Source organism: Mesorhizobium sp. WSM4850 (assembly GCF_055811735.1).
Map to the genome: position 1 here is coordinate 57,672 of NZ_JBVVPV010000004.1, position 115,343 is coordinate 173,014.

At 60.5% G+C, this 115,343-nt stretch carries 99 protein-coding genes and 2 pseudogenes (1 of these 101 only partly in view); 44 read left to right on the plus strand and 57 right to left on the minus strand.

Annotated features, from left to right (window positions below; all coding sequences use genetic code 11):
• The 16 genes from AC0L2Z_RS07330 to AC0L2Z_RS07405 all read left to right on the plus strand — a co-directional run.
• Positions 1 to 798: the 3' portion of a CgeB family protein gene (locus tag AC0L2Z_RS07330; RefSeq protein ID WP_473627349.1), read on the plus strand. It extends 333 nt beyond the left edge of the window; the window shows 798 of its 1,131 coding nt (coding positions 334-1,131); the start codon falls outside the window, past its left edge; its stop codon occupies positions 796 to 798.
• Positions 795 to 1,889 (plus strand): CgeB family protein, encoded by a 1,095-nt coding sequence (locus AC0L2Z_RS07335; RefSeq protein ID WP_473627350.1) that lies wholly within the window; start codon positions 795 to 797, stop codon positions 1,887 to 1,889. Before AC0L2Z_RS07330 ends, AC0L2Z_RS07335 begins: the two co-directional genes overlap by 4 nt.
• Positions 1,886 to 2,995: a CgeB family protein gene (locus AC0L2Z_RS07340; RefSeq protein ID WP_023801261.1), complete on the plus strand. Its 1,110-nt coding sequence runs from the start codon at positions 1,886 to 1,888 to the stop codon at positions 2,993 to 2,995. Before AC0L2Z_RS07335 ends, AC0L2Z_RS07340 begins: the two co-directional genes overlap by 4 nt.
• 23 nt (positions 2,996 to 3,018) lie before the next feature.
• Positions 3,019 to 4,065 carry a UDP-glucuronic acid decarboxylase family protein gene (locus AC0L2Z_RS07345; RefSeq protein ID WP_473627352.1) on the plus strand — a complete coding sequence of 349 codons (1,047 nt, stop codon included), beginning with the start codon at positions 3,019 to 3,021 and terminating at the stop codon, positions 4,063 to 4,065.
• Between the two features lie 159 nt (positions 4,066 to 4,224).
• Positions 4,225 to 4,374, plus strand: a complete 150-nt coding sequence (locus AC0L2Z_RS07350) for a hypothetical protein (protein WP_202363653.1) — start codon at positions 4,225 to 4,227, stop codon at positions 4,372 to 4,374.
• 163 nt (positions 4,375 to 4,537) lie between these two features.
• Complete coding sequence (locus tag AC0L2Z_RS07355) at positions 4,538 to 5,641, plus strand: inositol-3-phosphate synthase (RefSeq protein ID WP_031255702.1); 1,104 nt, start codon at positions 4,538 to 4,540, stop codon at positions 5,639 to 5,641.
• Positions 5,638 to 6,234, plus strand: a complete 597-nt coding sequence (locus AC0L2Z_RS07360) for a histidine phosphatase family protein (RefSeq protein ID WP_473627354.1) — start codon at positions 5,638 to 5,640, stop codon at positions 6,232 to 6,234. The genes AC0L2Z_RS07355 and AC0L2Z_RS07360 overlap by 4 nt, the downstream gene beginning before the upstream one ends.
• Before the next feature lie 13 nt (positions 6,235 to 6,247).
• The gene (locus tag AC0L2Z_RS07365) at positions 6,248 to 7,363 is read left to right on the plus strand and encodes a CgeB family protein (protein ID WP_473627355.1); all 1,116 of its coding nucleotides are present in this window, start codon (positions 6,248 to 6,250) and stop codon (positions 7,361 to 7,363) included.
• Positions 7,363 to 8,166, plus strand: a complete 804-nt coding sequence (locus AC0L2Z_RS07370) for a sugar phosphate nucleotidyltransferase (protein ID WP_473627357.1) — start codon at positions 7,363 to 7,365, stop codon at positions 8,164 to 8,166. The genes AC0L2Z_RS07365 and AC0L2Z_RS07370 overlap by 1 nt, the downstream gene beginning before the upstream one ends.
• Positions 8,167 to 8,168: 2 nt before the next feature.
• On the plus strand, positions 8,169 to 8,930 hold the full coding sequence (locus tag AC0L2Z_RS07375; protein ID WP_091590195.1) for a TIGR04290 family methyltransferase: 762 nt from the start codon (positions 8,169 to 8,171) through the stop codon (positions 8,928 to 8,930).
• Positions 8,923 to 9,855: a glycoside hydrolase 5 family protein gene (locus AC0L2Z_RS07380; RefSeq protein ID WP_287217076.1), complete on the plus strand. Its 933-nt coding sequence runs from the start codon at positions 8,923 to 8,925 to the stop codon at positions 9,853 to 9,855. Before AC0L2Z_RS07375 ends, AC0L2Z_RS07380 begins: the two co-directional genes overlap by 8 nt.
• 7 nt (positions 9,856 to 9,862) lie before the next feature.
• Positions 9,863 to 10,714, plus strand: coding sequence for a PIG-L deacetylase family protein (locus tag AC0L2Z_RS07385; protein ID WP_473627359.1), 852 nt, complete (start codon positions 9,863 to 9,865; stop codon positions 10,712 to 10,714).
• A complete protein-coding gene (locus AC0L2Z_RS07390) occupies positions 10,711 to 11,775 on the plus strand; it encodes a glycosyltransferase (RefSeq protein ID WP_473584159.1) in 1,065 nt (354 codons plus the stop codon). The genes AC0L2Z_RS07385 and AC0L2Z_RS07390 overlap by 4 nt, the downstream gene beginning before the upstream one ends.
• Before the next feature lie 9 nt (positions 11,776 to 11,784).
• Complete coding sequence (locus AC0L2Z_RS07395; RefSeq protein ID WP_473627361.1) at positions 11,785 to 12,774, plus strand: GNAT family N-acetyltransferase; 990 nt, start codon at positions 11,785 to 11,787, stop codon at positions 12,772 to 12,774.
• On the plus strand, positions 12,732 to 13,805 hold the full coding sequence (locus tag AC0L2Z_RS07400; RefSeq protein ID WP_473627363.1) for a class I SAM-dependent methyltransferase: 1,074 nt from the start codon (positions 12,732 to 12,734) through the stop codon (positions 13,803 to 13,805). The genes AC0L2Z_RS07395 and AC0L2Z_RS07400 overlap by 43 nt, the downstream gene beginning before the upstream one ends.
• 65 nt (positions 13,806 to 13,870) lie before the next feature.
• Positions 13,871 to 14,050 carry a hypothetical protein gene (locus tag AC0L2Z_RS07405; RefSeq protein ID WP_128172219.1) on the plus strand — a complete coding sequence of 60 codons (180 nt, stop codon included), beginning with the start codon at positions 13,871 to 13,873 and terminating at the stop codon, positions 14,048 to 14,050.
• Between the two features lie 420 nt (positions 14,051 to 14,470).
• On the opposite strand, the gene AC0L2Z_RS07410 is transcribed toward AC0L2Z_RS07405, so the two are convergent.
• From AC0L2Z_RS07410 to AC0L2Z_RS07445, 8 genes are all read right to left on the minus strand, one after another.
• A complete protein-coding gene (locus AC0L2Z_RS07410) occupies positions 14,471 to 15,034 on the minus strand; it encodes a sigma-70 family RNA polymerase sigma factor (protein ID WP_128245339.1) in 564 nt (187 codons plus the stop codon).
• 143 nt (positions 15,035 to 15,177) lie between these two features.
• Positions 15,178 to 15,729, minus strand: a complete 552-nt coding sequence (locus AC0L2Z_RS07415; protein WP_245277670.1) for a hypothetical protein — start codon at positions 15,727 to 15,729, stop codon at positions 15,178 to 15,180.
• A gap of 275 nt (positions 15,730 to 16,004) precedes the next feature.
• Positions 16,005 to 16,532 (minus strand): YciE/YciF ferroxidase family protein, encoded by a 528-nt coding sequence (locus AC0L2Z_RS07420; RefSeq protein WP_023799488.1) that lies wholly within the window; start codon positions 16,530 to 16,532, stop codon positions 16,005 to 16,007.
• A 188-nt stretch (positions 16,533 to 16,720) separates the two neighbouring features.
• The gene (locus AC0L2Z_RS07425; RefSeq protein ID WP_245277671.1) at positions 16,721 to 16,894 is read right to left on the minus strand and encodes a hypothetical protein; all 174 of its coding nucleotides are present in this window, start codon (positions 16,892 to 16,894) and stop codon (positions 16,721 to 16,723) included.
• 118 nt (positions 16,895 to 17,012) lie between these two features.
• The gene (locus AC0L2Z_RS07430) at positions 17,013 to 17,234 is read right to left on the minus strand and encodes a hypothetical protein (RefSeq protein ID WP_023799490.1); all 222 of its coding nucleotides are present in this window, start codon (positions 17,232 to 17,234) and stop codon (positions 17,013 to 17,015) included.
• A 20-nt stretch (positions 17,235 to 17,254) separates the two neighbouring features.
• Positions 17,255 to 17,659 (minus strand): SpoIIAA family protein, encoded by a 405-nt coding sequence (locus AC0L2Z_RS07435; RefSeq protein ID WP_473627365.1) that lies wholly within the window; start codon positions 17,657 to 17,659, stop codon positions 17,255 to 17,257.
• 55 nt (positions 17,660 to 17,714) lie between these two features.
• The gene (locus AC0L2Z_RS07440) at positions 17,715 to 18,878 is read right to left on the minus strand and encodes a DUF3182 family protein (RefSeq protein WP_473627367.1); all 1,164 of its coding nucleotides are present in this window, start codon (positions 18,876 to 18,878) and stop codon (positions 17,715 to 17,717) included.
• Positions 18,879 to 19,323: 445 nt separating this feature from the next.
• Complete coding sequence (locus AC0L2Z_RS07445; RefSeq protein WP_128245337.1) at positions 19,324 to 19,848, minus strand: metallophosphoesterase family protein; 525 nt, start codon at positions 19,846 to 19,848, stop codon at positions 19,324 to 19,326.
• A gap of 113 nt (positions 19,849 to 19,961) precedes the next feature.
• On the opposite strand from AC0L2Z_RS07445, the gene AC0L2Z_RS07450 reads away from it, so the two are divergent.
• On the plus strand, positions 19,962 to 20,216 hold the full coding sequence (locus AC0L2Z_RS07450; protein WP_023799494.1) for a DUF982 domain-containing protein: 255 nt from the start codon (positions 19,962 to 19,964) through the stop codon (positions 20,214 to 20,216).
• A 108-nt stretch (positions 20,217 to 20,324) separates the two neighbouring features.
• Here the strand turns inward: AC0L2Z_RS07450 and AC0L2Z_RS07455 are convergent, their stop codons facing one another.
• From AC0L2Z_RS07455 to AC0L2Z_RS07535, 17 genes are all read right to left on the minus strand, one after another.
• The gene (locus tag AC0L2Z_RS07455; RefSeq protein ID WP_473627368.1) at positions 20,325 to 22,871 is read right to left on the minus strand and encodes an NAD-dependent epimerase/dehydratase family protein; all 2,547 of its coding nucleotides are present in this window, start codon (positions 22,869 to 22,871) and stop codon (positions 20,325 to 20,327) included.
• 245 nt (positions 22,872 to 23,116) lie between these two features.
• Positions 23,117 to 23,386 (minus strand): hypothetical protein, encoded by a 270-nt coding sequence (locus AC0L2Z_RS07460; RefSeq protein ID WP_128180203.1) that lies wholly within the window; start codon positions 23,384 to 23,386, stop codon positions 23,117 to 23,119.
• 82 nt (positions 23,387 to 23,468) lie between these two features.
• Positions 23,469 to 24,779 carry an HlyD family type I secretion periplasmic adaptor subunit gene (locus tag AC0L2Z_RS07465; RefSeq protein WP_473627369.1) on the minus strand — a complete coding sequence of 437 codons (1,311 nt, stop codon included), beginning with the start codon at positions 24,777 to 24,779 and terminating at the stop codon, positions 23,469 to 23,471.
• Complete coding sequence (locus AC0L2Z_RS07470) at positions 24,779 to 26,533, minus strand: type I secretion system permease/ATPase (RefSeq protein WP_473627370.1); 1,755 nt, start codon at positions 26,531 to 26,533, stop codon at positions 24,779 to 24,781. The genes AC0L2Z_RS07465 and AC0L2Z_RS07470 overlap by 1 nt, the downstream gene beginning before the upstream one ends.
• 86 nt (positions 26,534 to 26,619) lie before the next feature.
• Positions 26,620 to 28,011: an endo-1,3-1,4-beta-glycanase EglC gene (gene eglC, locus AC0L2Z_RS07475; protein ID WP_473627371.1), complete on the minus strand. Its 1,392-nt coding sequence runs from the start codon at positions 28,009 to 28,011 to the stop codon at positions 26,620 to 26,622.
• Between the two features lie 267 nt (positions 28,012 to 28,278).
• A complete protein-coding gene (locus tag AC0L2Z_RS07480) occupies positions 28,279 to 29,100 on the minus strand; it encodes a D-glutamate cyclase family protein (protein ID WP_473627372.1) in 822 nt (273 codons plus the stop codon).
• 158 nt (positions 29,101 to 29,258) lie between these two features.
• A complete protein-coding gene (sctT, locus tag AC0L2Z_RS07485; RefSeq protein WP_473627373.1) occupies positions 29,259 to 30,074 on the minus strand; it encodes a type III secretion system export apparatus subunit SctT in 816 nt (271 codons plus the stop codon).
• Between the two features lie 9 nt (positions 30,075 to 30,083).
• A complete protein-coding gene (locus tag AC0L2Z_RS07490; protein ID WP_287205261.1) occupies positions 30,084 to 30,353 on the minus strand; it encodes an EscS/YscS/HrcS family type III secretion system export apparatus protein in 270 nt (89 codons plus the stop codon).
• A gap of 18 nt (positions 30,354 to 30,371) precedes the next feature.
• Positions 30,372 to 31,025 carry a type III secretion system export apparatus subunit SctR gene (gene sctR, locus AC0L2Z_RS07495; protein WP_128245331.1) on the minus strand — a complete coding sequence of 218 codons (654 nt, stop codon included), beginning with the start codon at positions 31,023 to 31,025 and terminating at the stop codon, positions 30,372 to 30,374.
• Entirely contained in the window at positions 31,018 to 32,064 is a 1,047-nt protein-coding gene (gene sctQ / locus AC0L2Z_RS07500; RefSeq protein ID WP_473627375.1) for a type III secretion system cytoplasmic ring protein SctQ, read from the minus strand. Before sctQ ends, sctR begins: the two co-directional genes overlap by 8 nt.
• Positions 32,065 to 32,143: 79 nt before the next feature.
• Entirely contained in the window at positions 32,144 to 32,428 is a 285-nt protein-coding gene (locus AC0L2Z_RS07505) for a hypothetical protein (protein ID WP_473627376.1), read from the minus strand.
• A 190-nt stretch (positions 32,429 to 32,618) separates the two neighbouring features.
• Complete coding sequence (locus tag AC0L2Z_RS07510) at positions 32,619 to 33,977, minus strand: FliI/YscN family ATPase (protein ID WP_473627377.1); 1,359 nt, start codon at positions 33,975 to 33,977, stop codon at positions 32,619 to 32,621.
• The gene (gene sctL / locus AC0L2Z_RS07515) at positions 33,974 to 34,594 is read right to left on the minus strand and encodes a type III secretion system stator protein SctL (RefSeq protein ID WP_473627379.1); all 621 of its coding nucleotides are present in this window, start codon (positions 34,592 to 34,594) and stop codon (positions 33,974 to 33,976) included. Before sctL ends, AC0L2Z_RS07510 begins: the two co-directional genes overlap by 4 nt.
• A 5-nt stretch (positions 34,595 to 34,599) precedes the next feature.
• Entirely contained in the window at positions 34,600 to 35,172 is a 573-nt protein-coding gene (locus AC0L2Z_RS07520; protein ID WP_287394682.1) for a SctK family type III secretion system sorting platform protein, read from the minus strand.
• Positions 35,173 to 35,219: 47 nt separating this feature from the next.
• Positions 35,220 to 36,059: a type III secretion system inner membrane ring lipoprotein SctJ gene (gene sctJ, locus AC0L2Z_RS07525; protein ID WP_473627380.1), complete on the minus strand. Its 840-nt coding sequence runs from the start codon at positions 36,057 to 36,059 to the stop codon at positions 35,220 to 35,222.
• 9 nt (positions 36,060 to 36,068) lie between these two features.
• Positions 36,069 to 36,731 (minus strand): hypothetical protein, encoded by a 663-nt coding sequence (locus AC0L2Z_RS07530; protein ID WP_473627381.1) that lies wholly within the window; start codon positions 36,729 to 36,731, stop codon positions 36,069 to 36,071.
• A 20-nt stretch (positions 36,732 to 36,751) separates the two neighbouring features.
• On the minus strand, positions 36,752 to 37,363 hold the full coding sequence (locus tag AC0L2Z_RS07535) for a type III secretion protein (protein WP_473627382.1): 612 nt from the start codon (positions 37,361 to 37,363) through the stop codon (positions 36,752 to 36,754).
• A gap of 19 nt (positions 37,364 to 37,382) precedes the next feature.
• Between AC0L2Z_RS07535 and AC0L2Z_RS07540 the strand changes: the two genes are divergently transcribed.
• Both AC0L2Z_RS07540 and AC0L2Z_RS07545 read left to right on the plus strand, forming a co-directional pair.
• On the plus strand, positions 37,383 to 38,342 hold the full coding sequence (locus AC0L2Z_RS07540; protein WP_473627383.1) for a L,D-transpeptidase: 960 nt from the start codon (positions 37,383 to 37,385) through the stop codon (positions 38,340 to 38,342).
• A gap of 39 nt (positions 38,343 to 38,381) precedes the next feature.
• Positions 38,382 to 39,344: a LysR family transcriptional regulator gene (locus AC0L2Z_RS07545; RefSeq protein ID WP_473627384.1), complete on the plus strand. Its 963-nt coding sequence runs from the start codon at positions 38,382 to 38,384 to the stop codon at positions 39,342 to 39,344.
• Here AC0L2Z_RS07545 and AC0L2Z_RS07550 read toward each other — a convergent pair.
• Together AC0L2Z_RS07550 and AC0L2Z_RS07555 are read right to left on the minus strand one after the other, a co-directional pair.
• Positions 39,317 to 50,992, minus strand: a complete 11,676-nt coding sequence (locus AC0L2Z_RS07550; protein ID WP_473627386.1) for a LysM peptidoglycan-binding domain-containing protein — start codon at positions 50,990 to 50,992, stop codon at positions 39,317 to 39,319. The genes AC0L2Z_RS07545 and AC0L2Z_RS07550 overlap by 28 nt on opposite strands.
• Before the next feature lie 89 nt (positions 50,993 to 51,081).
• Positions 51,082 to 51,942 (minus strand): MurR/RpiR family transcriptional regulator, encoded by an 861-nt coding sequence (locus AC0L2Z_RS07555; RefSeq protein ID WP_473627387.1) that lies wholly within the window; start codon positions 51,940 to 51,942, stop codon positions 51,082 to 51,084.
• Positions 51,943 to 52,156: 214 nt separating this feature from the next.
• Here AC0L2Z_RS07555 and AC0L2Z_RS07560 point away from each other — a divergent pair, with 214 nt between their 5' ends.
• The 7 genes from AC0L2Z_RS07560 to AC0L2Z_RS07590 all read left to right on the plus strand — a co-directional run bounded on the left by AC0L2Z_RS07560 (position 52,157) and on the right by AC0L2Z_RS07590 (position 58,209).
• Positions 52,157 to 52,336, plus strand: a complete 180-nt coding sequence (locus AC0L2Z_RS07560) for a hypothetical protein (protein ID WP_023799517.1) — start codon at positions 52,157 to 52,159, stop codon at positions 52,334 to 52,336.
• A gap of 118 nt (positions 52,337 to 52,454) precedes the next feature.
• Positions 52,455 to 53,414, plus strand: coding sequence for a SctD/MshK family protein (locus AC0L2Z_RS07565; protein WP_473627388.1), 960 nt, complete (start codon positions 52,455 to 52,457; stop codon positions 53,412 to 53,414).
• Positions 53,411 to 53,851, plus strand: a complete 441-nt coding sequence (locus AC0L2Z_RS07570) for a hypothetical protein (protein ID WP_473627390.1) — start codon at positions 53,411 to 53,413, stop codon at positions 53,849 to 53,851. Before AC0L2Z_RS07565 ends, AC0L2Z_RS07570 begins: the two co-directional genes overlap by 4 nt.
• Positions 53,852 to 53,868: 17 nt before the next feature.
• Positions 53,869 to 54,180 carry a tetratricopeptide repeat protein gene (locus tag AC0L2Z_RS07575; RefSeq protein ID WP_287171961.1) on the plus strand — a complete coding sequence of 104 codons (312 nt, stop codon included), beginning with the start codon at positions 53,869 to 53,871 and terminating at the stop codon, positions 54,178 to 54,180.
• The gene (gene sctV, locus AC0L2Z_RS07580) at positions 54,177 to 56,339 is read left to right on the plus strand and encodes a type III secretion system export apparatus subunit SctV (protein ID WP_473627392.1); all 2,163 of its coding nucleotides are present in this window, start codon (positions 54,177 to 54,179) and stop codon (positions 56,337 to 56,339) included. Before AC0L2Z_RS07575 ends, sctV begins: the two co-directional genes overlap by 4 nt.
• A 57-nt stretch (positions 56,340 to 56,396) precedes the next feature.
• The gene (locus AC0L2Z_RS07585; RefSeq protein WP_287171963.1) at positions 56,397 to 57,746 is read left to right on the plus strand and encodes a type II and III secretion system protein family protein; all 1,350 of its coding nucleotides are present in this window, start codon (positions 56,397 to 56,399) and stop codon (positions 57,744 to 57,746) included.
• Positions 57,747 to 57,759: 13 nt separating this feature from the next.
• Positions 57,760 to 58,209, plus strand: coding sequence for a hypothetical protein (locus tag AC0L2Z_RS07590; protein WP_128245319.1), 450 nt, complete (start codon positions 57,760 to 57,762; stop codon positions 58,207 to 58,209).
• A gap of 185 nt (positions 58,210 to 58,394) precedes the next feature.
• On the opposite strand, the gene AC0L2Z_RS07595 is transcribed toward AC0L2Z_RS07590, so the two are convergent.
• Positions 58,395 to 59,198 (minus strand): tetratricopeptide repeat protein, encoded by an 804-nt coding sequence (locus AC0L2Z_RS07595; protein WP_473616346.1) that lies wholly within the window; start codon positions 59,196 to 59,198, stop codon positions 58,395 to 58,397.
• Between the two features lie 84 nt (positions 59,199 to 59,282).
• On the opposite strand from AC0L2Z_RS07595, the gene AC0L2Z_RS07600 reads away from it, so the two are divergent.
• A complete protein-coding gene (locus AC0L2Z_RS07600) occupies positions 59,283 to 60,323 on the plus strand; it encodes an EscU/YscU/HrcU family type III secretion system export apparatus switch protein (protein WP_473627394.1) in 1,041 nt (346 codons plus the stop codon).
• Positions 60,324 to 60,388: 65 nt separating this feature from the next.
• Here the strand turns inward: AC0L2Z_RS07600 and AC0L2Z_RS07605 are convergent, their stop codons facing one another.
• Both AC0L2Z_RS07605 and AC0L2Z_RS07610 read right to left on the minus strand, forming a co-directional pair.
• Positions 60,389 to 61,846 carry an SGNH/GDSL hydrolase family protein gene (locus AC0L2Z_RS07605; RefSeq protein WP_473627396.1) on the minus strand — a complete coding sequence of 486 codons (1,458 nt, stop codon included), beginning with the start codon at positions 61,844 to 61,846 and terminating at the stop codon, positions 60,389 to 60,391.
• A 76-nt stretch (positions 61,847 to 61,922) separates the two neighbouring features.
• Positions 61,923 to 62,927 (minus strand): hypothetical protein, encoded by a 1,005-nt coding sequence (locus tag AC0L2Z_RS07610; RefSeq protein ID WP_287258398.1) that lies wholly within the window; start codon positions 62,925 to 62,927, stop codon positions 61,923 to 61,925.
• Between the two features lie 24 nt (positions 62,928 to 62,951).
• On the opposite strand from AC0L2Z_RS07610, the gene AC0L2Z_RS07615 reads away from it, so the two are divergent.
• Positions 62,952 to 63,590: a hypothetical protein gene (locus AC0L2Z_RS07615; protein WP_473627397.1), complete on the plus strand. Its 639-nt coding sequence runs from the start codon at positions 62,952 to 62,954 to the stop codon at positions 63,588 to 63,590.
• A gap of 510 nt (positions 63,591 to 64,100) precedes the next feature.
• Here AC0L2Z_RS07615 and AC0L2Z_RS07620 read toward each other — a convergent pair.
• A complete protein-coding gene (locus tag AC0L2Z_RS07620; RefSeq protein ID WP_473627399.1) occupies positions 64,101 to 64,499 on the minus strand; it encodes a hypothetical protein in 399 nt (132 codons plus the stop codon).
• A gap of 14 nt (positions 64,500 to 64,513) precedes the next feature.
• Between AC0L2Z_RS07620 and AC0L2Z_RS07625 the strand changes: the two genes are divergently transcribed.
• Positions 64,514 to 66,664, plus strand: coding sequence for a GDSL-type esterase/lipase family protein (locus AC0L2Z_RS07625; protein WP_473627400.1), 2,151 nt, complete (start codon positions 64,514 to 64,516; stop codon positions 66,662 to 66,664).
• 198 nt (positions 66,665 to 66,862) lie between these two features.
• Here the strand turns inward: AC0L2Z_RS07625 and AC0L2Z_RS07630 are convergent, their stop codons facing one another.
• From AC0L2Z_RS07630 to AC0L2Z_RS07640, 3 genes are all read right to left on the minus strand, one after another.
• Positions 66,863 to 67,807, minus strand: coding sequence for a Vgb family protein (locus AC0L2Z_RS07630; protein WP_473627402.1), 945 nt, complete (start codon positions 67,805 to 67,807; stop codon positions 66,863 to 66,865).
• A 253-nt stretch (positions 67,808 to 68,060) separates the two neighbouring features.
• Entirely contained in the window at positions 68,061 to 68,354 is a 294-nt protein-coding gene (locus tag AC0L2Z_RS07635; RefSeq protein ID WP_128167804.1) for a hypothetical protein, read from the minus strand.
• Positions 68,355 to 68,876: 522 nt separating this feature from the next.
• A complete protein-coding gene (locus AC0L2Z_RS07640) occupies positions 68,877 to 69,599 on the minus strand; it encodes a Crp/Fnr family transcriptional regulator (protein WP_287283561.1) in 723 nt (240 codons plus the stop codon).
• A 388-nt stretch (positions 69,600 to 69,987) separates the two neighbouring features.
• Between AC0L2Z_RS07640 and AC0L2Z_RS07645 the strand changes: the two genes are divergently transcribed.
• The gene (locus tag AC0L2Z_RS07645; protein WP_287061212.1) at positions 69,988 to 71,355 is read left to right on the plus strand and encodes an exopolysaccharide biosynthesis polyprenyl glycosylphosphotransferase; all 1,368 of its coding nucleotides are present in this window, start codon (positions 69,988 to 69,990) and stop codon (positions 71,353 to 71,355) included.
• A 373-nt stretch (positions 71,356 to 71,728) separates the two neighbouring features.
• Here AC0L2Z_RS07645 and AC0L2Z_RS07650 read toward each other — a convergent pair whose 3' ends face one another.
• The 5 genes from AC0L2Z_RS07650 to AC0L2Z_RS07670 all read right to left on the minus strand — a co-directional run bounded on the left by AC0L2Z_RS07650 (position 71,729) and on the right by AC0L2Z_RS07670 (position 78,376).
• Positions 71,729 to 72,742, minus strand: coding sequence for a glycosyltransferase (locus AC0L2Z_RS07650; protein ID WP_287288033.1), 1,014 nt, complete (start codon positions 72,740 to 72,742; stop codon positions 71,729 to 71,731).
• A gap of 81 nt (positions 72,743 to 72,823) precedes the next feature.
• Positions 72,824 to 73,972: an acyl-CoA dehydrogenase family protein gene (locus AC0L2Z_RS07655; RefSeq protein ID WP_287237129.1), complete on the minus strand. Its 1,149-nt coding sequence runs from the start codon at positions 73,970 to 73,972 to the stop codon at positions 72,824 to 72,826.
• Positions 73,972 to 75,534: an amino acid adenylation domain-containing protein gene (locus AC0L2Z_RS07660; protein ID WP_473627404.1), complete on the minus strand. Its 1,563-nt coding sequence runs from the start codon at positions 75,532 to 75,534 to the stop codon at positions 73,972 to 73,974. Before AC0L2Z_RS07660 ends, AC0L2Z_RS07655 begins: the two co-directional genes overlap by 1 nt.
• Positions 75,535 to 75,542: 8 nt before the next feature.
• Positions 75,543 to 75,803: an acyl carrier protein gene (locus tag AC0L2Z_RS07665; RefSeq protein WP_473627405.1), complete on the minus strand. Its 261-nt coding sequence runs from the start codon at positions 75,801 to 75,803 to the stop codon at positions 75,543 to 75,545.
• Positions 75,800 to 78,376: an SGNH/GDSL hydrolase family protein gene (locus AC0L2Z_RS07670; RefSeq protein ID WP_473627406.1), complete on the minus strand. Its 2,577-nt coding sequence runs from the start codon at positions 78,374 to 78,376 to the stop codon at positions 75,800 to 75,802. Before AC0L2Z_RS07670 ends, AC0L2Z_RS07665 begins: the two co-directional genes overlap by 4 nt.
• 766 nt (positions 78,377 to 79,142) lie before the next feature.
• Between AC0L2Z_RS07670 and AC0L2Z_RS07675 the strand changes: the two genes are divergently transcribed.
• The 5 genes from AC0L2Z_RS07675 (at position 79,143) to AC0L2Z_RS07695 (ending at position 84,989) form a co-directional block, all read left to right on the plus strand.
• Positions 79,143 to 80,393, plus strand: a complete 1,251-nt coding sequence (locus AC0L2Z_RS07675) for a glycosyltransferase (RefSeq protein WP_287288041.1) — start codon at positions 79,143 to 79,145, stop codon at positions 80,391 to 80,393.
• 13 nt (positions 80,394 to 80,406) lie between these two features.
• Positions 80,407 to 80,628: a hypothetical protein gene (locus AC0L2Z_RS07680; RefSeq protein WP_258118599.1), complete on the plus strand. Its 222-nt coding sequence runs from the start codon at positions 80,407 to 80,409 to the stop codon at positions 80,626 to 80,628.
• Entirely contained in the window at positions 80,625 to 81,875 is a 1,251-nt protein-coding gene (locus tag AC0L2Z_RS07685) for a glycosyltransferase (protein WP_473627408.1), read from the plus strand. Before AC0L2Z_RS07680 ends, AC0L2Z_RS07685 begins: the two co-directional genes overlap by 4 nt.
• Positions 81,876 to 82,125: 250 nt before the next feature.
• Complete coding sequence (locus AC0L2Z_RS07690; RefSeq protein ID WP_473627409.1) at positions 82,126 to 83,712, plus strand: lipopolysaccharide biosynthesis protein; 1,587 nt, start codon at positions 82,126 to 82,128, stop codon at positions 83,710 to 83,712.
• Between the two features lie 368 nt (positions 83,713 to 84,080).
• The gene (locus AC0L2Z_RS07695; protein ID WP_473627410.1) at positions 84,081 to 84,989 is read left to right on the plus strand and encodes a polysaccharide pyruvyl transferase family protein; all 909 of its coding nucleotides are present in this window, start codon (positions 84,081 to 84,083) and stop codon (positions 84,987 to 84,989) included.
• 161 nt (positions 84,990 to 85,150) lie between these two features.
• Here AC0L2Z_RS07695 and AC0L2Z_RS07700 read toward each other — a convergent pair whose 3' ends face one another.
• The 4 genes and pseudogenes from AC0L2Z_RS07700 to AC0L2Z_RS07715 all read right to left on the minus strand — a co-directional run bounded on the left by AC0L2Z_RS07700 (position 85,151) and on the right by AC0L2Z_RS07715 (position 87,596).
• Positions 85,151 to 85,354 carry a hypothetical protein gene (locus AC0L2Z_RS07700; protein ID WP_473627412.1) on the minus strand — a complete coding sequence of 68 codons (204 nt, stop codon included), beginning with the start codon at positions 85,352 to 85,354 and terminating at the stop codon, positions 85,151 to 85,153.
• Between the two features lie 76 nt (positions 85,355 to 85,430).
• A pseudogene (locus AC0L2Z_RS07705) lies at positions 85,431 to 85,592 on the minus strand (IS66 family transposase zinc-finger binding domain-containing protein); the annotation flags it as partial.
• 369 nt (positions 85,593 to 85,961) lie between these two features.
• Positions 85,962 to 86,648, minus strand: coding sequence for a class I SAM-dependent methyltransferase (locus AC0L2Z_RS07710; protein ID WP_473627413.1), 687 nt, complete (start codon positions 86,646 to 86,648; stop codon positions 85,962 to 85,964).
• A 105-nt stretch (positions 86,649 to 86,753) separates the two neighbouring features.
• Positions 86,754 to 87,596, minus strand: coding sequence for a hypothetical protein (locus AC0L2Z_RS07715; RefSeq protein ID WP_287279761.1), 843 nt, complete (start codon positions 87,594 to 87,596; stop codon positions 86,754 to 86,756).
• A 250-nt stretch (positions 87,597 to 87,846) separates the two neighbouring features.
• Between AC0L2Z_RS07715 and AC0L2Z_RS07720 the strand changes: the two genes are divergently transcribed.
• Entirely contained in the window at positions 87,847 to 88,545 is a 699-nt protein-coding gene (locus AC0L2Z_RS07720) for an oligosaccharide flippase family protein (protein WP_473627415.1), read from the plus strand.
• Between the two features lie 311 nt (positions 88,546 to 88,856).
• On the opposite strand, the gene AC0L2Z_RS07725 is transcribed toward AC0L2Z_RS07720, so the two are convergent.
• Together AC0L2Z_RS07725 and AC0L2Z_RS07730 are read right to left on the minus strand one after the other, a co-directional pair.
• A complete protein-coding gene (locus AC0L2Z_RS07725) occupies positions 88,857 to 89,549 on the minus strand; it encodes a class I SAM-dependent methyltransferase (RefSeq protein ID WP_473627416.1) in 693 nt (230 codons plus the stop codon).
• Positions 89,550 to 90,068: 519 nt separating this feature from the next.
• A complete protein-coding gene (locus AC0L2Z_RS07730; RefSeq protein WP_287279761.1) occupies positions 90,069 to 90,911 on the minus strand; it encodes a hypothetical protein in 843 nt (280 codons plus the stop codon).
• 699 nt (positions 90,912 to 91,610) lie between these two features.
• Between AC0L2Z_RS07730 and AC0L2Z_RS07735 the strand changes: the two genes are divergently transcribed.
• The 5 genes from AC0L2Z_RS07735 to AC0L2Z_RS07755 all read left to right on the plus strand — a co-directional run bounded on the left by AC0L2Z_RS07735 (position 91,611) and on the right by AC0L2Z_RS07755 (position 98,744).
• Positions 91,611 to 93,671, plus strand: a complete 2,061-nt coding sequence (locus AC0L2Z_RS07735) for a hypothetical protein (protein ID WP_473627418.1) — start codon at positions 91,611 to 91,613, stop codon at positions 93,669 to 93,671.
• A gap of 106 nt (positions 93,672 to 93,777) precedes the next feature.
• Positions 93,778 to 94,479, plus strand: a complete 702-nt coding sequence (locus AC0L2Z_RS07740) for a class I SAM-dependent methyltransferase (protein WP_287279764.1) — start codon at positions 93,778 to 93,780, stop codon at positions 94,477 to 94,479.
• 640 nt (positions 94,480 to 95,119) lie between these two features.
• Positions 95,120 to 96,400: an O-antigen ligase family protein gene (locus AC0L2Z_RS07745; protein ID WP_473627419.1), complete on the plus strand. Its 1,281-nt coding sequence runs from the start codon at positions 95,120 to 95,122 to the stop codon at positions 96,398 to 96,400.
• Positions 96,397 to 97,362 carry a glycosyltransferase family 2 protein gene (locus tag AC0L2Z_RS07750; protein ID WP_473627420.1) on the plus strand — a complete coding sequence of 322 codons (966 nt, stop codon included), beginning with the start codon at positions 96,397 to 96,399 and terminating at the stop codon, positions 97,360 to 97,362. Before AC0L2Z_RS07745 ends, AC0L2Z_RS07750 begins: the two co-directional genes overlap by 4 nt.
• 278 nt (positions 97,363 to 97,640) lie before the next feature.
• Positions 97,641 to 98,744 carry a glycosyltransferase gene (locus AC0L2Z_RS07755; protein ID WP_287279770.1) on the plus strand — a complete coding sequence of 368 codons (1,104 nt, stop codon included), beginning with the start codon at positions 97,641 to 97,643 and terminating at the stop codon, positions 98,742 to 98,744.
• Positions 98,745 to 99,015: 271 nt separating this feature from the next.
• On the opposite strand, the gene AC0L2Z_RS07760 is transcribed toward AC0L2Z_RS07755, so the two are convergent.
• The 3 genes and pseudogenes from AC0L2Z_RS07760 to AC0L2Z_RS07770 all read right to left on the minus strand — a co-directional run.
• A complete protein-coding gene (locus AC0L2Z_RS07760; protein WP_473627422.1) occupies positions 99,016 to 100,884 on the minus strand; it encodes a Wzz/FepE/Etk N-terminal domain-containing protein in 1,869 nt (622 codons plus the stop codon).
• Positions 100,885 to 101,441: 557 nt separating this feature from the next.
• A complete protein-coding gene (locus AC0L2Z_RS07765) occupies positions 101,442 to 101,648 on the minus strand; it encodes an exopolysaccharide production repressor protein (protein WP_353818970.1) in 207 nt (68 codons plus the stop codon).
• Between the two features lie 465 nt (positions 101,649 to 102,113).
• Positions 102,114 to 102,255, minus strand: a pseudogene (locus tag AC0L2Z_RS07770) (molybdate ABC transporter permease subunit); the annotation flags it as partial.
• Positions 102,256 to 102,377: 122 nt separating this feature from the next.
• Here AC0L2Z_RS07770 and AC0L2Z_RS07775 point away from each other — a divergent pair.
• A complete protein-coding gene (locus AC0L2Z_RS07775) occupies positions 102,378 to 103,676 on the plus strand; it encodes a polysaccharide biosynthesis/export family protein (protein ID WP_287279774.1) in 1,299 nt (432 codons plus the stop codon).
• Between the two features lie 176 nt (positions 103,677 to 103,852).
• Here the strand turns inward: AC0L2Z_RS07775 and AC0L2Z_RS07780 are convergent, their stop codons facing one another.
• The gene (locus AC0L2Z_RS07780) at positions 103,853 to 104,845 is read right to left on the minus strand and encodes a glycosyltransferase family 2 protein (RefSeq protein ID WP_473627423.1); all 993 of its coding nucleotides are present in this window, start codon (positions 104,843 to 104,845) and stop codon (positions 103,853 to 103,855) included.
• Between the two features lie 569 nt (positions 104,846 to 105,414).
• Here AC0L2Z_RS07780 and AC0L2Z_RS07785 point away from each other — a divergent pair.
• Entirely contained in the window at positions 105,415 to 106,089 is a 675-nt protein-coding gene (locus AC0L2Z_RS07785; RefSeq protein WP_473627424.1) for a protein-L-isoaspartate(D-aspartate) O-methyltransferase, read from the plus strand.
• Between the two features lie 66 nt (positions 106,090 to 106,155).
• On the opposite strand, the gene AC0L2Z_RS07790 is transcribed toward AC0L2Z_RS07785, so the two are convergent.
• Entirely contained in the window at positions 106,156 to 106,782 is a 627-nt protein-coding gene (locus AC0L2Z_RS07790) for a CDP-alcohol phosphatidyltransferase family protein (RefSeq protein WP_353682297.1), read from the minus strand.
• Positions 106,783 to 107,107: 325 nt separating this feature from the next.
• Between AC0L2Z_RS07790 and AC0L2Z_RS07795 the strand changes: the two genes are divergently transcribed.
• Positions 107,108 to 107,581 (plus strand): phosphatidylglycerophosphatase A family protein, encoded by a 474-nt coding sequence (locus AC0L2Z_RS07795; RefSeq protein WP_287175328.1) that lies wholly within the window; start codon positions 107,108 to 107,110, stop codon positions 107,579 to 107,581.
• Between the two features lie 74 nt (positions 107,582 to 107,655).
• On the opposite strand, the gene AC0L2Z_RS07800 is transcribed toward AC0L2Z_RS07795, so the two are convergent.
• The 7 genes from AC0L2Z_RS07800 to AC0L2Z_RS07830 all read right to left on the minus strand — a co-directional run bounded on the left by AC0L2Z_RS07800 (position 107,656) and on the right by AC0L2Z_RS07830 (position 115,243).
• Positions 107,656 to 108,348: a class II aldolase/adducin family protein gene (locus AC0L2Z_RS07800; RefSeq protein ID WP_287175330.1), complete on the minus strand. Its 693-nt coding sequence runs from the start codon at positions 108,346 to 108,348 to the stop codon at positions 107,656 to 107,658.
• A complete protein-coding gene (locus tag AC0L2Z_RS07805; RefSeq protein WP_473627425.1) occupies positions 108,345 to 109,805 on the minus strand; it encodes an FGGY family carbohydrate kinase in 1,461 nt (486 codons plus the stop codon). The genes AC0L2Z_RS07800 and AC0L2Z_RS07805 overlap by 4 nt, the downstream gene beginning before the upstream one ends.
• A gap of 4 nt (positions 109,806 to 109,809) precedes the next feature.
• Positions 109,810 to 110,658: a sugar phosphate isomerase/epimerase family protein gene (locus AC0L2Z_RS07810; RefSeq protein ID WP_128172184.1), complete on the minus strand. Its 849-nt coding sequence runs from the start codon at positions 110,656 to 110,658 to the stop codon at positions 109,810 to 109,812.
• Positions 110,659 to 110,663: 5 nt separating this feature from the next.
• Positions 110,664 to 111,659 (minus strand): ABC transporter permease, encoded by a 996-nt coding sequence (locus AC0L2Z_RS07815; protein ID WP_473627427.1) that lies wholly within the window; start codon positions 111,657 to 111,659, stop codon positions 110,664 to 110,666.
• Entirely contained in the window at positions 111,656 to 112,657 is a 1,002-nt protein-coding gene (locus AC0L2Z_RS07820; RefSeq protein WP_473627428.1) for an ABC transporter permease, read from the minus strand. Before AC0L2Z_RS07820 ends, AC0L2Z_RS07815 begins: the two co-directional genes overlap by 4 nt.
• The gene (locus tag AC0L2Z_RS07825; protein ID WP_473627429.1) at positions 112,650 to 114,164 is read right to left on the minus strand and encodes a sugar ABC transporter ATP-binding protein; all 1,515 of its coding nucleotides are present in this window, start codon (positions 114,162 to 114,164) and stop codon (positions 112,650 to 112,652) included. Before AC0L2Z_RS07825 ends, AC0L2Z_RS07820 begins: the two co-directional genes overlap by 8 nt.
• Before the next feature lie 89 nt (positions 114,165 to 114,253).
• Positions 114,254 to 115,243 (minus strand): autoinducer 2 ABC transporter substrate-binding protein, encoded by a 990-nt coding sequence (locus AC0L2Z_RS07830; protein ID WP_023799541.1) that lies wholly within the window; start codon positions 115,241 to 115,243, stop codon positions 114,254 to 114,256.
• Between the last annotated feature and the right edge of the window lie 100 nt (positions 115,244 to 115,343).

A 115,343-nucleotide genomic window follows, 5' to 3' on the forward strand; every position in this document is an offset into this window, starting at 1 on the left:
GGCGGTTTCACGCTTCTGTTCCATGACACCCACCATCGCGCCGTGTCGGCGACGCAGGCGATCTCGGCCCTGCGGCTGGAGCATTATGACGGCGTGCTCGCCTTTGGCGAGGCGTTGCGGGAAAGCTATCTTCGCGCCGGCTGGGGCAAACGTGCCTTCACCTGGCACGAGGCGGCGGATGAGCGCCTGTTCAAGCCTCACCCGGAGATCGACCCGACTGCCGATCTGATCTGGATCGGCAACTGGGGCGATGACGAGCGCAGTGCCGAAATCAAGGAATTCCTGATCGATCCGGTGGAAGAACTTCGCCTGCGTGGCACTGTTCATGGCGTGCGCTATCCACGCGAAGCGCTCGCCGATCTTGCCGCCGCCGGCCTGGAATACGAAGGCTGGATTGCCAATGCCGACGTGCCCAAGGCATTCGCGGCCCACCGCGCTACCGTCCACATCCCGCGGCGCCCTTATCGGGAGACCCTGCCCGGCATCCCGACGATCCGCATGTTCGAGGCGCTCGCCTGTGGCATCCCGCTCGTGTCGGCGCCTTGGGCCGATGTCGAACAACTCTTCAGGCCAGGTATCGACTTTCTTTTCGCGCGCGACGGGTCCGAGATGTGCCGTCATCTTCGCGACGTGCTGGACGATGCCGACCTGGCCGCCTCTCTGGTGAAATCGGGCCTCGAAACCATTGGGAGGCGACACACTTGCCGCCACCGGGCGGACGAGTTGTTCGACGTGCTCGCCGAATGCGGCAACCGCCAGGCCATCGATCGCATCGCCATAGAGGAGACAGTCGCATGAAGATTGCATTTTATGGATCGAGCCTGCTGTCGTCCTATTGGAACGGCGCGGCGACTTATTACCGCGGATTGCTGAAGGCTCTTTCTCAGCTCGGCTACGAGATCACCTTCTATGAACCGGACGTCTACGACCGGCAGAAGAACCGCGATATCGAGGCACCGGACTGGTGCAACGTCGTCATCTACGAGGCGACCCCGCATGCGCTGATGCAGGTGGCAGCAAGCGCAGGCGAAGCTGATATCGTCGTCAAGGCAAGCGGAGTCGGCTTCGAAGACGAGGCGCTGCTGCGCGCCGTACTCGACCATGCCCGGACGGATGCGCTGACAGTGTTCTGGGATGTCGACGCACCGGCCACTCTGGGCCAATTGCGCGACGAGCCGGATCACCCCCTGCACCGCGCGTTGCGGGAGATCGACCTTGTCCTCACCTATGGCGGCGGCGATCCGGTCGTCTGGGCCTATCGTGCGCTGGGGGCTGCCGAATGCGTGCCGATCTACAACGCGCTCGATCCCGAAACGCACCATCCGGTCGCGAAGGACAAGCGTTTCGCCTGCGACCTCGCCTTTCTCGGCAACCGCCTGCCGGACCGTGAAGCACGCGTCGAAGCCTTCTTCCTCGATCCGGCCAACCGTTCGGGCGATCAGCGTTTCCTGCTCGGCGGATCTGGTTGGGGTGACAAGCAGCTGCCGGCAAATGTCGCATGGCTCGGCCACGTCGGGACGCGGGACCACAATGCGTTCAACGTCACCCCCAAGGCGGTGCTGAACATCAGCCGCGACAGCATGGCCGCCAACGGCTTTTCGCCTGCCACGCGCGTCTTCGAGGCTGCCGGTGCCGGCGCATGCCTCATCACCGATGCCTGGCTCGGCGTCGAATTGTTCCTGGTCCCCGGGGAAGAGATCCTGGTGGCGCGCGATGGTAATGATGTCACTGAGGTTTTGCGCACCCTCACCCCCCAGCGGGCAAGGGCTATCGGCGCATCTGCGCTTCGGCGTGTTCTCGCCGAGCATACCTATGCGTTAAGGGCCGCTGTCGCCGACGCTGTCTTCAGGCGTCATTTCGAGCGCCCCACCGTGGAGGCAGCGGAATGACCCAGCGGCTCGACATCGTCTTTCTTGGCCTGTCGTTGTCCTCTTCATGGGGAAACGGCCATGCCACGACCTTTAGGGGGTTGCTGAAGGGCCTGCACGAGCTCGGCCATCGCGTCACCTTCCTGGAGCGCGACGTGCCGTGGTATGCGAACCATCGCGATCTGCGCGACCCGGATTTCTGCACGTTGCGCTACTACGAAACGACGAACGATCTTCGTCGGACCTATGCCGGCTGTCTGCAACAGGCCGATGTCGTAGTGGTCGGGTCGTTCGTTCCGGAGGGGCGAGCCGTCATCGACATCGTCGCGTCCCTGTGCACGGGCCAGTTCTGCTTCTACGACATCGACACGCCGGTCACGCTGGCCAAGTTCGCCGCGGATGATTGCGACTACCTATGCCGGCGGCAGATCCCGTATTTCGACGTCTATTTCTCGTTCACCGGCGGGCCAACACTCGCCCGATTGGCGGCGGACTTCGGTGCACGGTGCGCCGAGCCGCTCTACTGCTCCGTCGACCCGGAGCGGCATCGCCGAACGGCCGATCCGATCTGCTGGGATCTTGGCTATCTCGGCACTTACAGCTCGGACCGGCAGGCGACGCTGGATGCTCTCCTGCTCGAACCGGCAAGACGCATGCCGGACCGTCGCTTCGTCGTGGCCGGCTCGCAATTCCCGTCCGAGACCGTCTGGCCAAGCAACGTCGATCGCATCGAGCACCTGCCGCCGGCGGACCACGCCTCGTTCTACAGCCGCCAGCGCTATACGTTGAACGTCACGCGCAGCTCCATGATAGCGGCTGGGTGGTCTCCCAGCGTACGCCTCTTCGAGGCGGCTGCCTGTGGCACAGCGATCATCAGCGATCGCTGGACCGGTCTGGACAGCTTCTTTCCGACAGCCACGATCAACACGGCGGGCCAAGCCGAAGACGTGATCGATATCCTGTCCAGCCAATCCGACCGCGTCAGGCTTGCTTTGGCCAAGCGAGCGCGTGCAACGATCCTGGCGGCACATACAAGCGCCGCGAGAGCCCGCGAATTCGTTTCGCTGCTGGCGCGGCCAAGATCGGCACGTCCAGCGCTCGATCTGAACATCGAAAGTGCAGCATGACTGGCAGACAGGAGAAAATAGAGATGCGGCAATCAAGAAGGACACAACGGACCAGAACGGCGCTTGTCGCCGGCGGCGCGGGTTTCCTCGGTTCGCATCTTTGCGAGACACTGCTTCAGGCCGGGTTCCGTGTGATCTGTGTCGACAATTTTCTTACCGGTCGGATGGAAAACATCGTCTCGATGCTGGACAGTCCTCGTTTCCGGCTGATCGAGCAGGATATTTGCCGACCATTGGACCTTGCTGAGCCGGTCGACCGCATTTTCAACCTGGCGTGCGCCGCATCGCCGCCGCGCTACCAGGCTGACCCGATTCACACCACGCGGACCTGCGTGATCGGAACCCTCAATCTACTTGAGCTTGCCGCCCGAAACAATGCGCGCCTCCTGCAGGCATCGACAAGCGAAGTGTATGGCGATCCGGAACAGCACCCGCAAACGGAAGACTATGTGGGTCACGTGAACTGCACCGGTCCTCGTGCCTGCTATGACGAGGGCAAGCGAACCGCCGAAACCTTGTGCTTCGACTATTTGAGAACCGAAACGGCCGACATCCGGGTCGCGCGCATCTTCAACACCTATGGTCCGCGGATGGATCCTGCCGACGGCCGGATCGTCTCGAACCTGGTGATGCAGGCGCTCGAGAAGAGACCGCTGACGATTTTCGGCGACGGGCTGCAGACCAGGTCGTTCTGCTACGTCTCCGATCTGGTCGAGGGTCTGGTCCGCCTCATGGATGTCGATCCCAATCCGAGCCAACCGGTCAATTTGGGCAATCCCGGGGAATTCACCGTTCTTCAACTGGCCGGATTGGTGAGGGATATGACCCACAGCAACTCGGCCTTCAAATTCCTGCCACTGCCGCAAGACGATCCTCGCCGGAGGCAACCGGACATTTCCCGTGCAAAAGCCCTTCTCGACTGGTCGCCAAAGGTGCCACTCAAGCAAGGCCTGATGCAGACGATCAGCTATTTCATGGAGCTCGAGGCCAGCCGTAACGAGGATCGAATCTCCCCAATGGCGACAAGCGTGAGGTCCGTTTCAGGCCGACTGCAAAACCTGCCGGCGTGAAGTCGGGGAGAGCTATGCCCTCGGGCATGGTGAGACTCCCGACAGGCGTCTTCACTTTTTCTCATTGTGGGAACATCCGGTCTAGCTCGCCGTTGGGCGAATATCGGCAGGGAGAACGGACCCGTGCATCGAAAACGATCCGCCAGGGACATCGAGCAAATGGCAGAACGGGAAGCGGCTGCCTTTCTGAGACGTGCCTCGATCACGTACCTCGAATGCTGTGTGAGCCTGATGATGACGCATCTTGAGCGCGAGGAAGTGGCCTCCATCCTGGAAAAAGAAGCGGATATGCTGCGAACGCTCGATTGAGGCTCGCGTCGCTCAGGCTTCGATCGGCCCAGGCAACGCAAAATACAGGGCGCAGCTTTGATCCGAATAGAGGTTGGTGATTTTTCCAGGTCGCAAGGAACATTCCTGGCAGCTGACAGTTCGGCGCGAGGAACTTACCTTCAACAGCGATGGCGGCAGTTTCGTGGGATCAAAAAAGGTACGGATTGGAATAGCCGGCGTCGGCAATTGCGCGTCTTCCCTTGTCCAGGGCCTCTCATATTATCGGGACGCCAGAGGCAATGAGCCGATACCGGGCCTGATGCATGCTGATCTTGGCGGCTATCATGTCGCCGATATCGAGGTGGTTTGTGCTTTCGACGTCGCCAAGGGCAAAGTTGGGCGTGATGTGGCGGAAGCCATATACAATGCGCCCAACAATACCTTCCGCTTTGCCGATGTTGCGGCAACCGGCGTTCGCGTCGAGCGCGGACCGACATTTGACGGCATCGGCAAATATCTGCGCGATGAGATCGAGGAGGCAGAAGAGCCGGTCGCGAATGTCAGCGCGCTGCTTCGGGAAAGCGGCGCCGACGTACTGGTCTCATATCTGCCGGTCGGCTCCGAAGAAGCCACGCGTTTTTATGCAGAGTGCGCGCTCGAGGCCGGCTGCGCCTTCGTCAACTGCATACCGGTCTTTATCGCATCGCGGCCGGAATGGCGCCGGCGCTTTGAACAGCGCGGTCTGCCGCTGGTCGGCGACGATATCAAAAGCCAGGTCGGCGCGACGATCGTCCACCGCTTGCTCGCCAATCTGTTCCGCGAGCGCGGCGTCCGCATCGACCGCACCTATCAGCTGAATTTCGGCGGCAACACCGATTTCCTCAACATGCTGGAGCGCGAGCGGCTGGAATCGAAGAAAATCTCCAAGACGCAATCCGTAGCCAGCCAGTTCGACGTTCCCCTGGAGGCCGGCAACATCCATGTCGGCCCCAGCGACCATGTGCCCTGGCTCACCGATCGAAAATGGGCCTACATCCGCGTTGAAGGCACGACGTTCGGCGGCGTGCCGCTGAATGCAGAGCTCAAACTGGAAGTATGGGATTCGCCCAACTCGGCCGGGGTTGTTATCGACGCTGTCCGCTGCGCCAAACTGGCGCTTGACCGCGGCATCGCGGGGGCGCTGACCGGCCCTTGCAGCTATTTCATGAAGTCGCCGCCCGAGCAGTTCACCGATGCCGAGGCACGCCTGCGCACGCTGTCTTTCATAGCCGGGAGGGACGAGCCGATGCTTGATGCCGCGGAATGACGACGACGTTCTTCTTGATCCGCCATGCGGCGCACGACAATGTCGGCGACTATCTTGCCGGACGCATGGCTGGAGTTTGCCTCGGCGAAACCGGCAGGGCACAAGCCTCGCGCCTTGCCAGCCACATGGCGCCGCGGCCGCTGGCGGCCATCTGTTGCAGCCCGCGCGAACGAACCATGGAAACCGCAAAACCGATCGCAATCGCCCGCAATCGCGAGAAGATTACAATCCGCCAGGAACTCGATGAGATCGACTTCGGCGCCTGGTCGGGCAAGACCTTCGAAGAGTTGAGCCAGGACGCCGACTGGCTGACGTGGAACAGTCAACGCCAGCAGGCGAGGACGCCCGGCGGCGAGACCATGCTGGACGTCCAGCAACGTGTCGTCTCGCTGATGCAGCAGCTTCGCAAACCCTACCAGAACCAGTCCGTGGCACTGGTCAGCCATGCCGACGTGATCAAAGCCGCCGTCTGCAAGGTGCTCGGCTTGCCGCTGGGAGACTGTTTTCGCTTCGATATCGACCCCGCTTCGATCACCACGGTCGTGTCCGGTGACTGGGGCTCCAAGCTGATCCGACTGAACGAAGCCGCCTGACGAGGACTGCCGGATGCGTATGGTCATTTTCGGTCTCACCGTCACCTCCTCGTGGGGAAACGGACACGCGACGCTGTGGCGCGGGCTGATCCGTGCGCTCGGTCGCCTGGGCTGGTCGGTCAGCTTTTTCGAACGCAATACCCCGTACTATGCCGGCGCACGCGATCTTGACCATCTCGATGGTGGCAATGTCGTTCTCTACCCGGAGTGGGAGGACATTCGCCATGTCGCGGAACAGGCTATCGGGGAATCCGACGTCGTCATCGTCACGTCCTATTGCCCCAACGCCGTGGAGGCATCGCGCCTGGCGCAGCAGGCCTGTCGCGGGCTGAAGGTTTTCTACGATCTCGACACCCCCGTCACGCTCGCCCGGATAGAACAAGGTCTACGACCGGCCTATTACGGGCCCGAGGGCCTTCACGATTTCGACCTCGCCCTCAGTTATACGGGGGGAACCGCAATCGATGCGCTGAAAACGCTGCTGGGCGCCCGCCGAGTCTTGCCTCTCTACGGCCATGTCGATCCCGACCGACACCGGCCGGCCCAGCCCCGGGCTGAATTCGCCGGGGATTTGTCCTATCTCGGAACGTATGCGGCCGATCGCCAGGCCGGCGTCGAAAAGCTGCTGGTCCGCACGGCAGCGCGCCTGCCGGACCGCCGTTTCGTCATCGGCGGCGCCCAATATCCGCAGGAATTTCCGTGGGGCGAAAACATCTTCTTTGTCAGGCACCTTCCGCCTGCGGATCATCCGGCCTTCTTCTGCTCATCGCGCCTGACGCTGAACGTGACGCGCGAGGCGATGGCCAAGAGGGGCTGGTGTCCTTCGGGCAGGCTGTTCGAGGCGGCAGCCTGCGGCGCGGCGATCGTGAGCGACACCTGGCCCGGGCTGAGCAGTTTTTTCCAGCCCGGCAGCGAGATCATCCTGGCGGACAGCACCGACGACGTGGTCGCGGCAGTCGGCTTGCCTGACAGCGAAGTCGACGCCATCCGGCGCCGGGCGCGCGAGCGGGTGTTGGACGAACACACCTCTGCGCAGCGCGCCAGGGAACTCGACCGCCTCCTGTCCGATTCATTGCCGGGCTTGGGACAGGGCTTGGCGGCGGGCGAGCCGTTGAAGGAAGCAATCTGATGTTGGGCATCGTGCCCGCCGCCGGCCGCGGCAGCCGCATTCAACCGCTCGGCTTCTCAAAGGAGCTCCTGCCGGTCGGCAGCCGCATCGACGGCCAGACCGAGCGTCCTTGCGCGGTGAGCGAGTATCTGGTGCGTCGCATGGTGCGCAACGGTGTCGACAAGATCTGCTTCGTCATCGGATCGGGAAAATCAGACATTCTCGAATACTACGCCGCCGGCTACGGCGACGCCGCCGCATTGTTTGTCGTGCAGCCCAACCCCGTCGGTCTTTGCGACGCGATCTTCCGCGCCGCGCCGCTGGTCGCGGCGGACGAGACGGTTCTGGTCGGCCTGCCGGACACGATCTGGTTTCCGGAAGATGGCTTTTGCCGCCTGCCGGACGACCGGCTGTCGTTTTTGCTCTTCCCGGTGGATCACCCGGAACTCTTCGATGCCGTCGTTCTCGACGGGGATGACCGGGTGAAGGAGATCCAGGTCAAGCAACAAGGCGCTGCATCGAACTCGATCTGGGGGGCGTTCAAGATGCCGGGCCGCATACTTCACCAGCTTGCCGCGCTTTGGCGCGAGCGGGATCAAAGCGACGAATATGTCGGCACCCTTATCAACGCCTATCTGGCGGCCGGCGGTGAGGCTTGCGGCGTCAAGGCAGGCACCGCCTATGTCGACGTCGGCACGTTCAACGGCTACCGCACCGCACTTCGGCTGCTCGAGAACAACGACACTACGTTGGAGGACCCGAAAAACCTCATGTTCGTGCTGCCGGGGCAAGCAATACCAAGCCATCCAGGCGAAGGAGGCTAGCCATGCTGCATTCGAACGCCGAAATCCGCCGCCGCATCGATGCCCTTGGCCCGTGGTTCCACAACATGGAGCTGGCGGGCGTCGAAACCGCTCCCGACCATTTCCTCGGCAACTACCCGCTGATCAAATGGCGCAAGTTCGCCGACGCCATTCCTGCCGATCTGTCCGGCAAGGCCGTGCTCGACATAGGCTGCAACGCCGGCTTCTACTCGATCGAAATGAAGCGACGCGGCGCCGGCCGCGTCCTCGGCATCGACTTCGATGAAGCCTATCTGGCGCAGGCGCGCTTCGCCGCCGAAATCGCTGACTGCGACATCGAATTCCAGCAGCTTTCGGTCTACGACGTTGGCGCCCTGCGGGAGAAATTCGACATCGTCCTGTTCATGGGCGTGCTTTATCACCTGCGCCACCCGCTGCTCGCTCTCGATCTGATCCGGGAGCACGTTGCCGGCGACCTGATGATCTTCCAGTCCATGCAGCGCGGCAGCATCGAACTGCCTGCGCTCGATGAGAATTATCCTTTCTGGACCCACGATCTGTTCGACCGGCCGGAGTTTCCGAAGCTGCATTTCGTCGAGCATCGCTATGCCGACGACCCGACCAACTGGTGGATTCCCAATCGCGCCTGCACAGAGGCGATGCTGCGCAGCGCCGGCTTCGAGATCGTGCTGCACCCGGAGCAAGAGGTTTATTTCTGCCGCGCCGCCGGTGAGCCGGCCGGCGGCGGCGCCGTCTACCCGTCGAAAGGACAACTTCATGATTGAAGCCGCGATGATCTGGAACGAGCCGAACAACAAATCCCATTGGGATCCCGAACTCGACCCCGACTGGAGCCGCTTCGCCAACATGGCAATACTGGCCGCCGATGCGATCGCATCGGCAAACCCGGCCGTGACCAGGATACTGGGCGGCATTTCGCCGATCGATGCCGATTTCATGGCGCTCATGAAGCAATACGGGGTGCTCGATCATGTCGATGCCGTCGGTGTGCATGGTTTCCCACTCGACTGGAATCTCTGGCAGATTCAGGAATGGCCGCAGAAGATCGGCGAGATTTCGACCGTTACCGATCTTCCCGTATGGGTCAGCGAAGTTGGCGTGTCGAGCTTCGGGGCGGAGGAGGTGCAGCTCTGGGGTTTGCGTCGGAGCGCCGAACTGCTGCTCGGCAATGCCTCGCGCGTGCAATGGTACAGCCTCTACGATCTTCCGCGCGAATGGGGGGCAACGACGCGTCATCGCGAGGCCGAAGGCTCCTCCTACTACCGCCACTTCTACATGGGCCTGCTCCGCGAAGATGGCACGCCGAAACCCGCGCTCGAAGAATTCCTGCGTTACGCACCCGGGATGGGGCTGGTGCAATGGTTCCACTTTGAAGATCCCCGGCTGGACGACGCCGTCGCCTGGATGAAACGGCTGGGCGTCACCAATCTGCGCACCGGGCTTTCGTGGGCCGACAGTTTCAGGCCGAATGCGCTGGATTGGTACGACCGGCAGATGGAAGCACTTGCCGATTTCGACGTGACCATCACCTTCTGCTTCACGCCAGAGCACCGCGGAGTGATGCCGCATCACACCAGTCCGCCGCTGGTACCGGAGGAATTTGCGGAGTTTTGCGCGACGATGACCCGCCGCTACGCTCCCGCCATGGCTGCCTCGCCGGTCAGAGCGGTGCGGGCTTCGGCAGCGTGAGTGTGTCATGCAACACGCAGCTGACAGGTCCGGACCGCTTGCCGAATTCGCGGCCTTGTTGCTAGGTGCTGCTCCGCGCGGCTCTGACGGTGCTGAAATCATGATCGTTGTCGCGCATCCGGACGACGAGACCATCGGCATCGGCGGGCATCTTGCCGGCTTGCGCGGATCTCGCATCGTTCATGTCACCGATGGCGCGCCGCGAGACCTTGAAGATGCGCGAGCATACGGCTACGAGACGTGGCAGGACTATGCCGGGGCCCGCCATCGGGAGTTGGAGGCGGCGCTGGCGGCAGCGGGATTGCCGTCGACGGCCCTGATCAGCCTCGGTTATCCCGACAAGCAGGCCGCCGGAAATCTTGGCTCGCTCGCACGGGAACTGACCGGCCTTTTGGCCGAGCGCGATGTCAGCTTCGTCTGCACGCATCCTTATGAAGGTGGTCACCCCGATCATGACGCGACCGCCTTTGCCGTCCATGCGGCCTGCCATTTGCTGCGCCGCGGCGGACGCCAGGCACCGGCCATCGTCGAAATGGCGTTCTATTCGGCCGGGCCTGAGGGTGCGGTCCTTCAGGATTTCAACAGTCATTCCGGCAGCGAGCGCATCGAATTGCACCTTGCGGAAGCGGCTTTCGAACGGAAGCAGTGCATGCTGGCCTGCCACCGGACACAGCAACGGACGCTGGCGCCGTTCACGGCGCGCATCGAACGTTTCCGGGTGGCGCCTGCCTATGATTTCCTGGCGCTGCCGAACAGCGGCAGGCTTTATTACGAGGCGCTGCCGCTCGGCTTCGAGCCGGCGGTTTGGCTTCACGCCGCGGCCGCTGCGCATGAGGAGCTTGGGCTCGACCGGCCATGACCCTCACCGTCCTGAACGTCGCCTACCCTCTCGCGCCAGTCGGCCCGGATGCGGTTGGCGGTGCCGAGCAGGTGCTGTCGATGCTCGACCAGGCACTCGTGCGCGCGGGACACGCTTCCATCGTGATCGGTTGCCAGGGCTCGAAAGCGGCGGGGGTGCTCATCGAGACGCCTGCTGAACCAGGTGTGCTCGACGATGCGGCGAAGAAACGGGCACAGCGCTCTCACCGCACCGCGATAGAAGTCGCACGCGCCCGTTGGCCGATCGACGTGGTTCATCTGCACGGCATCGATTTTGATGCCTATCTGCCTGATAATGGCCCGACCCTGGTAAGCCTGCACCTGCCGCTCGACTGGTATCCCGCCGATGCCTTGCGCACGGTCCGCGACGATCTATGGCTTCACGCCGTCTCGATGGCCCAACAGAGGACCGCGCCGCCGGGTGCCAGGCTGCTGGCACCCATTCCAAACGGCGTGGATATCGATGCGCTGAGCGGTCGGCAGTTCAAGCGCAACTTCGCGCTGGTGCTCAGCCGCATTTGCCCGGAAAAGGGCATCCACCTGGCACTGGACGCGGCCAAACAGGCTGGCGTGCGGCTGATCATCGGCGGCAAGGTCTACCCTTACGAAACGCACACGCTGTACTTTCGTGACGAAGTCCAGCCGCGCCTCGACCAGCGCCGCCGCTTCCTCGGTCCGCTCGGCTTCGTCGCGAAGCGGCACTTTCTCAACGCCGCCCGTTGCCTGGTCATTCCCAGCCTTGCCGCGGAAACCAGCTCGCTTGTCGCGATGGAGGCTCTCGCCTGCGGCACGCCGGTCGTCGCCTTTCCAAACGGTGCGCTGCCGGATGTGGTCGAACACGGCAAGACGGGCTTTCTGGTCAACGACATCCATGAGATGGCGGAGGCCATCGTCGCAGCCTCCGGCCTGAATGCCGAGACATGCCGGGCCGAGGCGCGGCGGCGCTTTTCGCTCGACCAAATGATTTCGTCTTACATGGACGCCTACCAGGCGCTGGCAGGACTTGGTGCCGGCCGCAGGCGCCTGGCGGCGGTGCAGTGAGCGGCTTTCATGCTCCGCTCCGAGATCATCGACGATCCGGCCGCCTTTGAGGCGCTGGCGCCGCGCTGGCGGGAGCTGTGGGCGCACAGCCGGACAGCGACGCCGTTCCAAAGCCCCGCCTGGCTGGTGCCGTGGTGGCGCGCATTCGCGCCCGGGGAGCTGGCGACGATCGCCGTCTGGCGAGGCGACGATCTGGTGGGATTGGCACCGCTTTACCTGGAACACGCAACTTGCGGGTCGAGACTGCTTCCGGTTGGGATTTCGTTGAGCGACTACCTGGATGTCCTGTGTTGCCCCGGCATCGAAGCGGCTGTCGCCGCCGTCATCGCCGACCGGGTTCTGGCGATCAATTGGTCGCAATGGATCTTACCGGACCTGCCGGCCGGTGCTGCCGGTCTCACTATCACGCACCCTGCGCTGGAGGCGGATCAACCCGTCGACCACGCCGCTTGTCCCGTGCTGCCGATCGCTGGCGACGATGCGCTCGCGGTCTGCATTCCGGCGCGGCGAAGACGCCAGTTGCGCCGCGCGCACAATGCCGCACGCCGGCGCGGCTGCGTCTCCATCATACCGGCGCAGGCCGATCTCAAAGCGTTTTTCGATCACCTGATCCGCCTTCACGGCGCGCGTTGGGCCGGGCGCGGCGACGGCGTCCTGGCCGATCCGGCTGCAGAAGAATTCCATCGGCAGGCGCTTCCCATGCTTGCCGCACAGGGTCTTGTCCGATGCTGGCTTGTTGCCATCGACGATGCGGTCGTCGGCGCCTATTACGGATTTCATCATCGCCACCGCGCCTACGCCTACCTTGGCGGTTTTGATCCGGCCTATGCCGAGGAAAGTCCCGGCGCAATCCTGATCGGTCACGCGATTGCCGAAGCGGCTCGTGAAGGGGCGCGGGAGTTCGATTTTCTGCGCGGCCAGGAGAGCTACAAGTATGGCTGGGGGGCCGTCGACCAATGGACAATGCGAAAGGTCTGGACGCGGAGCATGGCTCGATGAGCGCCACCGGACGAAAGCCATCGCCCCAGGCGGCATCGACCGCAAAAATGCTGATCGAGGAGTGCATGGCCGACGGCGCCTGCGTCGACGCCATCATTGCCAGACTGGCGCTGCGCTTCGAGACCGGGGTCGATGCCGCAGAATTGGCCGATGTGGCGCTGGAGATGCGTTCAGCCGACCTGCGAAAACGCGACAGACTGGAGCGGATCGCCGATCTGCTTCGTCACAGGCCTGACATCTTCACCACGCTGCGCCAAACAGGTGCCGCCGTCCGCCACGAACGCGATGAATGGGAAACTGACGCCGCGGTCGTCAGGCGGCTGGCCGCCGGCTTTGATGCCGCGGCGACGATTTCCCAGGCGGCGAGCGTTCAACTGTCTTCGCTGGGAGACGAGGAGAAACTCACCGCCGCCACCGACGAGATCGTCGCATGGTTGCAGCGGCAAGGCTTCACCGGCCGCGACCAGGACATACTGGACATTGGTTGTGGCATCGGCCGCTTCGAAAGCGCGCTCTCGGATGCCGCGCACCGGATTGTCGGCATCGACATATCCCTGGAGATGATTTCGGTCGCTCGTCGGCGATGTGCCGGGCTGCGCAATGTGGATCTGCGGCAGACCTTTGGTCTCGATCTCGCCGATTTTACCAACGCAAGCTTCGATTGCGTGCTGGCTGTCGACAGCTTCCCCTACCTGGTGCTGGCTGGCCTGGCGGAGCGGTATTTCGAGGAAATTGCGCGTGTTCTGAAACCGTCAGGCGTGGCAGCACTTCTGAATTACTCCTATCGCGGATCGACGGCGCTGGATCGTGCCGATGTTCACCGCCTCGCCGAAGCCCATGGCATGCAGGTCGTGGCTGACGGCGCGAAGCCGTTCCGGCTGTGGGACGGCAATGCCTTTCTTCTTGTGGCATCCGAGGGAACATTACGGCGCAATGATTGTTCGGGCGTCAAAGAGACGAGGGCGTCAAAGAGACAGGCGCACCAAACAGACAGGGCACCTGTGAGTGCCGACAATCCGAAGGAGGACTAGAAGGCATCCCGGCGGCAAGATAGACATCACCTCTGCGTCAAGTAAAGGCTCCGGCGGCCGGCGCGATGACTGATTTGGCCAAGGACAAGGTCAAGGAAACGCGGCTTTGCTTTGTCCAGCAGAGCCTGGGAAGCAGCACACCGAGCAACGCCGGCTCGATGGCAATCGGATCAACTCCGATCAGTATCACGCCGCAGATCGTCTCTCCCAAGACTGACTGCTGCAACCGCAAACGCCAATCATGACCAGTGGCCAGTCGAGGTCACGAGAGTCGAAATGTCGAGCGCACCCGGCAACAGCGCCGGGAGGACCCGAGGGGAAAGCATAGGCTTCCCCGACGAGACCAGCAGCTTCGATACACAATGCTGTGCAAGGGACGGGCTGTGCAAGGGACGGCGCTGACTGTGAGGACGCGCGAATCCTTGCAAACTCTGATTGCCGTCACCACACTGGTGAAGGGACTGATTCGTTAAGAGAACACTATGTCTCGCTCGAGCGACGATAGCATCAGCCCGAAACTCCGGCTGGCAATAGACCGGAAGATTGCATCTCTGCTGACTGCTATCGAGCAGGAAAAGGTCCCCGACCAGCTGACCGACCTTGCGGTTCAATTGCAGAATGCGCTTGTCGAGAAGCGTCGATGCAAAGCAAAGAAACAGGACTAGCTATCGGCGCCTGTCGACTGCGAAGTTTCCCTGTGCTGCTGACAGGTGATTGCGTCGTTCCACCAATGTCTGCAAGGAACTTTCGCCGAGGTATTCCAGCACGCTGGCACGCGCTCGGTTAAGGCGGCTTTTTACCGTTCCAACCGCGCAACCGCATATTTCGGCAGTTTCTTCATAGCTGACGCCAAGGACCCCGATCAGCATCAGGACCTCGCGCTGATGCTCCGGCAACCTCTGGACCGCGTTGGCGACTTCCTTGCTCTGAACGGACCACTCCTGCGTCGCTTCCGTAATCGGGATTGCGGAGGCGCAGTCAAGCAGGCCCGGCTTTTCCCTGTCGGCGGCCTTGATCCGCGTATAATAGCTATTGCGCATGATGGTGAAGAGCCATGACTTCATACGCGTTCCGGGCTCGAACTTGTCGATGTTGGCGAGCCCTTTGGTCAATGTCTCCTGGACCAGGTCGTCGGCATCGTCGGGAACCCGGCAGAAGGTGCGGGCGAAGGCGCGCAAGGCAGGTATCAGGTCAACGATGGAAACGTCATCCGTTTCCTGGTTGGCCAAGGGGTAGCCCCTGGAGGACAATGGTCCAGCTCCCAGCAAGAAAGAGTTGATGAACGCAGACGCTAGCTAAATGCATGAAGGTTTGGATCGTTCCGGACATCGAAATAAGGTGCTGGAAAATCTCGGATTGGGCGGGCGGCCGTCTATGACCGGTCGTTGTTCTTGGCCGCCTCTTCCCGCTGCTTTTTCAGGACTTCGTCAGTCCCGACCAGCTTTTTCGCCCCGCCGGATATCGCTGTGGACACCACCGCCGGCGGGTCGCTCGCGGGAAAAGAATCCTCAAGCCCGGCCTGCAACTGGTCTTCCAGGGTCTTCGGCTCTTCCGACCGACCAGGCGTCCTTCGGGCTTCTGCTCCCTCCAGCGGCTGTTTCATGTCAGGCGAACTACTGACCTCGCGAACGCAGGCGTAAAGCTGTTCGATGGCAAATTCCTTCATTGTCTCGAAATCGGCCTTCTCATCGCGCATTGCCTCGATCTTATCGACCATGGTCTTCTCGAACCGGTCAAGGCTATCGCGTCCGCAAGCCTGGCAAAGACGCAACAATGCTTCGTGGAGCACTTTCGGACCAAAATAAGCAGACGCCTCGAGCTTGAGCCGCTGCAGATGCTCTGGAGTCACCGCCTGAAGTTTTGACATATGCAGCCCCTTTCGCCTGCCGAGCATATCAACGGCGTTGGTCGGCAGATGTTCCAATCACCCGCGACCGGGCTCGCTAAACGGGTCGCTCGGCCACTCAACGCCATGCCGAACGCCAACGCCAACGATAGCGGGCTCTCTCACCTGACATTTGCGTAATGTCTTTTAACCCATTGGTCTTCTTGAAGATTCCGGCTCAAGCTAATTCAAGCCTGGCAATGGCAGTCGGCCACGCCGGTTCAAGAATCCCGGACGGCAAGGCACTACCTGCATCTTGCGAGCGGAGCCTGGCGATCTTCGCCTGGGCTCCGCAAGCCTGTCACCACCAGGAATCAGGCGGCGGCTTGGAGGGCACGTTGGTTGACACCACCCTCGCCCAACCCGGTCAGCGCTTCGTCTGTCGCGACCTCTTCCTTGAGCGTTGCCTTGAGAAGGGCGGCGACATCGGCCTTTCCCATCTGTTCCGCCCAGGCGACAAGAGTGCCGTACCGGGCGATCTCGTAATGTTCGACGGCTTGCGCCGCTGCGACCAGTCCGGCATCGAGCGCAGGAGCACCGTCATAGTCTTCGAGGATCTCGGAGCCTTCTTCAATGATGCCGTCGATCGCCGGGCAGGTCTTGCCGCGTGCCGCCTTGCCAAATTTCTCGAACACCTCCTCGAGCCGGTCGACGTGAACTTCCGTCTCCATGCGATGTTTTTCGAAGGCAGCAGTCACTTTTTCCGACTCCGCGCTTTTGGCCATTTTCGGCAGCGCCCTCAGTATTTTCTTTTCGGCGTAGTAAAGATCTTTCAGCCCGTCGAGGAACAGGTCCTCAAGGCCCTTGGTTGTCGCTTTCGCAGCTTTTTTCGCAGTTGCCATGGTCGTCTCCCGCTGAGGTTTGGAGCTAGCCTCCCTAACTGGGAAGGCGACCGATAACCCCGCCGGCCGGCAACAAGTTCCCTGATGATTCGAGCCGCTGGAAATTTTTCGCCTCAGGCCGCGCAGGTGCTGCAAGGCTTACGCTGGCGAGACGGCGGTGCGAGCAAATGGCTTCGCCAGCAATCGGCTCAATCGATCCGCTTGATACGACCCTTGTCGAGACGGAACACTCCATCCTGGCCGCCCTGCCTCTCAAAATCGGTAAGCAGATCGTCCCAGGTCCCGAGGAATTCGCCACAGTCGTCGCAAAGGATCCGGTCGTCAGGACCGGCGTCGGCCGGAATCCTCAGCCTTATCGTCAAGCAATAAGGGCATTCCAACTGGTGGTTAAGATACTGTGTGGTCATCGACGACAGCAAGAATGCACTGGAAACGTGGCCCCTGCAACCTGCTCGCGCCGGGGCAGGACGCTTGCATCCATCATATGCCGTCTTTGGTCGGAGGCCAGCCAGACTGGGCCGTTGGCGGAATGTTGTCGGAAGTCACCTCACCCCGCTTGAGTTTTCGAATGGCCTCATTGGCTTCGAGTTCATCGAGGCCGGAAAGCGGCATGCCGTCAACCACGACGGCTTCCTCGCTCTCGTCGTCATAGACTTCCCACAGGCCGTCCGAATTCTGTCGTTTGTTGTAGATGGTTGGCATGGCCGCTCCCCTCGATACCGCTATTGAACGCGTGCTACCCACTCCAGAGCCTGGGTCTTTTCGTCCGCCGGGAACACCCTCGCCTCGATCTGCGGGAACAGTGCGCCCGTCATTTCGGTAGCTGCCTTGATCCACTGTTTTTCGGACACCACTGCGGCACGCTGGAAGCGGTGGAGTTCGCCAAGTTTGCTCAAGCCGTACTGCAGATCGCGGCGCAACGCGTCGCCCGTCATGTCCTCCAGATCGGTAAGGTCGGCCAGGATGCCGATCTCTTCATGTTCGCTCAGTTTCTCTTCGATGGTCGGGATGATCTTGTCGTAGTCCTCCGCGGTCACGGTACCGGCAACGCGAAATGCGGCGACATTCCCAGGAGCAGAAATAACCTCGATCACTTTTTCCTCCTTCGGATTGGTTTTCGGGATCATGCCGAACAACTCAAGCCGCCGACGGATGTTCCCTGGTCCTAAGCGTTTTTAGACACTAATCCGCCGCTTTCTTTGGCGGCTCCCGGGTCGCATGCGTGACGACGGTATAGCGCGTGATCGGACCCTCATCGGGGTCTTCTCCTTGAAAGTGAACGTCCGCGTTCTCAGGCGGCCGGCTGGTATTGCCGAACGTCTTGACCGCGGACGCACGCACCAGTTGGATGTCCGGGTCCTGCTTCATGATCTTTATTGCCGCAAGCTCGGCAGTGCTGCTGCCGCCAATGCGCCAGCTGGCCTCGAGCACACCGGATCGCCAGATACCCGACGAATCGACACCCTGGCCGATATCGTAGTTGCGCCGCGAGGCGAAAAATCCAGGACACTCGGCCATCGCCGCGTCATAGGCCCTCGCCTGCGCAATTGCCAAAGCTAGTGCGCGGGGAAGCTGAAGGTCTTCGAGAGCTTCCCATCCGCCGCGCACGACGATGAGATCAGACCCGCCATAAACGGATTGTCCCGCATTGTCGGTCGTCGTCGTTTGAGTGCCGTAGTAGGCGACCATGATTTCGTCGATCTCCGTTCTGCCAACACTCAATGTGACGACGTCACGAAGGTCGGCTTCGAGCACCAGACCGCACTCGTCCAAGTCGGGGGAGCGGTATTGCTCGAGCAGTCTCTCGACGTCAGCGACCGTGCGAACGATGTGCTGGTCCTGGCCTCGCGAGGCAAGCGGTGGCTTGAGCCGGGCCAGCCCATGCCTCAGCAGGCGTTGCGCTGCTCGCAGCGCATCGTGCCGCGAAAACACGGTGTAGCCAGGCAATACTGCGGCGGCGACAGTTCTGCCGAAGCCGGTTGACCATTCTTTCGGTCGCTCGGCCAGGTCGTCGACCAGTTCGTGGGTTATCGCCTTAGTGGTCGCGAATCGCCAAGGCACCACGCCGCCGAAGAGGTCTTGCGGCCCGTTGATACCCAGCCGCGCCGCATCGCTGGCAAGCAAGCTGTCGTCCGGCACGAAGTACAAGCGCCCGCCATTGCCGCTGCTGTGGCCTAGACCCTGCCGGAAGGCAAACCCCTTGAGCGTGGCAATGGTGCGGGCGACGGCAGCTATGGCTTCCCGCTCGTGAGCGTAGAGAGGCTCGCAGCCCGGCGCGGAGAATGCGATCACGGTGCCTTTTGGCTGGCTCTTCTGAGTGCCTCTGTGCTCGGTCATCTCGCTCATTCCGGTGCTTCCTCGTCATGGCCATTGGGCGCCGATGTTTGCGGTCCCGACGCGCCCTGCCCCGGGAGAACGCAGCAGATGGCAGAACGTTCAGCCCGGATTGGCAGGCTCGCCGCGCGGGCGCAGACGCTGGTATCCAGCCGTACCTTGGAGCGCGCTGCGGTGCAGAACCTTTGATCGCCGAGGGACAGCGCCCCCCTCTGTCCTGCCGGACATCTCCCCCACACGGGGGGAGATCGGCAGCTTCGCGGACAGCGTCCCTTTTTTGCACGGTTGGTGGTTGGCGAAATCAGCGATGAAGGCCAATCTCCCCCCTCGTGGGGGAGATGTCCGGCAGGGCAGAGGGGGGCGCGAAGGATCGCTGCGGAGCGCTTTTATTCTGAGCCGCTGCATTCTTCGGCTAATTGCCACTGGAACGGCAACAGCCGGATGACCCGCGTTTTAATCATTCGCGTTGAATATCCCGACTGACCGTTCGCCGCCGTCGGCTTGCAAGGATGGCGGAAAGGGTGACCGGGCGAAAATCCCAGCTGTCGACGCCGGCGTCGTACTGGCGCGTGACCGGGCTCAGCCTGCCGTGGGAATGGCCATGCAGATTGATCGATTTCTTGCCGATCTGATTCCAGGTGCGAAAAGGATAGTGGCAAAGGATCAGCAACCTGCCGTCTATCGTCAGTTCCTTGTAATGCTGTGTGCTGGCCCAACCCGCAGCCTCTATGGTCGCCGCGCCATCGTTGTTGCCGACAATCAGATGCTTCTCGCCATGAAGAGACGACAGCAGCGACGCAACGAATTCGGCTGATCCCCTGGCAAAGTCGCCGAGATGCCAGATCTGGTCATCCGGGCTGACCGTTTCGTTCCAGAGCGAAATCAGCGCTCGATCGTGTTCGGCCAGCGAGCCGAACGGGCGGCGATCGATGCGCAGAATGCGGGGATCGCTGAAATGTGTGTCGGCCGTGAAATAGATCATGGTCGTTCACAGCCTTTGCGGACGTTGTCCGAACCTCGCCTTCCCGCAATTAACATTTGAGGTGGCCAACAAGATCAGACGCGGCTAACATACTCCTCGCCTTGGAGAGTATCGTGCGCACGAGACGTTTCAGAAAGCCAATTGTCGTTCAACCCGGTCGGATCGATCGTGACAGGGTTGTTTTGTCTGTCTCCGATGCGGCTGAAGTGCTGCTGAAGGACTGGCCGACGCCAGCGTCCAAGACGCGTCTGGCTGCAATCGCAGCCTGCCTTGCTGTTATCCGCGGCGATAAGCCGCCAAGGGTCGCGCGCCAGGCGTTCATCGTCGCGGCCAAGGACGCGAGGATCCTGCTCGGCGAACAAATCTAGCCCCGTCAGGCAGAGTCTCGTTCAGGCCATTCGATCTCTTCCTTTGACCTGCTCCTGCAGATTGGCACTCGGCGCGCTTCGCTTCGCCAGGTGCTGAAGTCGAGTCGGTCAGACAATCGCTCGATCCCAACCGCCATAGTGCTGGTCGCTGCGCGTGCCGCGCGGCAGGCTGAGCACGATCAGCGCCAGACCGATCGCAACGTCCGCCACGATCGCCAGGGTTTCACCGCCGGCAAGCACGAAGGGGGACACCGCGATCCATGCGCCAAGCACGACATTGAGGAAGCGCACCGGCCGGACCACTTCGGCCATGGCCATGACTGCGACCATGACAATGAGACAGCCGACGACGTGATCGCTGAAGTAAAGCGGTGGCTGCGTGCCGAAGATCAATGGCGTGGTCATCAGCAAGGCGCCGAGCAGCGTGCTTGCTGCCAGCGTCCACGGGAAGTTGACGCCGCCGGTGACAAAGTCCTTCAGCACCTCGAAAACCGGACGGTCGAGGTCGGCGCCGGGCGTCTGGTTCTCCGACAGCGCCGGTCCGCCCATCCAGAAGGTACGCCAGAACGGCTCGCCTGCCCTCGTCGCGCCCCAGAGATACTGGATGGTCGCCAGCACCTCGTCGACGGAGTAAGGGATCAGCACCACCGTGACGGCGGCCTGGAGAATGCAGAGCGTGCACAGCGCGCCAATCAGCGGTGGCTGGATGATGATGAAGGACACACTGACCACGCCAAGCGGAACGATCAGTAGGCCGAACAGGAGCACCATCCACGGCATGGTGCGCCAGCGCCGTCGGTCGCCGATCGCGCCGGCGAGGATATCGAGGCAATAGGCGAAGGCGCCGAGCCCGGCATCGGCGATTGGAAAACCCTTCGAGACCCATGACGTCACCACCGCCTCGCTGCCGTTGCGCACCGGCGCGCCACCGGGGCCGAAGAACGGATCCCACAGCCCATCCGCGTGGCCCATCTGGAAGGCGGCGAGATAGCGCGAGACGAACAGGCCGACGAAGGCTAGCGCCACGATCGGAATCCGCTGCGTGAAGGTCGATGGCGAATAGGTCCAGCCCAGCGGAATGTCGTCGTCGGCCGCCAGCGCGCGGCCGCTGATGCCAGGGGTCGGCGGGATCATCACCGCAAAGGCGACGATCAGCATGCCGACGAGCGTGTCGATGGCATAGGCGGCGGCGCTGGTCGTCCAAAACAGCAACGGCGCCAGCATCACCCAGACTCCGAGCGACGCCGTGATCCACTGCACCCAGCGCCGGCGTCGGGACATGCCCATCAACGCAAAGGCCGTCACCAGCAGGCCGGAAACGATCTCGCTGACGCCGAGGCTTGCGTTGCGCAATTGCGGCTCCGCGACAGCGTGCCCCAGAGCGGGTGGCATTGCGGCTGTGACGGGGTCGAACAGGCCAACTGTCATCGGCGAGGTGACCAGCCACAGTCCGAGCGCAGCGTTGGTCATCGGCGCCCAGAGCGTCCTCGACCGATGCCGTTTTATCGCCGCTTCGACGTCTTCCTTGCTTCGCTCGAGCGGTCCCTTGAGCCGCCTTTCGGCCTGCTCGATCTCGGGGTCGGAAGCCGCGACAACCGGCGGATCGAGCTTGTTGGCCGCATACCAGTCCGTGGGGTCCTGTTTCAGCCGGCGGATCATCTCCGGCAATGTGTCCAGCAGATTGTGTCTGGGCGCCCAGCCCAGCAGGGTTTTGGCCCGCGAGATGTCGATCTCGTAATGATCGTCCGAGTTCTCGATCATCCACGGTTTGATGTCGGTGTCCTGGTCGAGCACCTCCGTCTGCACCCACGCGCCCAGCTTCGTCAGCTGCTTCGGCAGCGTCAGGGTGCGCCAGTCCTCGCCATGGATAAGCCGGCCGATGCGCTTCTGCATCTCCTCGTATGACGGGGTGTCTTCTTCGCCGATCAGAAGCACGGTCTCGGCCGGAAGCTCGGCGCGCCGGTCGACGGTGCGCACCACCGCGTCGACGAGATCGTCCTTGTGCAGATACGGCTGGCCGGCGGTGATATCGCCGGCGAACAGATAAGCGGTCGGCAAGCGCTCGAAGATGCGGGCGATCTGCTGGGCAACAAAGGCCGCCCGGCAGTCTTCGTCATAGACGCCGGCGAGCCGCAGGGTCACCGTCTTGATCTGGCCGCGCTCCCTCGAAATCAGCGCCTCGGTTTCGGCTTTCGATCTTGGGTAGGCCCAGGCCGGGTCAAGCGGCGAGTCCTCATTGATTTTCGCGCCCTTCTCCGGGCTTGGCGCATGGACGAGAAGCGTGCTGGAGAACACGAACTGTTCGCTCTCGACCGCCGTCAGCGCCTTCAGGAGCCGGCGCGTGCCCTGCACGGTGACGGCGTCATATCTGGGGTTGTCCTCGCCGGTCGTGTCATAATAGGCGGCAAGATGGACGACCGAAGCGATGCGGCCGCCGCTGCGCTCCCCTGCCGCCTGCACAGCCCTGCTCACGCCCTCATCGGAGGTGAGATCGATCTCGATCGTCTCCATGCCGGCGGGGGCATGCTTGGGTTTTGCGACGTCGAGGCCGATGACGCGATAGCGATCGATCAAGCCTCGCGCGATCGCCTGCCCCAGGAAGCCGCTGCTGCCGGTGACAAGAACCGTCGGAAGGGTCGTGCCGTGATTTGCCACGGCTCAGGCCTGTTCGCCAAGCCGTCTGAACTTCAGCCCGGCAACCTGCCGGTTCGGATCACGGTTAGCCGCAGTTCCATTCAGCCGGATGTGGCGCAATGTCTTGTCGAAGCTCATCATTGCCTCAAAGAAGGAAGCGCCTCGCGCCCCACTCAGTGAGTAACACCGGCATGGCGGAAATGTTTCCGCGTCAGGTCGGGAAAATTGTTGCTATCCATCCGGAGAGACGGATCTGTTCCGCCCGCCTATTCGGCGTTCCATTCCGCCTTGCGTGCCCGCGCTTCCTCGAAGATCAGCTTGAACTCCCGCATCATCGCGCTCTCAATGGCGAATGCACGGCTTGGCACGGCGCCGGGGTCTTCCTGATTGTTCTGGAATTGAAAACGGGCCTCCAGTTCGGCCCATATTCGCTCGGAGGTCTTGTCGGGGCCGGCAAGCAGCGCGACGACCAGCGCCAGAGTCTCTCGCTGGGCATTGAGCCGACCCTCGATCTCTTCATTCGTCAATTCGGACATGTGGGATCGCTTCCAGTTTCAGGCGAAACGGCAGAATCGCGTCCTTGTTCCGGAATTCAGCTCGTCGGCTCGCAGAGAGAGCCTACTGCTCCCTGAAAGCTCGCTGGATCTGATCCGCCAAAGGTTTCACGAGATAGGACAGCATGGTGCGGTTGCCGGTCGAAAAGAACACCTCGACAGGCATGCCTGGCGCCAGGACCACGCCCTTGAGCCGACTAAGCTCTGTGCGCGGTAAAGCAACATGCACTGTGTAAAAGCCGGTGCCTGTTTTCTCATCGACGTTGAGGTCGGCAGAAATCTTGCTGACGGCACCATTCAGTTCCGGCGTCGTTTGCTGATTGAATGCCGACAGCCGCAGGGTCGCGCCTTGCCCTGGCGTCAATTGATCGATGTCTTGCGGAGCCACCCGCGCCTCGACGGTCAGGTCGTCCGTCACCGGGACAATCAGCATGATGAGCTCGCCTGGAGATATAACGCCACCGACCGTGTGCACGCCGAGCTGATGAACGACACCGTTCTGCGGACTGCGTATGTCGATGCGTTTGAGCTGATCTTCGGCCGAAACCTTGCGCTCGACGGACTCGGAGATCTTTGCCTGGACGTCTCGCAGTTCGCTTGCCACTTCGCTGCGCAAATCCTGGTCGATCTGGATGATCTGCAAACGGATTTCGGAGGTACGACCCTTCGATTGCGCTATGGCCGCAGTCAGTTGCCCGTGCTCGCCTTTAAGCCGCACGGCATCGCGTTCAAGCGCAGTAATACGATCGATCGAAACCAGCTTGCGTTGCCAAAGTCTGCGCATGCCTTCGAGCTCAAAGCCGATCAACTTGATTTCCTGGCTCTTGGCATCTCTTTGCTCGGTCAAGCCGGAAACCTCTTCGGCAAGCTGCGCAATGCGCTCCTGCAACTGAGCCTTCTGACCGGCGCGTGCCTGTCGGCGAAATTCGAACAGAGATTGCTCGCCGGCCATCGCCCGACCAATCTCGGGGGCATCCTGGCGTGACACAAGCGAAGCTGGAAAGACGATGCCTGCCTTGCCGTCGCGCTCGGCCTCAAGGCGAGCCAGCCGCGCCTCGAATTCGTCCAGGCTCTTCGAGACGATCGCCAAATTGGCCCGGGTGATGGTCTCATCGAGGCGGATCAAGACCTTGCCCGATTGCACGGCATCGCCTTCCCGGACGAAGATTTGACCGACAACGCCACCCGTCGGATGCTGCACCTTCTTGACGCTGGAATCGACAACCAGCTTTCCCGAAGCGATGACGGCTCCGGAAATCTCGGTGACGGCAGCCAAGCTCCCCGCCCCGCCAACCAGCAGCATGCAGGTTGCGACACCGCCAAGCAGATAGCGTCGAATGGTGCGATCGGCCGCGAATATCATGCGTTGCGCCATCAGGATGCCGTCTCTTCTAGTCCGGAAACGACTTTCAAGGGAACGCCCGCCGGGCGGGTTATCTTGTTCAAGATCTCATTCTTCGGGCCAAAGGCCTGAATACGGCCATTCGCCATCACAAGAACCTGATCCAGGCTGGCCAGCGCGCTCGGACGATGTGCGACCACGACGGCTATACCGCCTCGCGCGCGCACGCCTTGGATCGCCACCGTCAACGCCGCCTCGCCTTCCGCATCGAGGTTGGAGTTGGGCTCGTCGAGAATAACCAGAAACGGGTCACCGTAGAGAGCCCGGGCAAGCGCCACCCGCTGCCTCTGGCCAGCCGAAAGCGCCGAACCGGCCTCGCCGATGCGCGTCTCGTAGCCTTCCGGCAGGTGGATGACGAGATCATGAACGCCGGCCGCGCGCGCAGCCGCCAGTATCTTGTCCGAGGGCGCTTGCGGTTCGAAGCGCGCGATGTTCTCGGCAATGGTGCCGTCGAACAGTTGCACATCCTGAGGCAGATAGCCGACATGCTTGCCCAGTTCTTCCGGCGACCACTGGTCGAGCGTTGCGCCGTCCAGCCTGACGGTGCCGCGGATTGGCAGCCATATCCCGGCAATTGCCCGAACGAGCGATGACTTGCCCGAAGCGCTCGGCCCGACGATGCCGAGGCCGACGCCCTTTTCAAGTGCAAAGGTGGCGTCCTGCACGACCATCCGGCGCTCACCCGGCGGTGCGACACTGATATTTTCGACCGAAAGAGCAGATCTCGGAGCAGGCAGCGAGACACTTGTCGCAGTTTCGGGAAGCAGGACCAAAAGCTGGGTCAGCCGGGCCCAGGCCTGGCGGGCGGTGACGAAGCCCTTCCAGTGGGCGATAGCCAGTTCGATCGGTGCGAGCGCCCGGCTCATCATGATCGAACTGGCGATCATGATGCCGCCGGTCGCTTCCTGATGGATGACCAGATAGGCGCCGATCGCCAGGATGCCCGATTGCAGCATCATGCGCAGGATCTTCGCGATCGTTGCGAGCGTCCCGGCAAGGTCGCTGGCTGTTGCATTGGTGTCGAGGTAGCCGGCATTGATCCCTGACCAGCGCTCGGCGATGCGCGAGCCAAAGCCCATGGCCTGCAGAACCTCGGCATTGCGACGTGTCGCTTCGGCAAGTGTATTGCGCGCTGCCGCTTGACTGTTTGCCTTTCTGGCGGGCTCTCGCGTGCGTATTTCGGCAAGCAATGCCAGGCTGAACAGAATAACCACGCCGGCCAGCGCCGTCATGCCGATCCAGAAGTGGAACAGGAAGCAGATAGAGAGGTAGAGCGGCATCCACGGCAGGTCGAAAAGCGCGGTCGGACCGGCGCTCGACATGAACGATCGCACCTGGTCAAGATCGCGCAAGGATTGAAGGCCGTCGCCTGCGAGCTTGGTGCGCAGCGGCAGACGCATGAGGGCAGCATAGACCTGTCCGCTCAAGCGCGCGTCCAGCGCCATCCCGATGCGCACCAGCAAACGCGACCGGATGAGTTCGAGAACGCCCTGAAAAACGAAAAGTGTGCTGGCAAACACGGCGAGCCCGACGAGCGTCGGCACGCTGCGGCCGGGTATGACACGATCATAGACCTGCAGCATGAAGAACGAGCCGGTCAGCGCCAGGACATTGACGACGCCGCTCATCAACGCAATTCCGGCCAACGCTCGCCGGAAGGAAGCCAAAACCGCCGCGAGTGTCGTTCGCGGCGGCTCGGGTGGAATGGGATGCGACGTCGGCTTCACATCAGTTCCAGTTCGGTCTCAGGCGGCAATGGCCGCGCCCGAAATGATGACGAACGTGTGTCGGTGCCGAGTCCATCTGTCAAATGTCAGATAACCCAGTCTTGCAACGCATAGGCATGGATGTAGTCGATCTGCATTTCGGCAGGCGTCGCAAGCTCGTCGGCGGGCTCTCCCGCCTGGCCACCGATCCCCATATTCACCAGCATATACATCGGGTCATGCATGTCGGCAGGCGTTGCGGCACGAGCGACTTCGACGTCGTCGAAATACCAGACGAGTTCGTCTTCTGTCCAAAGCACACCATACGTGTGGAACCCTTCGGTATCCGCGGCATAGGCCGTCGTGCCTACTGTTGTATGAGTTCCCGTCGCGTTCGAGTGGCCTGTCAGGATGAGCTTGTTTGGATCTTTACCAAACATCTCGATGACGTCCAGTTCCGGTGGCCAAGAGCCGTCCGCCGGGAGAAGCCAGAAGGCCGGCCATGCCCCTTGTGTTTCGGGCATGTCGGCTCGAATTTCAAAATAGCCGTAGGTCTGTGCGAAGGATTCGTAGGTCGTGAGCAACCCTGACGTGTATTCGTAGTTATTTATGTAGGGACGGATCGCCTCAGGAGCCCGGGCGGCGGTAATGGTTAGAACGCCGTCCTCAATGCTGAATGGATTGACGGAGCGTGTCGGGGCGTAGTCGGTATCGATGTACCATTGAAGATCATTGTTGCTCGTGAGCGTGCTGCCGTTCGCGGCCCCCCACCAGTAGTTCGAGTCCCAGGTGCCGCTCGAGCCGTTCCACAGGTCCAACGTATCGAACTCGTCCGAAAAGGTCAGTTCCAGGGCCGACCTGTCCACGGCCAGCTTGAACTGGCTTGCGGTGAAATCGCCGATGGTCTTGTTGGCAAAGACGAGAAACTCGCCGTCGGACAGATTCAGGCGGACGTTGGCTCCCGACTGGACCATGTTGGCGCGCACCTCTTCGAAGGAGGTGAAGCCGTAGCTCCCGACGCGAACCGTATCCGTCGCGCCAAGGTCCAGGATCAGATCACTGCCGTTGCCGGGGTTGACGACGAAAATGTCCGCCCCGGATCCGCCCTTGAGCACGTCATCGCCCTGCAAGCCGTCGAGCGTCTGTTGGCCGGAGCCGCCGGTAACGATGTTGTTCAGCTCGTTTCCGAAAGCATAGCGCTTGTCGCCGGTGACCGTCAGGTTCTCGAAATTCGCCGGGAGTTTGTAGCTCATCCAGGTCGAGATGGTGTCCACCCCTTCGCCGGACAGCTCGACCGCCTTGTTTTTCGCGGCATACAGATAATAGATGTCGTCGCCCTTGCCGCCACGCATTGTGACGGTGACGGCAGCGTCGCCATACATCGAGTCGTTGTATGTGCTGCCATAAAGTGTCGGGCCGGAATTCGTCGCCGAATACCACTTTACGGAGGATCCGCTGTAGGGAAGTGGAACGCCTTTGGCGTTCAGTACCGTGGCCATCCCGGTCCTTTCTCCTTTGTCTCGCTCGATACCAGCCCTAACATCTATCGAGGGCAAAAGTAGCCAGTACTTTTTCACTTTCCAGTTCGGAAGGTTACCAAATGGTTATCACGTAGTGGGAGCACTTGCCGGGGAGCTTCACTGCCTCGAGTGCATAAGGTTGGGCCACTGCAACATGATCGAAGATGTGGTGAGGCAGATCGAGACCGACTCTCACCGCATTTCGCATCTCGAATAGCATTAACGCTGACCGGTGATGAAGAACTGCTAGTAGACTTTGAAAGCGCCCGCATCGGCTCGTGCATCGACATCGGTGATCAGCATGTGCCCCGGCGATACCGTGATCGAGGTCGCCAGTTCGGCGCGAGCAAGCGCATCCTGCGCGGTGATGCTGCTGGCCCAGAACACAGCGACCTCCCCGTCGATGATTTTGACCGCATCGCCCCAGTCGGGAGCCATCAAATCCGCTATTCCGATGACCGTGGGATCTCCGACATGGATGGGAGAGCCGTGGGCATGCGGGAAGCGTGCGGTGAGAGCGCGAACCCTGTCGACATCGCAACGGCTTATCGGACGCATCGAGACGACCATTTCGCCACCAAACGGTCCGACGCGGCACGTCTGAATCCTGGTTCGAAACTTGGGCGAGGCCTTGCCGCAGCCGATGCGGCTCAGTTTCTTTTCGGCAAGTGCAGCTTCGACGGTCAGCGAACTGCCGAGCGCGAAAGCGGCAAAATCATCCTGCCACAGGTCGATGATGTCCGTCCTCCGACGGGTCAGCTCGCCGAAATGATAGATGTTGTACTGGGGGGCATCGGTGCGGATGTCGATGTCGCCCAGCGCTGGGATCAATGCGCTGCCGGCGCGATTAACGCCGACCAATGGACAGGGTTTCGGGTTGCGGATGCAGAACTGGTGGAAATCGCTGGCAAAGCTGCGCGGCACAATCACAACATTGGCCTGGAGCTTGCCGTGCGCCAGCCCCCCCGTATGCCCCTCATAGGCGCCCATTCTGACAAGCCTGCGCAGCCTGTCCGCATCGACCAGTCGCAGGTCCTCGAAGATCGGTGAAGTGGTCAGGCGAGCCATGGCTTCCGGTTCAGAGACAAGTCGGGAGGGCGTAAGATCGTTGGCGGCTCGGCTGCTTGTCAAATTGTCAGAATCTTTCCTCAACGATAAATTGTATTTATTGGCCGGCCAACGATTGCTTCATCTTACGACCGACGCTTGCGCAAACCTTCCTGCTGTCATTGACAGTTGCGGCAGCCGATCGCTTCTATCTGTCGGCCTGCCTCGTGCAGGAAGCCAAGGTCGCGCTCCATGTAGAAGAGCAGGAATGCAGAATAGAGGACAAAGACCAGGCTAAACACCAGCGTCTTCACGATCAGCGAAAGCGCAAAAACGTTGAGGTGCGGCGAGGCGCGCGCCAAAAAGGCCAGCACAAGGTCGGACAACAGCATGCCGATGATGAGCGGGAAAACCAGGGTCAATGCCATCATCAGAATGCGGTTCAAGAGATCGAGGAAGATGCCGGCTGCATCCTTGCTGAACACCGGCAGAAGCTGGTCGATCGGCCACAGGCCATAGCTGTCGTAGAGGCTGGTCAGGGAAAGTTCGAGGCCGCCGGCGGCCAGGTAGACCGTGACCATGATGACGGCGAGCAAGGTGCCGGTGGCGCTCGTCTCATGGGTCATCATCGGATCGATCAGCGTGCCCATCGTCGAGCCGCGCTGCAGGTCCAGGATATCGCCGGCAGCCTCGGCCGCCCAGAACGGAATGCCCATTGCCAGCCCGAGCGTTACCCCGACGACGACCTCCTTGAGCATGTAGGCGACGATCATCGTCGTCGCGATGTCGGTGTTTGTCAGCTTGTCGACGATCATCGGAAAGACCGGAACCGCCAGCGCCAGGGCAACGCCGTTGCGCAGAAGGCCCGACAGCGGCACGCGCGAAAAGAGCGGCATCAGCAGCATGAACCCGGTCATGCGGGCGAGCGCGAAAGCTCCCGCCAGAAGAAACAACTGAAGCTCCTTGACCGACGCGAAGAAGGGTTCGACCGGCATCCGCGCGCCTCAACGCGTGACGACGGGGAATTCGTCCAGCGCCGTCGAGGCCTGCTCGGCGATCTGCTGGCCAAGCAGCGGGCCGAAGACGATGATGACCAGCAGGATCACGACAAGCTTGATCGTCTGCGGCAGCGACTGGTCCTGAATTTGCGTCAGCGCCTGGGCCAGCCCGACCAGGATGCCAACGGCCAGCGCCGCGATGATCGCCGGGCCTGACGCGAACAGCACCGTCAGCAGCGCGCCCTGGACCTTCGCCAGGATGAAGTCATTGCTCATGCAAACCTCCCAGCGGCGTCAGACGTAACTCAGGATCAGGCCGTGCATCAGCCGCGACCAGCCATCTATGGCGACGAAAAGGAACAGTTTCAGCGGGACCGAAATGAGGACCGGCGAGACCATGATCATGCCGAGCGTCATCAGGATGTTGGCAACGACGATGTCGATGATGAGGAACGGAAGATAAAGCAGAAAGCCGATTTCAAACGCCCGCGTAAGCTCTGACGCGACAAAGGCAGGAACAAGTATCGAAAGATCGTCGTCCTTCAGATCTTGTCGTGCCTGTTCCGGCCACAGGCGGTTCGTTCCGTCGAGAAAGAACTGCCGCTCTTCCGGCTGGGTGAACTTGATCAGGTGCTGCTGCAATGGTTCCCTCACCAGTTGCGTCGCCCTGGCGAGGTCCTCGGTCGTCTGGAACTGAACCTGCCCTTCCTGGAGCCGTCCCGACATCTCGCTCAGCAACGGCGTCGTGACATAGACCGTGAGCACGAGCGCTATGCCGTAGAGCACCAGATTGGGCGGCATCTGCTGGACGCCGAGCGCATTGCGGATGAGGAACAGCACGACCGAGATCTTCAGGAAACCGGTCATGGTGACGACTGCCAGCGGCAGCAGACCGACAAAGCCGACGGCAATCAGGATCCCAAGCAGGTTGGGCGAATTGTCAAGCATTGACGAACATACGGGCGATCCGCACGCCCAGGCTCTCCCCAATCCGGACGATCTCGCCACGGCCGACGCGTTTGCCATTGGCGATGATGTCGACCGTCTCCTTCGTCACATTGGCGAGCGGAACGATGGCACCGGGCGCAAGCTGCCTTACCTCGCCGAGAGGCATCGCCGTGCGGCCGAGTTCGAAGGCAAGCGCAACCGGCAGCTCGTCCAGAGTTGCCTCCTCCAATGCCTGATCGGCGTGCGGCGGCGTGTCTTGGTTCATGGTCCACTCCCATTTCGATCCAGCGATTGCAGTCGGCGCGGCAAGCAGTTGCGGCCCGCTGGCAGTCAGCACCGCCGGGGCATAAAGCCGCTCGGCAATGACCAATGCCGCCTCGTCCTCTTCGTCATCGAAAAGCACCACATCGCCAGGTTGCAGGCTTTGAAGCTCACCAAAGCTGATTGTAAGCGCGTTGCGCCAGAGGCAGACCGGCAACGGGAATTCGGCAGGAACCGGAGGTCTTGCTTTGCCGATCGCGTCGAGAAAGCGCCCGGCCCGCACCGCCAGACCGACGCTGTCGGTGTGCAAGGCGCAACCTATGGTTTCGTCCTTGCCGGCCAGGACGAAAGCCAACGCGGTTTGGTCCAGAACGCTGTCTTCTTGTTCGATCGACGTAATAGCGATCGTCTCGCCCAGCTTGCTCTCGATCCATTCGAGATCTTTTTCGAATTCGGACTCCAGCAGCAGTGCGGCGTGAGCGGGTGCCGGTCGTTTCACGTCGATCAGCTCGTCAGCCTTGGCAAGGCCTCGTTCGACAACAGATAACGGCAAGCGCAATTTGCCCGCCATGTCTCCGAGAGTGAAGGCAATCGTGCATATTGGCTGGTCCACAGGATTTGGCGCCGGCCAGACGGCGGCGAGCGCCATGGTTTTCCCGGCAATCGTGATCTGCGCGGGAGCACGGCGGCGGTAGAAGGCGTTCAATGCCTCAACCTCTCCAGCCGCAACAGATTCCAATGCCAGCGGCTCGCCAACGCTCGAGCGTGTGCGTCTCACCGGCTCTGCGCGCGCTTTCTTTTTTGCCGACGCCAAGGCCTGAGGCATCACACTTCCATATTCACGATCACGGATTGGACTATCGTTCTGCGGGCAAGCGCATTGGACTGCGCTCGTCTCCCTCGGAAAGCTCGGCAAGCGCCAGGCTGCGACGCGCAGTGCGTTTGGTCAGGTGCTGCAACAGCCCGTCCAGCTTCGTCACCGCATTCATGCTGGCGCGATGAACGTTGCGGGCGGCCGATAACTCCGCTTTGCGTCGTTGCTCGGTGACGCCGGCCATCTTCTCGTTTTCCCGGAGCTGCTCGGTTTGCCTGGCGGCGTTCTCGAACTGTCCCTGAAGCCGGTAAAGGCTGGCGGCCTTCACCGGTTGTCCAACAAGCGAAGCGAACGCTGCGTCCTCAGCGTCGGCTGTCTGCTGCAAGTGTTCGCTGACCGCGGCGGCTGCCTCCCGAACCGCCCCGGCGGCCCGCTGCGCAGCGGCGTATCGCCTTATGACCAATTCGTTTGCGCGCTGTTCACCGTGGCGCCTGAGGTCGCGCAATCGTGCGATCGTGTCACGATCTTTCATTGACGATCCCCCGCATGCGTTCGCGTGTCTGCTCGATTGTCTCGTGGGTGGCGGACGGCTGTCGCAGGAAAGCGTTGATGGTGTCGATCTTCGCCACCGCCTCGTCCGCCACCGCATCGCTGCCCTTTTCGTATTCGCCGACGCGCAGCAGCAATTCGACGTCGGCGTAGCGGGCGAGCAGCTCCCGCAAGCGGCCGGCGTCCGACCGATGCTCGGCCGGCACCACCGTGTCCATGAGACGACTGCGGCTGCGCAGCACGTCGATGGCCGGGAAATGATTGCGCTGAGCAAGCTCGTTCGACAGAAAAACATGGCCGTCGAGAAGCGCCTGGATTTCTTCGGCAACCGGATCCAGCGTGCCATCGCCCTCCAGAAGGACGCTGTAGAGGCTTGTAATGGAGCCGACGCGGCCAGGCCCTGAGCGCTCGAGCAATCGGGGCAGAACAGCAAAAAGCGACGACGGAAAACCGCGACGCGTCGGCGGCTCGCCTGAAGCGAGGCCAATCTCGCGCTGCGCACGGGCAAACCGCGTGATGTTGTCCATTGCCAGCAGCACATGCTTGCCCTGATCGCGAAAATATTCGGCAATGCTGGTCGCCACATAAGCGGCCTTGACGCGCTCGATCGCCGGCCGGTCGGACGTCGCGACGACGATGATTGCGCGCGACAGCCCTTCCGGGCCAAGCTGATGCTCGATGAATTCGCGCACTTCACGTCCGCGTTCGCCGACAAGCGCAACCACGGCGACATCTGCGTCGGTGCCGCTGACGATATCCGACAGCAGGATCGACTTGCCGACGCCAGGCTCGCCGAAGATGCCGACGCGCTGCCCACGCGCGCAGGTGAGAAGCCCATCGAGGGCGCGGATTCCGAGCTGGATAGGCTCGGAAATCAAACTGCGCTCCAGCGGCGACGGCGGATAGGCGTTGACCGGATAGCTGCCGGTAATGCCATCCGGCGCAAGCGGCTTGCCATCCAATGGCTCGCCGAACGCGCTGATCACCCGACCAAGCAGGCCAGGCCCGACAGGCACCGTCTGGGTCTTTCCGGTGGCAATGACCTCGGTGAGGCTTGAAAGGCCGGTGAGATCGCCAAGCGGAACAAGGATCGCCATCTCGTCCATGAGCCCGACGACTTCCGCCTTGGTCGCCGTGCCGGTCCTGGGATCGAGGAGTTCGCAGATCTCGCCGATCCGAACCTCCTCCACCGTCGCGTGAATGACCGTGCCGGTGACCCGCCGTACACGCCCTTTCCTGGGTCGGCTGGCATCTTCACGCAGGCCGGAACGCAGGTTCGGAACGATCGATGCGAGGCGGCTCTCGAGCTTGGTGGCGGGACTTGTCATGCCGCCGCCTCGGCCTTTGATGAAATCGCAGCGGCAATGGCGTTGAGCTGTGCCTCGATGCTGGCGTCGATGACGGCAATGTCGGTCGAGAGGATGCAGGCGTCCGTCGCCAGCGTATCGTCGGCGTCGATCTCGATCGTCATGCCCAACTCACTCTCGCGCAGGACCGCGTTCAGTTCGTCGCGAAGCCTGTTAACGGAAGCAGGATGAAGTCGGACTTTGAGATATTTGGCGCGGCGAATTTCAGTGACGGCCTGCGCGGCCGCCTTGGCGACCAGCATGCTCGCGTCGAATTCTCCCAGCACGCGCCTGACCACATCGAGAGCCAGAGTGATGATTTCGGCTTCCAGCCCACCGAGATAGCGATCTATCTTGACCGCGGTCTCGCTCACCAAACGCGCGGCATCCGCGTCGCCTTGCGCCTTGCCATCTTCATAACCCTGCGCATATTCGGCCGCATAGGCTCGCCGAGCGGCGTCACGCAACTGCTGCGCATCACGCCTGGCTTCGTCGAGAAAAGCGTGCCCATCCTGCCAGGCGCGTGCCTCGGCAGCGCGCAGGATGCGGGCGACGGGGCGCCTCGGCACGGCAGTAGTCACTTTGTCCGGTTCGACCATATCGCCTAACCCATCGCCCGTCGAACGATCGCCGGACCAGCTTCGGCAAATGGTTCGGCTGTCGGCTGGTCGACAAGCGCATGCGGCATCAGCTTGAGACGGACCCGCATGCTCGTTTCGCCCGGCATCGCCTGACACCAGGCGCCAAGGCAACGCAGGCCGTCGGCATGGACACGACGATCAATGTCATCCAGGGGCTCCAACGGCTGTATTGGGCCGGCCAGATCGCGGTTGGCGACTGCGAAAGCGCAGATTTCCGCGCCGAGTGCTGCCTGCAACGCAGCGGCCTGGCGTCCATCGATGACGGCGGCCAGACTGCCGGCCCAGTAGATCGCGCCGGCGCGAAGCGCTAGTTCCTCCAACTCCTCACCCGACGACAAGGCAATCGCCAGGTCTGTCTCATCGGCTGGCTCGTTGGAGACGGCGCCGCTGAGGCCGTAACGCTCAAGCAGAAGCACTGACAATCGCTGATGCAGGCGCTGCGACCGCAACATACGCTCGCAGGCAGCCTCGCCGATCGTGCCGTCAAAGCATTGCGCCAGCCGGGCCGCATCCGCATAGCCTGCGGGATTGGACATGAATGTCTGCCATTCCGGGCTGGCAGTTTGCTTCGAGCCGGTCTGGATCATGTCTTCTTCACCGGCATGGCCGAAGCGTCGAGCGCATAAACACCGGGTCGTCGATACCACTGGACGTAAGCCAGGCGGCCAGCCAGCGCTGATATAGCCGCCATCATGCCGTAAAACAGCCACATCGCGGCGGCGACGCTGTCGGGATGCAGCCAGAGGCCGAGGAACGTCGTGAAACCTGGCTCGCCGGTTGCGTGCTCGGGAACTGCCGCGGTCACCGGAATGAGCGTGATGGATACATTGTCATAAGTCAGCCCGGCGATGCCTTTGGCCACCAGCATCTTGACCTGAGGGATCAGCTCATTCATCGGAACGGATGCGCGATGCCGGATGAAAACGGAGGCGGACGATGGCACCAGCCGCTGTCTCAGCGGATCGTTTTCGGGCAGGACGAGATGAACGCGCGCGGAAAGCACGCCGTCGATGTCCGAAATCGTCTGCGACAGTTCCTGGCTCAGGCCATAAATCATCGTCGCACGCTCTTCGACCGGCGAGGATACAAGCCCGTCGCGCTTGAACACCTCGCCGAGCGTCTGGAATTCCTGTTTGGGCAACCCGCTTTCGTCGAGAATCGCCATGGCCTCGGCGAAACGGTCCTTCTGTACGGAAACCGTCATTTTGCCGTCCTTGCCCGCCTCGCGTTGGGCCGGGATGCCATGACGCATCAGCGTGGCCACGATCTCGTTGGCCTGCCGCTGGTTGAGGTCGGAATACAGCTCAACCGAGCACGCCTGGAGCACAAGCATGCTCACCACAACGAGCGCGACGCGGCACCGGGCGCCGCATCGATCAAATAGTTTCGACCGCCGCGGCAAGGTTATCGTGTGCACGAACACTCCGTAGGCTTACTGTTGCTTGATCAGCGTGCTGGTGGACGACGTAACGGCCGTTACGCTGCTCGTGACCACTTCGAGATTGGCGGCTGCCCACATCACCGAAATGGATCGTTCGAGCAATTCCTCGGCATTTTTTGCGGTGGCGTTTTCGTCTTCCTTGCCTGACGGGGCCTTGCCTGACGGGGCGGTCTTGCCGGCGCCATCCTGCATGGCGGCCGTTTCAGCACTCACAAGGGCATTTGCCTGGGGGGCATTTGCCTGGCCAAGGGCCTTCTGGACCTGCTGCATGGTCCCTTCCAGCGACTGAACCGCAGAACCGAACAATGCAGACGGATCCGTGAGCGCCCCGCCCCCAGCCTTCTCCACCTCGGCCAGATAGTCGAACAGCTTGTGTTCGGCGATCGGCTCGGTCTTTTCCAGTTTGGACGATTGTCCGGCCATCGCCGGATTGGCTCCCGAAGACGACTGCGCCACCTGCTGGCCTGCCCGCGCGGCGACATCACCGCGTTCAGGCATACTGACCTTCGCGGCATCATGTTTTTCCTGATTGGCACCCACCATCCGGTTACCCGGCTGCGCTGTCGTGCCGGCGGTGATCTGCTGCTGCGAAGCCATGCTGGTGGTCAAGTTCGCCAGCGTGGCTTCCAGGGCTCCAATCGGCGCGATTTGCATGAACCTGGCCTCCTGCTTGCTTAGTTCGGTTTGCCGGAGGGAACATTCTGCGCCTCCGCCTGCCTGCCGCGGAAAACGCGGACCGGAACAACTTTGCCAACATCCTGCTTCGCGCTCGGCGCCGCAGGAACTCCCAGTGTTTTCCTGACAAGTTCGACATAGGACGGCGGCCCCGATACCGAGACAACATCGTCCTGCCTGGACACCTTGATCGGAAACTTCGGGTCGACGACCCCCAGCCGCGAAAGCCGATCTTCCGCACCGGCAGCCGTGTTGGCGTCAAGCGCGATCATTTCCGTCCGGACCTCGGCTTCGGTCGCAACGTTCATGACGATGCCATCGAAATGCCAGACCAAGCCGTATCGATCGCAGATCTCCTGCAGGAACTCGCGCGCCGTCCCAACCGGCATGCCGGCGCTTAAACGCCCCTTTACGAGTTTGCTGACACGCATCGGCACCCGCATGTTGCGGCCTAGCTCGACCAGCGCGTCGGCCACCGACTGATCGACGGTGATGTATTTGTACGGGCCGGCAGGCCAGCGCGGTTCGGCGGCGTTGGCCTGTGATGAGGCAAGGCCGAACGCCAGGATCATCGCAAGACCGCAGGCGACAAAAGCAGCCCTGGCTCCCAAGAACCGATCCGCATGGCAGGTGTCGCGTCCCGTCAACATTGGTCCTATCGCAAAGGGACGCACGAGCGATGGCCCGCGTCGCTGGTTTCATGATTTACCCGCCGATTCACTCTATCGTGCACATTGCAGAATTGGAAGTCCAATTGGATTGCGCACGAGCATTTGGTGCCAAATGTTGCGAACCGCCTGCAAAGCGATATGGTGCGCGCTGGAATCAGGTGATCGTCAGCTGGACGCCTGGGTGCAGAAGAGATCGGTCTTGGCGGCAATCATGATCCTGCTTGCGAACCTGCCTGTTCCCGTCAAGGTTGCGGGACGCAAAGTCTGGGTCGCCCCGCGCCTTAACCAGAGGTTGCGTGCATTTCTGATCGCTGCCCTATCGATTGCCGCGATGGCGCCGGCGCAGGCCCAATCGAATAGCGGTTATGACCCACGAAGCTGGACTTACGATCCGGCAAGAAACGTGCTGGTCTCCCCTTCCGCACCCGACCAGACTTCCGATGGAGAAACCCGGAGCGGCTGGTCAGCAACCCCCAGGGAGATCGTGCATTTCAGTGAGGCTCAACCGAAGGGATCGATCGTTATCAGCACCACGGAGCGGCGGCTTTACTACATTTTGGGCAACGGAAGGGCGCTGCGATACGCGGTGGGCGTTGGAAAGGAGGGCTTGGAGTGGGCCGGCCGCGACACGATTTCGAGCAAGAAGACCTGGCCGGACTGGCGGCCGCCGGCCGAAATGCGATCCAGGGAAGCGTCAAATGGCCGCTTCCTGCCTGCCCATGTCGAGGGAGGACCGAACAATCCGTTGGGCGCGCGCGCATTGTACATCGGCAACACGCTTTATCGCGTCCACGGCACCAACCAGCCATGGACCGTCGGGCAGGCCAACTCCTCCGGTTGCATTCGCATGACCAATGACGACGTCATCGATCTTTATGACCGCGTGAAGATCGGCAGCCAGATCATTGTGCGGCATTGATGGCCGTTCCCGAAAGCCGGAAATGAGTGATCCCCAGTCGTGATACCTTTCAACATCAAGCAGCTCGAAACCTTTCTCCTGGTGGCGACGTTCGGAAGCTTTCGCAGGGCGGCGGAGCGCCTGAACACCACGCAGCCGGCGGTGTCCACCCGAATAGCCGGGCTGGAGGAAGCGCTTGGCGCCAAGCTGTTCGAGCGGCAGAGCAGCACGGTCAGGCTGACCGCCGAGGGACAACGGCTGCTGCCACCTGCCCAACGGGTTCTGCGCGTCGCGGAGCGGCTGCAGCTGATGGCCAGCTCGCTTTCAGAGACGTCAGAGACGACGAGGGTGCTACGGCTTGGCGTCGCCGAAACGATCGTGCACACCTGGCTGCCGGATTTCCTCAAGGCGCTGAAAGCAAACTTTCCGCTCGTCGATACCGATATCGTCGTCGATGCGACGACGACCCTTCGCAACGAACTCATGTCACATCGGCTCGATCTTGCGGTGCTGATGGGCCCTGTCCTGGAGTACAGCATCGAGAATATCGAGATGCCGTCCTTTCCGCTTGTCTGGGTCTGCTCGCCGCAATTGGAATTGCCCAACCGGCGCAAGGTGACGCTGAACGACCTGATGCAGTTTCCGATCATCAGCTACGCCCGCACCACGCGACCCTACAGCGAACTCTACCGCAAGCTCACCGGCGAATTCGAAGAGACGCCGCGCATCTTTCCGGCCAATTCGCTGGCCGCTTCCATCACGATGACACTCAACCGGATCGGCATAGCCTCGCTGCCCGAGGGCGTCGTCCAGGACTATCTCGCAAGCGGAAAACTGCGCATCGTCGAATGCGAATGGCACCCGTCCGACCTGCAGTTCACCGCCTCCTACTCTTCCGAACCCTCCAATCCGATAGCGGAGCGGGCGGCAAAGCTGGCCGGCTGCGTTGCGCATGCCTATGCTGCGAGAACCGACAAGCTCAGGCCCGCGGTTTCTCAGCCGACCAAGGTGGCCGGCAGGTAGATGCGGTCGCCTGAGAAGATCACATCCGGGCTCATTATATGGTCCATGTTGAGCACCACCGTCTCGGCCACATCCGCGGAATGGGTCCTGGCGATCAGGCGAATGCTGTCGCCGTTCTTGACCTCGACCCACTGGTAGCCGTCTTGCTCCAGCGTTGGATTGGTGCGGCCCGCAGGGTTGCTGCTGCCGTCGGCATGCGCCTCGACATGATCGCCGGAAACCCAGCCACTATGCATTTCGCCGTCCGGCCCGAAACCTTCGACCGGTATCCAGGCCTCCCCTGACTCGTCTGCCGAAGGCGCGGCGGTCTGCTCGACGAAGCTCCCGGGTTGCAGAACCGTCACCACGGTCGAATCCCCGTCAGGCTGGGTCCGCAAGTTCAGGCCGTCATCGGCCAGCACGGCGAGTTGCGGGAAGTCCTGCGGCGGGGTTTGCGTCCCGGGATCAGGCTGCTCGGTCTGTTCGTCCGGCGGCGCGCCCTCGACACCGGAAGGATCGTTACCCGGCGCGGTCTGTTCGTCCGGTAGCGCGCCATCGACGCCGGAAGGTGCGTCGCCCGGCGCGGTCGGGTCGGTCGGCGGCGTCTTGCCGGTGTTCCATGGCTGGTCGTCCAGCGCATCCCAGGCAAACAGCAGCATGCCGACGCCGAAGGTCACGCCAAGCGCGATGCGATCGGCGATCCCCCAGCGCGCGTCGGACTTTGCCCGGGCGTCGATCTGCTCTGGCGTCCTCGGCACGGCCCGGCGGTTGAGCAGATCGGTGCGCGCGGCCGACACCCAGAACTCGGCGCTGCCGACGGTGAACAAGGCGCCCGCCGTCGCGGCCAGCGGCGAGTGCAGGTTCTGTGCCGTGTAGAGAAGGGAGCCGAAGACATAACCAGGACCGGCCAGATGCTCGGCCACGTTCCGCAACACCGGCCGTCCGGCGATCGACTGCAGCGCGGATTTCGTGCCGTAGATCACATTGCCCAGCGAGAAGGAGCCGTTCAACCAGACATTGTCGCCGCGCAGCAGCCCAGCGGCCGAGCCTGGAGACGAGAAGATGAACGACGCCCCGCTCGCGGCATTGAGGGCGCGTCCCAGCGGCTTGTGATTTGCCGTGGCGTTCGGAAAGACCGATTGCGCGCTGAAGACGATGCCGCGCACGCCGAACGCAACGCCCGCAGCCGTCGCGGCCCAATGCGGTGGCAGTATCTGCCATACCGTGTAGGAGGAGCCGGCCATTGGACCAAAGGTCGCGACCAACTGCGCGTTCTCCTTGATGCGGGCGAGGGTCAGCGCCTGATCGACGGCCGCAGTTTGATCCGGCGTCATGATCTTCTTGTGGGTCGCCCGATAAGTGGTCATCTGCAGCACCGAAAGCGCGTTCGTTTGCTCCGTCGACATCCAAGTAAATTGCCTGGGCGTGAACTTGCGCAACTGGCCGGGGCTCAACTCGCCAAGCTGCTTCGGCGTCAGCGCCGCTATCTGCTGTTTCGTCAGCGCCTCGATCTGATGAATGGTCAGAGCGTCAAGCTGCTCCCGCATCAGTGCCGAGACGTGGCGTGGAGACAGCTTTGCCATTGTCGCAGGATTGCGTGCCGCGACGAGAGCTGGGTCCAGCGCCGCAAACTGGGTGGCATTGAGATGGCTGAATTGGGCAGGCCGCATGGCGGTGACCTGTTCCAGCGTAAGGGCGTTGCGCTGCTCGTCACTGAGCTTGGCGATCTGATCGGGCGTCAGCTTGCGCACCTGCTCGATGGTCAATCCGGCGAGTTGCTCTTGCGAGAAGGCCGCGACCTGATCCGGCCGCAAGCCGGTGATCCGGCCAGAGGCAACAGCCTGCAATTTGCTTGGCCTGATCGCCTGGAGCTGTTCGCCACCCAGCGCCCGCAACTGCTTCGGTGGAAGCGCGGCAAGCTGATCGAACGTCAACTGCCGGATCTGCTCGGGGCTCAGCGCAGCCACCTGCTCAGGCGGCAGCTTGGCGATGTTCTCCGGCTTGATGGCGTGCAATTGCGGACCGGTCAGCCCGGCAATCTTATCGGCTGCAAGCGCTCTGACCTCCGGCCCGGTCGGTGCCCGCACAGGTTCGGCAAATCCCGGCTCCGCGGCGAAACTCGCCGGAAGCTCAAGGCTGATGATGTTTCCGCTGACGGGGTCTAAAACCGCCCTGCCCCGGTCAGGCGCCGGCGGCCATGTCGCGGCTGTCGGCGTTTCGGCAGCACTATTCTCTGTCGGCGGCGTTTCGCCGGCCACGGCCGGGGGTTCGTGGCCGACCACCGCGGCCACTGGCGGCGGCGGCGCTTCGGCCTGTTCTGGCGCATCCCAGAACTCGTCGGCCGGCCGCAAGATCACCTGCGGGCGTTTTTGTGTCGATCCGCCAGGCGCGACGGCATCCTCATTGCGCGTGAACTCACCGACGAAATTGCCGTCCGGATCCATCATCCGCCAGCCATGGACCTCGTTCCATGGTATGCTGCCGTCGATTGCAGTCTCGTCGACACGGGCCATGCTGTCGCTGACCGGCCGGCCCATCGCCTCGAACTCGGTCGGGACGTGGAGGCGCGGTCTACTCGGATTGAGCGTGTAGAGATAGGTATGGCCCTGCTGCCGCGCGGCCCGTGACTCTTCCGAAACGAAAGCCTTGGCGCCCGAGATCGACTGGCTGGTGCCAACGAAACGGCCATGGGTATTGCCCAGCACATAGTTGCTCAGGACGATGCCTTGCGGATTGTCCACCCAGATTCCGGTCGGCGGCGGCGGCGAGAAGCCGCCGGCGTCCCTGATCTCGCTCGGCGCGCGTGTATCGGCGCGGAAAACATAGGGGCCGACATTGCCGCGCAAGGGTCTTGCGGGGTCGCCGGCGCCGTCGACGGGCAGATTGCCTTCCTCGGGAAGGCTCCCCGGCACATGGTCATCGGAAGCCCCACGTATCCAGGGCAGCACCACCGGCTCCCCGGTTTCCGGATCGCGATGCAGAATATGCGACTTGTGAGCCAAGGTCGGGTCGTCGCCGCGGAGTTGCGGACCATCCGCAGGCGGCACGTATACGTTCTCCGCGCTCTTGGGCGGCATCCCGAGATACCTCACGGTGGCCGTTTCGCCATTCTCGTCCACGATCCGAACCGTTTTTTCCGACGACCCCGGGCCCAGCGCCGGAGGGGTGTCATCCGACGGCCCTAGGCCCAGTGGCGGCGGGGTTCCATCCGGCCGTCCCGAGCCCAGTGCTGGCGGGGTCGGCGGCGAATTGTGCAGCACATCCTGTTCGAGCAGCCGGTTGAGGTAATGCGCCTGCGTGGGCGTCAGCTCGCTGCGGGCCTGCTGGTCCAGCTGTTGCCGCAACGCTTTCCATGCTGGCCGGCTCATGCCGTCTGGCCGTCCGCCGGCGAGTTGGTCCGGATATGGCGCCACGCCCAGTTCCGGGAACACATCCAACACGCGCTGACCAGCGAACTTTAAATCGCCGTGCGGCGATGCCGCAACCTCTGCGAGATAGGCGTCGAGATGCTGCAGAACGTCCGGCGTCAATTGCCCCCCCGAAGTCTCCAGCGCGGAGAAAACCTTTTGCGCGCCTTCGGAGGATCCGGGATGCGCGCGGGCGGTACGGGCATGCGGGTCAACATCCTTCCTCACCGAGCCGAGTTCCACCGTCGTTAGCGGCAATGGCCCATAGTTCAGGGCGAGACCGGCGCCGTGGTCCTTGCGGTCCAGGCGGTTGAGCGGCCCGGCGCCCGTCTCGCGCGGAACGCCCTCGAAGGCGGGGGTGCCGCGCCAGGGTTCCTTGCCGCCTCCGAAGGGCGCCATGACGTTGTAGTTGCGGTAGAGGAGACGATCCTCGAAACCCGGCACCTTGCCTTCGGAGCTATAGTGGCTGGCGCCACCTCTCGCCGCCTCCTCCCAGAAAGAGGCTGCCCGTTGACTGAGCGGGCCAGGCTCCCTGTGCGTATATCCCGGCCGGCCGCCTTCGCCGCCGAGATAGCGCAGCGTGCGATTGACGTAGGCCCCGCTCAGAGAGAAGCCAAAGATGGATAGTGAAACGCCAGCGGCTTTTTCGTTCTGGAACGTGTTCTTCGACAGCATCGGCGCCGATGCGACCCACTGGGCGGAGGGAGCCGCCGCCTCATCATAAGCGAAATTCGGCCGGTATCCATTGACGAAGAGTTTCTGGCCCTTCGCATCGTTGGGATGGACCGGGAGCAGGAAGCCGGTGCCGCCGTCGGGGCCGTTGTTCTTCAGGCTGAGTTCGCCATAGACCTGACGGCTGGGCAGCGGCACTTTGAGGCCGATGCCGAGCATCGATCCGCCGAGCGTGATCGTGCGGCCGTCGGGGCCGAGGATCCACCCGGCAGCCAGCAAGGCGCCGTTGGTCACCACGTCGTTCAGCACGGGGCCGCCCAGGACATTGGCTTCGTGTTCCTGCAGGAACCAGGAGACAGTGGCGCGGTCGGACCGCCAGACCCCTTGTGCATCGGTGAAGAATGTCGGGGCGCGCCACGAACTCGCCTTGTCGGCATCCAGCAACCGCTCCAGCAGGACGGGCACCTCGCTGTTGATCTCGGTCCCGGCCCTGGGCTTGCTTGCGGGCAGCGCTTTCTCCAGCGCGTGCGCGAGCGACTGGACCGCGGGGTCCGCAGATTTCTGCTGGTTGGCGGCGTAACCGCGCATCTCTCGCCAAAGATACGGCGTCCAGGTGTCGTGGCCGGACAGGACCTCCTCATTGTAGCGGCCTTCCGGCGAAAGCTTGCCGGCGGGTTTGAACGAAGAGCCCGGCTGAAGCTTCGGACCGAAAACCCACGTGCTGCCACTGTCGGCCGCCAGGACCTGCATGAGCGCATCCTGCTGCGCGGCAGTCACGGCCTTGCCGGGCTTGGTGGCGCGCCCCTTGAAAAACGGCGAGGCGTCATTTGCCGCGGCGGCAAGGTTCGGATCGGTGGAGCCTGATGCAGCCTTGAGGTAATCGCCGACGATGCCACGGCCGGCATCGGTCCAGCCGGCTTTTCCTGGCAGCGCCCCTGCGGTAAGGAACTGCTCGCCGCGCGGCAGCCTGGCGTCGGACGACAGGCAGAGTTGGTCGATCACTTCTCCCGGCGACAGATGCGGCAACTTGCCCTGTGCGCTGAACACCTGGAGGGTCGTCAGGCCGTTCATCGAAAGCTGGCCGGCCGGCTTGGAGCCGGTGAACGGGCTGTTGCGGTCGGCGTTGAGCATTTCGCCAAGCGCATGATGCTGAGCCGGCGTCATGTCCGTGCCGGACTGAGGCAAGGCCCTGCCCCCGAGTTGCACTCTGGTCATGGTCACCGCATCGCGGACGACAGGATCGCTGGAGCGTTCGAGAGAATTGAGGTAGTCGCCGACGAGTTGCAGCTGCTCGGGCGTCCATATCGGCGCGGGCGTTGCCGCATCGTCGGGAAGCGCCGGCAAGGTCGTGGCCATGGTTTCGCCGAGCGCCGAGCGACGGCTGACTTCCGGATTCTTGGCAGGATCGAACGCATGGACTTCCCGTGCCGGGGTGTTGACCCTGAGCTGGCCGTTCGGCGTGGTTATCGACCCGCGATTGGCGCGTTCGACGGTCGGGCCGGAACCCAGGTAGCCGGCATCCGTCGCATGCTCGCCCAATGGGACGATGTCGGGGACGATGTCGCGGGTCATGCTCGCCTGCGGGCCGGCGACGACGACCTTGGCCGGCAGGTATTCGCCGCCGGCCTCGACATAGATGTCCTGTCCGGCGGTGACGCCGTCCTGCGGAACCGGCCGGTGATAGATGCTGTCGACCAGTTCGCCGAGCTTCGGATAATCATAGCGAGGCTCGGTGTTCAGGTAACGCGTGCCGATGCGCCGCAGGCCGGCTTTGACTGCAGTGAACGTCTGGCCGAAGCTGTACGGGTTTGACGAGCGATTGTTGATGATCGGCGTGCCGTCGGGCCGAACCGGGCTAGGGTGCTCGGTGTCCGTCACGGGCGGTGGCTCGGTGCGGGCCTTATCGGCTGTCCAGCGGCCATCGGCGCCGAGATAAAGAACCGGCAAGGAAGGGTCGAGCTCGACAGGAGCCGGCACCGGCTCCGGCGCCGCCGTGATCGCCTTGGGTTCGGGTATGGCGACAACCCTCTGGCCTTCCGGCAGGTTGAAATCGACCAGCATCTCGCCGGTATGGCGGTTGCCGAGAGTGTAGCGCATCAACGGGCGGCTGCCTTCCGCCCCGCGTGTTTCCGTTTCGGACTGGAGCAGGACCTCGTCCGGGGTGGCCAGCACGGCCGGGTCGGAAGGGCGTGCGCCGTCGAGGTAGCCCGTCTGCTGCGGATCCTTGCCGCTGGTGTAGACGTATTCCGCGGGATTGGGGCTTGGCATGCCGGTGAACGTCTTGGTCGCCGGGTCCCAGACGAGCCGCAAGCCGCTCTCGGCCGGGCGCGTCGTTCCATCGCCGCGGACCGGCGGAACCACAATCGGATCGCCGTCGGCGGGGACGCGCACATTCTGCTCACGCGCTCCCTGGGCGTCTCGGTCGCTGGCATTCTCGGGATCGCCGCGCTCACCCGGGGCGCTCGGCCGTTCATCGTGGACGTTGATAACCGTCCCCTCGATAACGGGGTGACTGGGATCGTGGAAGACCAGCTTGTCGGTCGGGCGATAGACGCCGTCGGTGCCTTGCTCATGCACAACCATCGGCCTCGATGATTGTCCGTCGCCTGATGGATCACCTTTGCCGCCCGTGGGCGGCAGCGGGTTCGGACCGTCGGACTCGCCGGCCGGCAGCGCCCGTGGACCGGTTGGACCGTCAGCCCCTCCCGTGTTGTCAAACCCGTCCCGGGCGCTGAAACCGGCTCCCTGCTGGCCGGATGTTTCGCCGGCCACATCGCCGTCGATGATGATCTCATCCGGGTCCGGCATGACCTGCTCGCCGGTCGGCCTGTAGACACCGTCAGCGCCCATCTCGTAGACGGCCCGCGGTTGCGGCCCCGAATCCGGAAAAGTTCCGCTCCGGGTACCGCCCGTTCCAGGCATGTTGGACAACAGCGAACGGCCGCCCAGCCCCGTGCCGACAGTGCCGACGCCTATGCCCACGACTGCGTTCGCGAGCTCGAGCAGGGACATCTCGCCGCCATGCGCCGCCAGATCTTCCACCGATTTGCCGAGCAACGGAACACCGGTAACCACGGCGCCGGCATCGAGGCCCCACGCAGCGTTGGTCAGCCTGTTGCCGCTTTGCATGAACTCCGAAACCTTACCAGCATAAGAGGCCTCCTCTACGTTCACCTGGAATCTGCCGATGCCCCAGCTGGCATCCTTCATGCGGGTCATCCCGAAGCCGCCCGCGAAAGCCTGGGATCTGGACAGGCTTGTCTTTGCCAAGCCGAATGTGCGCAGGGCACCCGCGCCCACGGGCAGGAACGCAGTTACGCCGGTGGCGATATTCCAACCCGACTGGCTGTCGAAGTCGCCGCCCTGCAGGAGGTGATCACCCTCTTTGATCAGAGCCTTGCCGCCAAGGATTGAACCGGAGCCGATCGCGATGGGAATCGCCCATTGGCCACCCGGCACGAACGAGACGATGGTGGAGACACCGGCGACGATGCCAAGACCAATGTCGGTAGCTTTGTCCCAGAAATCCACTTTGCGTGCGTCGGCCACTTCCAGTTCGTCGAGCGAAAAACCATCCTCGCCGAGCGACATGTCGCCGCCCTTGGCCATGACCAGATTGCCCTTCTCGCCGAAGAGGCGATTCTCGTGCTGGAATTCATCGAAGGTGCTGTAATATTTACCCGCCCTGTCGACATAGCCGATTTCGTCGCCGCCGCTCTTGATCGCGAACAAAGCCGTCGTCGATTCCTTGCCGCGGTCAAGGGAGAAGATCGGCACGATCTTGACCTCGGCGTCGTCGCCGCCGCGGTCGGTGATTTCTTCGGTGACCTTTTGGACGTCTTCACTCGACGCGTCGAGCCCGAGGGTCTGACCAACGGCAGTGCTGAGTTGGTCCGGCGTATATGTCTCGTATTCGCCGGTGAAGCCGGCCTCGTAGAGGTTCTCGAACTGGACCTGATATCCAGCCAGCGCCTGGTCCTTGTGTTCTTCAAAATACTCGTACTTGAGTTTCGCCTCATGCTCGGCGGAACCGTATTCGAGAAGCTTGGGGTGGCTTGCGGAAAAAGCGTACCAGTCGCGCCCAGCCACCATCGCCGGCCGCACGTTTTCTTCCCAGTCCTCCAATTGGTTCTTTTCGGTCTCCGCTTGGCCTCGATCGATTTCCGCGGCCGCAACTTCGGGGTGCACCCACAGCTTCTGGCCGTCTATTTCGATCTGGACCCACTTGCCGCTGTCGCCGATTGCGCCCGGCCCCTGCTCTTCGTATGCCGCGGCAACCTCCGGCGCGACCCACAGGGCGCGGCCGTTCACCGTGATCTTCACCGCCGTCTCGCCCGGCTTGAGCGTGCCAGCGGGCGCCTCTACGGTTCCCGGCCCGTAGTCGGTGATCGCCTGGTCGCGTGCCGTCGTCGCGTCGACGAGCGCCGTTTTCGCATCTCTCAATCCGGCATCAAACTGATCGACCTGCACGCCGACAACCTTCGACTTGGCCGCGTCCAGCGCCGATTGCGATCCCGTTCCGTTGGCTGTGCATACCGGCGCCGACGATGTGTCTTGCGTCGAGGCCAGCATCTCCTGCCACTGCTTGTTGAGCGGATCGTTGCGGAAATCTTCCCTGATACCCTCGTCGTTGAGGTCATATGTCAGGGCAGATTTATGTACATTGGTGTCATCCCCGTTCTCATCGGTGAAAGTATAGTTCTCATAGATGGTAACGACATAGAGTTGACCGTTCTCCTCGACTATGTCCTGCGATTCTATCTTGCCGGTAAAGTCACCATGTCCATTGGTATACCCTCCCCAATCGAAATGGTGCGGGTTCCTTTCCTGCGCCTGCGCAAGCAGTTGCTGCTTGAGAGGCTCCATGATTACGGCAAGATCCGCCGCCTCTGCCTGTGCAACCCCATACTCCTGATATGCCTCGGCCAAGGTCACCTGATTGGCCGCGGCCCCCTGGAGCGTTTGCAGACCTTCAAGCCGCTCTTCGATGGCCGTGTATTCTGGGCTTCCAGGCTTGGCATCGGTAAGCTTCAGCTCCAGCTCGGTCGAGCTGATCATTTGATCGATCGTGGCCTTGTTGCCGTTGGCGGTGTGTAGCGAAACGTTTGTAAAGAGCTCGGCGACCTCCGCGTGCGCGGCCTTTCCTTGTTGGTTGGTTTCCTCGGCACTGGGGCCGTCCGGGCTGCTGACAGCCGTCTGGTTGGGATCGCTGAGCGTCGGCAGGTCTACCTGTTTGTCGATCGCTTCGAGAAGTGACGTCTGGCCCTGCTCGTATTCGGCCCGGGCGGTGCTGGCGCTTTCAAGCGCATTGTTGGCGAGGATCAACCGGCTTTGCGCATCTGCCAGTGTGCCCTTCGGCTCGGGCGGCTTCCAATCCAGTCCATAAGGCGCCAACGCCTTGTCGAGCGTTGACTCGGCACCCTCCATGGCGTTCTTGAATTCAGGGTCCAGCGCATAGACGTCGAGCTGTGCCGCGCTCTGCGCAGCCTTTGCTTCTGCCTCACCCAAGTTCGCAATCGCCACGTTCTCGGCTGCGATCGCCTTGGCCACCTCCGGGTCGAACCATTTCCAGCTCCCGTCGACCAGCAATGGCACCCACTTCCCGCCCGAAGGAGCCGTGGGTGACGGTGGGTTGCCGTAGGGACCAACCGACGTGGGGCCACCGTCGAGAGTCGCGCCGGTTGCGTCTTGTCCCGGACCATACAATTCCATTGCAGCGACCACGGCCTGCTGCTTTTCAAGCGCCTCCGTGGTCAGCTCCGGCGTCGCTCCGCCGAATATGCCGTCCAGCATCGTCTTGAGTATCTGGTCTTCCTTGGCCTGTTGCGGGTCACTGCTGTTCGGGTTGATGTCCAGCAGCAGCTCGGCGAGCGCCTGTTGCGCGGTGCCGGCCGCGATATCGGTGACGGCGCCGGTCGTTGCGTTGGTCAGCGTGATCTTGCCGTCCGGCGACGTGGTCATTGTATAGCCGTTGAACGTCACCTCGACGGTGGTGTTGGTACCGCCCTCGATCACCACGGTTTCCCCGGGATGAATAAGGTCGGGATCGCGCGGAGAGGTGAACAGCTCCGGATTACTCTCGGCGAGATCCTCCAGCGTCACACCATGCGCCTCGGCGATGTCGCTCAGATTGTCACCGGGTTGGACCTCGTAATCGATCGGCTCGCCATCCCCCAGCGTCTCGACAATGGTCTCGGTGCGCCGGCCGTCCTTGTCGACGACGATCGTCGTTTCGGTGTTGTTCTTAGGGTCGACGATGGTGGTGGTCTGCTCGCCGGTCTCGGTGTTGCGCTCGGTGTGGCTGGTCCTGCCATTGCCGTCGACCGTATCGGTCGTCTCGGTATTCCCCTCGATGGTCGTCACCGAAGTCGAACCGTGTTGGTAGTCGTTGTTGTAGGTGACCGTCTTGCCGGTCTCCGGATCCGTGACGACGATCTGCAGGGTTTCGCCCGGGTCGCCGCCCTGCGTCACCTCGAGGCCGGCGGCGTTCAGCTCGGCGATCACCTGCTCGGGCGTGAGATCGCTCGCCTCGGCGATCTCCTCGATGCTCATGCCCTCGGCAAGCTGCTCCTGGATCGACGCCGCGCCCGAGCCGTCGGCGGTCTGGGTCTGCGCCAGGATTACTTCGTCGCCATCCGGCCCCGTGACCGTCGTTACCGGCAAGGCGACGCTGTTGTTGGGCGTTACCGTCTCAACCTTTGCGCCGTTCGGCAGGGCCTTCTCCACCGTGACGGTGCCGTCGGCAGCCGTGTGGGTGGTGGTGGTGATGCCGGTCTGCGGGTTCGACGTGCGTTCGGTGACCGCGCCGTCGCCGAGATCGTCCACCAGCGTGGTCGTGATCGCGCCCGTCTGCGCGTCGACGCTGGTGGTTTCCTTGCGGCCGAGATCGTCACGGATCGGCGATGACGTCGCCTGCATGTCGGGGCCGGTCTCTTCGGTGTAGTAGCCGCCGTGCTGATAATCCTGGTTTTCGGTGATCGTGCGGTCTCCGGCGGTGATCACCACCGTGCGGGTGTCGCCGTTGGCATGCTCGGTCGCTACCGCCGTCATGCCGCCGGCATTCAGAGCCGCCACCACATCCTCGGGAGCCACGCCCTGCTCGGCGGCGATGTTGTCGATGCTTTTGCCACCATCGATCGCCTTGAGGATGTCGTTCGCCTTGGCGTTCGGCGCCTCGACTTTCGGCGCCTTGACTTCCAGCGCTTTGACTTCCGGCGCCTTGACTTCCGGCGAAACAACGAGGTTTGGCGCGCCGCCGAGATCCTGCGTGAAAAGCGCCGGCGCGGCGGTGGCGCCGCCATTGCCGTTTGCCGTGGTGACCGCGGCAGGCAGCTCCGGTCCTGGCTGCGCCGGGGCGGTCGACTGTGGCGACGGGGCAGTCGGCTGCGCCGTCGTCAGATCCGCATTGACCTGCGTCAGCCGCTGGCGGGCGCCCGCGGCCGCGTCGGCCTCGCCCATCTTGTTGGCGAGCCGGATTTCATTTTGCAATTTCGTGGCTTCCGCCTGCAGCCGCGTAATCTGCTCGGCATTGGCCTTTGGATCGACCCTGGGCGGCGGCGGCGGCTTGACGGTGTTAATCGGGCGGATCATCAAACAACCTCCGGAGCCGGTCCAGTCCTGGTTCAGGCAGTCTGCCTGCCGTCAACGCCCCCGCGCCCGACAGTGGAAGCCCCAGAAGCTTACCGCGGCGGCTTCCAATAAATGCCGAAAGCAGCGAGTTGCTCTTCCGACTGTCTTACTCGTTCGGCAGCATTCACTTCAGACTGCACAGCCGTCAGTGCCGCCAGAATCTCGACGGCGGCGAACGCCGGCGCCATGCTGCGAAAGAACGACTGCGAATTTGCCGTAACGATGATGGTCTCCCGCGCGATCCGGGCCAGCGGCGACACGCTGCTGTCGGTGATTGCCACCACGCCGACACCCTGCCTGGCCGACTGGCGCGCCACGTCGATCGTCGTTCGTTCATAAGGCGACATGCCCACAGCAAGGAGCACGTCGCCGCGTCCCGCGCCCTGCAAGGCATCCAGACCATGTCCGCCCATCTCGCCGACAAGCGTCACATTGCGGTCGCCGCCAGCCAGAAACGACATGATGTGAACGAAGTGGCTGGCGACCGGATAACCGGAGCGCGCGCCGAGACCAAACAGATTGCGTGATCGTGCAAGGAGGTCTGCGGCGGCGATGAATTGCGAGGCATTGCCGTACTCACCCAGACTTGAAACCTGCGCCGCGAGCGTGTCGGCGACAACCCCTGCAGTCGAATATCCGGGAACGCCACCCTGGTCGGCACCCCGTCGCACCGGCTCACCGGCGCCTGTCTCACGCAGCGCGCGCGCATAAAGGCTGCGCATATCCTCATAGCCTTCAAGGCCAAGCCATCGCGCCAACCGCATCATCGTGCTGTGCGAAACGCCGGCCTGATGCGCCTGCTCGCGCATCGACATCAGTGCGACATCCTTAGGATGGTCCAGCACGAAACGCGCGGCGACCCGCAGCTGCGGCGGCATATTCTCGAACCGTTCGACCAACAGCTCCGCCAAAGGACCTTGTTCCATTCTGCCATACCCCATTTACCCCGATGGCAGGTTACTCCTCCAATGGTGGCAATGCAACAGTTGGAACCGAACTGGTTCATATATTCCAAGTGGACTTTCATTTTCGATCACGCTGCCTTAAGCTGCTTTCGCAACCTGCCGGATCGCGTCGACGTGATTCCGGAGTTTGTGACTTGAATGGTCCCTCAAGGAGACAATGATGGCTACCCCTCCCATTACGTCCGGCGCTGCCGGGTCGCCGGAACAGAACCTGGACAAGATGATCAAGCATCAGGAGCGCATGTTTAGCCTCGAGATCACAAAAGAGATCGCGAAGTCCCAACATGACATGCTGATGAGCACCGCGAGGACGCTCGGCCAGTCGGCTGAAAAGGCCTAGGCCGGATTCTCGAACCATGCGCCGCCGCAAGCACCCGGCGGCGCACGTCCACGGCACGAACGTTTCGATGCCGTTGTCAGGCTGCATCTGAATTGTCATCAGCGGGAGATGAAGTGGCATGACCGCTCATTCTATCGGCATCGCCAGCACCCCGGCATCGCGACATTCCGTTGCGCTCAGCGTGACGCACGGATTTCACGCGGGCGCCCAACTCAGCCTGGTCGAGCCTCTGTATACGGTCGGCTCGAGCACGGAGTCCGAAATAGTCCTCAGGGACGCCGGCATCGCACCGGTCCACGCAAGATTGCGGCGCAAGGGCAGCCAGATTGAAATCGAAGCCGTCGGCGGCGATGTCACGCTCGCCACCGGCGAGGTCATCCGTGAAGGCCAGGGCCGCCGCTGCAAGCTGCCGCTTTCGATGAGCATCGGCGATGCCCATATCCGGCTGGTCAACCCGGAACGCCCGCCGAATCGCTGGTCTGTTTCCAATCGCCCCCTGCTGGTTGCGGGCAGCGTTCTCTTTGCCGTTTTCGCTGTTTCCGTCGCCGCCAATGGGTTCTCCTTCGCCGAGCCCGACATTGGCAAAAAGCTGTCCGCTCAAGTCGATAAACCGATCACGTTGGCCTTCGCTGGCGAGGCCGGGCAGAGTGTTCTGGACGATCCATCGCCGACACAAGCCCCGAGCGCCGCCGACGCGGAACGCCAGCTCAAGCTGCGCCTCGAGCAATCCGGCATCAGCACATTGACCGTTCAGCAATCACCTGGACGGCTCGTCGTTTCGGGCATGATCGCCAATGACAAGAATGCTGCCTGGACCGAAACGCAATCCTGGTTCGACCAGGCGTTCGGCGCGCACATCTCCCTCGCCTCCAATGTCATGATCGGCAACGCCGAGCAGGCTCCGCGCCTGAGGCTGCAGGCGATCTGGTATGGCGAGCGGCCCTATGTCATCGCCACCGACGGCGCGCGCTATCATGAGGGCGCATTCACCAATGACGGCTGGACCGTCAAGCGCATTGGCGAGACGGAACTTCTCCTGACGAAGGGCGGCGCCACGGTCGCGCTGAAATATCCGTGAACCGCCGGCTTGAAGGGCCGCGATTCGATACGGCAAGGATGGATACAACCGGCCGCGAGGTGCGGCAGGCGGAAGGCGTGCGTGGTCAGGCAATCAACCGTCGGCGGATGAACGGCGTCGACAAGGCCGCAAGCCGGGCCCAGGGGACGACATCGGCCGCTGGTACGGAAAAGCCAGGAACCGCGGAATTCCAGTCCTCTCGGGGCACGAACAGCGAATCACTCGACGAGGCGCTCATCAACTTCGTCATGCCTGGTATTCCCGAGCCTGCAATCCTGCGTCGCTCGGTACCCATTCTCCAGCATTTTGTAACGCATCTGGTTGCCGGCCTTGAGGGAGGCGAGCCACTCAAGACACTTGCCAGAACGCTGATGGAGGATGAAATCGAGCGTCATCGCGATCTGCTTGCCCGGATACAGGAAGGAATCGAAACCTGACTGATCCGCATGACACAGTGCATCTGCTGCATGTCCTGGGCTATCTCTACGGGTGTCACGGGCAGGCAAAGCGGGGCGCGGCATATCTGCTTATCGCGGCGCAGCTGTCGCCGGGAAATGCCGGCGTTCTGCGCACGCTGGCGCATCTGCTCATACTCGATGGCGAAGCGGACAAGGCGCTTGCCACCATTGCCAGGCTGGAGACGCTCGAGGGAATGGACCACCCGACGCTGGCGTTGCTGAAGAGCCGCGCGTTGATTGTGGCCGGCCGCAAGGCCGAGGCGCACAATGCCTTGCGGAGCTTCCTGTCGCATCGAGCCGCCGAATGACGGTATCGGAACGCCTTCTGCAGTTCCTTGCCAAGCTGTCACGCCGTAGCGATCTGGTCATTGCCATCCTGATGCTCGTTGCAGTGGTGATGATGCTCATTCCATTGCCGACCTTCCTCGTCGACATTCTCATCACCGCCAATATCGCCGTCAGCGTGCTTATCCTGCTGGCTTCGTTTTATGTTTCTCATCCGCTCCAGTTCTCGTCGCTGCCATCGGTCATCCTCATCGCCACCTTGTTCCGGCTGGCGATCACGATCACGACCACGCGACTGATCCTCCTCCAGGCCGACGCAGGCGAGATCGTTTCCGCCTTCGGTAGTTTCGTCGTCGGCGGCAGTATTGCCGTGGGCCTGGTGATCTTCCTGATCATCACCGTTGCGCAGTTCATCGTGGTTGCGCGGGGTGCGGAACGCGTTGCCGAAGTTGCCGCGCGCTTTACGCTCGATGCGCTGCCCGGCAAGCAGATGAGCATCGATGCGGAGTTGCGCAACGGAGACATCGATCAGGCGGAGGCACGCCGGCTTCGCCAGCAGCTTGAGCGTGAAAGCCAGTTGTTTGGCGCGATGGATGGCGCCATGAAATTCGTCAAGGGCGACGTCATCGCCGGCATTGTCATCATTCTGGTCAACCTGATCGGCGGTTTCGCGATCGGAACGCTGCAGCACGATATGTCGCTGGGCGACGCCGCCGTCACCTACTCACTGCTCACGGTGGGTGACGGGCTGATCGCGCAGATACCGGCACTGCTTGTCGCCGTGGCCGCCGGCACGATGGTGACGCGTGTCGGCAGCTCGGACGGCACGAGCGACCTTGGCAAGCAAATAACCAGCCAGCTGCTGCGCGACCCCCGTGCACTCGCACTCGCCGCGGTGATCATGGTCGGACTGGCCATAGTGCCGGGTTTTCCGTCCCTTGTGTTCCTGATCCTTGGTGCCTGCTTCGGCGCGGGCGCCTATGCGATCAATCGCCGTACCGCGGGGGAATCCGAGCTCAGCGATATCGGCCAGATCGCGGTGGCCGAACAAGCCGGCAAACCGGCATCGCTTTCATCAACGGCCGTCGGAACACTGCCTTCTTCATCCCGCATCGTCGCACGCTTCGGGACCGAACTCGGACGCTCGGTCCCGGAACCCGAATTCGCCACGCTCGCTGATGGCGTGCGCCGCGAGCTTTTCAGCGATCTCGGTGTCGACGTTCCGGCTATCGGCCTGCAGGTCGACGAGAAGCTTTCAGCGAGAAGCATGCGCATCGATCTGGAGGGCGCACCCATCCTGGATGTTGAAATCCCCGCCGGCCGCGTTCTTGTCGAAGCGGACCCCACGCATCTCGATCTGCTCGATGTGACTTACGAAAAGGGCTCTCCGATTGCCGGTCGGCGCAAATTCATGTGGGTCGATGATCGCCACCTTTCGGCGTTGAAGGAAGCCGGCTTCGTCTTCTCCACGCCGGCGCAAACAGCGGCCAGATGGACCGGAAATGCACTTCGGCTCTATGCCGGCCATTTCGTCGGGATCCAGGAGACCCGCAGGCTGCTGTCGGACATGGAGCCGGACTATGCGGATCTGGTCAGACAGGCGCAGGAGATCGTGCCGCTGCAGAAAATCGCCGAGGTGCTTCGGCGACTTGTCGGCGAAAACGTGCCGATCCGCAACCTGCGCCTGATCCTCGAAGCGCTGATCGAATGGGGTCAACGCGAACAGGACGTCGTTCTGCTTACGGAATATATCCGCACGTCCTTGAAACGCCAGATCAGCTTCCGCTTCGCTGGCCGTAACAACATCATCGCAGCCTATGTTCTGCAGCGCTCGGCCGAGGATATCCTGCGAAACGCGGTGCAAAGCACATCGACCGGCACGTTCCTGAACCTTTCGGATGATGATGCACAGGCATTGATCGCCGAAATCGAACGAGCCTTGTCGCAGAACGCCACCGATGTCTCACCCGTCGTCCTCGCGGCGATGGATGTGCGCCGTCATATGCGAAGCCTGCTCACGCACAATGCCATCGAGCTTCCGGTCCTGTCCTTCCAGGAAATCGCACAGGAATTCAACGTCCAGCCATTGGCCACGATATCCGGCCGCTCGGGCGTGGCACGCAACGTCTCTCGATCGCTGCCGTCGGCTGAGGCGAAAGCCGGACAAGAGGCAGCCTCATGATGCCAGCCGGGCGGATTGGGACAATTGGGGGGACTACATGCTCAAGAGGGGAACGGCATGACAATTCACGATACCGCAGCAGGCGTTCGATCCGCCACTTTCGCCGGGCGGATGCGCTGGCTCGCTATCGCGACGGTTGCCGTCTTGCTGGCGTTTTTGTTCACATATACCGACGCTATGGCACAGGATGTGTCGCCATTGCCGAGCCGGCCAACGGTCGACCTGCCGGTCGGGCAAGGACGCCTGCTGCGCTTCAATGAACCCGTCGAATCCGTCCTGATCGCCGACACCACGATCGCGGACCTTCAGGTCGTGTCGCCGGGGATGGTCTATGTCTTCGGCCTAAAACCCGGCCTGACCAACCTCATTGCAATCACGGCCGATGAGCGGGTCGAGGCAACGGCCCAGTTCCGCGTCACCCCCGACGTCACGCCTGCCAACGAAGCGAAAGACGCAATGCAGCCGAACTCGGCGACAAATCTCTCGATCTTCGGGACCCGCATTGTTGCGACCGGCGAGGCACAAGGCGTCGAGGAGGCAACGGATGTCGACAATATCGCGCGCACGTTCTCGCCGCCGGAACAGCCGCCGCTGAACAACATGACCGTGCAGGGGTCGCAGCAGGTCAATATCCGGGTCCGTTTCGCCGAAGTCTCGCGCACTGAGCTGCAGTCCTACGGCGTCGACTGGTCTGTCGGATACAGGAGCGGCGGTTTTGAGTTCAACATGTTCCAGGACAATGGCGTGCCCTCCGGCACCGGCAATCTTGGTTTGAGCATGGACCAGGCGCAGGGCATCAACTTCGACATTCTCATCGAAGCGCTGCAACGCAACGGCGTTGTCAAGATACTGGCCGAACCGAACCTGACAGCGATGACCGGTCAGACCGCGAGCTTTCTTGCCGGCGGCGAAATCCCGGTTCCGATTCCGCAAGGAACGGACGTCGTTACCGTTCAATACAAGTCGTTCGGCGTTTCCCTCGGGTTCACCCCTACGCTGATCGGCCGCGATCGCATTGCGCTCCATGTTCAGCCGGAAGTCAGTTCCTTGTCGGAAGCAGGCTCAGTCAGCGCCAATGGCTTTGCCATGCCGAGTTTCGTCGTGCGCAGGGCTGACACCACGGTCGAAGTGGCGAGCGGCCAGACCTTTGCGATCGCCGGTCTTTTCCAGCAGCGGACCTCGCGTAATCTGGAAAAGTTTCCGGTTCTCGGCGATGTGCCAGTGCTTGGCCCGCTTTTTCAGTCACAGCGCTTCCAGCGCGAAGAGACGGAACTGGTGATCCTGATCACGCCCTATCTGGTCGAGCCGGTGCGCGACAGCCTCGCCACGCCGCTCGATCGTCCGGCGGCCAAGCGCCACAGGAAGCGCGCCAATGACGCATCGGCGATGGGCCTGATCATCAAGTAGCGGGGAACCGGACATGACATTTCGCATCGCATTGTGCTCTGTTCTTCCGGTGCTGCTTCTGGTCGGCTGCGCGAACGGCCGGCAGCAGCCGCAGGAATATTCTCCCGGCTACAGCTATGTTTCGACCGACACCGGCGGCTCGCAGAAGGGCGTCGGCGGCTCCATCCTTGCTCCCAATGCATGTCTGAACCAACCGGTCGATGACGACCGTTCTGCCGCTGCGACCAATCTGACGATCGTCACCGGCGTCGGCTCCCACCTGCCGCCCGGCTGCGCCAACGCCTACAATCTTCAACGCATGGCCGAAAGCCAGCGGGACCTCGTCGAGGGCCGGCGCATGGGGGCGGCGGCGGCCGCGCCGACGGCAAATGCCGCGCGGCGCTACCTCAATGGCGAAGAGGCGCCGATCGGTGGAGCCAACAGCGGGCCGCCGACGCCGCAAACAACGCTGCCAGTCGAATGAGCCGATGTTTGCGCGTCGGGCTCGACCCGACTTGGCTTTGCGCTTTCCGGACCGATGCGCTAGAGCGGTTCATCGTTTCACGGAAACGCCGAACCGCTCTATCTCCTTGTTTTTGCGCAATTCCCAAGGGAAAGCGCTATGCGCTTTTCCCGGGAAAATCGTTTCACACTTTTCCTGGAATTGCTCTAGCCGAGGATAGAGCCGAGCGCTTTCGCCCTTGCCTGTGTGCTGCCCTTCGACCGGATGGTTCTGGCACGCGCAAGCAAGGTATTCACCTCCTTGGTCGCCAGGCCGATCGGCGGCGAGGCCCTGACCTGATCGGCCTGGCCAAGAAGTCCGTAGACCACCACGACGTTGCGCTTGTGATGCAACTGCGCATTGGGTGCGGCGGAGATCTTCTGGACCAGCGGGAGTGCTGTGGCGGAATTGCCTTCGAGCGCCGCGGCCAACGCCATGTTGCTCTCGACGTCGAGATCCCCCGGCGCAAGTTTCAACGCCTGAGCAAAAGTGGTCTGCGCCTCCGCCGACTGGCCGGCGAATGTCTGCGCCACGCCCAGCCTGATATAGGCGCTGCTGGTGTTGACCAGCGGCGCGGCCTGCGCGAGCGCGCGCATGCCGGCATCGATATCGCCCGTTTCCATCATCGCCGAGCCAAGCCCGAGCATTGCCCCTCCGTCATTGGGCGCTTTTGCCAGCGCGGCCTGATAGGCTCTAGCCGCCTCGGCGGGATAGCCCGCTCGCATATAGGCCTCGCCCGCCTTGACGAAGGCGCTCGGCTTGGCATCCGGCATCGCTGCCGCGCGCTGGTAGAGCGCGATTGCGGTGCCACTGTCTCCCTGCGCATGGATATCGTCCGCAAGCTTGATCAGACGCTCCGATTGCGACGACGGGCCCTGTGCCTTTGCCTGCTCGGTGTCGGTTTTGGTCGTCTGACAACCGGTCACCGCCAGCATGGCGACGACGGGCAAGAACACGACGTGCAGCCGCATATCCACCTCTCCGTATTCAAGCCCGCCGCACCTTACACATGGCCCTGGCCGACTGGAACCACAACAGTGCGATAAGATTGCAACATGGCCGAAGAAGCTGAGGAAAAGAAACTACCGGCGTCCGACAAGAAGCTTCGCGACGCTCGCCGCAAAGGCCAGGTTTCGCAGAGCCGCGACCTGGCCTCCGGCTTCACGCTTTTCGCAGCGCTTGGCTGTCTTTATTTCGCCTGGCCGATGCTGTTCGGGCACCTTTCGGAACTCGTGCAGACCGTGACCACCCCCGGCGATTCGTTCGTTGAAGTCAGCCTGCAGGCTATCCGCCATTCGTTGTCATTGCTGATGCTTGCCACCTTGCCGCTGGTCGGAATCGTTGTCGTTCTCGCCGTGGTCTTCGGCATGCTGGGAACGTTCGGGCCGGTCTTCTCGTTTGAGCCGCTCAAGCCGCAATTCGATCACATAAACCCGGCGAAGGGTCTTCAGAAGATCCTGTCGCTGCGCAACGTCGTCGAGTTCACCAAAGGCCTGGCCAAGGTGGTGTTGCTGGCCGGCCTGTTCGCATTCCTTTTGATCGCGTGGCTGCAGCCGCTCTTCGATGCACCGGGATGCGCTCCGTCATGCCTGGAGCCAATTATCAAAGCGGTGCTGACACCGCTTGGAATTGCCGCCGCCCTGGCCTTTGTCGTCATCGGCGTGATCGATGTTCCTATTCAGCGCTGGCTGTTCCTGCGCGACATGCGCATGACGACAACCGAATACAAGCGCGAAAACAAGGACCTCGAAGGCGATCCGTTGATTCGACATGAACAGCAGCGACAGCGGCGTGAGGCCGTGATGCAACCGGCGAAGCTGGGCGTGAAAAACGCGGTCATCGTTTTCGTGTCCGGTGACCGCTCAGTGGCATTGCGTTACGTCAGGGGTGAAACGCCGGTGCCGACGGTCGTCGGCAAGGGCCAGGGCCGAGCGGCTGACGAGATGACGGCTCAAGCACGCCAGGCAGGTATTCCGGTGATCGAGGATGCGGCCGTCGCCGGCCCACTCTTCGAAAACACGAACACCGGAGCTTACATCGGCCAGGAGATGTTCCCACCGGTCGTACGCCATCTTGTCCGGCTCGGGCTCACTTGAGCCATGCGCGAACCGACCTTGCCGCAATGCCTGAGCAGCGCGGCAAGGTCAGCAGCGACAGCCGACTACTTGGCTGAACCCAACAGGACGTCGAGATCGACCGCGTCTGCCATTGCCTTGTATCCCGCGTCGTTGGGATGGAGGTTATCGCCGCAGTCGTAGTCGTCGCGCAGATACCCCGGCTTGGCCGGGTCTTCCATCACCTTGTCGAAGTCGACCACGCCATCGAAGCCGCCGCCGGTGCGGATCCATTCGTTCACCGCGACGCGAATCTTTTCTTTCTCGGGCGTGTAGTAACCCTCGGTGGGAAGTCCTTTGAAGGTTTCGGCGAAGGGGGTCAACGTCGCGCCGACAATGCGTATGCCATGGGCGTGCGCGCGATCGATGAGTTGTTTGTATCCGGTGATGATGTCTTGCGCCGTCGGTTCCTTGTCGTCCGGCGTGATTGCATTTTCGCCGGGCCAGCCGATATCGTTGATGCCCATCATAAGGACGACGGTCGAGACTTTGGGATGGCTCAGTATATCAGAATCGAAACGTCCCAAGGCATTGACACCCATGCCGTCGGTCAACACGCGATTGCCCGAAAAGGCTTCGTTGACCACCGCGACCGTGCGGTTGGCCTCCTGCAATCGCTTGGCGATATGGTCCGGCCAGCGATTATTGGCGTCAGGGGTCGAGCAATTCCCATCCGTGATGGAATCCCCGAAAAACACGATCGCCTCGGATTCCGGCACGGCGTCAACCCATATGTCGCTCAGAAACAGGCGCGATTGGAGTGTGCTGTCAGCCTTGAACGCAGCCTCGTTTGTGAAATTGCCCGGGCCGGAGATGTAGGCGGTTTGCACGCCATCCCAATGCACCGACGACAACGCCGTCTTCTTCGGCAGGAAAATGCTGACCGAGATTTCGGAAAGCGCTTCTGCCGAGAGAGCGATGGGGTCGCTGAGGATCGGAGCTCCCGGCGGAACGACCACAGAACTATTGCCGCCCCAGGTCAGAGGCTTCAAGGTCGCCTGATCGACGTTGCCGCCCTTGCCTGCTATTGCGACGCTGCCGGCACCGATGGTCAGCGGCTTTTCGCCGAAAGCATTCGACAGCACGACCCGCACGCTATTGCCGCCAACGCTGATGCGGGCGACCTGGCGGACGGTCTGGTTCTCCAATACCTCCGGCACTCCGAAAGGCGCAGGAAGATCATCCGACCAGCGCGGAGCAGGTGTGGCAGCCCAAGTGGTGATCCAGGCTGCCTTTTCGGCGCCTTGTGCCGAAAAACCTGCAATCGCGGAACCGGCCGCCGCAGCTGCACATATCAGGATGATCTGACGTCGACGCCGTTTCCTCCCTGCGGCGGTAGAAAGCTCCGATGAAACCTTATCCGTGAAAACCAAAGGCCTGTTGAGCCGCATTTTTATCTCCTCCTCGAGACATGCTGGTAATGCCGCCGCCGGGCTCATTATGACGGGCTGCCTAGGGAATGAAATTCGACTTCCGTGGCAATTTTGGACCAGCGTCAGGAGCAAGGATTTGCGAGCGTGGAAACTGGTGCTGCCTTATAGTCAACTCGCGTGCTGAACGTCCGCTGCGCCCTCGCCGGATTCACTGGCGGACATCGATCCTGGGGCCCAATGTCTGGGTCATGACCCGCCGCACGACCTTGCCATCCGCGACATCGAGGCAGACGGTATCGACCAGGTATCGATACGCCACGATGTCGCGAGGCTCCAGCGCCTCAAAAGCGCGGTGCAGGAACGGCATGGAATAATGATGGTGTGGATAGAAGTTATAACCGACCGCAACAGCCGAGCTCGCCAGGTTCACGGCGCGATTGTGCTGGCCAAGAATAAACGGCGCCGGGCGGGCCGCATCGTAGTCAGGCGGCGTGATCGGCTGTTCGACTGGATAGGCGCACTCGTTCGTAAGCTTCATGATCTCGTAGTTGGACGAGGCAATTTCCGACGACTTTGGCTGCACCTTCCTGATCCCGATCTGGCCCCAGGCTGAGGTCGGAACGTGGCCGGATTCACGACGATATTCCTGATAGCCGAAGTGACGGGCATAGAGCAGATAGGAAGCGTCGCGGAAAAAGCTCGGTGCGACCCGCACCCAGTCACCTTCTTTCGTCAGCGCCTCGAAATGTGCTTGCCGGATTTGCCTTGAATCGTACCAGCCGAGCCGCGCGTTATAAAAGACCGCGTCGCCGAATATGGTGACAACAATCCCGGTTACGATGGCAGTCGTGGAAAACGAACTTTCCTTCATTCTCGTCAGAGCCGCGACGATCAGACTGTTCAAGATGATCCAGTGCAGAAAAAGGGCGCCGCTCAGAAGGAAGATCCCGATATGCATGATATCGAAGAACGCGGTCAGCCCGATGAGCCACCGCCTGCGCAAAAAAGCGAGAAAGCATAGAAGCTGCGCAGCAAGGATAACGACATTCATCGGAACCTGGACCGCCCTGACCGCTTCATAAGCATGAGCGAGCAGCGATTCGGAAAAGCCCAGCGGGGCCGCGCCCAACCCGTACCCGGCCAGCATGATGGAACTGGTCGGGTTCTCGAGGATCCAGCTCAACGGCCCTCCGTCAAGCGTGACCTTGGCCATCCCGGATATGAAGTAGTTGCCAAAATGGGCGCCGATCCCAGCCAGCAGCAGTATGCCGGCAGCCTGGGCCGCGAACTCCCTGGTTCCGAGTTCGCCAACGCTGGGCAGGTTCCTGGTGAAGAGCTTCAGCCGGCTCAAACTCTGCAGCAGGCCAAGGGCCAACAGGCCACAGGCCAGGAAGAGACCGACCTCAATCAAGGGCGCATAGTCGTTGCGGCCCAGTTCCGCAGCATCGGAAACTGCCCGCGTGACGTTCTTGTGGAAGGCGAAATAGACCATCGGGAAAATGGCGAAGGATGGCCGCAGGATCGAAAAAAGCGCCGCCACAAGCGCGATCAGGCGAGAATAGACGAGTACATTGCCCAACGCGTCGGCGCGAGCTGCGTCGGCAATGCCGAGTTCGTCTCCAAGCCCGAAGCTGAAGAGCCCCAGCGTTATCGACAGTCCGACGACGATGATGCGCGCAGCCCGCGCCTCGGCGGGATAGCGCACGAATGCAAAAAGGCAGCAAAGCAGAGCCAACCCGATGGCGCTGACCGTGGCGAGGGCAGGATCGTGCCACGCCACGCGGGATGCCGCCTTCTCGTACAACAGGATCGGAACGACCCCGCACAGGACCGGGAAAAAAAGAAAGGCTGCAAGGACATAACGCTCAACGGGTGAACGGTCGATGCCGACTGACGGCCAACGCCGGGCGCTGCCCGCTCCGATGCTCATCCCATGCTTCTCCCGTCTTCCGGAATTTTCGCCTCACCTGTTCGGTTTTCGGTGCTCACCTTCCGGGGGACGGGATGAGCCCTCACGCAACCGCACGTTGCCGCCGGATATTGCTGCACTGCAACAGGATGCGTACTACAACCTAAACGCACAGGCAACGTCGAAAGTTCAAAATGCCTCTGGCTCAATGCGCGCGCACAATTTGTGCCAATTACCGACTAAATGCCCGCATTGAATTTCCGACCTGTCGCAATTTGGTACAACAACAGCAACAGCGATCGCCGACCGCGTCACCGTGCCCGGTGTCGTGCCAAGGTATTGCAGGCTCGAAAAAATGTTGCCAATCTACCCAAAGTAGTAGAAAATATTATGTTGCAGTGCCTAAGAGTGCGATGCAACATTGAATTTGTCTCGCTGACCTGCAGAAAACCGATCGCATCGGCGTCAGGTGCAGGGTCAGTGGCTTAAGAGGCCATGGACAATGGTACTCGACACCCGGGCCAAACAGGTCGCCGACGAGCACCATGGTGTCGTCGCGATCGGCGTTGGTTTCGATTCAGCCTTTTTTTCCTGCACCAGTTCGCCGGACGGAGGAAAGGTCGTGTTCTCGCCCTCGAATGGGGACGCCACAACACGGATGATCGGCAGCTCGAACGCCGCGCAAACAGCAATATCCGGGACAAGGACGCCGGCAGATCGTGGAATTACACGATCGGCCTGGTCGGCGGCACCAACAGCTGGTTCGGGCAGACACCGCGGTTCCTTGCTTACGACTTCGACCGGCCGACCAGCTATGACGATCTCGAGCCTTTCTGCTGCGGCCCAGGCGGTCATGCCCGTGAGCAGCTTTGCCAAGGGGAGAAAATACTATGACGGTGTTCTATGACAGCAGCCGTCCGGACGCTTTCATCGGCGGTGCCGGTTCGGACGCAGTCAATTACGGCGCTTCGCCCCGTGGAGTCATCGCCGATTTGGCTTCCGGCCATGCTTACAAATTGCTGTCGATACTGCCGCTGGGCGATTCCATTACCTATGGAGTGATCGCGAGCTCTTCCGATACCGAAAGCGGCGGGTATCGGAAGTTCATGCTGGAACAGTTGGCGGCACTCAATGTGAAGATCGACTTCGTCGGTTCCTCGTCCAACGGACCCGCCAGCATGGGCGATCGGGATCACGAGGGTCACCGCAACTGGACGCTCAATCAACTGAACGGCATCGACAACGATGTTGTGGCCGCTACGAAACCGGATGCCGTGCTGCTGATTGCCGGAACAAATGACAGCTCGACCGATAGCGTGCCAACGATGTTGCAGGATCTGCGCAGTCTTTTGCTCAGCCTGACCTCCAGCGATCCCGCCTTGACCGTCTTCGTCGGTTCCTTGCCTCCCGTTCGCGTCGGCCAACAGTCGCAAGCGCGTGCAGACCGTGTCGATGCGTATAATGATGCAATGCCCGGTCTGATCTCTGAACTGGCCGCCCAGGGGCACAAGATCGCCTTTGTCGACATGCGTGATCTGACACCAGATGACATCACCGCGCCGCCGCTTGACAGCGGGCTGCATCCGACTGCCGGGGGCTATGCAAAAATCTCCTCACATTGGATGGCCGCACTGGAACAACATCTCGGCCTGGACGGGACCGGTATCGGAAGCGACCGCGACACCTTCACCAGCATCGAAAATCTTACAGGCTCTTTCTTTGCCGACCAACTCGGCGGAAACGAGGGAGCCAATGTGCTGGATGGGCTGGCTGGCGATGATTTGCTGGAGGGCCGCGGCGGCTCCGACCAACTCATCGGCGGGGTCGGCGCCGACACGCTTGTCGGCGGCACGGGTAACGACGTCTACTATGTCGATAATGCCGGAGACAAAACCATCGAGGCGACCAATGGCGGCGTCGACGAAACGCATGCTTATACAAACTGGACCCTGGCCGACAACGTCGAAAACCTCTTCCTGAGGTCGGCTGCCAATCTGGCGGCAAAAGGCAACGGGCTCGCCAACACCATGGTCGGCAACGGCGCAGCGAACACGCTCGAAGGCCTCGGCGGCGACGATCGGCTGGAGGGCCGCGGCGGGTCGGACCGGCTCGTCGGTGGTCTTGGCGCCGATATCCTCATCGGTGGAACGGGAAACGACAGCTTCGTCTTCGCCGCCGGCCATGGCCACGACACCGTCACCGACTTCGACCTTTCCGGCGATGATCTCCTGGAGATTTCAGGCTACCAAAGATATAGCGAACTCCGGCAGGTCGGGAGCGACACGCTGGTCGTCTTCTCCGACAGCGACACTGTTCTCCTCAAAGGCGTGACCAGCGCCTCCTTGAGCAGTTCGGATTTCGTCTGGATCGATCCACTCGACGAGCCGCCGCCGGGGTCAATCGTAGGCAACGACGGCAACAATACGCTTACCGGCGGTCCCGGTGCGGACGTCATTTATGGAATGGGCGGCAGCGATATCTTGAACGGAAAAGCGGGCGCCGACACGCTTGTCGGCGGCGCGGGTGATGACGTCTTCCATGTCGACAATGCCGGTGACAAAACCATCGAAGAGAACAATGGCGGCTTCGACGAGACGCATGCTTATATAAACTGGACCCTAGCCGACAACGTCGAAAACCTCTTCCTGAGGTCGGCTGCCAATCTGGCGGGAAAAGGCAACGAACTCGCCAACACCATGGTGGGCAACGGCGCAGCGAACACGCTCGAAGGCCTTGGCGGCGCAGATCGGCTGGAGGGCCGAGGCGGGTCGGACCGGCTCGTCGGTGGTCTTGGCACCGATATCCTCACCGGCGGAACGGGAAACGACAGCTTCGTCTTCGCCGCCGGCCATGGCCACGACACCATCACCGACTTCGACCTTTCCGGCGATGATCTCCTGGAGATTTCAGGATACCAAAGATATAGCGAACTCCGGCAGGTCGGGAGCGACACGCTGGTCGTCTTCTCCGACAGTGACACGCTTTCACTAAACGGTGTCCTCGTCGCAAGCGTCTCGAACAGCGATTTTCTCTTCGTGTAGAGCGGCATCTCGCTGACATGCGGTCTCTTCGCGCAAATTGCCCTTCGTCGTTGGCTAAAGCGCGTCGCGTTTGGCCGGGCCTCATGCGACGCGCTTTAGGTTGTTGTTTTTATGCATGTCGTTATCGCAAAACCGCTGCACACTTTTACGCGACATGCATTAGACCTCTTTTGCTTTATTCGCCCGTTTCGGTCTCGATCAAGACAAGGCGGTCGGTACCGGACTCCGCACCCCATACCTCGCCGGAGCGCCCGTTGAGCTGGCGCACGTTGGCGTTGTCGCGGTCGGACGGGAAGCTCGCGAAGGTCTGCGTTTCCGGGTCGAAGCGGACGATGGCGTTCGCGCTGAAATCGGTGAGCCAGACCTTGTCGCGTTCATCGACATAGACGGCATAGGCCTGGGGCTCGTCTCCGGGCAGCTTCCAGCTGCGCCAGTCATTTGCGGCCGGATCGAAGACGCTAACCTGGCCGGCGTTCCATTCGCTGACCCAGATGCGGCCTTTGGAATCCGACCAGACGCGGCGGGCGCCCTGATCCGCGGTCGGGGGTCGATCGGGGAAGCCTCGCCGGTCGAAACATCGATCCTGGCGATATGGTTGCCGGCGAGCGAGGCGTAGTAGACCTCACCGGACGGCGTGGTTGTGATCCCGTAGGGGCCGCGACCGCGCGGAGCGTTCCGGACCTCGACCTTGCCGCTCGCCGGATCGAGCCTGCCGTAGATGCCCTCCTGCCCGGTGAACCAGAGCCTCCCGTGTTTGTCGAAGGAACCGGTGTTGAGGTTCGCGTAGCCGTGCCCCTCGGGGAGTGGAAAGGCCTTCACCGCTTCTGTTTCGGCATCAACGCGCACGATGGCGTTGAGGCCGCCGTCGGTCACCCAAGCGGCGCCGTCGGGACCGACGATCACGCCGTGCGGCGCCGAGCCGTCGCCAAGGGTGATGTGCCTGACGGCGCCTGTATCAGGATCGAGCCGCCCAAGCGCGCCCTGTCCCTGGGCGGTGTACCATACGGAGCCATCCGGCGCCGGAGCGACATCGTGCGGGCCGGCGCCCTCCGGAACGGGATAGTAGCGGACCTCCTCCGAGGCACGCGCGGCCACCGAGCAGAGCAGCGCGGCGAACAGCGCCGACGCAATCGTACGAAACATGGCGAACTCCTCACATCGCGCGTTTCAATTTGCACAGCGAGCGATCCACGTATCCTTTTCGCGCCACTGCGGCGGCCGAGCCGCAGATGGCGGGCTCGCCGTGTCCCTTGCCGATAAAGTCAGGAGCTAGTGCAGCCCCTGCCCTCGCCTACGCCTGCAAGCCCAGAATCGTCGATAGGCGGTAGCATCGTGGGAAACCTGCGTTACGACGACGCAACCGCGGCTCGCAATTGGACTTGGCGTGCGGAAGGCGTCAGCTTTGCCGCAAAAGTTCCCGCGCCAACTCTTGCCATTCCTCATCAAGCGTCAACGTCGACGGCGCGGCGTCGCAGCGACGATACCAATACTCCGCATTGGATTGATCGCCTTCCTTGCGATGGAGGTAGGCATGCACGCGCATACAAGCCGTATCGTCGCGCAGCTGTGCACGCTCGTGCGCCTTACCCCAATCGCCCTTTGCATCCCACCACAGGGCTTGCAGGGCAGGGCTCAAGCCGGCGGGCGGCTGTGATTTCGCAATCGAATCTCTGAAGGCTTGCAGATCCATTCTTCCCCCGACGTGAGGTACATGGGCGGCCGATAATAGTTCCGGATTCCCCAACAGCAAAGTCGCATCGCACAGCAAAGAGGCGGTGCTCGTGTGCGTGCCATTGTCCAATCTCGGGCGGTACAAAAAAGCGCCGCTGATTACCGGTCGCTCGCGGTAGCTGGCTAGGCGGCTCCTGACGCCGAGCCATAATTCTTTCCCGACGCGTTCCAGCGGCAGGTGACCTTGGGCAAACAGTCGACCCTCAGCTGCTTCATTTCGCAAGCTGCCGAGCCGCATCTGGGCCAGGAGGTTGCGCCGGCCGGTCTGGCGGTGCTCCAAATTCCACCGGGAGCCGAGGGTCCGTGGGGAAGCTCGGGGCTGCGCGAGTGCGTTGCCATCTCGTCGGCAGTGTCCGGTGCGGCGACCTACGACGCCGACGTAAAGGACTCTACCGAGCGATCCGAGCACGACCGCCACCACGTCCGGTTCACTATCTTCCCGGAGGATGGCCTGGAGATGCCCGAGCATATGGGAAAGGCATCATTGAACGATCAAACGCGAGTAGCCAAGTGCAACAGACTCTAATGCGGTGCGATTGAGAATTGTCAGCGAGCCGCGGTCGTATTGGGTCAGATACCGCCGTTCCCAGTCTCTCAAGCAACGATTCACTTTCGCTCGAGACGCCGGGATCATTGCCGCGAGGTCGGTCTGCGAAATGTGGATTCTCAGAGCTCCATTCACGTTAGCCGTGCTGTGCGGGGTCTCAGTCAATCGCAAGAGCGTGCTCGCCAATCGAATGGACAGGGCATTCGACGCACTGTGGATCACCCGCTCTTGCGCGTCGTGCGTTGCTTGGCATAAGTACGGGATCACCTTCAGTGCGAGATCTGGGTGCTTGTCGAAGACACTAGCCATGAAAGCTGCTTCGATTTGGAGCAAGTCGCTGTCCACAACTGATGCAGCGTTCATGTTACTGTGTCGCGCGATGAACAATCTAGTCAAGTCGAAAGTGTCACCGGGACCGAGATCGGAATAGATGAATTCTCGGCCATCTGAGAGGGGAACACTAAGACGAACTTTCCCATGGATTATGTAGTAAATATAACGCGGTATGTCCCCAAGGCGAGTTAAGACTTTATTCTTTGGCACACTTCGTAAGATGGCTGCTTTCGCCATTTCACTAAGAGTATCTTGCCCAAATTGCCGGAATAAGCGTATGTTGTTCAGTTGTTTGACCCGAACCTCAGCGCCATTCTCTGTCATGGCTCCCTCTCCCTGATAGGGTAAGCGCCCCCGGTCCCCTAACGCATTGCCTTGACCACCTGTTTGAACGAGTCCGACCTCCAGTCCGTTCTCGCGCAAACGCGTCAAGGCAGAAAATATTAACACATTAGGATACGATAAAATAGCGACTCGTCTGTGCCCGAGGTAACAGCGACATGTCTCTGAGACATTTAAATCAAATCTAACCGACTGGAAGCCGTTGGGATGACCCCCTCCTTATGGGATGGCGTGTGCCATGACCCAAAGAGGAGAAGGGATGCAACAGGATTCGGGGGGTCGTCTTATGCGGCATGCACCAACCGAGGCGTCGCGTGCGCTCTGGAAGCGGAGCGTAGAGCCGCTACGGCTCCCTGTGGGAGCAGTTTGCGTGTTTCTCGCAACTGCTGATTTCCTCCTTGGACAGACCGTATTTCTTGCGTCAATTGAGCTCTACCATCGGGCCTTCGGCGTGAGGCCGCCAGATATCTGGGATTCGATCTGCCTAAGTGTTACCGCCGGCCTATTGCTGGTCGCATTCATGACCGCCAGGGGCGCCTACACGGTTAGTGGCATCCTGGACGATCACTGCAGGATCAAAACACTCTTCAGCGGCTGGCTGTTTGTTTTCTTTTCAATTCTCTGGCTCGCCTTTCTCACGAAGACGACGTCGACGTTCTCACGCGGCTCCTTGACGCTGGCGTTTGCGGTCGGATTCCCAATCCTGCTGCCTGGCCACGCGGTTCTAGCGCGCGGGCTGACACGGCTTCTGGCGGCTGAGAAACTCGTGTTGCGCACAGTTTATCTGTTTTACTCTGGCGTTCCTGGGAAGGAACAGGGGATAATTGCCAAGCTTGGGCAACAGGGCATCGCGGTTTGTGGTGTTTCGAACATCGAGAACGATGATGGCACGATCGCAGCACGATCGGTGCATGCCGCCGTCGCAGCTGCACAGGCTGCGTTCCGTAGTGGCTCGTATGGGGCAGTTTATCTCTTTTGCTCTTGGGACCAGCGGAAGTTGATCGAACGCATCCTGGAGGAAATGTCCCGCCTCCCGCTGCCGGTCTATCTTTTCGCCGACGCCTACATAGATAGAATTCTGGCTGGATGCCCGCTGCACACCGGCTGGCAGCGAGCCTTCGAAGTCCAGCGTGTGCCGTTGAGGCCTACCGAACGCCTGCTCAAGCGGCTGTTCGATATTGCTGTTGCATCCCTGCTACTGCTGTTCCTGTGTCCGTTGATGGCGCTGGTCGGATGTGCCATAGCGCTCGAGAACGGTCGCCCTGTGCTGTTCCGGCAGATGCGACGAGGTTTTGGTGGTAAGCCGTTCAATATTTACAAATTCCGATCGATGACGGTGCAAGAGAACGGCACACAAATTCGCCAGGCTCAGCGCAATGATGCGCGGGTTACCCGACTTGGCCGAATATTGCGCCGGTCAAACATCGACGAGCTGCCGCAATTGTTCAACGTGCTTCGGGGGGAGATGTCCCTGGTTGGGCCCCGACCTCACGCCGTCGCTCATGACGACACTTATACTTTGACCATTGCGAGCTATGCTTATCGCCATCATGTTAAACCCGGTTTGACAGGGTGGGCTCAGATCAATGGCTTTCGAGGGGAAACGAAGGAACTCTGGAGGATGGAAAAACGCATTGAGCATGACCTCTGGTATATAAAATCCTGGAGCATGCTTCTCGACACTAAGATAATTTGGAAAACTGCTCTACTGATCTTTTCGGATCGTGATGTCTATTGATGTATATATCAGCTTCTCAGGAATCTAATGGATATATGTATTCCATCTTCCGACCGATTGACCGGATAATTTTGATTCTGATGCTTCGGGCGATCCCGCCGCCAGCGAGTACATCGAGCCTCACAATCGGGTTCGCGCCCGTTCAGTCGCCGGACAGTGGCGCATCTCGCAGGCTAAATTTAGCTCAATGCGAAAATCAACGCGACGCAGGGAGATGGTCGGAGCAACACATGACGGAACCTCAGCAAAAAGCCTGGGGCAGTCGGATCTTGCCATTCAACGGTTCAAGGACGGACCACGGGCTCATTGCGGCGGACGGAAAGCAGGCTTGCTTGGGGGCGCAGCCGCCTTCAACACGAGAAATTGTGCAGTCCTACGAGCTTCCGCTCGACGGCATCCGGCTCTTGATTTCCTCTAGAATGTTGGTTGCGCGTGCGATGCGGCTGTACCTGGCCAGAAAGTCTGCCTTCGCCTGCTGACCAATCTGGTCCCGAAGTGCCTTGTTTTCGCGCAGGCGCTGAAGGGCTTTGACCCAGTCGGACGGGTTGTCTGGCGACACCAGAACGCTGTTGACGCTATCCCTCAAAACTTCTCGTATAACTGACAGGTCGGAGGACACTATGGGTTTGCCATGCGCCATATATTCGAAGAGCTTGAGCGGCGACATTCCCTCAGCGATATTTCGACCGCCGCCCTGGCCCTCTACATCTCTAAGATAGGGCGCGAGGACAACGTCCATTTCGGCCAAGTAGGCATATGTCGCGGCGTGAGGAACGTAGCCGTGAAACACGGTGTTCGGGCATTTGGCCAGCTTCGCTGTCCAATACTCTATATCGCCTGGAGTTCCCCCGACGATGTGAAATGTCGCCCAGCCGCATCGAGGCGCAATAGCGCTTATGATCTCCATGCCTTTTCCCTTATACAGGTGTCCGACATAACCAACCTTGAACGTGCCGCTGAGGCTGCATGGCTCCCCATTCGGCGGAACAGGATCCGCGCCATTGGGCGCGATGAGAAATTTTCCCGCATGTAAGAGTCGGATGCTGTCGTCTCGCAGACGTTGCGACGTGACGACCAGCATACGGAATGCCTCTAGGCCTATCAGTTTGGCAAGGCGCTGACGCTGACGTCTGCTCAAACTGCCAATCGGGTCGTGAAGCTCAAAAACGGTCGTGAACCCGAAAAGCCCGGCAGAAACAAGCGCTACAGTAGCCGAGCGTGTACCGACGACATGCGGCCGCAGCCAGACCGCAGCAAGAAGCGCCAACACAGCAAAAAAGCTCCCGGCCGGGCACAGGCCAAAAGGGTACAGGGAGAACGCGGAATGGGAACTCGGTACCGAATCCGTATGGCGCACGATCTTTTCATAATGATCCCGTGTATTCATGGAGGCGCGTGGCAGCGCTAGTAGGACCTCCGCTCCGGCACACACCGCCCTTCACCGGACAGGTTCTTACCACAGCCGTCATCAAAGCCCCAGCCAGCCAGCAATAATGTTGCGCTGTATCTCCGAAGTTCCGGAATAGAGTTTGCTGCCGATGGCATCACGCACGGCACGTTCGACGTCGAATTCGCTCAAGAAACCATAGCCGCCGAAGACCTGGACGACATCGAGCGTAGTGCGGACTAGCGATTCGCTCACAAAGAGCTTCGAAACGGCGGCGTCGAGGGATACGGACTCGGAGCGCTCAAGGCCCCACGCCGCCTTGTAGACGAGCAGTCGGGCCGCCTCCACCTGCATCTTCATGTCGGCAATCTTATGGGCGACCGCCTGGTGCTTGGAGATGGCCTGGCCGGACTGACGTCTGGTGCGCGTATAGGCCACTGCCTTTTCCAGAAGCCGCTCCATGGTGCCTATATGACTGGCGAATAGGCACGCCCGCTCCCAGTCCATGCTATGAGCAAACAGCCTGGAGCCGCCGCCCACTCCACCGAGAACAGCGTCCTTCGAAACAAATACGTCCTCGAAGACAAGCTCCCCGATCGGAGACGTCCGCAGTCCCATTTTTTCGAACTTTTGCGCGACCAGATAGCCGGGCAGCGCGCGGTCCACGAGGAAGCTCGTGATGCCGCCGAAATACCCCTTGGCGCGGTCAGTGACAGCAAAGACGACGGCAACATCTGCCACCGGCCCGTTGCTCACGAAGGTCTTCGTGCCGTTGATTAGAAAGCCGTCGCCATGAGGCTCCGCCCGGGTTTGCATCGCAAATGCATCGGAGCCCGACTCCGGTTCGCTCATCGCATTGGCTGCGATCAAAGTGCCATCACAGAGCCCCGGAAGATATCGATTCTTCTGCTCGTCAGTGCCGAACTTCCAAATCGGCACCACGCAGGCCAGAAGGTGGGCGCAGATCGAGAAGACCAAGCCGGAATCCTCGCAGCCGTAGCCAAGCGCATCGATTGCCATGGCCGTGGACAGGGAATCGAGACCGGGTCCCCCATAGGCCTGCGGGACTGGCAGGCCGGTCAGGCCCATCTGCGCGCAAGCCCCCCACAACTCGCGCTGGAATACTTGGTCTCGGTCGCGCTGCCTGACATCTTTATTGAGCTTATCTTGCGCGAAGCGAAGGATCTGGCCACGCAGGATACGCTGCTCCTCGTTCAGCGCGAAATCCACTACTCCATCCTCATCAGATGCTGGTAGTCGATTTTATCTGTCGATGTCTTCGGAAGTAACTTCTGATGCGAGAACCAGTCCGGGGCCATGTAGGCCGGCAAGTTGTGGGCGCAGAACCGCTTCAGCTCGATGAGCGACAGCGCATGGCTGTCGCGCGAGGCATAGAACACCTTTATGGAGACGCCCGACTCCTCCGAGCGAGCGATCGCCGCCACCTCGAAGATCGCTGGATGGCGATAGAGCGCCGTCTCGATCTCGCCGAGTTCGATCCGATATCCCCGTCTCTTCACCATCCGGTCGCGTCGACCGCGGAAGGTGTAGACTCCGCCATCGCCTTCGATCACTACATCGCCGGTACGGTACCAGCGACCGCTTGAATCGACATGAAAAGCGGCGCTTGTTCGCTCAGGCATGTTCCAATAGCCCAGCATCACGGGAGCACCGCTGATTGCGAGCTCGCCTTCCTGGCCTCGCGGCACGCTGCGACCATTCGCATCGATCACGCGTGCCTTAACATGCGAGCAGGCGCGCCCGATCGGAAACGGCGCCGAGCGGTCTTCGGCGATCGTCTGCGGGATTTCGTAGTAGGTACAGACGTTGGTTTCGGTTGGGCCATAAAGATTCAGGTAGCGTGCGCGTGGGACCACAGCCTTCAGCCTGCGCAGATGCTTGACCGGAAAAACTTCGCCGGCAAATAGAATGAACCGAAGAGCGTGGTCGTCGCGAGCATCAAGGCCGCCGTGCTCGACCAGAAGCGTGAGTACGGAGGGCGTGGAATACCAGACGGTCAACCGCCGCTCGGCGATAACCGACGCCATCCGGGCCGGATTCTTGCCGAGCTCCTCACCGATGAGGAATACGGTCGCGCCGTGCTTTAGCGGTACGAAGATGTCGAGGATAGACAGGTCGAAGTGGAAAGGCGCATGGGAGGAGAAGCGGTCATTCTCGTCAGGGGCGAGGATCTCGGAGCACCAATCCACGTAGCTCGAGCCATTACGATGCGTCAGCATCACGCCCTTCGGCTGGCCGGTCGAGCCCGAAGTGTAAAGCACGTAAGCGAGGTTGTCCGGCCCCGGCCGCGCCGATTCGTCCTCCACCGCCAGGCCGCCGGCCTCTACGCGAGCCAGGTACGTCGCGAGCGGCGAGGGACCGTCGGACCAGTCGAGCGATAAGAGACAAGGTTCCGCAGCCAAGCGCGCCAACTCACAGTGCAAAGTTTCGGCTCGGGAAGCCTCCACGAAAATCGCGCGCACGCCGCAGTCGGTAAATATGAACGCGTTACGCGCAGGCGGTGCCAGAGAGTCGACGGGCACATAGGCCGCGCCCACCTTTAAGATGCCGAACAGAACAGCGAGCGAGGCGATCGATTTTGGAAGGCAAATGCCGACGCGGTCCCCCGGCCGGACGCCGATCCGACGCAGATGGTCGCGGACTTGGTCCGACAGCGCGTCGAGCTCGCCGTAGGTGATCTGCCGCCCAGAGCTCGCCTCGACAGCGGCGCACGTCTGGGGATACCGCCTCGCGCTCTGTTCCAGATACTCGTGCAAGATAGCGACCGGCATGACGGGCTCTACGTGCACGCCTGCTTCGATTGCACGAAATTGGCAATATGGGCGATGGAGTTCAGGTTCTCCGGCACGAGTTCGTCGGGGGCGATTTCGATGCCGCAGGACTTTTCCAGGTAGGCAACGAGCTTGAGCGTCGCCAGCGAGTCGAGAATGCCGCCATTTATCAGCTCCGTTGAATCCGTCAGATTCTCCGGCATTTCACCAGGCAGGAATTCCTTCAATATGAAATCCCTGGCCATCGTCCTGATCTGGATCGCGTTCATTGTTCCTCCTTGTGCGGAGCAACCGCAAGGTTCAGGGGAATTAGATCCCGGTGTTGCTGCAGCACCTCGTAAAGCTTGTCGGCGATGAGCCGATGGCCGGCGGCGTTTGGGTGATCGTCCCAAGGTGCTACAAGAAGGGTCCGCCAGTCGTGCCCGTCATACACGTTGGAAAGATCGAGAACGTTGAATCCAGCCTCGGCAGCGAGGCGCCTCTCCAGCTCGGGACTGGTCCTCTCGTCTGGTCTGGGTAGATAGATCCAAAAGACCCCGACACCTTCTCGCTTCGCAGCTTCCACGATTCGAGAATAGATTGCACGCAGAAGTCTCTCTCCGTAGGGGGTGAGCTTTCTTTGAAGCACCTCGCGGTCGGCGCTGGGATCGATCCCGCTCTCGCGTACAATGTCGCTCACGAAGTCGTAGCGATATGCGGAGCCATTCTGGATTGCTGTCGCGAGACGCTTTAGCATTCGTGGAATAAGCGCGGTGTGCTCGAAGTAAAAAATGTACTTTGGTTTGAATGCGAGCACCCGATCCTCGGTGATGGCCAGAACGTCCAGGGGAACATAGCCCCCGACGGCGAAGTTCAGCACCTCGTAATCTCGATACCCGCTGTCGGCCGCCTGCTCATTCAGCCGCCGCTCCAACAGGCCCTCGAAAATCTCTTCATCCCCGACGCCCTCGCCGAAGACGTGCGAAGAGCCGACGGTTGCAATTCGTAGGGTGCCGGGAGCAGGAATCTTTTCGTAGTCCTGATCTCGCATGCCCCAGCGGTTAATATGGACCCGCTTTCCCTTATAGTCTGCTTGGGAGAGTGGGCGCAGATAGATCGTGGGAAGCGCACCCGTAAACTCACTCAGCGGCGTCTTGTGTAAATTGCCCCATCCCTCGTCTCGTCGTTGGCCGTAGACAATCCACAGTTCTGGGTTAAAAGCGCTGACATTGACGAGGTTCTCGTAGTAGCCGCGCTCCAGGTTCTCGTTGTCGCGGCTATTGAGGTTCGGCGCTCTAATGTCGGCCATTGCGGTACTCACAGTCTCGCCGAGGCGATCGCGAAACCCGGGGAGCGAGATGCAAACCGCGATCAACCCGCAGACACCGACCGACGCAACCGACCGCCGAAAACTGTATTGGCGGTCGGCAGCGCCGCGCGCGAGCGCAAGGGCAGGAATGCCAATGATAGCTGCTACCGTGAGCAGCACGAGGGCGGGCGTTGTTTTGCCAGGGCCTTCCACACCCACGGTTTCGAAGACCGAGAACCATTGCGGGACCGAGCTCGCGCTCCAAAACGACCAAAGGAGCGAGATGACGACGAACACGCCGATGGTCCGGCCAGCAGTTTGCAGCGCACCGTTCCAGCTTAGTGCCCCGCCACGCAGGCGCCGCGTGCGACCGTGCCGCATTTCATAGTGGGCGTTGATCGTCACAAGTACGGCCAGGATCATCCAGAAGAGGAAGTCGTTCCAGGTGAATACCCAGGTGCCACGTAACCAGAACCACTGATAGTTGTGCAGCAGCCAAGTCGCGAGGAACGCCAGGAGGGTCGCGCTGACCAGCGCTACGCTCTCTCCCCAGCGTCGAAAACGAAAATACAATGGATAGTATACAATTTTCATTATGAAGTCCTTCCAGTATATATTTATTCGACGCCAGAAATCTGTGAAACTTGAGGAAAGAAAGTACAGATTGTGGGTTTCTGGAAGGTTGAATCCAAATAAATGCAAAATCCCGGTGATTATGTGAAAAGTACCTGAAACCTTCAGATAAAGTAAAAATGGCCATATGATAAATTGCAGGAGCTCAATCTGATCGTGTACGTCCGCAGCATCGATCACAAACCGCTGGTACACGATACGGTAGCATATTAAGTGGATAGCGCCGCGAAACATCCACTGAACACCTGTTTGATAGATATAATGCCGGTCAGCATTGTAGTAGCTGCTACGGAAAGTTCTAAAATCTACGACCGGAAAGAGCGGGAAGCACACGTTCGGCAACATGAAAAAATACGCGAGACGTTCCGAAACCGTCGCCATCCTCTGGTCACGCCGCATTTCGTACGCATAGACAATGAGACGGAACATGAACATGGAAGCGAGCACGGGCCAGACGGCGCGCGTCCACGGGGTCGCAATCCAGTCCATTCGTGCGGCGGCGAGCCCGCAGCCGGCGCCAACCAGCGCCAGCACTCTCCATCCAAAAGCGATCGGTAGGTGGACGATTCCGATCAGTACGAGCCCAATGGCGACGATCCAGGCGGCATCGATGAGGCCCTCAAATCTCCAGTGGTGCCAGTTAGGCCCAAGGTTCGCGAAAACTGCGGCGATAGCCGCGAACGAGAGCAGCACGAAAAACGGCAGCCGATAACGCTGTGGCAGGAAGTAGTGCACGCACCAGCCGGCGAGGGCAACGAGCAGGACGCGGACAAGCGCAGTAGTCTCGAGCCTGAGGAGATAGACCAGCGCTATGAAGAGGGCCAACTCGCCGGCTATGGCGAACCAAGCCAGGATGCTTCTCGACTCAGTCCCCGTAGGATCCGCCGACCAGGGAAGAGACAATGTCTTGATCGAATGCACGCTCGCGCGCCTCAACCAGCTGCCGGCGGACATCGACAAGAAGTAGCTTTGGGGCACGCGAAAGATCCGCAAGCTGCTGGTCCCCCTCCCATGGCTCCCATCCCTGACGGGTAATGCGCCCGGTCCTTGGAGCGTTGCCTTGACTTCTTTGAACGAGTCCGGTTCCGCGCAAACGCAGAAGTACATAAGTGTATCAGAGAAAAATCGCTGCGCTGTGCCCGGGGTAACAGCGACCCGTCTCTAAGACGCTTAAATCCAACAAGCTAAATCTGACCGATTGGAAGCCGATCCCGAATGGGATCGATCTGCCCCGCAATCCGCGCCGCGAGCCGAACGCCGATGGCAGCCGACGCTCTATCTGCGTTGTCCCTTAAAGCGTTGCCTCCACTACTTTTTGAACGAGTCCGGTTCCGATCCGATTTCGTTAAAACGCGATAAGGCAGAAGTATTGGTACAAGGTATACCACAAAATAATCACTCCGCTGTGCCCAGGGTAACAGCGGCAGTTCTCTGGGACGTTTAAATCCAACAAGTTAGATCTGATCGACTGGAAGCCGTTGGAATGACCCTCCTTACGGACTGCAAGTGCCATGGCCCAAGAAGGACATTTAGGATTCGGGGTTCATCTCCATACGGCATGCACCCACCGGGGGCGTGGCATGTCACTCCAATGCAGTAGCACCGATATCGGGACACATGGACCAAAAGCGCGGCTGGGCGTGGGAACGCACCCAACGGATAAATTCAGCGCGATCGGTGCGGCGATATGAAAGTACAGGATGCGGAAGGCAAGATTGACGTGGGGCGTCGACTGCGTATCGCTCATGTCATCACCCGTCTCATCAATGGCGGTGCTGATGAGAATACTGTCCATTCCTGCAATTGGGCCGCGCAAGGGGGGCATGATGTTGCCCTGCTACATGGCGAGACGGTCCTGCCGGAAATCATAGCTAAAGTGGACCCGCGGGTGGAACTCATTGGCGTCCCGGGCCTGACTCGCTCCATTTCGCCTGTCTCCGACATGCGGGCATTGTTGGCGCTCACCCGGAGATTCCGCGCCTTGAATGCCGACATCGTGCATACGCACACCAGCAAGGCAGGCATTCTCGGGCGGCTCGCCGCATGGGCGGCGGGAGTGCCAGCGATCGTTCATGGCGTGCATATCGTGCCTTTCGTCAATGTCGGCGTCGCCGAGCGGTTTACTTATCTCGCCTTGGAAAAGCTGGCAGCGCCAGTCACCAGTGCGTTCATCAGTGTGAGCGAGGGCATCCGCGACTTATGCTTGAGCGCGGGAGTGGGACATCCAGACAAACATTATGTCGTCCATTCCGGATTCGATCTCGATCGTTTTCGCAACGCCGGTCCGCCCGACGGTTGGCGCGATTTGTTGCGCTTGACCCCGGACGCGCCGCGCCCGTCCGTGCTCTTGATGATCGCGGCTTTCGAACCACGCAAGCGACACACGGAATTTCTGGACGCTTTCAACAAAGTCGCCGTCCGGTTACCCGACGCGGTGCTTGTGCTCGCGGGCGACGGGCCGCTTCGCTCGACCGTGGAATCGCGGGCCAAGCAGCTTGGGCTCGAGCGACAAGTGGTCTTTACCGGTTATCGGGACGACCCCGAGCGGCTGATCGCGCTTGCGGACCTCTGCCTGCTCTGTTCCATGCGGGAGGGATTGCCCCGCGTGGTCATGCAATATCTCGCCGGTGGCAAGCCTTGCGTCGCTTGCGATCTGCCAGGTCTTCGCGAAGTGCTCCGCCCTGGTATCAACGGTGTGATTACACCCGCGGATGATTTGGCAGCGATGGCCGACGCCATTGCCGCCCTCCTGGAGGATCGTGCAAGACTGGCCTGCCTCGCCCAAGGTGCCGCCGCGGCGACGGATCTTTCGAACTGGGACGTCAAGCTGATGGGCAAGCGGACCGATGCCATTTACCGCGAGGCTCTTGACCAGCATCGGGCAAGCACGGGAGTATCAACAACACGTCCTATCCGAAATGTGGCGCTTCCGCGATGAACGGGTGCTGCCTATGCGTTTGACGGTGATCGGGCAGCTTGCCGGATTGGTTAGCGGTGCAAACTTTGCCGATTTCGGGGATGAGGTGGAGTGCGTCGATCTGGACGACAAGGGGATCGATGCGCTGAAAGGCAGTGAGATGCCAAAGAGGCATCTTCTTTTTTGCACATGGGACGGGGTTGTAATCTTGGTGGCCGCCCTGGCTCCAGGAACGCTATCCGGCGGATTGATATGATTGAAGCAGAAGTTGCCTCCGCTTATCCGACGAAGACCCCGCGAGCCGAAGCTCTTCCCAGCATACGTGTTCTGCTCGTGCTCCCAACCTATTTTCCTGAGTCATATGGCGGCGGCGAACAACAGGCGCGGCGATTTGCTCGGGCGCTGGTTGAAAGCGGCGTTTCCGCAACCATTCTGGCACCCAGACTGTCGCACTCGACCCCGAAACGGTCCGCCATCGACGGGGTGCCTATCCATCGCCTTCGTTTGCGCGCGGCTCCGTATTTGGGCGGGCGGCATATGCTGTCGTTCCTGTCGTGGTGTGTCCAGGTTTTGATCTGGATGCTGCGCCGTCGCGACGAATTCGATGTCGTACATATCATCCATGCCCGACTTCACGCTGTTCCGGCGGCATTGGCAGGAGCCCTCCTACGCAAACCGGTTCTCGCAAAATTGGCCCGGGGCGGACGGTGTTTCGATCTCGACGTTGTGCGCGAAAAGAAGATCATCGGTCGCTGGGCGTCCGCCTTGATTAAACGTCACGTCACGGCCTTCATCGCCAATAGCCGCCAAATCGCTGGTGATCTGAAGAGACATGGCATCGGCGCGGATCGCATTCATATGATTCCGAATGGGATCGATCTGCCCCGCAAGCCGCGCCGCGAGCCGAGCGCCGATGGCAGCCGACGCTTTATCTGCCTTGGCCGTCTCGATCCGGAAAAATGCGTCGAGCACATGATCGATGCGTTCGCGGCACTTCCCGCCGACGCAAAGGCGCAACTCACCATCCTGGGCGATGGCCAGTGCCGCGTCCCTCTCGAGGAACAGGCGGCCCGGTTGGGCCTTTCCGGCAAGGTCACATTCGCCGGGGCGGTCGAAGATGTGTTTCCCTTTCTGTGGGAGGCTGATTTCTATCTTTCCACCTCGGTGTCGGAAGGCATGTCAAACGCCCTGCTCGAGGCCATGAGCTGCGGCGTGGTGCCGATCGTCACCGACGTCAGCGGTGCGTCCGACATTGTGGAACATGAGCGCGGCGGCTTTCTGGCCCGCTCGCATGCCGAGTTTTCCGGGCTTCTTCGTCGCGCGCTCGGCCTATCGGAAGCCGAGCGCTATGAGATGGCGCAGCACGCAGTACAGACAATCGCCGCGCGGTTCAGCATGGAGAGCGTCGCCCTGCTCCAAATGGAGCTATACTCCACTCTCATGCGGCAGCATGTGACGTCTGAGAGCAACATGCTCGGTACAAAGAGGAGATTCGTCTGGTAGCTGCTTTTGCCAGGCGAGGATCTAATGCACAGACGCTCATATTTGGCCAGTGGACGGAAAGCAGAAAGGGCGGTTTACTCCGTCCTAGTGCGGCGTCGCTTGAATGTTGCCGGTGGCGAGCTGGTCGAGGCGGTTCCCGGCAGAAATGCAGTCAAGCAGAGGCTCTTCGTACGGAAGGGGGATGTATTGGCGACAACCTTCATCAAGCTGGAATGGCGGGGTCATCGATGGCGCCAACAGGATTATGTTCATGGCTGAATCAGCAAACGACGGCGGAGACGCTACCGGTGACCCAAACGGCGCATCGTGCATGGCAAACACTGAGGACAGCAACTCGACAACTAAACCGCGCAAACTGACAGAGCGCATGCTGAAGGGCGCTGCTTGGTCCGGCGTAACCTCGATCGCGCGCCTGGGACTGAAATTCATTTCGGTTGCGATATTGGCGCGGCTGCTTTCGCCGCGGGATTACGGCGTCGTCGGCGGCGCAGTCATCGCCGTGGAGCTTGCGGCGATGCTCTATGGTTTGGGCCTGGCCCAGGCGCTCATCCAGCGCAAGGTCGTCGAGCGAGATCACATAGCAACTGCGCTCGGTGTCTCTCTTACTCTATCTTGCGTGATCGGTGCCGCCTTGTGGCTCGCAGCGCCGTTTGTCGCAGCGTTGATGCGTATCGAAGCTCTAACCGATGTCGTGAAACTGCTCGCATTCACGACTCCGCTGGGTGCCTTCAACTTGATCTGCGAGGCGCTCCTTGTGCGCAACATGAGGATAAGGGCGGTTTCTCTCCGCCCGCTCTTCAGCTTCTCCGTAGCGGTCTTCGTCGTTGCTGTTCCCATGGCGTTCGCCGGATTCGGCTATTGGTCGCTCGTCGCCATGCAGATTGCAGAAGTGTCTGTTGGTGCGCTTGCCTTCGGAGTTGCTGCTCGCAAGCTTCTCGTGCTGCCCGGCTTTTCAGCTCGAGCGTTTCGCGAATTGTGGCCGATGAGCCTTGGGTTCTCGCTCACGCAGCCCTTCGGATACCTGGTGAACAATACCCCCAAGTTTCTTATCGCACGGCTCATGGGCGCCGAGGCGCTCGGTCTTTTCACGCGCGCGGCTTTCCTCAGCGAGAATGCAGGGCATCTCTTCAACGGCATCGTCCGAATTGTTGCATTTCCTGCCATGGCTCAGCTTCAGAATGACCGAGAACGCCTGCGCAGCGGATACTTGAAGGGCCTATCTTTAACGGCACTGGCCACCATCCCGACCAGTGCATTTTCTATCGTTTTCGCGCAAGAGCTTGTCGACATTATGCTTGGTCCACGATGGGACGAGGCCGTCTTGCCCTTTGCCCTTCTTGCGACCAGCCTATATTTTCGGCTTGGTAACAGGGTTAGTTACGCAGTCCTTCAGGCGCTGGGGCAGCCCTATCGCATCATCAAGAATAACTGCGCTGTCGTTGCTATACTCGCACTCGGCATCCTGACGACTTCCGATCATGGCCTCGCCAGCATTTGCACGGTGGTGCTACTGGCTTTCGGCGCTGCTTTTGTGATCACCGTCCGACTCGTCTCCAGAGTTATGGAAATGAGTATCGGTGCTATTCTTAGGACTCACGTTATGCCAATGTCTCTCGCCTTGGTGGTTGTTGCCATCGGCGTAGGTACAAAGGCTATGCTTGTTGGGCAGTCGAGCATTGTCATTGTCGCAATCAGCGCTCTTGCTGTTGTGAACTCAGTGCTCGCGCTACTCTACTTCTTGCCAGAGAAAACTTTGGTGTGGTTTGGTGTAGAAGGAGTTCGAACGCTGCCGTCGCTAAGGTTTGCTTTTCGCCAGTTGGCTCGTTATTACATGTGATCGGGACTAATATGAGACCTCGTGTTCTTCTTATAACTCGTCTTCATACGCAAAATGCGGGCAATGAGGGACTCTCTACAGAGTTCATACGGTACGTAACATCCCGTTTTCCTGCTGCGGATGTTCGAGCTATTGATCGTTACCCACGCTTTTTCGAACAATTTGATCTGAGGGGCATCGGTGGAGGTTCGATCAAGGAGTTTGACGCACTAGCTCACGCGCTGACATTGCGATTTCGCAGGGAGGACGCGCCTTTGCCAGCGAAAGCTGAGTTAAATTTGGTCAAGCTTGACGAGACGGGAAAGGAGCGTCGTGGTCCCTTCCGAAGAGTAAAGCATAAGCTGGCATTGCGTAGGAAATTGGCCGGCATGCGACTAATCGAGAGATCAGTTCCTGTAACCGCTGTGACAGCTTGTTGTACTTCCGATTTAGTCGTTTGGAATCCCGCAGGGGAAATTTGTCCAACCGGCGATCCTCATCAAGTGATGCGGTTGCTTCTGTTGCTTCGAATCGCTCAGTTAAGCGGAAAGAAGACTGTCGCAATCAACCACAGCCTCGAGATCGGGAACAATGCTCTCGGTGCCTTGATTGCTCATGTATACAAGAACCTGTGCTATTTGAGCGTGCGCGACGCAAAATCGGTTGAAGTTGCGATAGATCTTGGCGTGCGCAATTCGATTATTCATGAGGCACCAGATATGGTGTTTCTGGCCTCACAGATATCGGTGCCGGAGGCTGCAAGCGCCATACCCCGCGGGGCGATCGGGCTTGCAGTTAATGGCTTGGGGGCTATGCAGGGCGTGGATGAATGGGCGCGTCTGGCAGAAGGTCTGAATAAGGTCGGGCGTCCCATCGTTCTTGTGTCGAATGCAATCCATCGCGATTTGGCTTTCGCCAGACGCTTGAGTCGGATAATCGATAAATCCACGGTCATCAACTACCAGCCTCGATATCAGCAGCTTCGGTCCATATACCGAAAATGCGATGCCGTCATCAGCAGCCGCCTGCATGCTTCGATTTTGGCGCTTTGCGAGGGTGTCCCGGTCGTTAGCATCGAACCGTCGGTCTTCAAAGTATCAGCGATCTTTCGCCAATTGGATTATCCGCTCGAAACTGAAAGATTGCAGCAGGCTGGTTGGTCTGATCGGGTCCTTGCCAAGCTAGCACGGTGTCTATCGGAGGAGCGATCTTCGATTTCATCGGCTGGTGCAAACGCAATTTCCCAACAGCTGAGAAGGATAGAAGTGGCGTACGCACCGTTCTTTGCGCTTGCATAGGTTGGGCGCGTGTCCACCTGTTGTCGGGCACCTATGCAGGTGATCGGCGAGAAGACCTGAGTAAGCGCTCTTTTGCCTCGGCGCCGGCGTCTTGAAGTTGGATCGGAGCTGGTGTCAGCCCGCGAGTTTATTGCTTGAGTTCTCGGGCGCCCCCCCGGGCATTAGCTCGTCGAGACGCGAGGTGGCCAGAGGTTGACGAACTTGGTGAGTACGTCGGCGAGGTAGGCTCGTGGATCGCCGCCTTCCGATTTCCAGGTTTCGATCAGCGACGCGATGCGGGCTCTCCGATACAATCCGCAGCTTCGCTCCAATCGACCAACGGCGACGGCATCCAGTCTCGACGTCCAGCCGCCCAGCATGCTCACTTTGCGTTCTCTAAACTCAGCTCGGCGATGACAAGGCGCCCTCGCCGTGCGAATACAAAGATCTTCCTCTCAGCTTCTCGATGTGACTCTGAGATGCGCGAATTTGCACCACCACCTGCTCGCAGGCTCGGCAGGCATATTTGGGACGGCGCGTCACCATCGCCCGGTACTGCGCCGGGATCACCTCGAGCCCCTGCAAGGTTTCCTCGCCGATCACATGCCTACTTAAGGCGTTGCGCACGGTCGTTTCCAATCCTGTGTGACAGGAAAAACCAAGTTAGAAAACACCTTTGAGGCGGTCACGCAGTGACTAGCACCAGTCTTTCCGAATAGCCTCGTTCGCGGGATCGGGATCGCGCAGTCGGGCGCAGGTCGCCTCTGTAATGAGAACAATATTTATCTTAATGCAATGTAGGCGAGTTGCAGCTCTGGTTTGTCACGGGTCTGAGTCGCGCGAGCGATAGAAGCTTTTCCGTTGGCATTCTTCTTATCATAGTACTTTGCCGATGTAGTCATACCGAATTCAAGCGCGTTGTATATTCAACATCGATCTTCGTCCTCTAAGATTGAAGGGGTCTTCTACGTGGTGATACCAATCATCTACTAATCAACCGTAAGCGGGGCGACGCAGTAAGACCACGGTCGACGAATAGGGTCGAAAGAGCCAGAAGTATCTATGATAGCGAGCCTTGAAACGCTCAAAGTCCGCAAGAAGGAGATACGGAAAACTTAGAACATGCCGGGTAAGCAGCCGGATCAGCTCCGGTAATGTATGCTGGCTCAGAAGATCGTCCAGATAGGTGCTGTCCGAAACGACGGCCTGTTGCAGGCAGGTGAAATCAGGAAAGAGGCGACAGATTTCGTCGGGGGCTGGCCGGTAGAGCGTATCGATGGGGTCGAGGTGATAGGGGTAGCTGTACGGGCCGGTGACCAGCAGGAGACCCTCAGGCTCCACGATACTGGCGCAGGCGTCGGCAAATGCGCCCGGATCAACCAGATGCTCGAGTAGGTTGCAGCACATGACGAGCCTGGGATGGAGCGCCCTCAGTTGCTCCTGGAAGGCCAGATCCAGTACATCTCCAACCAAGTCCACTCCCTCCTCTTCCTTCATATCGATATTGAGGATACGTACCCCGCGCTCGCGAAGCGGCCGAAACACGAGTAGGTCGACGTGGGGCTGTTCCACCGTCCGGAAGTGGGCGGTCGAGGAGCCGATATTCAGGCAGGGATTCATTGCTTCGCTCGGAATCGAAGCCAAGATCGCCTGAGTGTGCTTGGCTTCATTCGGACGCATCGGCGAGCATTCCCCATCCGCTAGTTACAGTGTGCGAGGGCCTGTCGCCACAGGCCCTCATCGTTAGCACCGTTCGCCTCGTCGTTTGCTCCACCCTCTGCGAATTCAGGGGCCCGGGCTGCTCCACCGAACCTCGTACAGGGTCTCCATGACTCCGGAGCCGTACCTGTTGAAGTCCTTCAGGTCCTCGCTCGTCAGTCGCTCCATCGCAGCAGCGTTTATGTTCTCGGCCAGGAGTGACGCCCAGTAGCTTTTGTCCACTATGCGCATGGTGCGACTTGCAGACGCGGCGGCCTCCTGACCGGGCCCGTAGCTCTTTGGCTTGTGAATATAGGCGTCCTCACGCGGCCGCGGCAGCGCCAGGCGCCCGTACAGGCGATCCAGAAAGCGGAGAGGATGGGCAACCATATCCTCGAACCTGACAAGCAAGTAGTTGTCTCTGGCAGCCTGTTCCTCAAGCATCTTGCCGGCAATGTGGCCGTAGACTCGTCCCGCCATCATGGCCGGCACCCCTCGGCGGTTCCATGAATCGCAAAGGCCGTAGCCGTTCCTCACCAGCCCGACGAAGATCGTCTCTTCGAACTGCTTCTCGATTTCAGAGTTCAGGAAGATGTCGTACTCAGTCACCTTGAAGAGGACGTGGCGCGCGAGCGCGAGATCGAGCCCCCTTTCCTTCCGCAGCTGGTAGTCAGCGGCGATCGACGCTTGGACGCTCCTTTCCAGACGCTTCTGAAATCGCTTCGCGTAGAACACTGACCTGGAGGCAAGCTTGCCCGCCCGGACTCCCAGACGCCGATAGACCTTTGGAGGAAGATTCCAGCCGCCGTTGTAGTAGAACTGCCAAAACTCATCGAAGGTCATGAGGACGCCGGGCGAAGAGCCGATCATATTCGCCAGAATGTTCGACCCGCCGCGGCCGAAGGAATTTATGACAATGGCTCGATCCATTCTGGGGTCCAGGGATTGCGGTTCGGTGCGCTATTGACCTGTCTGAGTGTATTGGGCGATAGTATTTCCTAACCCTCGCGTCGTAAAGGCTCGCGTCACTGTACCCGTAGCGCGCGTGTTTTTGGTCGTCGACCATCGTCAGGAGCGCGCCCGCTTCATCGCCGCGTGCCGGACAGCACTGCAAGCGCTACTCGTACCACACGAAAACGCATGGGAAATCGGCTTGGCTATTCCGCTTGCCTAGCTCGGATTGAGCTACTGGGCTCTGGTGATCGCGGCCATGGCCGAGGCAATTTTTCTTTCTGGCATTTACTTGATCACTGCGCGACAATATCTCGCCATGCCACGCTTCGACCTGCAGTCCTACCGCGAGATCCGCACGCAGAGCCTGGGATTTTCCTTGGCTGGAGTTTTGGCCTTCGGCGGCCAATACATGGACAAGATCATCGTCGCGCGTTTGCTCGGGACCGCGGAGCTTGGCATCTACACGAGGGCGTTCACTCTAATCGCAATGCCGGCGAATCTATTCGGAAACCTGAGTAGAACGGTCGTTTTCCCGTTGCTGTCAAAAGTGCAGACAGACGAGGCCAGGCTGCGCAGCGCCCAGCTGAAGGGCTATGCCTTGACCGCAGCCCTCACTCTACCAACCAGCGCGTTCCTGTGCTGCTTCGCCAAGGAGATCGTACTGACAATGTTCGGCCCTAGATGGGTGGACGCAGTGGTTCCGATTGCAGTATTTTCCGCGGCAATGTATTTCCGGGTCGCATTTAAATTATGCGGCGCCGTTATGCTCGCCACAGGCAGTGGCTACCGCAGCGCGTCCATGCAGATTTTCCATGCGGCGCTTGTCATATCATTCGTATTTTTAGCGGCGCCTTACGGAGTGAGTGCGGCAGCGGCGGCGGTGTCGGGCCATTCTAGTGACTTTCGTCCTTTATTCCTTCATTAGCTGCCGCATGACCGGATTGCCATTCGTGGATTTCGTGCTCGTCCATATCCCGCCAATTGTCTTTCTGCCGTCATCTACGCTGCCGGTTCTGCGATCAGGATGCTGTTCGCCGGCTCGCCGTACTATCTTGTGCTGGCGATCGGCGCTTTTATGATAGGCACGCTATCTGCCGTTACTCTCTATTTGAGAGCTTCGCTTCTGTTCGGGAAATGCGGAGTGGAAGTCCTGCAAGCCGTAACGTCCAAGAAAGCAGCATGGCTCAATTGGATTCCACGCTGACTTACGACCGAATGCCACCCTTCACGGTGATTCTAACTGTCGTGCTGTAAATCAGCAGGAGCGCGCGCGGTGACCGCCGTATGAAACCTTCCCGTCCGACATGCCTTTAAGAAAGCCGCAGCTTTACGAAGAGCCGAGTCCTTCGGAAAGAGCGCACCGAGCCTTCCACCTTCAGAAGCCGAAAGCATGCGGGCCGCAGTCACCTCAAAGCCAAGCACCGTAAACAGATTGCCCAAGGTGAGCGGGGTCCACGAATGCAGATGCATGTGGGGATTGTTTGACCATGAGCGATGCTGCGGAGCAATGATCGGCATCTCGCACGGTACGAATACCCTTATCTCGCCAGAGGGCTTTAGGACGCGCAACATTTCTCGGAGCACCATCGAAGGGCTGTCGACATGCTCGAGAGCGTGATAGCTGATAATTTTGTCTATCGTGCTGGACGGGATATCCGCAAGTGAGCCAACAACAAGGTCCAAATGTGCAGACGCCTGCTTAGCAGCGGTCTCGTTGATCTCCACGCCAATTCGCTTCACCGCTGGCAAGCACGAGAGGATACTGCCTGTCCCACAGCCGAAATCCAGAACGACATCCGTATGGCTGCTGAAATCCTCAAAAAGCCTTGCTCTAGATTTCTGTACGGTATCGGTTCGGCTACTGCCCCGCTGCTCAAAATATTGCGCGCCTTTTGGACCTGTATAGAGCGTATCGGATCTTGAATGCATCTACCAACACTCCAAGGATCAATAGCATACGGTGAACTGGCTGGTGGTCCAAGCGCCCTTCGGGCAGGCCTCGCGAAAGCGCGCCCTCTAGCGCGCAGAATAACGGCCGCTCTGTTCCGGACCGGGATGATAACCGGGATGTTCATGCTGTTCCAGTCCCACTATCCGCCCGAGACGTAGCCACGCTTGCGGCCCCTTTGCCCTGCGGTAGTAGGTGCAGTACCGCGGATGGATGGAGCGACCCCAGTTGCTCTTGCAGCGCCGGCTTCAGCATGTCTTCAACCAAATTGACGTGGGACTAATCCACCGTCCGGAAGTGGCCGTCGAGGAGCCGATATTCAGGCAGGGATTCATTGCTTCGCTCGGAATCGAAGCCAAGATCGCCTGAGTGTGCTTGGCTTCATTCGGACGCATCGGCGAGCATTCCCCATCCGCTAGTTACAGTGTGCGAGGGCCTGTCGCCACAGGCCCTCATCGTTAGCACCGTTCGCCTCGTCGTTTGCTCCACCCTCTGCGAATTCAGGGGCCCGGGCTGCTCCACCGAACCTCGTACAGGGTCTCCATGACTCCGGAGCCGTACCTGTTGAAGTCCTTCAGGTCCTCGCTCGTCAGTCGCTCCATCGCAGCAGCGTTTATGTTCTCGGCCAGGAGTGACGCCCAGTAGCTTTTGTCCACTATGCGCATGGTGCGACTTGCAGACGCGGCGGCCTCCTGACCGGGCCCGTAGCTCTTTGGCTTGTGAATATAGGCGTCCTCACGCGGCCGCGGCAGCGCCAGGCGCCCGTACAGGCGATCCAGAAAGCGGAGAGGATGGGCAACCATATCCTCGAACCTGACAAGCAAGTAGTTGTCTCTGGCAGCCTGTTCCTCAAGCATCTTGCCGGCAATGTGGCCGTAGACTCGTCCCGCCATCATGGCCGGCACCCCTCGGCGGTTCCATGAATCGCAAAGGCCGTAGCCGTTCCTCACCAGCCCGACGAAGATCGTCTCTTCGAACTGCTTCTCGATTTCAGAGTTCAGGAAGATGTCGTACTCAGTCACCTTGAAGAGGACGTGGCGCGCGAGCGCGAGATCGAGCCCCCTTTCCTTCCGCAGCTGGTAGTCAGCGGCGATCGACGCTTGGACGCTCCTTTCCAGACGCTTCTGAAATCGCTTCGCGTAGAACACTGACCTGGAGGCAAGCTTGCCCGCCCGGACTCCCAGACGCCGATAGACCTTTGGAGGAAGATTCCAGCCGCCGTTGTAGTAGAACTGCCAAAACTCATCGAAGGTCATGAGGACGCCGGGCGAAGAGCCGATCATATTCGCCAGAATGTTCGACCCGCCGCGGCCGAAGGAATTTATGACAATGGCTCGATCCATTCTGGGGTCCAGGGATTGCGGTTCGGTGCGCTATTGACCTGTCTGAGTGTATTGGGCGATAGTATTTCCTAACCCTCGCGTCGTAAAGGCTCGCGTCACTGTACCCGTAGCGCGCGTGTTTTTGGTCGTCGACCATCGTCAGGAGCGCGCCCGCTTCATCGCCGCGTGCCGGACAGCACTGCAAGCGCTACTCGTACCACACGAAAACGCATGGGAAATCCGATTTCTGAAAAGAGGTACTAGGACGGGCGAAGTTCATCACATTGAACTCGCGGGAGACGACCTGACCAAGTGGGTTCCGGCGCGCGGATAGATCTTCGGAGCAAGCTAAGCGCCTTGTAGCAGAATTGCCAGAACTTGTCTGCGGCCATCTTACGGTAGAGAGAGAGAGAGAGAGAGAGAGAGAGAGAGAGAGAGAGAGAGGCAGCGTTCATGTTGACCCGTATGTTCGAGCCCCCTCGACCGAACGAATGACGATAACGGCTCGTTCCATAGTATCTCGATGCTCGCAGACCACTCCGTTTCGAAGGATTCTGTTGCCCTTCGGCGCGCCGCAGGGCGCCATTGAAAAGCCAAACTAAAGCGGCGAATTGTTTTTTGCGAGGAGAAGCGCAATAATCGGTAACGGGCGTCGTTGTGCAGCCTTAGCTCGAAACCAGCGGATATTGGCGCGATGTGAGATATGTAAGGCACACGATAATGACCAACCGCATTTCTCGCCGGGATTTGGCACGGGCCGCATGCGCCGCCCTTGTGCTGACCGCATCCGGTCGCTCGGGATGGGATGCTCGGGCCGCCGGCCCGGCGCAAGGCTCGCTGCCGGAAGCTGACTCCTGGCGTCCTGGTCTGTTCCCGGAAATGATTGTGAAATCCTGGTTTCAGGAGGATCTGGCCGAAGGCGAAATCTCCTCGTGGCAATCCGGCGGCGTGAAGCCGGTGGCTGCGGTGCAAGCCGGGCCCTCCCTGCGCCCAACAAAGCTTCCGAATAACGGCGGCGTCCTCTTCAAGAAGGGCACGAAACAGGCGTTGACCTGGCCAGTCGATAAGGATGCCCCCTATCTCCACCGGTGGTGGCTCGTGATCGCCCGGTGCCATTCGGTGAACAGCACCGGTGCGGATAACGTTTCCGTTCTTTGCGTCAATGGCGCGGAGGGTGGCCCGGTGCATCGCCAGCCCCAGGTCTGTTTCAAGCCCTCGGCCGGCACATTCGTTTCGCGGCTCCATGACGGCAAGCTCAAGAGCGAGGAAGGGCAGTACTCGACCGATTTTGACGACTGGAATGTCATGGTCGGGTACCGCCGCGGATTCGTGATGCAGGCTGTGGTGAATGGGGTCAAGACGGCCGGCCAGGCGATTCATGCATTGAAACCCAACCTGATGAAATCGCAGAGCTTCATGGGCGATGTGAATAAGCCGATGAGGGCCGATGTCGCGATCGATTGCGTCATCATCGGGCAAAGCGAACTCAATGATGCGCAGATCGACAAGCTCGTGGGTTGGGCCATGTGGCGCGCCGGCAGGCAAGCCGACCTGCCCGACGATCATCCCCATAGAAAGAGCCCGCCTTCGGCGGTGGATGCCAGCGACAATCCCGCGCGCTATGCCTTCGATTCGCAGGCTTGGGCAAGTTGGGCGGCGGTTGATACAAGGACGAACCAAGCCCATCGCGGTCAGGCGGCGCCCGATATCAGCGGCTATACGACGGTGTTCTTCGACGATTTCGAGACCAACACCATTGTCGACGATCTGACAGGCGCACAGAGCAGCGGCTGGTTCGCGCCGACGCACCTCACCAATATCGGCGGGGATGCGAAGGCACAGCGGATTTCCGGGACGCCGTCTTCATACATTCACGATGCCGAGAGCCACACGCTGTCGCTCCGTCTCGTCCACAACAAGGTTTGGCGGACCGGAGCGTTTTCTTCGGTCAACAACAACGGCCAAGGTCGGTGGTGGGGAAAAGGAATATTCGAGATCCGCGCCAAGTTCCCCAAGCTTTCCGCGCCGCGCCCGGGCTTCTTTCCTGCCTTCTGGGCCTATGGCAAGGAGCACCTGTTTTGGCGGACGCGGAATCGTCTGGAAACTGACTTTTGGGAATATGGGGCGGAGGACGGAACGTGGATCAATATCAGCCAGCATGTGCATAAGCCGGCGCTTGCCTATCCCGATCCCCAAATCGCCGCCGCTGACGTGCGCAGGAAGATCGCCGGCTACCCGATCGACCAATCAAACGGCTTCCCCAACGCGATAGACATATATAACGGCGAGTTTCATACGTGGTACGCCCAGATCGAAGATAATTACACATACTTCGTGATTGATGGCTATGAAGTGGCACGTTGCCCGACGACGCTGGAGCTTGCCGCGCAAAAATACATCATGGTCGATTTGGGCTTTCGATCCGGCAGGGGCGGAGTCTTGCCGGATCCATCCGAAACTTACGACATGGCCATAGACTATATTCGGGTCCGCCAGAAGGAGTCGGACCTTGCGGAGGTGCCTGCCGGCTTCGCGCGATTGCCAGAGCTTTCCGGCTCTGCCTCAATCGGAAGCACGCTGAGCGTACAACCGAATGTGCCAGCGTCGCATCTGGAGTACCTTTGGTATCGTGACGGAGTTCCCATCGTCGGCGAAACTGCTGCAACATACAAGCTCAATGCAAGGGATGCTGGGCACAGGATCCGGTGCCAAGTGCGTGCGCTCTCTTTGCTTGATCAGCCGGAAGCCTGGACAGCCGAAGCGGACGTCGTAGAGAGGTAATCGTGCAAATGAGCTTTCGCGGCTTGACTATGGCATCATCTGCCCGAGCAAAAAGGACAGGCGGCAGGGTCTCCTCTTAGTTCCTTTTTCGCCCCGGGAGAAACATATGAGTCCGTCCGCCTATGATCGCTTGACGGTGAATAGCCCCAACCCGGCTGCACGGTTTGCGCAGAGAAGCCGGCATGAAAGGGGTATCCGACTTGTGAAGCAACATCTCTCTCCAAGCAGCGCTATCCTCGACTACGGATCCAACAATGGCGACTTTCTTAACACGCTGGCCGGCGGGGGCTGGTCAGGACCGCTTTACGGCTATGATCCCTATGTGGCGCCAAAAGCCCCATCGTTCACGCCGGTAGGGAGCCTGGGAGAGATACCTGATGAGGTACTAGACGCGGTGCTGGCCTTTGAAACCCTCGAGCATGTCGACGAGAACGTATTAGAGGAGTTCATCTCGTTCTGTGAGCGCTCTCTTCGGGCTGGTGGAGTTCTGATCATCTCCGTGCCCATCATGGTTGGGCCTATTCTCTTGCTCAAGTACCCCAACGCCGTTTTCATAAACAAGTCGCGATGGCGATACAGCGCCCGGGAGCTATTCCGTGCGGCAATTCTCTGGCAACAGGTCCCACGGAGCAAGTCCGGCGCCTATCTCGATCACAAGGGGTTTGACTACAGGGTGCTTCGACAGAGACTCGCCTGCCGCTTCGCCCCGATCTCGATCGGATATTCTCCATTTCCGGGCTTGGGCCCGGCCCTAAACTCTCAGGCTTTTATGTGCTTCCGGGCGATGAGCACGAGCGATCGTATCTGAGGTGAAATTGGAACCACCGCCACGGATATGTCCCTTGCTTTTCTCAAAGGCTTTCTGCGGACTGAATGAGTGCACTGAGTCCTGCGCGGACCCATCCCCCTTGATGTCCCGCCGAAATTCAGCGCATTGCCGGTCTTCTCGGGCGAGGCTTCACCAGTCCAAGAGCTGACTGTCGTATCGAACGTGATTGCGTCGCAATAGAGTGTCTCTGGTATCGCGACGGCGTTCCGATCGTGGACGAAACCGGCACAAGCTATGAGCTCAGTTCGCGGGATACCGGGCATAAAATTCGCTGCCATGTTCGCGCGGTCTCTGTTGCTCAACCAGCCAGAAGCCTGGACACCGGAGAGCGAGACCGTCGGCTAGCCCGCATCGACCGCACGCCGTCGGGATGCGTCACCACTCTCGTCGGACTGCTGATGAGTTCTGCCACCAGTAAGCCTCCCCGCAGCCGAGGAGGATGAGCTTTCCCAACAGGCGGAAACCTCTTCGATATGCGATTGCCACAGCGGGCGGAACGATGGGGTCGTCGGCTGGAGGGTGAAGTGTTTCTCCGCGGGCTGGCATTGATACATCCAACAAGTTCTGTTTCCGGGAAAGAGAACATGCTAAAAGAATATCGCGCCGCGAGGGGGCTGTGATGCGTTATCTCCTCACATTCGCGATACTGAGCCTCTTCCTGCCAATCAGGCTCGGGACGGGTCTTGTATTGCTGCGTCCGTTCGAGGTGATCGTATTGCTGGCGCTCATCATTGGCCTGGCGACGGGGCGTTGGCGAAATTTGGCTTTTTCAGTCGGTTTTCTGCTGCTCCTGCCCTTCTTCGGCTGGCACTTGGTCTCGGCCTTCAGCGTAGACGCGAAGAACGGCCTGCGCGAGCTGTTGCAGATGTCCACTGTGGGCGCCTTTGCGTTCGCCATCGCACAGGAGGCTAGATGGCTCGAGACGCAGAAGGCCGTCAACATCTTGCTTTTCGGCATGGTGCTGATTCTCGCCTATACGATCACCTGGCATGTGGCTCATGGCTACTCGGTCGGCTGGAAGCACTTGGCCGACCCAAGGCTCGTATTCACCTTCCTTCCAATTGCGCTCGCGGGACTCCTCCTCTTCGCCAAACGGGGCAAGCGGAGCGCCCTTTGGTTTGCATGGGCAGGGATACTTCCCCTGCTCCTGCTATCCGGGGAACGCAAGGCGTTTTTGATCTATCTCTTTCTGACCGCTGCGCTTCTGATGCGCGGACGGCTCGCTGCAATGGTACCAGCGATCGCCGCCGGCTTCGTGGGTCTTTTCATGTTATCGATCATGGTAGACAACGCCTATGTCGAAAAGCAATTGCAGACCATCGTCAATCCGCTGAGCATGGGGCAACACGAATATTTGGCCGCGACGGGGAAATATGCCCCTGGTGACACGCCGAGCAATGTCCAGCGCGCGTTTGCCTTCACTCTGTCCAGACAGCTTATCTCCGAACATCCATTGATGGGCGTGGGCACGAACAAATTCAAGAATATTATCGATACGGAGTTCAGCAATCTTCCTGGCGAGTTGCGGCTGGGGATACATGGCGAGTTTCAACGCATCCTCACCGAGAACGGCATCATTGGGCTCAGCCTCTATATTCTCATATGGATTGCTGCATGGTTTCGCTTAAGCCGTACTCTAAGCTGGGCACTTTTCCACGGGTTGATCGGAGCGGCCCAGGCACGGCTTCTGCCCCTCGTGCTTCTTGTACCCTGCGCCTTTTACGTTGGAACAGAAGCCTCCGGCACACGAGCTTTCGTCACGCTGAGTCTTGTCTCGCTCCTGCCTGAATTGACGCGGCACGGGCTTTGTCTATCATTGCGCAGGACGCGGAGGAGCCATCCCGGGAGCATGAGACATCCCCGATTCCTCGGGAGCCCCTTGCCAGGAAACACGAGATGAGTGTTTCAGTTATCATGACATGCCACAATGAAGAACGCTTCATCGTGCAGGCAGTGGAAAGCGTGATTAATCAGACCGCGTCGAGCCACATCAAAGAGATCATCATTGTCAATGATGGCTCGATGGACGGCTCGTCGGAAGTGATTGCATCGCTGGGTCGCAGGGAGCCGCGCGTACATGTCCTGACGACGGCGGGTATCGGGCTTTCATCGGCGAGGAATCTTGCCATCAGACATGCTGCCGGCGATCTTATTGCAATTCTCGACGGCGATGACTTCTGGGCAGAGGACAAGCTTGAGCGTCAATTAGCCGTCTTGGGCAATGGCTGCAAGGCAGGTCTTGTCTATGGCGATTTTGTCGATTTTTCCGCTCCGGATCTGTCCGATGCTCTACACGTCGCCGTGCGCCGCTATCGCGCGGACCAACGCGATACGCTGCCGACATATTTTCTGCTTGATGGGCCGATTGTTCCTTCCAGTATGGTTATGCGGCGGGAGATGGTCGAAGATATCGGGGTATTCAACGAGGCGTTCAGGGCTGGAGAGGATACAGAGTTTTGTATGCGCGCAGCCGAGCGTTGGACATTTCAACATGTGGCCGGAGCACTCGTCTATAAACGGCGCCATGGCTCGAACATAACCCGCAGACTCGACGCGCTTCTGCCGGTAGGCGAAGGCCTCACGCGAGAATGGGTCATGCGGCGGCCGGAGCTTACGCACCTCGCGCGTCGGCGCAACGCGCGTCTGTACGCAAAGGCGGGCAATGATTGCGTGGCTCAAGGCGAAATGAAACGTGGAGCGCGCTTGCTCATTCGCGCGATGTGGCACGATCCATTGTCATGGCGGGTGTACGTTTACTTTTTTCTTTGCGCCCTGCCGAGGGGCATGGATCCGCAGGTGCGCCGTGCAGCCAAGCTATTGTTCTACCGCGCCTTGCGCAAAGACTTTGCTGACGGCTCTTAATGATGCTGGCGGAATGGCGAGAGTTCGAGCATCTCATGCGGCAGCCCTGGAATCTTTCCATAGCGATTATTCTGTACCGCGACACAGGACCATAACGGAGGCGAAATCAGAGCTCTCCGCGGTCGCCAAGTCGCTCTTAATGCGGGTAAGAACTTGAAAGGTGTCCAGACCCCACCACTGAGCCCTCACCACAAGCGCAGGAGAATTCCACACAAGATCGGGCCGTTAGTTGCGACAGTAAATACGAGGGCAAGAGAATCGGAGCGCTTCACTATCACATGCGAATTCTTTACTTCATCAACGGATTCGATCCCGGTGGCGCCGAGCATGGGCTGCTGACCTTGCTGCAAGCAGGATTTTTCAGCGGCCACGAGCTGAAGATTCTAGCCTGTTGCCGTGGTCGCGGGGCTCTTGCCGATGAAATCGCCGCAAATATCGGAGAGCACAATCTTATCCTGACGTCGCAGAGCGAAGTGCCTTCCTTGCGCATCTTCGTGAGCACGTTCTTTGTAATGTTGCGCCTCATCCGGGAGTGGCGGCCGGATATGGTTGTGTTGTCGCTCAAGCAGGCCAATCTCCTGGGACGGCTAGTTGCGATGTTCGCTCCTCGGCTTCGCTGCGTTTCATTCGAGCACATCGCCCGTTACCGCTCCCGGCGTGCCGAAGGCGTTTATGGCCCTGTGCTCAAGGCGCTGTCCTGGCGTGTCGACGAAATCTGGGCTGATTGCGAAAATACGCTGCAGGAGACGCAAGCATACTTCCTGCCCCGCAGGCGCCGGTCGCATGTGGTGCCTCTGTTTCGTGCCGATGAGGCTTCCTCCCACAAGCGCGACTACGCGCTTCACACACCCTTGCGCCTTGCTGCAGCCGGACGCCTTATGGCGCGAAAGAATTTTGACCGCCTGATTGAGGCCATCCGAATGCTCCAAGACCGCGGCGTTTCGGTAAGCCTCGATCTTTACGGCGACGGGCCGGAACGGCAGGCGCTTTCGCGCAAGGCGGATGAGCTCGGCATTCGAGATCGCGTGCATTTCCATGGATATGTCGCACGCTGGTTCGAGCGGGCCTGTGATCGTGACATGTTCATCAATCTGTCCGATACGGAAGGGTTCTGCATCGTCGTCGCGGAGGCGATGCTTGTCGGGCTTCCGGTGATCGCGACCGACGTCGGCGGTATTCGGGATTACGGGAAGCATGGAGAGAATATGCTGAAGCTTACTGTGCCCTCAGCGGAGATGGCGGTGACCCAAGTGTTATTGCTCGCGGGCGATGAAACGCTCCGCAGAGAGATCGGAATACAGGCACGACACGATATGCTGGAGGCCTATTCGCAGGATGCTTTGCGTGTCCGCGCTACGGCGGTGTTGGGTGGCGGAATGTAATGACCGGCAAAGCACTGGCGACCAGGATAGCCGGACCGATCGTGAATTCCGACTGCTCGGCATCCCACCTGTCCGACATGGTTCTCGACCTGGCCCTTCTCCCAGTCCGATGCCAGCGCGCAGCCCACCGGCTGGAGGAAGCGACGATGTATCGCCGGTCCTTGCCGACGAACACCATCCTGCGGCTCGCGCGGATAAGCCCGGACGGAGTTTGTTCGTCAAAGCCTCCTTGGGCTATCTGCTCAAGACAAAAACAATGCCTGCTCCACAACTAGGCCTGGTAATACTGACTATAGCGTTCACTGTAAAATTCGGCGCTGCCGAACTTTTGGTACCGCTTGATTCTTTTCATATCGACCTTGTTGAGCAGAACGCCGATGCATTTATCCGCCAGGATCGGGTTGTTGTCGAGGATTTCGCGCACGAATGTACGAGCGGTCACACCCCATTCAACAACCAGAACAAGGCCGTCGAGGTGCTGGACAAAGGACCTCACGTCCGCGACTGGAGCCAACGGGGGCAAATCAACGACGACGTAATTGAACATAGGGCCGACCTTGAGCAGAAAGTCGCCCATTTTCTCGATAGGCTGCATGGTGTTTGCGAGCTTTTGTTGGCTCTGGTTCACGCCGGGCAGGAACCTCAATGGCAATGACTGATGGGCCAGCAAATCTCTCGGATTGAGTTCTCCAGCCAACAAGTTGGCCAGGCCTCGTTCCCAGCCGTTGGCTAACATGGGGGACAAGCCCGGATTGTGGATATCGGCATCGATCAACAACGTCTTACAACGCTGCATAGCAAGAACCATCGCTAAATTAGCAGCGACCAGAGACTTCCCTTCTCCCGGGAGGCAAGAAACGATGCCGAGCGCCTTGGTGCTCTTCCTTGGTAACTCGACGTCAACAGCGACTTTCACAGTTCGCATCGTTTCAGCGAATTCCGAGCGCGGATGTTGCTCTACCCAGTTGAAAGCGCTGTTCCCCACCTCGATGAATGACGGCTCTCCGGCCGCACGATCGTGATTGTTTCGGCGAATTGGCTTCCCGTCCAGCAACGGGATCATTCCGAGCGTCTGAAGTCCTAGTTCATCGCGCACTTGAGCCGTCGTGCGGAAAAAGCGCTCCCGGTACTCCCGAATTCCGCCCACACCGGCGCCAACCATGCCGGCGAGCACGACGCAGAACGCCAACGTAAGACTGCTGTTCGGAGAACTCGGTCTGCTGGGGTTTGGTGCCTCCGAGATAGTCCGCGCCTCCGTCAACGCCATCGAAAGGTTCTGCAGGCTCGCTTGGTACTGCTGCAGGACCTGTTCATATTGCGACTTGAGAGAGGACGCCTCAAGTTCGAGCTGGCGCAAGGTAACCAGCGTTTCCTTGGTAAGCGTATTGTCTTTTCGGAACCTGTGGATTGCGAGCTCGGCATCGACCGATCGCTTCCGCACCGTCTCGACCTCTTCCGCCAGTGCGCCGCGAGCTCGGATAATCGACTCGTCTTTGGCTCCGACTTGGTCAGAGATATAGATTTCTGCATACTTACTGGCTACTTTTTGCGCCATTTCGGCGCTAGGCGACCGAAATTGGACTTCCAGAACGTAAGAATCCCCTACACGAGCTACGGTTATATTCTCAGCCAGAATGCCAAATGCCTGCCATCGAGGATCGGATCCTCGCGCGGCACTCGATTTCACCGGCGCTCCGCTTGCTTCGGAACTGCCGATGAATGGCCACCGAGCGACCGATCCCGTGAGACTGTTGAGCAATGAATATGGCGCTGACAAGAAAGAGCGATCGGTAGCAAGACCGAGGCTGTCAACGACCTTTAGCCCGATGCGGTCGGAACGCAACAATTCGACCTGACTCAGCATCATCGGGTCAACCGGTGCGGAGCTTCCGCTCTCTGTTAACTCCGTCACGACGGATGGCTGGTTCTTGTCGATCAGGATTCTGGCGGTCGACTCGTACAAGGGCACCTCGGCCCAGAGATACGCCAGCCCCAGCACAAGTCCTGCGAGCGCGCATGTAAGGACGAACCTCAGCTGCCGTTGCGCTGCCGCCACGAGTGTTTCGAGATCAATCGTTCCCCACTGAGGATCGCCGAATGGAAAGGCAGAATCCGGGTGCTTTTCAACTTCGCGGAGCATAAGCCTTCAAACCCGTGGAATGAGACTGGCAGCGCATTGGTAGTGACAAATTCCATACCACATTATCTGACTAAATGTCTGCAAATTCAGTATCGACGCCCGCGGAGCACAGGCGCACCGCTCGGGGCGGGCACAGCCCGCTCTTCGCTAAAGGCGAAACTCCTAACCTCGATGCAATAAACGAAACCTCACGCGGACTGCCGCAATTCCGCTGCATGTCGTAAGCTCCAATTGAAGGAAGAAATTGAGTCGTATTGCCAAATGGCAAAACATCTGAGCAAGAGATTCCAGGCTCCGGTTGAGCCTGTCCTGCGAGAAACAGGAATGGCTCGTCGATCACAGACGCGCGATAACGATCACCTCAAGGGTCCTGCGCGCATCTGGCGCCTCGCGGAAAGCCTCTCCGCTGCCCGCATGAGACAGGTTGCAGTCACATTTTGTTTCGTGGTGTGGGGTGTGATCTTGCTGATCGGCCTGCTCTAGCAGCCAGAGCCTATAAAGGCGGAGAGTGGCCCGCCTCACTTTCTAAGTGGCTCGGCAGTTGCTCCCTTTCGGACTCATCGCGCGATGTGTGACTTGGGAGTCTCCGATTCTTTGGAGACCGAGCGCCACACTAGCAGCATGACAGCAACAAAGTACCCGATCTGTATCAAGATCCCACAAATTAACGTTTGGACAAACGTGACCCAAGGGGAGGCGGTGAGCAAATATATACTGATGGCGAATGCCAACAGTACTATGATAAGCCCTCGCAAAAAAAGCAAAAAGGAAATCTCCTTCCCACTCGCAGCCGCTGGCGTGACGCGCTCCTTGGCTATCCAGCCTCAGCGCATTAACCATCATAACATATCGGAACGGGTCAGAGCGATCAATATATTAGCAGGTGCGAATAAAGATGCCCCAACCTATGCCCGGACGCGCTTGCTTCCAGGCGCGACCAACTCCCGTTCGGCGGCCAAGAGAGGTTGCCACACGGACTGGCCCTGCCATGCGATCTGGATTTAGGCAGAGGCTGAGTCGCGTTGTGTGCGTCAAGTTGAGCAAAATGGGACGGCTTCGACGTTGGTGTGTCCGCCGCGCAGCTTCCGTGTTTAGCGAGCGGCGGACATGGCGGCGCCGCCTCAGGCAGGCCAATGCCGCGACGAACGCGACCGCCATCAGCAGGTTGCGCGCGACCGGCTGCTCGCTGGCCGGCGGTGTCGCTTCCGATCGGCGACACGATGGTGACGTCAGCCATAGCGTTTGCGGCTCCACGACTGCGCCAGATTGACGACCAGGAGCATCGCGAACGATAGCAAAACCATGATCGCCGCGATCGCGGTGGCCGCCGGATAGTTGTATTCTTCACAGCCGGATGATGATCAGGGTGGGGCGATTTCGGAACATCGGCTGCCTTGTTGCCGTTGTTCAGAGCGTAAATTCGCCTCAAAAGAATGGCATTGTGAGAAAGGTCTGCGTCGATATCATGCTCAAGCATTGCGGGGTGATCGCGAATGTTGAATAGATCGGTGCGCTGGATGCGGGCAGGCAGCTGCGCTGCGCTCGCATGCGTGTTTTTGTTGTTCGCAAACGCGAATCTGTCGAATGGCCTTGCCCTAGCAGAAGAGTACAGTGTCGGCGAGTACCGTCTGCAGACTGGCGACGTGATCGGCTTCGCTGTCATAGGCTATCCCGAGATGCAAAAGCGAGCTGTGATCGACCAAAGCGGTGTAATTATGTTGCCGGTCCTAGGCCCCCTAAAGGTTCTCGGGAAGACAATAGAGGATGTTCGCAAGGAGGTAATTGAGGTTTTAAAACCAAAATCCCTTCCGCAACGATCCGCCGACGGCACTGAGACTTGGACTGGTTTTTACCAAGATCAGATTATTGTTGATATTGAGGAATACCGACCCGTCTATATTGACGGGGACATTGCCTCTCCCGGGATTCAGCCCTTCAGACCAGGAATGACTGTCCGACAAGCTGTGGCGGCTGGCGGCGGCTACAAACTCGGTCGCGGTGAGCTTGAAAACCCTGAAATGACAGCAGCGGACCTTGGCGGCCGCCTCCACATTCTGCGCATCAAGTACCAGGAAAGCGAACTCAAAGCTGCTCGCATAGAGGCGCAGCTGAGCGGCGCCAGAGCGATTGAGGTTCCGGACGCAGAACGTGACTCGAGCCTCGAGCCTCGTCGCGACGAAGCTTTGCAGCAGGAGGGGAAGCATCTTGAAGCTGTCTATGCGGATCAGGAGAAGGAGCGCGCTTCGATTAAGTTGGCCACAACCAAGGCGGCGGAACGAATGGGCTACCTGAAGGAGCAGCAGAAGGCGGATCAAGCGGGCGCAGCCACAGATGCGGCGGAACTTGATCGCCTCAAGAAGCTCTTCGAAAAAGGTCTGATCCAGATCACGAGCGTCAACGATGCTCAACGCGCAGTGCTCTTGTCAGCGACCCGCGCTTTGCAAACCAACGCTGAGATCGCTCGACTTGAACGCGACCAAGGGGATTTGCAGCGCAGTCTTGATAAGTTTATCGACCAGGGTCGAATTGACCTGTTGGCTGAACTGCAGACTGAACGCGCGGCGATGACGCAAATGCGCGCTGAGATGGATTCATTGACCAAACAAATCGCCTACGTGATGCAGATGCGCAGCGACCTTGTAGGCGAAGGGGACCGAATTACGATCGGTGTAACCCGCTCCACTGACGGACAGGCAGCAACGACCGAGGCGACAGAAGATACTCTGCTTGCTCCGGGAGACACCATCACAATTACGCTGAAGGCCGCACCAGGAGCGGCGGTCGCGAACTAAGTAACTAAGTATTGCATAGAGGCGGCGCGCAGTTGCACGTGTCCTATGGAAATGTGGTCCGGGCCAAGATCGTTCTGGTGGCCGCTCAGGGTCCGGGCAGCGTGCGCCGCCAAAGCCTGGCATCAAGCATCTAGCTTGAACAGCTCCGGCTCGGTAGGTCCGAACAGGGGACGCGCTCACCTCTCCAGATAAATCTTTTCATAAAGAGGCCGAAACTCGGCGTTTCGCATCCGGTTCACTCGAACCTTGATCCAGCGAGGAACCAGCCCCCGGCAGAAGACGTCGACCGTGTGAGGCAGACGTGAAATGGCCGTGCGCGGCTCCAGGACAAAGAGCTTCTTCGACAGGTACCAGGCTGCGGAAAGCCGCCCTTGAACCAAAGCTCTCACGGCAAGCGCATTGATCGTGTCAAGCAGATGGGCATTGAGATCGCTCCCAAATTGCGGATATTTCTCGTGAAACTCGGCTAGGACAATTTCATACGAACGAAACATTTGCATGACATCGCTCGACATGTTGCCGATCGTCCTCCGATAACCCACAAGATGTTGGGGCACGATACGAAACTCGTAATTCTCCGCTATTCTGAGGCACATTAGAAGATCTTCGCAGCCTTGTGCGTTCCTCGCCCTCAGGGAAGGATCAAACTGTCCTGCCCGCTCGAATGCGGAGCGACGTACAAGCATCGAACTTCCGTTACCGACAAAGTTGTTTCTGCACATGCGTTGCAGCACGCGCCCCTCAGCATCGGGCTGTTTGAAGGAAAATATCCGACCGTCCTCGTCGATCTCCGCAAACCAGCAATATGCCAGACCAGCTGACGAGCCTCCTTCCTGCAGGACGCGCAGTTGCAGTGTGATTTTGGATGGAGCCCAAAGATCATCCGCGTCCACGAACGCTAAAAACTCCGCATCGGTGGCAGCGGCGCCGCTGTTGCGTGCGTGCGCAACACCCGCGTTCGGCTGCCTGAAAAGGCGTATACGCCGATCTTGCTCGGCATAGGCGGCCACGATTGACGCGGACCGGTCCGTCGACCCATCATCCACTACGATAATGTCCAGCGCCTGGTGGCTCTGCTGGCAGATGCTGGTCAGCGTCGGGAGAATGGTTCTCTCGGCATTGAACATGGGCACCACGATGCCTATCACAGTGGCATTGTGCTGGCTCATTTGCCTTCGTCTTCTCTCACGACGTGGTAAAATGGCACATCAGGGCCGGTAGTTCCATCAGATTTCACTACTTTAGCTGATGAGGATTCAACCACGACGGCCGAGCGGCAAGGCAGAGGCCCCCGGCGAGTTCCACTCAGCACTCCTGGAGGCGATAAGTAGCGGCCTCCGGACTTTAGCTGGATATTTAAGAACTCCGATTGCGTAGGTGCGTGAGGAACCTCCCGAACCGCTCGTCACGGCATTCCGCTGCCGAAGCCATGCAGCAGTCGCATCGGTGAAACAGGCGTCCACCACTACAACGACAACGCCCCGGTCGAGATCGCCGGCTGCCCACGCATGCACGCGATTCAGCCGTTCATGGTTCAAATCACCGCGAGCCAGGACATACCGTTATGGCTACATGGCACCGGATCTCGGGCCGCCGCCGATATCGACCAGACGCAACGCCAAAATTACCTCCGGTCGCCGTAGGCCACCCGCAACTGGAAACGATGACGGGCGTTGCTGTGACGAACAGGATATAAGCGTATCAGGCAGCAAGCCTGGTTGAAGAAAGCCTGACGGTCATGAAGCCAATGAACGAAGAGCACCTCGCAGTGCTGCGCAGGCACATGGTCGAGATGATTGCAATCCATACCGACCTTGCAAGCGAAGAGCTCGGCAAGGCGGCACTCGATGAACGGGTGATGGCATCGATGCAGCGGGTGCCGCGCCATCTGTTCGTGCCAAGCTCGGTCGCGCCTTATGCCTATCAGGACATGCCATTGCCGATCGGCTTCGACAAAACCGTCTCGCAGCCGTTCATCATCGCACTCATGACCGATCTCCTTGCCCTCCAACCGCACGAGGCGGTGCTCGAGATCGGCACCGGCCTGGGCTACCAGACCGCAATCCTCGCGGAACTCGCCGGGCAGGTTTGGAGCGTCGAAATCATCGAGGAATTCGCAAGCCATGCCGAGGCTCTGCTGCAGGACCTCGGTCTATCCAATGTCAGCATTCGTGTCGGGGACGGCTCTCGCGGCTGGCCCGAGCACGCTCCATTCGACAAGATCCTGGTCAGCGTCGCGGCGGGGCGGGCGCCGCCGGCTTTGCTCGAGCAGCTCAAGCCGGGGGGCCGCCTGGTTATGCCTGTAGGCCCTGAACAAGGGCAGTTGCTGACGGTCATCGACAAGGATTCGGCAGGACAACTGAAGACCCGCAAAATCATCCCGGTTCGGTTCAGCCGGCTCGAAACGGTCTAACGAGGGGTGCGGACAACAGGCACGCAGGGAGCGCTAGGCGCCTCATCCTTATGGGATTTCGCCGTCTCACGGCTGCTTCGCGTCGGCTCGTTTGAGCATCGCAAATGCGCGATTGATCCGTTGCAGCGCTGTCGCGTTGGCCACGAGTGCGTACAGCGCGAACCCGCCCGCCAGAATCCAGGGCGAAGCGGCGCCCATGGCGGTCGCCAATCCGTCGGCGACCAACAGCACGCAAATGAACACCAGGCGTTCCATCCGTTCGAAGAAATCCGGCCATGCCTGGTTTTCTATGGGGATTTCGATCGCAGTCCGCGCCTTGGCGTAGCTGGTGAGGAGTCCGCCGGCGAACGCGATCATGGCGATTGCCCACATATCGGCGACCCAGCCTATTGCCGCAAACACGGCGAATTCCTGATAACGGTCGGCCATGGCGTCGAAATAGCCACCCGCCTTGGTGCTCATATGTCTGCGGCGAGCAACCGCCCCGTCGAGCGCGTCGAAGGTGAACGCAAACGCCAGGCAAAGGCCAAAGGCAAGGCTTGACTGGTGGTACAGATAGGCGGCGCACGACAGGGCGACGAGCACCAGCCCGCCTGACGTAACCTGGTTCGGGGTCATGCCGATCCCGATCAGCGGAGAGGCGGCGTGCTCCCATAGCGGGTCGATACGGCGTTTCATGAGACCGGCGATCATGATGACTTGGCTCCTCCGATGATGTCGCCCCGCGACGTTTAACCGGCAAATTGAGGGTTCGTTCCAGCCGGTCGGCGCCGATCGAGGTGGTCAGCGCAATGTCCGTCTGTGTCCGCTGTCGCAAATCGACTGGCGATCTAAGCGTCGCGGCTGAATGGATTCATGCGAGGCGCTTCAAGTTCTTGTTTTTACGCACGTCGTTGTCGCAAAACCGCTGCGCACCCTCGGGTCAGGCCTGCTTTTGCGCGACATGCATTAGCGGCAGTAACCGGAAAGACTGATACAACGCATATTCGCAATTCACCGGGAAGCCGTCCGAAACGCCATGCGTAGATTTCTGCCCAGGTTTGCTTACCTGCTCGCGACCTCTGCCGGCGCGGGATTATCTCCGGTATGGCCAGGCACCGCCGGCGCAGGCGTCGGAGTGGCTGTTGCCGCGGTCCTGATACCTGCATCGCCTTGGCTGATCGTGCTAGCCTATATGGGCTTATTCGCCGTGGGAGTATGGGCGTCGTCGCATGTCGTCTCCCATACCAGGACGGAGGATCCGCAGATCGTCGTCATTGACGAGACCTTCGGCACCGCCGCAACGCTTTCCATGCTGCCGCTAGACCCGGTCTGGTGGGCAGCAGGTTTCCTTGCTTTCCGGTTTTTCGACGTCGCCAAGCCTTGGCCCATCGGCATCGTGCATGAGAAGGTAAGGGGTGGACTCGGCATCATGCTGGACGACGCGGCTGCGGCTGTCTTCGCCGGTGCGTCGCTGCTTTTGCTGAACGATTTGATTCACCGTTTGCCGTAAGGAGGACAACTCAGTCTTCACCTGCCACCCAGCGCGAAGAAAGACCTCCTTCACTAAAATCTGCCGGAGCAGCGCTAGACCGCAGCGTCGCGTGGCCGCGCCAGGTCGTTCGTTCCCTCCGGGTCCGGCGCTTGGCCATAGCTCATCTTCCTCATCTGCTCGATCACCCGCGCCATCTCCTCGTCGGAAAGGACCGGCGGCTCGCCAAGGCTAAGCGCCTGGACATACATGCGCGACAGGGTTTCGACCTCGTTCGCCAGCCACAACGCCGCTTCCATGGTCTTGCCAAGCGAAATCTGGCCGTGCTGGCCGAGCAGGCAGGCGAGGCGATCCTTGAGCGCAACCAAGGCATTGTCGGACAAGGCCTGCGTGCCAAAGGTTGCGTACTCCGCGCAGCGGATGGTCGTACCGCCCGCCACCCCTGTCATATAATGGAAGCTCGGGATCGTCTTGTGATGGCAGGCCAGCGTCGTGGCGTAGAGCGAGTGGCAATGCAGCACGACGTCGATCTCCTGCCGCTCTTTCAAAATGTCACGGTGGAAGCGCCACTCCGAGGAGGGCCGTCGGCCGACATAGGTGCCGTCAAAGCCCATCTCGACGATGTCTTCGGGCGTCATCGTCTCGTAGGGCAGCGACGAGGGCGTGATCAGGAAACCGTCGCTAGAGCGCACCGACAAATTGCCGGCATTGCCCTGGTTGATGCCGCTTGAGTTCATCCGGCGGCAAGCATCCACCATCTCGCGGCGCAGAGCGCTGTCATCAGTCATCGATCGTTCCTTTTGCTGGTCTTGGCCCGTTGCAGGTTGTTTCGCTTCGCCAGGTCGCGCCACCGCTGTGCATAGGCTGCGAGCGTCTCACGATCGCCGGCAAAGGCAGTCGGCAGGCTGAGCGCGATCGGAGCCGGCGTGTCACGCGTTTCGTGTTCGCCAAGCAGCGCCGCACCCGAGGCGGTGCCATAGGAGTCGAGGTTGTAGACCGTTTCGGCGTTTGGCCGCAGCGCCGCAACCAGTGTGGCGTAGAGCGGGTCTCGCAGGAAGGTGCCATCCAATGCAACCAGCCCGGTTTCGTTCAGCGCATCGATACATTCCACCGTCAACAGCGCAGCGTAGAGCACCGCGAGCGCCTTGCGCTCTGCAGGGGTTTCTGCAGGCAGCCCTTCAAACCGGCCGAGCCCAGCGCTGCCTGGAAACAGGCCGTCATCGTCGCCGAACGACGGCAATGCGAAAGTGCCGCGCTCAATCAGCAAGCTGACCAGCGCAGCGTCGGCTGCAGTTCCTTCTTGCCCCTGCCCTGCCACATGACTGAACTCTCGTCCGCCCATGGTCAAAACGCCGCCGACCGGGCGTCCTGTCACGTCGCTGTTCAGCACCATTCCGCGATTTTCATCGAGTTGGTCGAGAGGTGTCGCCGCGCACATTCCGACAATCCAGGTTCCGGTAGAGATCACGCAGGCGTCGCGCATGCCTGCCGCCTGGTAGCGGTAGAGGTTCAGGCTGCTGTCGTGGCCGCCTGTCAGGACAGACAGCTTTTCCGGTATGCCGCGCCGGCGCGCCAAATCGTGCCGGATTGGCCCCAGCCTCTCCCAGGCCGGATGGAATCGTGGCATGAGGCGCTGCCATCCCTGCCCCGCCACAATGGGCGACCACTGCTTGCGCACATTGTTCCACAGATGGGATTGCGCCGAGAGGACCGTCGTTTCGGCCGATGGCACGCCTGACAGCCGCCAGGCCCAATATTGAGGCAAGCCCAGATACCAACGAGCCTGAGCGACGCGCTCCGGATCAACCTGCTGCATCCAGTACAGCTGACGCGCCTGGTGAGCGGCCTTTAGCATGATCGCGCTGCCGCGATCGAAGAAATCGCCCGAAAGCGGCGCGTAGCCTTCGCGAATTGCAGGCGGCAGATCCTGCTCGTAGTCAATCATCGGCAAGGCACAAGTCTCGTCGGGATCTGCGTTCACCAAGACCCCCGCGGAGCCATGTCCGGTGCCGACCAGCTTTTCCAGCGGATGGTGTCGGCACAAAGTGGCGAGCGAGCCGAACAGCCAGTCGCTAATGCCGTTGAGATCGTGCCGCCGCCAAGGTGGACCGGGCCGCACTTCGTTGCGGACAGAGAGGCTCTCCACGAGCACGCCGTCGAGCGTCATTGCGGAGAGCTTTATGTTGGTCTTGCCGACATCGAAGACGGCGATCCTTGCGCCGTCCGCCTTCTGCCCGTCACCCATCGTCTCAGATCAGACCGTATTGGCGAGCCTTGTTGCGCAGGAACGGCAAGCCATTGCCCATCACTTCGGCCTCGTCCTTCGCAACCGGCCGCCAGACCGAGAGGCCGTAGGAGACTTCCGGCGGCATGTTGATGAAGCTTTCCATGGCCAGTCCGCCCTTGAAGCCGATCGCCGCCAGCGTCGCGTAAATCTCGTCCCAGGGGCAGTTGCCGGTGCCTGGTGTGCCGCGATCACTCTCAGACAAGTGGATGTACTTCAGGTGGTCGCGGGCAGCCAGAATGCCGTTGGCGGCCCCCTTCTCCTCGATGTTCATGTGGTAGGTGTCGAGATGAACAAAAATGTTGTCGGCCCCGACTTTCTCGACCATCCAGACGGCCTGCTCGCCGGTGTTGATCAAATGGTTCTCGTAGCGGTTCACCGCCTCGATTCCGAGCTCGATGCCGCGCTTCTTGGCATGCTTGGCGGCGACGGTCAGCACGTGGGCGATATTGTCGTATTCCTTTTCGGTCGGTGGCAGACCGGTGCGTTCGCCGATACCGCCAAAAATCACGCCGGAAAGCGCCAGCGCGCCCATTTCCGCAGTCTTGTCGATCGCCACTTCGAGATGTTCGATGGCGGCATCCGGCCGCACCGAGGCCCAGGCGCGCTCCGGCAGGCCAAGCGAGCAAACGGCAGGAAGATTGTGCTTTTCGAGCAAGGCGCGTGTGTGCGCGGCATCGACCGCCGGCGCGTTCAGAAGCGCGATCTCGATAAAGTCCATCCCGTATTTGACGGAAGCCGCGATCGCCTTCTCCGCCCCGGCCCGGTCCCAGTTCATCGTCCACATCGAGGTGTGGACCCCAAAACCATGCATCTAACTCACCCTCTGTTTGTGTTCAGGAATTTGAGGCGCCCGGCAAGCCAGCGCAGGATCATCACCGTGATCATCAGGATGCCCCAGACTGCCGTCGCAAGGTGCTGGCTTGCGCCCATCAGATTGAGTCCCGAGGACAGAAGCTGGAGCACGACGAGCGCAACGAAGACCGGGATCACCCGACCGAAGCCGCCGAACGGATTGACCCCGCCAAGGAAGCAGGCAAGCACGGTGATCAGCAGGTAAGACTCGCCGTGGCCGACACGCACCGAATTGAAGCGCGCCAGCATGATGATGCCGGCGACCGCGCACATCGCGCCGGACAATGTGTAGACGAGAACCTGCACCTTGCGCGTATTGATACCGGAATAGCGTGTGGCCTCGATATTGGAGCCTATCATGTAGGTGTTGAAGCCTAGCTTCATGCGCGTCAGCAAGACGTGCCAGATCAGCACGCAAGCGATGAAGATGAGCAACGGCACCGGGATGCCAAAAATCGAACCGTAGCCGATCGGCGCCAGGAAACCGGGAATGCCGGACACGTCGCCGCCGCGCGTCAGGAATTCGCCGAGACCGCGCAGGAAGATCATCATCGACAGCGAGACCAGGATCGGGTGAGCCTTGGTGTAGGCGATGACGAGCCCCATGATCAGCCCGCTCAGTGCGCCGACCGCGATGGCAAGGGCCGAGCCAAGGAGGAAGGCGCCGATGCCCGCTTCGACGCCTCCCTGGCTTTGCAGTACCCAAGCCAGCGTCAGGCCGGCCATGTTGGCCGTGAAGGTGATGGCCAGGTTCAGGCCGCCGGTCAGGATCGGCAGCAGCATGGCGAGTGTGAGGAGGCCGAGTTCCGGCAGCTGGAAGGCAACGGATCCAAAGGTAGCGCGGGAAAGAAAGTTCGGCGCCGCAAAACCGAACACGATCATGACAGCTACGAACGCGGCAAACGGACCTGCAAGTTCGGGGCCGAGCGCGTTGCGGACGCGTTCAATCAAAACCGTCATGAAGGCACCCGTCGGCTTTTCAGGAACGGCAGCAGGCGTTCGATGCTGGTGTTCGACAGGGTGATGGCGGCAAGAATGATGGCGCCGACGATCATCTTGAACGCGAAAGGCGACACGCCCATCAAATTTAGGCCGTTCTGGGTAATCGAGACCAACAGAACGCCCAGAATGCAGCCGAGCACGCTGCCCTTGCCGCCGCCGAGCCGCGCACCGCCAAGGACTACGGCTGCCAGGACGTCGAGTTCGCGCCCATAAAGGGCATTCGGCACAACCTCCTGCGCGTAATGCGCTTGGACGAGACCGGCGATACCCGCCATCAGGCCAAGCCAGCCGAAGGCGATAAATTGCATGGCACCGATATTGATGCCGAAGCGGCGCGCGCCCTCCGGATTGTCGCCAAATGCGTAGAGTTGGCGGCCGGTGGTGGTGCGCGTGATCAACGCCCAGGTAGCGAACACGCATATGGCCATAATGAGCACAGGAAGGGTGATCTCCGCCCAGGTCCCGTCAGCCATCTCTCGCTCGAACAGCACGACGCGGGTGGTGAGCCAGTCCGGCAGGTTGTAGATCGACACGCCGCCCGTGAAAAACATCAGCAAGCCGAAGAAAATGTTGAAAGTCGAAATCGTGGCGACGATCGAGATGATCCTGAACCCGTGGATCAGGAAGGCGTTGATGCAGCCCAACGCCACGCCCAATGCGCCAGCGATGATGAAGCCGACAATCCAATTCCCACCGCCGATCCAGCCGAGGACGGTCGCGGTCAGATATTGCACAACCGAGGCAGCAACCGCGAAGGAGATGTCAATGCCGCCGGCGATCAGCACGACCATCAGGCCAACGGCGAAGATGATGTTGACCGAGCTGGTGTTCAGAAGGTCAAACGCGTTGCCGAGGGTGAAGAACCGGTCCGTCGCGAACGAAAGGAAAACGCAGATGACTGCGATAACGGCGAGCAAAGCCAGTTCCGTTGCGTGGGAGCGGACAAACCTACGCATAGACCGCCTCCTCCATCGCCTGGAGGGTCGTAGCGCCCGGCGTAAATTCGCCGACAATGCGCCCCTGAGCCATGTGCAGCACCCGGTCCGCGTTGAAATAGACTTCAGGCACCTCGTCCGAGATCAGGATAATGGCCAGGCCGCTGTCCGCCAGCTTGGAAACGATGTCGAAAATGCCGGCGCGCGCGCCGACATCGACGCCGACGGTCGGTGCGTCGAGGATAAGCAGCTTCGGGTCGGTCGCCAGCCATTTTGCAATGGCGACACGTTGCTGATTTCCCCCTGACAGGGTCGAGATCGCGTCGTCCTGCTTTCCGATCCTGACCCCGAGGTCCCTTATCCAGCGATTGACCAGAGATCGCTTGCGATCGCTCGAAATGAAACCGCCTGTAAGGATCTTGTCCAGCGAGGCGATGACCACGTTGTCGGCGATTGCCTGGGGCTGAATGAGACCGAGCGACAGCCGGTCTTCCGAAAGATAGGCGACGCCGGCGGCGATCGCGTCACGGTTGGAACCGAAGCGAACGGGTTTGCCATCCAGGGCGACAGAGCCCGATTTCGGCTTGCGCATGCCAAACAATGTCAGCGCCAATTCGGTGCGCCCTGCCCCGAGCAACCCGGTGATGCCGAGCGTCTCGCCGCGCCGGACTGTCAAGGACACGTCGTCGAATTCGCCGGGCCGCGACAGTCCCTTGACCTCAAGCATGACCGGGCTCCTGCTTAAATCCCGATGCAGGACGGAATAGTCGAAGGTCTTGCCCGTCATCAACTCGGTGATGCGCGACTGGGTCAGGCCTTTGGTTGGATAGACGCCAACCAGGGCGCCGTCGCGCAGCACGGTGACACGGGTGGAGATTTCAAGAACCTCCGCCAGGCGATGACTGACGAACACAACGGCGACGCCCGACGCCGACAGATTGCGCACAACGTCCAGCAGATAGTCGGTTTCGGATTGGGTGAGCGACGCCGTCGGCTCGTCCATGAAGACGAGCTTGGCCTCACCGACGAGGGCGCGGGCGATTGCTACGATCTGCCGCTGTGCGATGGGAAAGTGGTGGAGTGCCAGATCGACATCGAAGGTAACACCAAGACGTTGCAAGGCGTTGATCGCGACACGACGCATCTCGGCATAGTTCACCAGCCGCGGCCAGCGGCCGATGACGGTCTGGAACGCGATATTCTCGGCGACAGTCATCTCGGGAAACAGGGCGAGGTCCTGCCAGATGACCTGAATTCCGCTGGCCTGCGCCGTAACCGGCGACATATGGGAGTAGCTCTGGCCATCATAATCGATTTCGGCGCCCGCCTCGGGCTTGTACACGCCTGTAATGATCTTGATCAGCGTGCTCTTGCCGGAGCCGTTCTCGCCGGCAAGACAATGCACCTCGCCCGGCAACACCTCAAAGCTGACATTCTTCAGCGCCTTCACGCCGCCGAACGTCATGTTGACGTTGCGGAGCGACAGCAGCGGCCGTGGTGCGGCGCCATCGAGTGCCTGATCAGCCATCGAGTCGAAACCTGGATCCAATCGCGTTTGCAATCCTGCAGCCGGGCCGGTTCGAGGCCGGGCCCGACTGCCATTAGCCTTGGGAGGCTTTACAGGCCCATCGCCGCGAGATCGTCGACAGTATCCTTGTTGATGGGGACGAGTTGATCGACGATGATGTTACGGTTTTCGAAGTCGGGCTTAACTGTCCCAAGCCCTTCGATCGTATCGCCATCCTTGATCTCTTTGCCCTTCATGAGATGATCGGCCAGCGTGACGAAAACCTCGCCCGCCTGCTTCGGATTCCACATGAAGCCGCCGGAGATCGCGTCGCTTTTGATGAGCTTCCGGCCCTGGCCTGGCGAGAATGGTCCGAGCACGAAAATTTCGCCCACCTTCCGGCGCTCTTCGATTGCGCGGCCAGCGCCGATCGGGCCTTGGCTGCCGAAGGCGAGGAAGCCCTTCAGGCCGGGATTTGCGGAAATCAGATCAAGCGCAGTGCTCCGGCTCTTGTCTACATCCTCGGCGACGCCGTAACGTTCGCCGACGAGTTTCATGTCGGGATTATTCTTCTTCAGATACTCGATTGCCGCATCGGCCCAGGCATTGTGCAGCGGCACCGTCAACGAGCCGACGAACACTGCATACTCACCCTTGCCGCCCATCTTCTCCGCCAGGAGCTTGGCGTGAGCCTCGCCGAAGCCGGTGGCGGACGCGAGTTCGAAATCCCAATCGGCGCCCTTCTGGCCAGGCGATTCATGTGTGATGACGATGATGCCGGCGTCCTTGGCCTTCTGCAGGACCGGTTCAAGCACTTTCGCGTCATTCGGCACGACGCCGATGACCTTGACGCCCTGCGCGATCAGATCCTCGATGGCGCGAACTTGCAGTGCTGGATCAGCGCTGGTCGGGCCGACCATGAATGCGTCGATCCCGAGCTTCTCGCCGCGCTCCTTGATACCCGCCTCCATTGCGTTGAACCACGGAATGCCGCCGATCTTGACGACGACGCCGACCTTGCCGGCCTGCTGTGCCATCGCAGCGAATGATCCGCCAATCATAAGGGTCACGGCAAGCGCCGCGATCAAGAGCTTTTTCATCTGTACTCCTCCATAACGTTCCTAGTGGGAACACACTCGAGCCGTCGAACGACGGCGGCCGTTAGAAACCTCCCCGAAAGAGACGGGGCACTTCCCCATC

What these genes read in the sequence shown, in the direction of transcription:
- AC0L2Z_RS07335 (WP_473627350.1), top strand. Translation starts at nt 795, where the DNA reads ATGAAGATTGCATTTTATGGATCGAGCCTGCTGTCGTCCTATTGGAAC.
- AC0L2Z_RS07340 (WP_023801261.1), top strand. Translation starts at nt 1,886, where the DNA reads ATGACCCAGCGGCTCGACATCGTCTTTCTTGGCCTGTCGTTGTCCTCT.
- AC0L2Z_RS07345 (WP_473627352.1), top strand. Translation starts at nt 3,019, where the DNA reads ATGCGGCAATCAAGAAGGACACAACGGACCAGAACGGCGCTTGTCGCC.
- AC0L2Z_RS07350 (WP_202363653.1), top strand. Translation starts at nt 4,225, where the DNA reads ATGGCAGAACGGGAAGCGGCTGCCTTTCTGAGACGTGCCTCGATCACG.
- AC0L2Z_RS07360 (WP_473627354.1), top strand. Translation starts at nt 5,638, where the DNA reads ATGACGACGACGTTCTTCTTGATCCGCCATGCGGCGCACGACAATGTC.
- AC0L2Z_RS07365 (WP_473627355.1), top strand. Translation starts at nt 6,248, where the DNA reads ATGCGTATGGTCATTTTCGGTCTCACCGTCACCTCCTCGTGGGGAAAC.
- AC0L2Z_RS07370 (WP_473627357.1), top strand. Translation starts at nt 7,363, where the DNA reads ATGTTGGGCATCGTGCCCGCCGCCGGCCGCGGCAGCCGCATTCAACCG.
- AC0L2Z_RS07375 (WP_091590195.1), top strand. Translation starts at nt 8,169, where the DNA reads ATGCTGCATTCGAACGCCGAAATCCGCCGCCGCATCGATGCCCTTGGC.
- AC0L2Z_RS07380 (WP_287217076.1), top strand. Translation starts at nt 8,923, where the DNA reads ATGATTGAAGCCGCGATGATCTGGAACGAGCCGAACAACAAATCCCAT.
- AC0L2Z_RS07385 (WP_473627359.1), top strand. Translation starts at nt 9,863, where the DNA reads ATGCAACACGCAGCTGACAGGTCCGGACCGCTTGCCGAATTCGCGGCC.
- AC0L2Z_RS07390 (WP_473584159.1), top strand. Translation starts at nt 10,711, where the DNA reads ATGACCCTCACCGTCCTGAACGTCGCCTACCCTCTCGCGCCAGTCGGC.
- AC0L2Z_RS07395 (WP_473627361.1), top strand. Translation starts at nt 11,785, where the DNA reads ATGCTCCGCTCCGAGATCATCGACGATCCGGCCGCCTTTGAGGCGCTG.
- AC0L2Z_RS07400 (WP_473627363.1), top strand. Translation starts at nt 12,732, where the DNA reads ATGGACAATGCGAAAGGTCTGGACGCGGAGCATGGCTCGATGAGCGCC.
- AC0L2Z_RS07405 (WP_128172219.1), top strand. Translation starts at nt 13,871, where the DNA reads ATGACTGATTTGGCCAAGGACAAGGTCAAGGAAACGCGGCTTTGCTTT.
- AC0L2Z_RS07420 (WP_023799488.1), bottom strand. Translation starts at nt 16,532, where the DNA reads ATGGCAACTGCGAAAAAAGCTGCGAAAGCGACAACCAAGGGCCTTGAG.
- AC0L2Z_RS07430 (WP_023799490.1), bottom strand. Translation starts at nt 17,234, where the DNA reads ATGCCAACCATCTACAACAAACGACAGAATTCGGACGGCCTGTGGGAA.
- AC0L2Z_RS07435 (WP_473627365.1), bottom strand. Translation starts at nt 17,659, where the DNA reads ATGATCCCGAAAACCAATCCGAAGGAGGAAAAAGTGATCGAGGTTATT.
- AC0L2Z_RS07440 (WP_473627367.1), bottom strand. Translation starts at nt 18,878, where the DNA reads ATGAGCGAGATGACCGAGCACAGAGGCACTCAGAAGAGCCAGCCAAAA.
- AC0L2Z_RS07445 (WP_128245337.1), bottom strand. Translation starts at nt 19,848, where the DNA reads ATGATCTATTTCACGGCCGACACACATTTCAGCGATCCCCGCATTCTG.
- AC0L2Z_RS07460 (WP_128180203.1), bottom strand. Translation starts at nt 23,386, where the DNA reads ATGTCCGAATTGACGAATGAAGAGATCGAGGGTCGGCTCAATGCCCAG.
- AC0L2Z_RS07465 (WP_473627369.1), bottom strand. Translation starts at nt 24,779, where the DNA reads ATGGCGCAACGCATGATATTCGCGGCCGATCGCACCATTCGACGCTAT.
- eglC (WP_473627371.1), bottom strand. Translation starts at nt 28,011, where the DNA reads ATGGCCACGGTACTGAACGCCAAAGGCGTTCCACTTCCCTACAGCGGA.
- AC0L2Z_RS07480 (WP_473627372.1), bottom strand. Translation starts at nt 29,100, where the DNA reads ATGGCTCGCCTGACCACTTCACCGATCTTCGAGGACCTGCGACTGGTC.
- sctT (WP_473627373.1), bottom strand. Translation starts at nt 30,074, where the DNA reads ATGCCGGTCGAACCCTTCTTCGCGTCGGTCAAGGAGCTTCAGTTGTTT.
- AC0L2Z_RS07490 (WP_287205261.1), bottom strand. Translation starts at nt 30,353, where the DNA reads ATGAGCAATGACTTCATCCTGGCGAAGGTCCAGGGCGCGCTGCTGACG.
- sctR (WP_128245331.1), bottom strand. Translation starts at nt 31,025, where the DNA reads ATGCTTGACAATTCGCCCAACCTGCTTGGGATCCTGATTGCCGTCGGC.
- AC0L2Z_RS07510 (WP_473627377.1), bottom strand. Translation starts at nt 33,977, where the DNA reads ATGACAAGTCCCGCCACCAAGCTCGAGAGCCGCCTCGCATCGATCGTT.
- sctL (WP_473627379.1), bottom strand. Translation starts at nt 34,594, where the DNA reads ATGGTCGAACCGGACAAAGTGACTACTGCCGTGCCGAGGCGCCCCGTC.
- AC0L2Z_RS07520 (WP_287394682.1), bottom strand. Translation starts at nt 35,172, where the DNA reads ATGTCCAATCCCGCAGGCTATGCGGATGCGGCCCGGCTGGCGCAATGC.
- AC0L2Z_RS07530 (WP_473627381.1), bottom strand. Translation starts at nt 36,731, where the DNA reads ATGCAAATCGCGCCGATTGGAGCCCTGGAAGCCACGCTGGCGAACTTG.
- AC0L2Z_RS07550 (WP_473627386.1), bottom strand. Translation starts at nt 50,992, where the DNA reads ATGATCCGCCCGATTAACACCGTCAAGCCGCCGCCGCCGCCCAGGGTC.
- AC0L2Z_RS07560 (WP_023799517.1), top strand. Translation starts at nt 52,157, where the DNA reads ATGGCTACCCCTCCCATTACGTCCGGCGCTGCCGGGTCGCCGGAACAG.
- AC0L2Z_RS07565 (WP_473627388.1), top strand. Translation starts at nt 52,455, where the DNA reads ATGACCGCTCATTCTATCGGCATCGCCAGCACCCCGGCATCGCGACAT.
- sctV (WP_473627392.1), top strand. Translation starts at nt 54,177, where the DNA reads ATGACGGTATCGGAACGCCTTCTGCAGTTCCTTGCCAAGCTGTCACGC.
- AC0L2Z_RS07585 (WP_287171963.1), top strand. Translation starts at nt 56,397, where the DNA reads ATGACAATTCACGATACCGCAGCAGGCGTTCGATCCGCCACTTTCGCC.
- AC0L2Z_RS07590 (WP_128245319.1), top strand. Translation starts at nt 57,760, where the DNA reads ATGACATTTCGCATCGCATTGTGCTCTGTTCTTCCGGTGCTGCTTCTG.
- AC0L2Z_RS07595 (WP_473616346.1), bottom strand. Translation starts at nt 59,198, where the DNA reads ATGCGGCTGCACGTCGTGTTCTTGCCCGTCGTCGCCATGCTGGCGGTG.
- AC0L2Z_RS07600 (WP_473627394.1), top strand. Translation starts at nt 59,283, where the DNA reads ATGGCCGAAGAAGCTGAGGAAAAGAAACTACCGGCGTCCGACAAGAAG.
- AC0L2Z_RS07610 (WP_287258398.1), bottom strand. Translation starts at nt 62,927, where the DNA reads ATGGCCAAGGTCACGCTTGACGGAGGGCCGTTGAGCTGGATCCTCGAG.
- AC0L2Z_RS07615 (WP_473627397.1), top strand. Translation starts at nt 62,952, where the DNA reads ATGGGCGCCGATCCCAGCCAGCAGCAGTATGCCGGCAGCCTGGGCCGC.
- AC0L2Z_RS07625 (WP_473627400.1), top strand. Translation starts at nt 64,514, where the DNA reads ATGACGGTGTTCTATGACAGCAGCCGTCCGGACGCTTTCATCGGCGGT.
- AC0L2Z_RS07630 (WP_473627402.1), bottom strand. Translation starts at nt 67,807, where the DNA reads ATGTTTCGTACGATTGCGTCGGCGCTGTTCGCCGCGCTGCTCTGCTCG.
- AC0L2Z_RS07635 (WP_128167804.1), bottom strand. Translation starts at nt 68,354, where the DNA reads ATGGATCTGCAAGCCTTCAGAGATTCGATTGCGAAATCACAGCCGCCC.
- AC0L2Z_RS07640 (WP_287283561.1), bottom strand. Translation starts at nt 69,599, where the DNA reads ATGACAGAGAATGGCGCTGAGGTTCGGGTCAAACAACTGAACAACATA.
- AC0L2Z_RS07650 (WP_287288033.1), bottom strand. Translation starts at nt 72,742, where the DNA reads ATGAATACACGGGATCATTATGAAAAGATCGTGCGCCATACGGATTCG.
- AC0L2Z_RS07660 (WP_473627404.1), bottom strand. Translation starts at nt 75,534, where the DNA reads ATGCCGGTCGCTATCTTGCACGAGTATCTGGAACAGAGCGCGAGGCGG.
- AC0L2Z_RS07665 (WP_473627405.1), bottom strand. Translation starts at nt 75,803, where the DNA reads ATGAACGCGATCCAGATCAGGACGATGGCCAGGGATTTCATATTGAAG.
- AC0L2Z_RS07675 (WP_287288041.1), top strand. Translation starts at nt 79,143, where the DNA reads ATGAAAGTACAGGATGCGGAAGGCAAGATTGACGTGGGGCGTCGACTG.
- AC0L2Z_RS07680 (WP_258118599.1), top strand. Translation starts at nt 80,407, where the DNA reads ATGCGTTTGACGGTGATCGGGCAGCTTGCCGGATTGGTTAGCGGTGCA.
- AC0L2Z_RS07685 (WP_473627408.1), top strand. Translation starts at nt 80,625, where the DNA reads ATGATTGAAGCAGAAGTTGCCTCCGCTTATCCGACGAAGACCCCGCGA.
- AC0L2Z_RS07690 (WP_473627409.1), top strand. Translation starts at nt 82,126, where the DNA reads ATGGCTGAATCAGCAAACGACGGCGGAGACGCTACCGGTGACCCAAAC.
- AC0L2Z_RS07695 (WP_473627410.1), top strand. Translation starts at nt 84,081, where the DNA reads ATGCGACTAATCGAGAGATCAGTTCCTGTAACCGCTGTGACAGCTTGT.
- AC0L2Z_RS07710 (WP_473627413.1), bottom strand. Translation starts at nt 86,648, where the DNA reads ATGCGTCCGAATGAAGCCAAGCACACTCAGGCGATCTTGGCTTCGATT.
- AC0L2Z_RS07715 (WP_287279761.1), bottom strand. Translation starts at nt 87,596, where the DNA reads ATGGATCGAGCCATTGTCATAAATTCCTTCGGCCGCGGCGGGTCGAAC.
- AC0L2Z_RS07725 (WP_473627416.1), bottom strand. Translation starts at nt 89,549, where the DNA reads ATGCATTCAAGATCCGATACGCTCTATACAGGTCCAAAAGGCGCGCAA.
- AC0L2Z_RS07730 (WP_287279761.1), bottom strand. Translation starts at nt 90,911, where the DNA reads ATGGATCGAGCCATTGTCATAAATTCCTTCGGCCGCGGCGGGTCGAAC.
- AC0L2Z_RS07735 (WP_473627418.1), top strand. Translation starts at nt 91,611, where the DNA reads ATGACCAACCGCATTTCTCGCCGGGATTTGGCACGGGCCGCATGCGCC.
- AC0L2Z_RS07740 (WP_287279764.1), top strand. Translation starts at nt 93,778, where the DNA reads ATGAGTCCGTCCGCCTATGATCGCTTGACGGTGAATAGCCCCAACCCG.
- AC0L2Z_RS07745 (WP_473627419.1), top strand. Translation starts at nt 95,120, where the DNA reads ATGCGTTATCTCCTCACATTCGCGATACTGAGCCTCTTCCTGCCAATC.
- AC0L2Z_RS07750 (WP_473627420.1), top strand. Translation starts at nt 96,397, where the DNA reads ATGAGTGTTTCAGTTATCATGACATGCCACAATGAAGAACGCTTCATC.
- AC0L2Z_RS07755 (WP_287279770.1), top strand. Translation starts at nt 97,641, where the DNA reads ATGCGAATTCTTTACTTCATCAACGGATTCGATCCCGGTGGCGCCGAG.
- AC0L2Z_RS07760 (WP_473627422.1), bottom strand. Translation starts at nt 100,884, where the DNA reads ATGCTCCGCGAAGTTGAAAAGCACCCGGATTCTGCCTTTCCATTCGGC.
- AC0L2Z_RS07775 (WP_287279774.1), top strand. Translation starts at nt 102,378, where the DNA reads ATGTTGAATAGATCGGTGCGCTGGATGCGGGCAGGCAGCTGCGCTGCG.
- AC0L2Z_RS07780 (WP_473627423.1), bottom strand. Translation starts at nt 104,845, where the DNA reads ATGAGCCAGCACAATGCCACTGTGATAGGCATCGTGGTGCCCATGTTC.
- AC0L2Z_RS07785 (WP_473627424.1), top strand. Translation starts at nt 105,415, where the DNA reads ATGAAGCCAATGAACGAAGAGCACCTCGCAGTGCTGCGCAGGCACATG.
- AC0L2Z_RS07790 (WP_353682297.1), bottom strand. Translation starts at nt 106,782, where the DNA reads ATGATCGCCGGTCTCATGAAACGCCGTATCGACCCGCTATGGGAGCAC.
- AC0L2Z_RS07795 (WP_287175328.1), top strand. Translation starts at nt 107,108, where the DNA reads ATGCGTAGATTTCTGCCCAGGTTTGCTTACCTGCTCGCGACCTCTGCC.
- AC0L2Z_RS07800 (WP_287175330.1), bottom strand. Translation starts at nt 108,348, where the DNA reads ATGACTGATGACAGCGCTCTGCGCCGCGAGATGGTGGATGCTTGCCGC.
- AC0L2Z_RS07805 (WP_473627425.1), bottom strand. Translation starts at nt 109,805, where the DNA reads ATGGGTGACGGGCAGAAGGCGGACGGCGCAAGGATCGCCGTCTTCGAT.
- AC0L2Z_RS07810 (WP_128172184.1), bottom strand. Translation starts at nt 110,658, where the DNA reads ATGCATGGTTTTGGGGTCCACACCTCGATGTGGACGATGAACTGGGAC.
- AC0L2Z_RS07815 (WP_473627427.1), bottom strand. Translation starts at nt 111,659, where the DNA reads ATGACGGTTTTGATTGAACGCGTCCGCAACGCGCTCGGCCCCGAACTT.
- AC0L2Z_RS07820 (WP_473627428.1), bottom strand. Translation starts at nt 112,657, where the DNA reads ATGCGTAGGTTTGTCCGCTCCCACGCAACGGAACTGGCTTTGCTCGCC.
- AC0L2Z_RS07825 (WP_473627429.1), bottom strand. Translation starts at nt 114,164, where the DNA reads ATGGCTGATCAGGCACTCGATGGCGCCGCACCACGGCCGCTGCTGTCG.
- AC0L2Z_RS07830 (WP_023799541.1), bottom strand. Translation starts at nt 115,243, where the DNA reads ATGAAAAAGCTCTTGATCGCGGCGCTTGCCGTGACCCTTATGATTGGC.